The following is a 114040-nucleotide window of genomic DNA, read 5'->3' as shown; positions in this document are numbered from 1 at the left end:
AGTTGCGCGGTCAATTCAGCAATCGCCTGCTTCTGCCCCTTGGCCTGGTAGTAGGCCCAACGGTTGGCGGCCTCGGTTTTGTGGATGGCGGCTTCGTTCTTGGCGAGCAGCGCGGCGTTTTGCGTGGCGCCACCCTGGTAACCGAAGATGGCCCCAGCCGTCAACAGAATGGCTGTCATGACGGCGATACGGCCGGCAAAGCTATCGGCGTGGCCGCTTTCTGCAGCGTGTTCAAGCACGTGGTCGTGCGCCCCGTGCACGTGGAATCCTTCAGACATGTTGTTCCCCGTTTGATCTTGTGGTCCTGCGCCTGAGTTCCCGCTCGGCGCGGGGCTCACAATGCATGGACTTGCCGGGAAACGCAACGCCCTGGCACGCAGCCAGTTCGCCCGGTCCGAATTGCCTAGGCGACAAAGAGACCGCCGTGCAAATTCACTGCCTCGGCTTTAACCCCTCACTCACGCAACCGTATAATCGCGCGGCGATGCGAACGGGGGCCGGTGTTCAATCGGCAGTCGCATTGTTAATAAAACAAAACAATACGCGCGAACCAGCCAATGGATACCCAAAATAAGCCATCAATCTCACCCGAAGAGGGGCGTTCTCCCACCATCGTCCGCGTGGCCGATGCCACGATCCGCGATGCCAATACGTTGCTGCACGCCAGCGGCGGGCTTCAATTCGGCAAGGGCATGATCGCGACGATCCTGGCGCTGGTGCTGGGTTTCCTGAGCCTGATGGGCGTGCTGGCGTTTCATTTTCCGCAGTACCTGACCACACCGGAATTGCGCCACGCTTATTCGGTGGATGTGCTGCGGCAAATCCTGTTTGTCTCGCTGTTGATTTCGGGCGGGTTATCGCTGGCCAATATCGTGCTGGATAACCGCCGACGCCTGAATGGCCTGGCGTTTTTGTTTGTGGTGGTGGCCGTGGCCTTGGGCGGCTCGCGCGTGCCGGTGGGCGACTTTCCGGATCACACGCCGTATATCGGCATGGATTGGTTCATTCTCGATCTGCTCGGCTCCACGGCGATCTTCGTGCTGCTGGAGAAGCTGTTCCCGCTCTACAAGAAGCAGCCCGTGTTCCGCGCCGAATGGCAGACCGACATGGTGCACTTTGCGGTGAACCACTTCATCGTCGGGCTGGTGCTGCTGGTGGTGAACTTCCTCATCCACCGCGTGTTCGGGTGGATGGTGCATGCGGATTTCCAACAGATGGTGGCGCACATCTGGTTCATCCCGCAGTTGCTGCTGTGCATGCTGGTGGCCGACCTGATGGAGTACGTCACGCACCGCGCGTATCACGAGGTGCCGTTCCTGTGGCGCTTCCATGCCGTGCACCACAGCGTGAAGACGATGGACTGGCTGGCGGGTTCGCGCCAGCACATTCTTGAACTGATCGTCACACGCGTGGCAGTGCTCGGGCCGCTGTTCGTGCTGGGCTTCGACAAGGCCGTGGTGGATATCTACATCATCATCGTGGGCTTCCAGGCGGTGTTCAATCACGCCAACGTGCACCTGCCGTGGGGGCCGTTGAAGTACATCTTCGTGACGCCGGATTTCCACCACTGGCACCATTCGTCGGAAGACGAGGCCATCGACAAGAACTACGCCGCGCACTTTGCCTTCATCGATTACCTGTTCGGTACGGCGGTGAAATCGAAGAAGGCCTTCCCGGAAAAGTACGGCGTGGTGGGTGACTACATGCCCGACGGCTTCGTCAACCAGCAGCGCTTTCCGTTCCGCCGTCAGCAGAGCTGAGTCGGGGATTCATCGCCATGCCCATCACGCCCGCTGCACAGCGCCTCATCAGCCGCCTCGGTCTCGAACCGCACCCGGAAGGCGGCTTCTATCGCGAAACCTATCGCAGTGAGGAGCGCGTCCAGCGAGGCGTCCCGCCCGTCGAACGTGCGGCTGCCACCGCCATCTACTACTTGTTGGCCGATGATGCATATTCCGCCTGGCATCGGATCCAGTCGGATGAGGTGTGGCACTTCCATGCAGGTGACTCACTCAATGTGCATGTGTTGGAAGACAACGGTACGGTGCGCACGCATCGCCTGGGCCATGCGGCCGAGGATGAGGTGGCGGTGTACCAGGCGGTGGTGCCGGCTGGCCGTTGGTTTGCGGCCGAGCGCGTGGCCGGTGCGCATGATTACGCGCTGGTCGGCTGCACGGTTGCGCCGGGGTTCGAGTTCAGTGAATTCGAGCTGGCGGAAGGTCAGGCACTGTTGGCGAGCTATGCGGCACATGATGGTTTGATCCAGCGGCTGTTGCCCAGACCGGTGCGCTAATCAGCACCAGACCACGCTCTCGTAGCCGACGGTGCGGCGATATACGTTCATGCCCCGCCACGTGCTGTACTCCATGTACGCGCATGTCAGAACGACGATCCAGTTGGCTGCGTTGGTGGACATATCCCCTCCCATTCTTGCCTGCCCCGATAGCTGTGTTATCGGCACGTTTTCAGTCTATGAGAGGGGGTCGCCAAACCATTGCGTGAGCAATGACGCTTCTTGGCGCTTATTCCCAGCCCTGACTTCTGGGTGGGCACAACGCGCCGCTTGCATGCCGTAACCACCGCAACTCGCGCGCGCCGGAATGAACGGCGAATCACACCCCGGCGCGCGACGCGTCAACGGATCCACCCATCAGAACGAGTGATGCACGCCCGTGCTCACTACAAGCTGACTGCGGTTGGCGGATACGCCCACGCCGTTGATGGCTGCGGATGGCGCATCGCCTGAGGCGCGCTGATACGTTCCCTGCACATACACCTGCGTGCGTTTGGAGAACGCATATACGTTGCCGATGCTGAACTGGTTCCAGTGCGCGCTTTCGTACTTGCTGAAGGTGTAGCCGACGTTGAGCGTGTTGGCCGCGCTGTAGTGCCATGCAGTGCCCAGATCGACGTTCTGCGCACACGCATCGGCACCGCCCAGGGTGATGCGCGTTTGCGTATAGACCGCGTTGATCTGCACCGGCAAGCCGGTGAACTGATACAGCGCGCCTGCCCCGAACGATTTGACCGAATCCATCGACCGCATGCCGGGCACCAGCGTCGTGCCCAGCGTATTGGTGATGCCCAATCGGCCGGCAATGTCGAGCGGCCGATCATTCGATGCGGTGTACGCCGCAGCCGCACGGAAACCGCCGTTGGTGTAATACGCGCCCAAGCTATAGCTGCGGCTCTTGGACGGCGAGCCCGACACCTCGCCAAAGCCATACATACCGCCCAGTTGCAGCCCACCGAAGACGGGCGAGACGTAGCGCACGGCGTTGTCGATCTGGAACTGGTTGGCTAGGTTGTCGAAGTTGCCCGGGTGGAACAGGTAGAAGTTGGTGAGCTGGAAGCCGTTACTCAGCCGGCCGAGGTAGTCGAACATGAAGTCCGCCTGGTGGCCGAGCTGCAGGTTGCCAAGGTTCTCGTTGGACAAGCCAACCCACGCTGTGCGGTTGAACAGCTTGCCCGGCACGATGCTGGCACCGGTGTCGCCAAAGAAGCCCGATTCCAGTTGAAAGATGGCCTGCGTGCCCTGCCCCAGGTTTTCCGAGCCACGCAAACCGAAGCGGTCCGGCTGCATGGTGCCGGGGTCCATGCGCACGGCCGAACCGCTGGTCGCGCCGTTCTTGATGTTGTTGATGTAGGCCACCCCCTGGTCGATGCTGCCGTACAGCGTCACGCTGCTTTGCGCAGCGGCCGTGCCAGCCAAGCCCATCGCCGCCATGGCGAGCAGTGTCTTCCTCATGTCATTCCTCCGGTGGCTGGGGTTTGTTTAAGCCCCTGCCGGTTGTTATCGCCGCCCTTTGGGGGCGGACTCTTGGTTATGCGTTTCGTATGCGAAACGTTGTTTGATAAAAGAACCACAGACAAAAAAGAACGCGCGGCTGGTCAGGCACGCGCGTTCAGGCTTAAAGATCAATGACCAGGCGCTTACCCTTGCAGCCCGATACGCAGACCATCATGGTCTGGTTGGATGCGCGCTCGCTCTTGGAGAGCACGCTGTCCCGGTGCTCGGGCTCGCCCTCTAGCACGCGCGTTTCGCACGATCCGCACACGCCTTCCTTGCAGCTGTGCTCGACCTCCACGCCCACTTCCAGCAGCGCGTCGAGCAACGATTTGCCGGCCGGCACGCACAACTCCGAACCCGTGCGCGCGAGCTTGACCGTGTATTCGCCCGCTTGCACCGAGGCGACGTTGGTGTCCGCCGCAAAGCGTTCGATATGGACATTGGTGTAGCCGTGCGCTTCGCATGCGGCCTCGAAGGCGCGCAACATCGGGCCCGGGCCGCAGCAGTAGAAATGCGTGTCTGCGGGGTGGCCAGCCAGCAAGGCCCTCAGATCGGGAGGGCCACCGGCTTCGGCATCGAAATGGAAGCGCACGGCATCGCCATGCGCGGCCAGTTCATCGGCAAAGGCCGCTTCCTCGCGCGAGCGCGCGCAGTACAGCATCGAGAACGGCTTGCCCCGTTCCGCCAGCCGCCGCGCCATGCAGACGATTGGCGTGACGCCGATACCGCCAGCGACGAGCACCGTGCGCGGGGCTTCCTCATCCAGCGCAAAGTGATTGCGCGGGCCACCAATCTTGAGCGTCGAACCCACGCGCAGTTGCTCGTGCACATAGCGTGAGCCGCCGCGGCTGTTGCGATCGAGCAGCACGCCAACCACGTAACGGTCGCGCACTTCCGGCGCACCGCACAGCGAGTAGCTGCGTGTCAGCCCATTACCCAGATGCAGCTCGATGTGCGCACCGGGCGTGTATTCGGGCAGCGTGTTGCCGGCCACATCGCGCAGTTCCACGCTGACGATGCCCTGGGCTTCGTAGCGCATGGCCTGCACGCGCAGGTTGAGGGGAGGATTGGTACTCATGACACGTCTCTCTGCAGTGTTTCAGCGCTTCTCGGTCAGGAACTTGCCTTCCGGGCCACCAACGTTCTTCTGGCGGCGCGTGTTGCCGTCGATACCGCCATCGATGGCCCACTCGGCAAATACCGTAGGACCTGGCTCGAAATCGCGCGGCTGCCATTCGCCGTTGAGTTGGTCTTCATCGGCGTAGTACTCGATGAGGCCGCCGGCGGGGTTCTTGAAGTACCAGAAGTACGCCGAAGAAATGGGGTGGCGGCCTGGGCCCAATTGCGTGTCCCAGCCGCAGCGCGACACATGCATGCCGCCGCCAAACACTTCGTGGATATCGCGTACGGTGAACGCGACATGGTTCAGCCCGCTCTTGGCCTGCGGCGTTTGCAGCAGGAACAGGTCGTGATGGCCACCTTCCGGTTCACAGCGCAGGAATGCGCCGCGGCCCGGATAGTGGTCGGACGGCACGAAGCCCAGCTTGTCGATATAGAAGCGCTCGGTCGCCACCACGTCCTTGACGAAGAACACCACGTGCCCGACTTCGATGGGCGTGGCGCGTTCGTAGATGGGGCTGGGCTGGTTCAAGCGCGGCTTGTCGGTCCAGGTGTTCATGGCCGCGCATTGCACGTCGATGTCGCGCTTGGTGGTCAGCTGCACGCGCACGGCCAGGCCGTTCGGGTCGATGCAGCCGACGCGGCCATCGGCGTGGATGTAGCCGGGTTGATCGGCCAGCTTGTCAGCCAGGCGGTCGAGCACGGCTTGCGAGTCCGCACCCCAGATCACCTCGCGCAGCGTGGGGCCGGCTTCCATGGCCGGCGGCAGCGTGGCGTCATCGGTGCGTTTGACGCGGACGCGGCAACCGTTGAGCGTTTCGAACAGCAGGCCGCCTTCGTCTTCCAATTGCAGCGCGAGGCCCCAATCCAGAAAGAACTGTTTGCATGCCGCCAGGTCATCGGCACCGTAGACGATCTCGTCGATGCCCCGAATGGTGTTCATCTTCCTCTCCTGCTTTGCGCCGCTCGGCCTGGCTGACCAGCGGTCGCGTTGATTCGTTGATGCGCGAACGGCGCATTACTTGTGTACGACGGGGTGAGCACCATGGGGCAGGCTTTGCGCTGCCGGCGCGCCGTTGCGCAACAGGACCAGCCCGCACAACAGCACCACGACCTGCGTGCCGACCAGGCTGCCAAAACCGGCCGCCAGCCCACCACCTGTGCCCATCGCGATCACGACGCCCATCACGGCGGGCATGAACCCCGCCACCAGCGCGCCCACGCCATTGGTCACGCCAAAGGCACACGCCACATGCTCCGGCGCGGCGTGGTATTGCACCGTGCTGGGAATCGCTGGGCTCTGCAGACCCCAGCACAAGCTGGCGGCGGTCAGCCAGTACGCGGCGGCATAACGATCGGTGCTATTGATGGCCAGCAACACCGCCACGGCCACGCCAATGCTGCCCAACACAAAGATCAACGGGATACGGCGGCGCGGCAGAATGTCCAGCAGCAACCCGCCTAGGAACACACCTGCCACGGCTGCGTACTGCGGCATCGACGCCATCCAGCCCATCTCCCGCAGAGAGAAGCCACGCGCCTCTTTCAGGTAGGTCGGCAGCCAGTTACTGCTGCCCCACAAATAGGACAGAAAAGCCGCAGTCAACACCGTCATGGTCAGGATGTGGCGCGTATGGAAAGCGCCGCGGAACATCCCACCCACGGTGCTCAGCGCCGCCGGCAGCGAGTCCGGCTTGGGAATCGCCGCATAGCGTGCCGGCATGCGCACAAACGCCAGCACCAGCGGGATGCCCAGCAGCAGGTTGAGCAGGCCCAGCAGGTGGAAGGACGCTTCCCAGTCGACCGTGGCAATGGCATACCCGACCAGCGGATAGCCCACCGCCAGGCCAACGCCCGTGCCCATGTTGAAGATGGCGTTGGGCTTGCCGCTTTCCCGGCTGTCGAAGTGCGCCTTGATGTATGAGGCACCGAGCGAGAACAACGGCCCCTCGGCAAAGCCCAGGATGAAGCGCGACAGCAGCAACTCGCCGTAGCTGTGGAACCAAGGCGAAGCCATGGTGATCACGCCCCACAGCGTAAGCCCGTAGATGAGGCTACGGCGCACGCCAAAGAGCGCGGCACAGAACGGCGTAAACACAATCGCCGACAAGCCGTAGCCAGCCATGAAGGCCGTCGCCAGCAAGCCCTGGCTACTGCGGTCATTTGCCGCCAAGCCTACGTGCTGCAGAAAATCGTGCTGCGTGATCAGTACGGCGATGTTGATACGGTTGACGTACGAAATGGCAACCACCAAAAACAGCGTGATCACGCCCAGCCAGCGTTGCGCTTTTGTATGCATGTTGTCTCCTCCACTCTGCTCTATCGCGTCAGTTCGCCCAGGCCAGCGGTTGTTCGTTCAGGCCCCAGTAGAGGCTCTTCTGTTCCATGTATTGCAGGATGCCGAGGCGGCCCTTCTCGCGGCCCAGGCCGCTGTCGCGCCAGCCGCCAAACGGCGTCGAGATCGAGAACTGCTTGTACGTGTTGATCCACACGTTGCCGGCCTGCACGGCGCGGCCAACGCGCCAGGCGCGCTTGTAATCGCGCGTCCAGATCCCAGCGGCCAAGGCGTAGACGCTGTCGTTGGCTTGCTCGATCAGTTCGTCTTCATCATCGAACGGCATGGCGACGAGCACCGGGCCGAAGATCTCTTCCTGGCAAATGCGCGCGCTGTTGTTCAGGCCTTCAATGATGGTGGGCGTGTAGAAGTAGCCCGACTCGCAGCCAGCGATGTGAGGGCGCAAACCGCCCGTGCGCAGGTGGCCGCCGTCTTCCACACCCATGGCCACATAGCACTCGATGGACTCGCGGTGGCGATCGGTAATCAGCGGGCCCATCTGCGTGGCCTCGTCGGCTGGGTTGCCAACGCGCAGGCGTGCGGCACCGGCAGCCAGGCGCTCCATAAACGGTTCATAGAGCGAGCGCGCCACAAACAGGCGCGCCCCCGCGATGCACGACTCGCCCGACGAGCTAAAGATGCCGTACAGCACGCCATTCACTGCGTGGTCGAGATCGGCATCGTCAAACACCATGGTGGGCGACTTGCCGCCCAGCTCCAGCGACACCGGCATCATCTTGTCGGCTGCGATGTGGGCGATATGTTTGCCAGTGGTTGTGCCACCCGTGAACGACACGCGGCGCACCAGCGGGTGCTTCGTAATCGCATCGCCAATGATCGAGCCCTTGCCCGGCAACACGCTGATCAGGCCCTTGGGCACGCCCGCCTCTTCGCAGATGGCGGCCAGCTCCAGCGCCATCAGCGGCGTCACCTCGGCGGGTTTGACGACGACGGCGTTGCCGGCCGCCAGCGCGGGCGCCATCTTCTGCGCTTCACTGGCGATGGGTGAATTCCACGGCGTGATGGCCACCACCACGCCCATCGGCTCGTATACGCTCATCGTCAAGCAGTCGCCACGCTGCGGGGTGAGCGATTCTTCCAACGTCTCGCACGCGGCGCCGAAGAACTGGAACGTAGCGGCGGCACTCGCCACCAGGGCGCGCGTTTCGTTGATGGGCTTGCCGTTATCCAGGCGCTGCCGTTGGGCCAGGGCCTCGCTGCGCGAGCGGATCAACTCCGCCACGCGGTACAGCACCGCAGCGCGCTCGTGCGGCTTGCGTTGGGCCCAGCCGCTGGAGAGAAAGGCGCGGTAAGCACCGGCCACGGCCTCTTCCACATCGGCCACACTGGCGGCATTGAGTTCGGCCACGACTTCGCCGGTGGCGGGGTAGCGCGTGGCATAGCGCTCGCCGGTGCCTAGCCGCCATTCGCCGGCAATGCAGATCGGCAGCAAGGACGTTGCGGTTGCGTTCATGGTGGGATGCGTCATGGCGCGGGGATCTCGCTTAAATCGAAACGGCGTGCGCGCGGTTGCCCAGCGCACGCACCACGCTGAACACCGTCAGCGCAGAAGTCTTGGGATTGGCCGCCAGGGGCTTGCCGCGCATCGTCAGCTCGAAGCCGCCGAACGCGCCGCGCGCTTCCACGTGGTGGACGTTCTCGTCGACCGTCGGGTCGGCCAGCAGCTTCACCTGCGTCTGCTCCAGCCCCAGCCCTGCCAGCGACAGCGTGGCAGCCACATTGGCGTTCTTGGGGAAGAGATGTGCGGCTTCGCGGGCGTTGCCTTCAAAGATCACGGTCGGCTCGCGCAGCGCGTCGAGGTCGAATTGCTGATCGGCCGGGGTGTCTTTCCAGGCGCGCGGCGGTTTGCGGCCGGTGTAGACCACGGCATCCAGCCCACCGACGCGCGCGGCAGCCAGTGCGTCAATGGCACCGATGGCGCCCGACAGCAATTGCACCTGCGCATGGCCGCGCCGCGCGGCCGCCTCCAGCCGTTCGGCCAGGCCAGGCTCCGACAACGCGCCCACCGACACCACCAGGCAATCAATGCCCTGCTCCAATGCGGGCACCACGTGCTCTGCCAGCGCGGCATGACCGGCGCACTCCACGAGCAGATCCGGCCGCGCATCAGCAGACAGATGTGTCGCTACACGCGTATTTGGAGCGAGCGGTGCGATGGCTTCGCGCGCCTTGTCCATGGCTTGCTCGGGCACGATCACCGTGTCAAAGCAGACGTCGGGATCGCTCTTGAGCAGCTCCAGCACGCCCTGCCCGATCGCGCCACAACCGACCATCGATACATGCAGCATGTCCGGCTCCTGGGTTCGATGCGATTGCGCGCTCACGCCGCCACCGTGGCGGTTTCGGTCTGGCTTGCCGGGGCCTGCTGATTGACCGGGGGGCCCGCAAAGATGGTCTTGAAGCTGCCGATGGAAAGCATGTCGATCTCCAGCAGGAACGGGCCCTCGCCGGAGGTCGCTTCGTTCAGCGCCTGACCAATGTCGACCAGATTCGACGCACGGCGGTGGCGCAGTTGCAGCGACTGCGAGAGCGCCGCGTAATCCGGCGTATGCAGGTCGACGTAATGGCGGCGGCCGCCGTATTGCGCGTCCTGGATGTTCTTGATCACGCCGTAGCCCTTGTCGTTCATCAGCACGATGACGAGGTCGGCGCGCTCCTGCACCGCAGTGGCCAGCTCGCCCAGGTTCAGGATGAAACCGCCGTCGCCGGCCAGGCAGAAGGTTTTCTTGCCGGATGCGGTGGCAGCCGAACCGATGGCTGCACCAATGCCCATCGCCAGGCCTTGGCCGATACCGCCGCCCAATGCGTGCACGCCAGCACGCGAATCAAAGATGCGCAGTTGGCGATTGCCCCAGGTGCTGTTCGACACCGTGACGTCGCGCACCCAGTTGAACTTGCGACCGACGGCTGCTTGCAGCGATTCCACCAGCGCCGCGTAGGGCCCAAGACCGTCCACCAGACCGCCGACGGCCTTGTCATGCGCCGCACGCAAGTCGCCCGCAAATGCCGCGTCGATCTGCAGTTTCTTTTCCAGACGATCGGCCAAGCCATCCAGCGCGAGGGCCGAATCGCCACAGACGAAATAGTCGCTGGCGTAGCAGCGGCCTTCCGCAGACGCATCCGCATCGATGCGGTACAGCGGGCGTGGCAGCTTCAGTTCGTACTTAAGCGTTTCGTTGCCGCGCAGGCGGGAGCCAACGACCAGCATCGCATCGCACGTCTGATAGAACGCCTCCACCGGCTTGTGCAGGTTGAACGCGCCCAGCGAGCGCGGGTCGTCTTCCGGCACGATGCCGCGGCCCTGCGTGCTGGTGACCACGCCAAAACCCAGGTCCATCAGGCGCTTGACCTGCTTGGCGGCATGACGGGCACCACCGCCCAGCCACAGCATCGGACGGCGCGCGCGCGACAGGCGTTCGGCCAGCTCATCCAGCGCGTGTGCCGAGGGCACATGCTGCGGCACCTGCAGCGGGCGCAGATCATCCGGCATCGGGATCAGCGCGGCCTGAATGTCGATCGGAATCTCCACGCTCACCGGGCCGGTGGGGGCGGTCAGCGCGGTCTGCACGGCCAGCTTCATCGTGCTGATGGCGGTGTCGGCGCTGCGCACGCGGAAGGCGGCCTTGGAGACGGCCTTGAGCATGGTGAGTTGGTCCGGCGCTTCGTGGATGTAGGCCAGGCTCTGGTCGAGATATGGCGTTTCGATCTGCCCGGTGATGTGCAACAACGGCGTGCCGGCGGTGAGCGCTTCAACCATCGCGCCCGCAGCATTGCCCGCAGCCGTGCCCGTGCTGGTGAAGCAGACACCCAAGCTGCCAGTGGTACGGGCGTAGGCATCTGCCATGTTCGTGCCGCCCGCTTCGCCGCGCGCCATGATGAAGCGGATCTTGTCGCGCTCGCCCATCGCATCGAGGATGGGCATGTTGTGGATCGAAATCACACCAAAAGCGGCCTTGACCTCGCAGGCCTCCAGGAAGGCCGCAATCGCGTGGCCTACCGTGACCAGTTGTGGTGCCTGTTGTTGTCGTTTAAGCATGACGGGAGTGTCCTCCGGAGATATCGATATGGCTGCCCGTGGTGTACGAAGACAACGGCGAGGCAAGGAACAGAATGGCGCGGGCCGCCTCTTCGGGCAGGCCCAGGCGGCCGAGGGGAATATGCTTTTGCGTGGCCAGGCGGCGCGTCCACGCGGCCCAGTCGAGATGGCGGTCTTCTTCGGGGCGCGCTTCGAAGCGGCGGCGCCATTGGCCGGACTCCACCAGTCCGATCAGGATGCCGTTCACACGGACACCCTTCGGCGCAAACTCGGTCGCCATCGACCGCACGAGGTTCAGCACACCGGCACGCGCCGCCGAGGTGGCCACCATGTGCGGCTCGGGCTGCTGCGCCAGCAGCGAGTTCACGCAGACGATGGCGCCGTGCGCCGAACGCTCCAGTTGCGGCAAGAACGCCCGCGTCGGGTGGATGACGGAGAAGAACTTCAGATGCAGTTCTTCCGTCCACGCAGCATCTTCAGTGTTGGCAAAGGTCGAAACGCGGCCCTGGCCGGCGTTGTTCACCAGCATGTCGACGGGGCCGAGCGCTTGCTCCACCGCAGCGGCAAATGCGTGCATCTGCGCGGCATCGAGCACGTCGCACGTGGCTGCGAACAGCTTGGCGTCGGGGAATCGGCTGCGCAGTCCTTGTTCTGCAGCCGCCAAACGCTCAGCATTGCGGCCGCACAGCGCCACGGCTGCACCCGCGTCCAGCAGCAATTCAACGGTGGCCAGGCCGATGCCGGAGGAGCCCCCCGTCACCACGGCCACCTTGCCGGTCAGGTCAATCATCGGCATGACTATTCCCGGAACAGGTTGACGACCTTGCCGGCAGCCGGGCGATAGTCGAGCAGGTAAGACAGTTCGCCAGCGGCAGCGCACACCTTTTCGATCATCGGGTCCAACTGCGCAGGGTCGATGCGCGGGGATGGGATCGTCGTACCAAGCGCGGCCACCACCTTGCCGGCGCGGTCGAGCACCGGTGCGGCGATGGTGGAGATGTTGGCCTCGAAGAAGCCCTCTTCCAGCACGTAGCCATGCTCACGGTCACGCTGCACCATCTCGAACAGGTCTTCCACCGTGCGCGGCGTGTTGTTTGAAAACACCTCCAACTGCGGCTCGGGATAGAGCTGGCGCAACTCGGCCAGCGACAGGTCCGCCAGCAGCACGCGACCCAGCACCGTGGCATGTGCGGGCAGACGCGTGCCGACATTCACCGAGCTCGTGAACGGCGTGGGCGCCACGGACTTCGCCACATAGACGATCGACCGGCCATCGCGCACCACAAGGTTGCACGGGTAATGGATGTCATCGCGCAGGCGATCGAGCAGCGGGCGGCCCAGCTCGGTCAGCTCCAGCGAGGCGAGGTATTCAAAGCCCAGGCGCAGCACCGCCATGCCGAGGCGGAAGTCGCGGCCGCCGTCCACGCGCTCGACAAAGCCCATCACTTCAAGCGTGGTCAGCAAGCGGAACACCGTCGAGCGCGGCACTTTCAGCCGGCGGGCCAGTTCCGGCGCGGAGAGCACGCGATCTTTGTGGCTGAACTCGCACAGCAGGCGCAGGCCGCGTTCGAGCCCGGGCACGATGTATTTTTCCTGCACGTCTTCTGGGATGAGGTCGTTGCTCATACAGGTTGGCCTTTAGGTGTCTGGGCGCTTAAGCGTTTTGGAATTGAGAGAGCGCGGCGTGTTCGATCCAGCCTGCAACCGCGTCAGGTGCATCGATATAAGAGGCGTGCCCGGCAGATGGCACAAGTGCAAACGGCAAACCAAACGCGTCAGCCAGTGCCCGGCAGCCTTGTGGCGGCGTGATGCCATCCACATCCCCGCAGGCGATTTGCGCGGGTGTCGACGCGGGGCGCTTGTGCAGATAGGCGCCGATGTCGTCGCCGCTGAGCATCGCCACCGCCTGGCGATAGCCGCCATCGTTCAGCCGTGCCATGTTCCAGCGCACCCATGCACATTCTTCGCTGGTGGCATCGGGGCGCAGCAGGTGCGCGTGGCGTGATTCGGCCATCCCCTCGATACCCAGCTGGTCAAGCGTGGCCAGGCGCTGCGCTCGCACACTGCGGGACTTGGCTTCCTGCCCCCGCTGGCCGTAACCCTGTGCCGGGTTCAACAGCAACAGGTGCCTCAGCTGCATCGCCAGCGGTACTTCGGCCACATAGGCGGATGCCATCAATGCGCCGAGGGAATGTCCGACAAGCACGTCCGGCTTGACGTGGAGCGCAGCGAGCCATGCGCGCAGCCGCGCTGCATAGTCCGCCGCGCGCGGTTCGTGCCGCTCCAGGGGCGTGGAGTTGCCATAGCCCGGCGCATCCCACGCAAGCACACGCGTGCTTTGCGAAAGCAACTGCGCGCAAGGCAGCCATGACGCCGCGCTGGAGCTGATGCCGTGCAACAGCACCACCACCGGGCCGCGAGCGCCCCATTGCCGATACCCGACGCGATCGCCGCGCTCGCTGATCACAGCAGTGCGCTCGGCAAACTCAGCGCCCAGCAACGCCAGCGCATCGGCAACGCGAAATGGATGAGAAGACATGACAACCTGCGCGCTCATGGCATCAACGCTTGATCTTGGCGAGCGGATGCTCGGGCGGATACGTCGGCGTGATCGGCTTCTTGGCACCGAGCATCACGCACATCAGCGCGTCTTCGTCGCCAATGTTGATTTCTTCGCGGTACACACCGGGCGGCACCGAGACGAGGTCGCGGTCGGTCAGGATGGTCTCAAAGCGTTCGCCGTCCTTTTCCAACACCAGCTTGAGCTTGCCGCGGATGACGAAGAACACTTCTTCCACATCGGTGTGGAGGTGCGACGGGCCTTCGTGACCCGCCGGAATCACCATGGTCGAAAAGGTGAAGTGCTCCGACGGCACCGTGTTGGTGTCAGCCGCCACGCCCGTGCCGCCCGTGCCCAGGTAGCGCATTTGTGCGCGGCGGTATTTCGGGTCGTAGTCGGCCTGGAACTTGAGGGCGTCCCAGTCGTAACGGCGGGTGGCGAAGCGCGCCACGCGGCTGTTCATCCAGTCTTCAAACGACGCGCCTTCTGGGCAGTCCCAGCTGCGTTGCACTTGCTGTTGTTCGGAGAGATCGCTCATCGAAGTCCTCTTCTGAATGATGTGTGATTGCAGGATGGGGGCGTTACTGCATGACAAAACCGCCGTTGACGGCCAGCGTCTGGCCCGTCACGAATCGGGAAAGATCGGACAACGCGAACAGCACGGCGCCGCAGACGTCATCGGGCAGTTGGTCGCGCGAGATGGCGCGCTGGTCTCGATACAGCGCATGCCGATGCGCCGGCACGTATTCGGTGGCTTCCACCAGCGTCAGACCCGGCGCGATGGCGTTGACGGTGATGCCATCCGCACCGCATTCCCGCGCCAGCGACTTGGTCATACCGATGACGGCGCTCTTGCTGGCCACATACGCCAGCAGATTCGGCGCGCCCCACAGCGGCGTGTCCGACGACAGGTTGACGATGGCGCCACGGCCCGATGCCTTGAGCGCCGGCAGGCAGGCCGTCGTCATCAGCCAAGTGCCACGTACGTTGACGTTCATCACGCGGTCCCAGGTGTCGATGTCGATGGACGAGGCATCACGCCCGCCCGAGTTGGTGATCGCCGCGTTGTTGACGAGGCCGTCGAGCCCGCCCAGTGCCTGCGCAGCCGCAGCAGCGCAGGCCTGGATAGAAGCCGGGTCACCTAGATCCAGCGTGAAACCATGGGCCTGGAAGCCAGCTGCACGCAGCGCTGCAGCTTCTTCCTGTACACGCTCGCCCAGGATGTCGGCCAGGGCAACCGCACCACCGGCTTCGGCGATGGACTTGGCGAACGCCAGCCCCAGCCCGCGTGCGGCGCCCGTCACCAGCACCTTGCGGCCAGCCAGCAGCCCAGCGGCTTGGTTGCGCTCAGGCATGTTGGGCTTCCGTGGGAACGGGCTTCAGCATGGCGACCGGTGCATCCGCCAGCTCGGCGGCAGCGCGGCGCGCAAGAATGCGGCGGATGCGCGTGATGCCGATGTCGTGCTGATACAGCGTCTCGTGGTCGCGCGCCTCGGGCGCCAGCGATTCGAGCACCACGCGGTCTTGCTCCAGCACGTCCCAATGCAGGCCTTCCAGGCGGTTGCGATACAGGAAGCGCCACACGTCGCGCTCCCATCCCTGCACGTGGCGCGTGCGCCAGAAGTAGACGATGCAATGTTCTTCATCGACCGGCGTGGTGATGCCGATGATCGTGAACGGGCCACCGGGGCCCACCTTCGGCTGATACGGAATCGACAGGCGCAGCCACATCGTGCCGGTCTCGCCAAACTCGGTCCAATCGAAGTTCACGCCGCGCTGGCCGGTCTTCTGGAACATGATGCCGTGCTCGGTTTCAAGCACTTCCATCACGGCCTTCTTCTCGCCGCTGGCCATCGAGTGCGACACGGCATGCAGGTACGCGCCATGCATCGGGTCCATGACGTTGTCGATGGCATAGCGGTAGTTGACGTTCCAGTGGGCGAAGCAGAGGAAATGGCTGTGTTCGTCGCTGGTCAGTTCTTCCGGCAGACGCAGCGTGCCGACGGCGTCGTCGTATTCAGACGGGGCCTTGTCGCCAAACCACAGGAAGATCGCGCCAGCGCGTTCCTGCACCGGATAGCTGCGCACGCAGGTCTTGCCCTCCATTGGGCAGCTGTCGACGGCCGGCACGCTGGTGACGGTGCCTGCGCCATTCACCTCAACACCGTGGTACCAGCAGGCCACCTTGTCGCCCAGGTTCCAGCCCATCGACAGGCGCGCGCCGCGGTGCGGGCAGCGGTCTTCCAGCGCATGCACCTGGCCTTCGGTGTCGCGCCACAGCACGATGTTCTGGCTCAGGCGCGTGATGCCGACCGGGGCGTTCTTCACGTTCCACGATGCGGCCACCGGGTACCAGTAGTTGCGCAGACCGGTGTTGATGCGCGCTTCCTTCTGCGCTTCCTTGTTACCTTCCATTGCTTGCCTCGCTTGATGGGGTTGCGCCGACCGCCTCTGCGGGCGATGCGGCATCGAAATCGTGTGGGGGTCAGGCGCCCAGGCGGCGCATCTCGGCCAGGAAGGCCTCTTCCGTCCAGACGTCGCCGCCAGCGGGGTTGCGCGGGCCGCGTTCGTTCAGCACGGCGACGATGTCGGCGGGCGTCTTGGCGCCACCGAGAAACGCGGCTTCAAGCGAATCGCCCAGTTGGTTCTCATACGGGGTCGGCTCCGCTGCGCGCGTCTGCCACACCAGATTGGCGACCTGGCCCGGGCGCTCAACACGGCCCTTGCCAGCAACGTTGTTCGGAGAAATCGGCTCCCACGGAGCGAGGTCGGGGTTGTATTGCAGCTGCATCTCTGTCAACTCCATCACGTTTCAGTTGTTTTACCTATGAAACGTCTGTTAATATCTGGAACACAGGTGCAACTATAGACCGCGTCCTCGAAATCGAAGATGCGGGATTACCCTATGGTTTTGTGAAAAACGGTGCGCCTGAAACCGCTCGATCCGGCGGATGGCGCGCCCGGCGCGGGTCTTGGCGCTGTACCTATTTCAACCGCGCGAGCAAACGCCGCCCGGCATCCACAACGGAGCGCTCGCCGGTCATCTGAAAGCGAACGATCATCCCCTCCACGCAGAGCAGCGCTTCCTCGGCAATCGCCTTCGGGCGCGCGTAGCCGAGGCGCTTCGCCAGGTCAGCCAGATAGACGCCCAGGTCTGCCTTGTGTGCCACGGCTTTTTCCATCAACTGCGCATCACCGGTTTCAGTGCCGGACTCGGCCACCAGGTTGATGAAGGCACAGCCGCGGTAGGTCTCGGTGGCAAACCATGCCGCCAGCACGTCGGCCAACACATCCAGATTCGCGCGCTTGGCGGTGCGGGCTTCGGCCTCTTCCCGGAACCACGCCATCCAAGTTTCATGCCGGGCGTCCAGAAAGGCCGCGATCAAGTCGGTCTTCGACGGGAAATGCCGGTACAGCGACATCTTTGCCACCCCCGACTCGGCGATGATCCGGTCGATGCCCGTGGCCCGAAAGCCCTCCTGCAAGAATAGGCGTTCGGCCGTTTCCATGATTCGTTCGCGGGCGGAGAGGGTGTCGGCTGCTGCCTTGGCCATGTCGATGTGCCTTGTGCTTGCGTGGGATTAGCGCAGTATGGTCTTGACAGACAGACCTGTCTACTCAATGATGTAGACAGACCTGTCTCATGCAAATCTCGGGATCGACTTCTGTGCCAAGCCTTGCACCCGCCGCCTCCAACGATTGCCGCCCCGCCGTACTGGTGCGTACACGGCCCGCGCTTTCGCCGCTGCCGCTGTGGCGCCTGAGGCTGGCTACCGCGTATATCGAAGCCAATCTGGGGCAGACGGTGCGATTGGAAGATGTGGCGCGCGCCGCCGGTCTCACGCGGATGCACTTTGCGGCGCAGTTCCGTGCGGCCACCGGCGTGCGCCCGCACGACTACCTGCTACACCGCCGCGTCGAGCGGGCCAAGACGTTGTTGATGCATGCGGAGGCCCTTCTGGCGGACGTCGCGCTGGAGGTCGGATTTCAGAATCAGGCGCACTTCTCGACCGTGTTCAAGCGGCTGGCCGGCGCCAGCCCGTCAAGCTGGCGGCGCCGCGCGCTCGATGCGCTGTATGGCTGACACCACTTAGCGCCGCTAACAAAACTGTCCTGGCTAGGCGTGCCGACGCAGACAGTACAAGTAGTACGGCAAGGAGGCGCAACGACGCCAGGGCGGTTTTGTTAGCGGCTCTTAGACAACGCCCGGCGCATGACCGGGCCTTGCTGCATCACAAGCCGAGGTCCGACAGGCCCGGGTGATCATCCGGACGACGGCCCAGCGGCCAGAAGAACTTGCGCTCATGCGCCTGGATTGGCGCGTCGTTGATGCAGGCATAACGGCGCTGCATCACACCGTTCGCATCGAACTCCCAGTTCTCGTTGCCGTACGAGCGATACCAGTTGCCGGAATCGTCGTGCCACTCGTAGGCAAAGCGCACGCCGATGCGATTGCCGCCAAAGGCCCACAACTCTTTGATCAGGCGATAGTCGAGTTCCTTCTGCCACTTGCGCGTGAGAAACCCGACGATCTGCTCGCGGCCGGTCACAAACTCAGCACGGTTGCGCCATTGGCTGTCAGGTGTGTAGGCCAGCGCAACTTTCTCGGGGTTGCGGCTGTTCCAGCCGTCTTCAGCCAAACGGACTTTCTCGATAGCGGATTCCAGCGTGAACGGCGGGACGGGGGGACGTGTCGACTGGGCTTCGTTGGCAGACATGGGGGGCTCCTGTGGGCTCGGTTGGCCGCCCGCATAACGGCAAGGCGGCATGCATTCAGTCTGCCGCCCTGCCCCACATCGCGATATCGAGATCGCACGGCGCTTTGCCGAAGCGCACGATCGACTGCAACGGTTTAGAGCCGCTAACAAAACTGTCCTGGCTAGGCGTGCCGACGCAGACAGTACAAGTCGTACGGCAAGGAGGCGCAACGACGCCAGGGCGGTTTTGTTAGCGGCTCTTAGAACAACTTGCGGTAGACCACGAAGCCCGACTTGTCCGCCACCGCGTCGTACAAGCGCATGGCCGTCGTGTTGGTTTCGTGCGTCTGCCAGTAAACGCGTGGCAAGCCGTCGGCCTGCGCGCGACGATAGACCGCCTCGATCAATGCGCGCCCCACCCCCTGCCCGCGCGCGGACTGCACGGTGAACAGGTCTTGCAGATAGCAACTCATGCCGATCTGCGTGGTGCTGCGGTGGTAGAGAAAATGCACGATGCCGAGCAGCTCACCCTCCCGCTCGGCCACGAGCGCGTAGACGGGCTCGGCCTCGTCAAAGAAGCGCTGCCACGTCGTCTGCGTGACGATCTCGGGCAAGGCGGTTTCGCCCGCGCGGCCGTAGAAAGCGTTGTAGCCGTCCCAGAGCGGTTTCCAGGCGGCGAAGTCGTCTTGGCGAATGGGACGGATGAGCAGCTCGGCAGGCATGGACATGGCGGTGGCGTTGTGTTGCGTTGCGTTGGAGAAACGCCATTTTGCCAGTGGGCCGGTCGGCTATTTGCAACGCCGTTGCGTGCGGGTAAGTCCTGATCGGCCGCGAAAGTTTGACGAAAGCCGGGAGGCCATACAGTGCACTCACTGCTTGGCGAATGATCTCCGTGCAAGCCAAGGCGGAGTCGGTCGGGTGTCAGGTAGACGCGCTGGATGGTCAGGCGCGGCAAGGCTGGGCCAGGGGCGTGATTGGGGAATCCGCGCCACCGGCGCAATCGAAGATTGCCGTGTCTGCACCGCCCTGCGCGATAGGGTTGGCGACGTTGCGAAATGGGACGTCCGTACGCCGCCGGCTTTGCGTCACACCGATTTTGATCGGTCTTTCCTGCTGTCAACCTTCCGGCCCGCTGCCCTCCTGGCGGGCCTTTTCTTTGGGTGTTGGCGCATCAGGGCGTCACCAGGCGCTGCGTCAGGCGTTGCACAGCGGGCGCCGCGATCAGCACGATGGTGAATGCAGCCGGCCACGCCATCACAAAGGCGTGCGCCCAGCGAGCCACAAAACCCGCGCTCAAGCCAGCGCTGATCCAGCCAATCCAGCCCGTCATCAACAGCGACATCAGGCCGGACATCAACCACGCGAACGTGACACGAAGGCGTGTAGGTGTCGAAACGAGAGTGGACATGGTGGTTCTCCTGCAACGTCATCGAATGTGATGAACGGTATGCTAGACAACCGCGTTTCAAGAAACTATAGACGTTTATTGAAACTTAAATTCCGAAAATGGAATCATGCTCGACGTACTCGACGATCTGGCCCTCTTCGTTTCCATTGTGGACCGCGGCAGCCTGCAAGCTGCTGCCCGCCATGCCAACCTGCCGCCGGCCACGCTCACGCGGCGCCTGCAAAAGCTGGAGGCCACGCTCGGCTGCCAGCTTCTGCTACGTAGCGCGCGCAGCCTGAAGCCCACGCCCGAAGGCCAGCAGTACTACGAGCAATGCCGGCCGCTGCTGATCGCGCTTGCGCAAACCACCGCCACGCTCGATGACGACATCAACCAGGTCAAAGGCACCCTGCGCGTACTGGCACCACTCAACCTGTCGCGCGGTCTGTTTGCGCCCGCCTATGCAAGCTTCATGGCGACGTGGCCCGAGATTCGCCTGGAGCTGCTGCTCGGCAATCGGAATGAAGACGTGTGGCGGCACGGCGCCGATCTCGCCATCCGCGTCGGGCAGCAGGACGACCCCAAGCTGCGGCAGCGCCGGCTGGGTGTGATCGAGATGGTGTTGGTGGCAGCGCCGGCCTACTTGGCCGAGCATGGCGCGCCTGCGCATCCAAGTGAACTGCAGGCGCATCGGCTGCTGGTGTCGTCGCCGCTTTCCACGTGGCGCTTCGCCTCGCCCGATGGCGCAGAAACCATCGAGTTGCAACCGCAGGGCCGGTGCGATTTAAACGATATCGAGTTGGCGGTGACCCTGGCTGAAGCAGGACTCGGATTGCTGTATTGCCCGCACACGCTCTGCCATGAAGCACTGCAGGCCGGCCGGCTGGTGCGCCTGTTGCCTGCGTGGCGCATGCCGCAGCGCCCAATCTATGCGGTCTGGCCGCAGCAGCAGTTGCCGCGCAAGGTGCGCACGCTGCTTGAACATCTCGCGGCCTTCGCGGCAGCCACACCGCTGCTGCAGGGCGAGCTTGATCAGCCCGCCTGAGGCTCACATCTGGAACGCCGACACGGCCTTGCGCTTGCGGCGCCCGATCACGATGTGCACCCACAGCGCAATGCAGACGACAACGCCCGCCACCCAGTGCAGGATCTCCGCCCCCTGGCGCGGCAGTTCGCCGTTGACGTAGTACAGCGCATAGCCCGTCACGACCAGTACAGCCGTCAGCGAGCCAAACACGGCACCCGCCGCGCGGTTACGCCGACGCACCCAGGCGTTGCGAATATGCGGGCCCCACAGCATGCCCAGCAGATACAACCCTGCCATGGCCGCCGCGCCGTGCAGCTTCATGCTCCACGCCAGCGCGAGCATGCCCCCCTCGCTGCCGTCATCCAGAAAATGGAGCGCCAGCCAGACCAGCCCCGTCAGCAGCAGCACTGCGAATACGCCATACACCGCCCAGCGCCGGCGGCCGCTCAGGCGGAAGGCACTTTCACGCAGATGATGAGAAAAACGGGGGGTAGCAGACATGACGGGCGGGCAACCGGTTAACCCGGGGAGTATACGACCACCGCCGCGCCGTATTCCGCCAGCAGCGGATGCGCGGCATCGCCCGTGGCGAGCACGACCTTCGTCAACGCGTCGGCCAGCATGCAGGCAGGCGCCCGCACCGTCGCCCCCGCGAGCGCGGGTAGAAGCCTGCGCCCGGCGTCGTGGATGCGCGATGCGCTTTCGGCCCGTGCACCCAGCCCCCCTGCTGTTGAGCTGGCAAGCGCCGTGTTGTCGAGCGATACCGATGCCGCCACTCGCGCTGCATTGCGCGGATCGCGCACCTGCACCGTCATCGGTCGCACGCCGTAGTGGCGCACATCCCCGCCCGCATTCACAACAGCGCGTTCGATGGCCAATGTGCGCAGCACCTCAATTGCACAGTCCACGGCATGGCCTTTGGCGATGCCACCGAGGTCCATCGATGCGTCAGTCTGCTTGATGACGACATCGCCATCGAAGGCAACGGGAAAGCGCGTGTCCACTGGCGCGTCAACACGGCAATCGAATGCGCGCGCTGACGCCTCATACAACGCCGCCGCCAGATGCAGCACCGCCAGTGTCCGGGGATCGACATGCAGCCGCGCACCGAGCGCTGCGCGGCTGATCGCCTGCAATTCGCTGTCGTGCGCATGAAAGCTCAGCAACGCATGCACAGCGGCAATCTCGCCGAAGGCTGCCGCCACGGCGGCATCCGCATCGGGCCCTTCAGCCTGGATATCGACAAGCGTGCCGAGCAGCGGACGCGCGCGCCGGCAAACCACCGCGTCCACCACGTGCCTCAGCGCTTGACCAGCGCAAGTTGCGCCATCACCGCAATGCGCCGAATGCCGTCGGTCAGGTGCGTGCATGACAGCGTTGCGCCGCTGATGTTGTTGATGTCGTCGCCGACGCGTAACGCCGACTTGGCCGACTTGCCGAGGAACTGCGCGCGCCACGGTTTGTTGCGGACCTCGTAGCCGTGGCTCTCGCGGTAGGTGAGGACCTCGACGCCGCTGATCTCGCCCGCGGCATTCAAACCCACGGCGTAGTTGATCAACTCGAACTTGCCGATGACGGCATCGGTCACGAAGTAGCCGAGTGTCTTGTCACCTTGCTTGGCCTGCCACGCGCGCCAGGCACCCGGCTTGGCCGGGCCACCAGCGCGGTCGGCCAGTTGCTTGAGCTGATCAGCCGACAACGTGAGCAATACCGGCTCGAAGCTGGTGGCATCGGGAAACATCGCCTTCTGGGCCTCGGCCGCGGTCATATAGTCTGCGGCAAAGGCCTGGGTGATGACGACACCCGGTGCGCCCACGGCGGCGGCACACACGAGAACGATGGGCACTGGCTGGTAACGCATGGCTTGCGCCTCCTTCGATTCTTTGGATTGCGGTGGCTTAGAACGAGACGCCCAGGCCCAGGTCGACGCGCGAGAAATCGCGGTTCTGCTTGAAGCGCTGGTAGTCGATCTTGAAGACCACGTTCGGGTTCAGGTAGAAGTTCGCGCCGATGGTGTACACGGTGTCGGACAACGACGGCCAACCGGCAGGGAAGGTGAAGCCCGGCGCCAGACCTGCGTACTTTTCACCCATGTTGTAGCGCTCGTAGCGAACGAACGGTGCAAAACGATAGTCGCCCTTCTGCCACACGTTGTACGCCGCCTGCATGAACCAGCCGTAGAACGCCGAGGGCATCGGATTGGCCGCACCCGGGTTGGCCTGATTGACGGCCTCGGTGTTGCTGAGCGTACCGCGTGCGTACAGCGCCGACAGATCCCACTTGCCCGGCGTCCAGCGCGCGTGCGCCTCATACAGCGTGGCACGCTGTTCCGGCAGCGGCGCGTCGGTGCTCGAACGGCTGCTCTTGCCCGTAAAGACGGAGCCGCCCAGCGTCACACCCGGGATGCCCGAGTAGTTGAGCGCCACGTACTGCGAGAGGTTCTTCGCATTCGCCAGTCCCAGCTCCTGGTGCGTCTGCTGTAGCGGGCCCGCGCCGTTGTTCTGCATCTCCAGCGCGGAGCTGAACAGCGGGTTTTCCGGGTTGAAATTCCACTTGGTCAGGTTCAGGCCAGTGGTCAGGCCCACGTTCCAGTTCAGGCCGAAATCGGTATCGCCATACAACGAGAGACCGCCCTCGCGCCACGTGCTCGGAATGATCAGCGTCTCGACAAAATTGCGATGCACGCCGTAGTAGTTGGTCGGCTCGTGGTTGCGGTTGATGAAGCCCGTCGGGATCAGGAACAGGCCTGCGTTCAGGCCAACCTTGTCGGTCAGCTTGTGGTCGATGTAGAACTGTTCGACTTCGAACTCACCCGAGTCGGACGACGAGGCGATGGCATGTTCGACTTCGAACTCCGAGTTGAAGCGCGTCTTGTCGTTGAACTTGTAGCCAATGCCGAATACCGCGCGCGCAAGGTCCATCTTGGTGTCTTCGGAGCGGCGCGTCGGACGGCTGTAGTTGACCTCGCCGTAGCCCCACAGCGTGAGGTTGTCGAGCGGCGACGGCCGGGTCGAAGCGAGCTGTGCCGTCTGCACGGTCTGCTGCACATCCTGCAGGGCGGCGGTCTGCTGCGCCTGGGCTGTGGCCTGCGTCTGCTGCTGCGTGGCCAGCGTCGCGTTCTGCGCCTTCACTTCCTTCAGCTCGGCCTTGAGCGCTTCGATCTGCGCGGCCATGGCATCGAGTTTCTGTTCGAGTTGCGCGGTGGTGGCGGCATTGGCTGCGCCGGCCCCCGTCAGCGCAATGGCGGCGGCTACCGACAAGGCGGTTCGTTTCATGCTGTGACGCTCCCTGGTCTTTGAATTTTGAGTTGGTTTATTTGCTCGCGACCGTTTGGACGGTCTTGCCCGGCGTGGCTCCGCCAGCAAAAACAGCTTGGATCCGAGCGGCACCCACGCTGGCTGCGGTGGACCCGCATTGCGCCGGCACGCGATAGGCCGACGGATTGGCCGGATCAAACCCATCGGTGAGCGTGCACAGGAAGTGCACGACGTCGCTCATCTCCTGGTTCGTCATCGACGGCGCTTTGGCCGGGTTGTATGGCACTTCCGCCACGTTCACGTTGCCATCGAATGCGACCGGCAGATCGTTGTACGGCACGTCGGGTGTCCCGTCGGCCTTCACGTACCAGCGACCCGGATCGGTATCGCGTGTGACGTACCACGCCACCACTTGGTCCAGTGTCTGGAACACGCCGTTGTGGAAGTACGGGCCGGTCAGCGCGATGTTGCGCAGCGTCGGCACTTTGAACTGGCCGCACGTCGAGCCACCCACGCGGAAGTCGGCCCGCAGCGGGCCGCACAGGCCCATGTCGTAGTAGCTGTAGTTGGGATCGCCCAGCGCCAGGCCGTTCTTCGGCACATAGGGCAGCGTGGTGCCCTCCTGATTCGCGGCCATGCTCCAATTGCGCGGGATGCCGACGTTGTCGTACGTGAAGTCGGTAAACAGCGCCGGCGTGCTGCCCTTGCCTGTCGAGATATGGCAAGCGTTGCAGTTGCTCTTGGTCGGGTTATTGAACAGCAGCAGGCCGCGTGTCTCGGCATCCGTCAACGTTGTCTTGCCGGCGAGGTAGGCGTCGAATTTGCTGTCGAAGGTGTGGAAGCTCGGATCTTCGCTCTGGAATGCTGCCAGCGCGCGGCCGATACTCTGCATCGCGGTCGCGCTGTTCTGGATGCCGGCCGGGGTGAACACGGCCTTGAACTGATCCAGGTACGGGCGGGTCAGCAGCGTCTTGAATACATCGTCGGCCGAGCCGTTGGCCATCTCGAACGCGTTGGTGAACGGCTGCTGCGCCTGATCTGCCAACGATGCCGAACGGCCATCGCGGAAGAAACCACCGGAAGCCTTGCCGGTACTGTCAATCTTGAAGTTCGGCGTGAACGAAGCGTAATTCAGCGACGGTGCGTTGCGCAGGCCGGGCAAATCAGAATTCGGCCCCCCGATCGACACAGCCAGGTTGTTCGGATCGGTAAACCCGCGTGCCGGGTCATGGCACGACGCGCAAGACTGCTTGCCCGAGGCCGAGAGCGCCTGATCGAAAAAGATCTGCTTGCCCACCTGCGCCATGGGCGAAAGCGTGTCGGCCGGTGCTGAAGCCGTCGACGACGTGCCGTTGCCGCCATCCCCGCCGCCGCACGCCGCTACCAGCGCGGCTGAAACCACAAGCCACACCACTCGCATCGACGCACGCGCGCCGTCTCCTCTCTGCTGTTTTTCTTGCATTTCCCTGATGCCGACGGCTCTGCGGCCATCTCGGTCGGCTCAAATAATGGTAATAGGAACAATTCGCGTTCGCATTCTATGGACGTTTCTCCCGGAAAGCACGAAATTTGTTACGGCGCGCACGTACAACGTTAGGAACGTTGCGCATTGTCAAACTGCGGAAGAGGCGCCTACCATGCCATCGATCGATGTCACTCTTGATCGACATGGAGCGCCCCGATGTCCATACCTGCTGCCTGCACGCGCCCGAACAACGGCGTTCCATCCGCCGTCCGGCAGTCGTCCCATGTCGTGCGCTCAGGTGACGTCCGCCTACATGCCCGCCTGAGCCTGCCCACTGATCCTTCTGCGCGACAGCGCCCCGCCATCGTCCTGGTGCACGGCTATCCAGACGACAGCTCCGTCTGGCAGGGTGTCTGCAGCGCGCTCGCACAAGAGCGCCGCGTTCTGATCTTTGACGTGCGCGGCGCCGGTCTGTCAGATGCTCCGGCGGACACGACCGGCTACGGCATCCCTCAGTTCGCAGACGACTTGGCCGCCGTGGCGGACGCGTTGCTGCCCGGCGAGCGCTTCCACCTGGTCGGGCACGACTGGGGCTCCATCCACAGTTGGGAATCAGTCACCACCGACCGACTGCGCGGGCGCATCGCGTCCTACACGTCGATCTCCGGGCCCTGTCTCGACCACGTCGGCCACTGGGTGCGCGCCCGGTTGGACGCCGGCACATGGGCCGCCAAGCGCGCGGTATGGAAGCAGCGCCTGCAATCCTGGTACATCGGTTATTTCCACTTGCCACTGGTGGCGGAGTGGTCTTGGCGGCTAGGGATGGTGCGCGCGTGGCCATGGTGGCTGCGCAAAACGGAAGGCTTACAGGGTGCGGCGCAACGGCCATCGCTCCTGCGCGATGCCTGCAACGGCCTGCAGATGTATCGCGCCAATTTTCGCGAGCGGCTGGCTCGGCCCCAAACGCGTGCACCCCATGCGCCGGTGCAGCTGATCGTGCCGACGCGCGACCGCTATGTGAGCCCCGCCGTCACCCGTGCGCTCGAGGCGTGGGTTTCGCACTATTGGCGCCATGAAGTCGACGCGGGCCATTGGTTGCCGCTGCATCGCCCCGAGTGGGTGGCCGATTGCATCCGCCGCTTTGCCGACTACATAGAGTCGGGCCACGAACCCGCTGCGCTGCAACAAGCACGCGTGTCCGGCACATTGCCGCATTAGAAGATCGCATCCAACGCAAACGTTGACGTCCATTGCATCTGGCTGCAATCATCGTCCGCCAACCAACTGACGGCACGCCACGACCTGGCGACCGGACAGTTCGAGCCGCCAGCGTCGCGCGAACCACGACGCCCGGTCATCGACACAAAAGACAGGGACAGGACAATGAAAAGCAAGGTCGTGGTGTACGGACCACTGTATGGAAAGTGGTACGCGATTCTCGTCAACGATGGCGTGGCCGCCGAGTCGAATCAATTCGAGTCATACGAGGCCACCATCGATTTCGCCGCCCGCCGGTACCCGGAGCTCGAACAGGAGCGGCAACCTTACGCACGCGGGCGTGAAGACGACGACAACACAGGCTACTCAGAGGAAGCCGCCCAGGTCTGAGCGGCTTTAGGAGGCGTTAGGGGTGCGGCACCGCGCAGAAGCGCCCGGCGATCCACTCGAACACGCTGCCCTCACGAAGCGAGCGGCTTTGCGCGTCGTCACCATAGCGAATCTGGTAAAGCGGTTTGCCGCTGGCGTTGCGCGCGCGATAGAGCGTCTGTGCGATCACGGTGTAGGTGCGCTGCGCGCAGTCCAGCACCACTTGCTTGACCGACGAACGGATCGGCTCGCCGTCTGCCGTTTTGATCGTGAAGTCGGGCAGCACGTTGCGCAGCAGCTGGAACTGCACGGTGTGCTGGCTGCTGGAGCCGGTATCCGCTGGGGCGTGGAGTGATTGCTTGTCGACGTAGGACACCACCCCGGTGGCACCCACAAAGCGGCGCCAGCGGCTATCGCTTGCAGGCTGTTCAGGCGCAGCGGTTGCCGCCGGCACGGCGGTCGGCGGCGTTGAAGTTTGCGCAAACACGGGCTCAGATGCCCACAGCGTAAGGGCCAACGTGGTTGCCGCAATGGCGCCTTGCCGGCGCCAGCCTCCTGCTTTCATGGTTCTCGCCTGGCTGCAAAAAACTGAGCGGGCGATTTTACCGTGCTGGCGTAGCCGCTTTCGTCACATCTGATCGGCTGGCTCGGCCACATCCACACCGGCAAAGCGCAGATACAGCGCGCGCAGTGCCTGCGTGAGCGGACCCGGCTGGCCATTGCCGATCTGCACGCCGTCAATGGACGCCACCGGCATCACGAACGTCGACGCGCTCGTGTAGAAGGCCTCGGCAGCCTGCTGAGCTTCCTGCACGGTGAAGGTGCGCTCTTCCAGCATCAGGCCGTGTTCGCGTGCCAGCGCCAGGATCGACACACGCGTGATGCCCGGCAGCACGGCGTTGGACAGCGGCCGCGTAATCAGGCGCTTGTCTGCGGTGATGATGAACGCGGTGGACGACGCGCCTTCGGTCACGTGGTCGCCGTCGGTCATCCAGGCTTCGTGGGCACCAGCGCGGGCGGCGATCTGCTTGGCCATCACCTGCGGCAACAGGCCGACGCTCTTGATGTCGCAGCGCTTCCAGCGCAGATCGGGCACCGTCACGACGGTGGCGCCTTTTTTCGCCAGCGGGCTATCGACAATGGTCTTGACCTGCGTAAACGCCACGGCTGTGGGCGTGATGTCTGCGGGAATGCCAAAGTCGCGCTCGGCCACGCCACGCGTGACTTGCATGTAGACGACGCCCTCTTCCAGCCCGTTGCGCGCCACCAACTCTTCGCACACGCGGGTCCATTCGGCCTCCGTGTACGGGTTGTCGATGCCGATTTCAGACAGCGAGCGCGTCAGGCGTGCGAGGTGCGCGTCGTTGTCGACGAGTTTGCCGCGCGCCACGGCGGTCACTTCGTAGATGCCATCGGCAAAGGTAAAGCCACGGTCCATGATGGAAACGGTGGCCTCAGCGGCCGGCACGTATTGGCCGTTCAGGAAGACGATTCGGGACATGCTTGGAAGAAGAAATGGAGCAGCGGGACGACCCCGCAACGCACCCGACAGGATACGTGGGCCGCGCTACAAATGCCGGCGCGTGCCCAAGTTATGCGCAAACGGCATGAGGGCGGACGGGTGTCCGGTAAACTCGGCCGTTTTCCGCTCCGCCTGAACCCATGTCCGAGCTCACCATTCGCCCGATCGTCGCGCACGACTTGCCCGGCATCTTGGCTGTGCAGCAGGCTTGCTACGGCGACGGCTTCCTTGAGCCGGGCAACGCGTTGGCCAGCCGCTGGGCACGCAGCCCTGCCATGTGCCTGGTCGCGGTGGATGGGACGGAGATCGTCGGCTACCTGCTCTCGCATGCATGGCATGCATGGAGTCCACCCAAGTTGCACGCGCCGTTGCCGAAGGTGGATGCCGCGGATGTGCTCTGGTTCGTGCACGACATGGCCATCGCCCCCGCCGGCCGCGGCCGCCGCCTGGGCGAACGCCTCTACACAACGGCCCGAAACGCCGCACGGTCGTACGGCCTGCGCCAATCGCGCCTGGTCGCCGTACAGGGCGCCGACGCCTTCTGGCAACGACTCGGCTATCGCCCTGCCCCGTTCGACGCCGAATCGCTCGCCACGCTGCACAGCGTCTACGGTGACGACGCCCTGTTGATGGAGCGCACGCTCGCCTGACGCGGCTTCGTTACATCTGGTAACGCCCGTATATTTTTTGTAAGACCGCGAGCGTGCTACTCGACTACAGTGCAGCCCTGTCGAAGGAACTCATCATGCAAAAGCATTTGGCGCTGTGTGCGCTGGCCGCGCTTGCGGCATTGTCGTCCCAGGCTGCGCTGGCCAGGGTCAATGTGGACATCGGCATCGGCATTCCGGTCGCCCCGGTCTATGTCGAGCCTGCGCCGGTTTATGCACCGGCACCCGTCTATGCACCTCAGCCGGTGTATGCCCCCCAGCCTGTGTACGTCCAACCGCAGCCCGTGGTGGTCGCCCCCGGCTACTACGAGGACGACTGGCGCGCCCGCAAGTGGCAGGAAAAGCAATGGCGCGAGCAACGCAAGTGGGAACGCAAGCAATGGAAACATCATCATCGCGACGATGACGACGATTGATCGCTTACCCGGCGGTGCTCAAGCCGCCTTCTTTGCCAGCCCCAGATAGGTTTCGATGACCCGCGGGTTGACGGCCAGTTCATGCGCCGGGCCTTCGAGCGTCATGTCGCCCGTTTCCAGCACATAGCCGTAGTCGGCCACCTGCAGGGCGGCGCGCGCGTTTTGCTCGATCAGCAGGGTTGCCACGCCGGTTTTGCGCAGGTCGCTGATGATGTGGAAGATCTCTTTCACGATCAGCGGCGCGAGGCCCAGGCTCGGCTCATCCAGCATCAACAGCTGCGGCTTGGCCATCAACGCCCGGCCCACGGCCAGCATCTGGCGCTCACCGCCGGAGAGCGTGCCAGCTTCCTGCACGCGGCGCTCCTTGAGGCGCGGGAAGAGGTCGTAGACCACGTCCATCTGATCCAGATAATTGCGCTCGCCCGCACGCTTGCGGCGGTACGCGCCCAGCACCAGGTTGTCTTCCACGCTCATGGTGGCGAACAGCTCGCGCTTTTCCGGCACCAGACACATGCCGCGCGCCACGCGTTTTTCGACAGGCAGCCCAGTCAGGTTGTGACCGAGATACGAGACCACGCCATTCGCCGAGCCAGTCGTCGGCAGCGCGCCCATGATGGCGCCCAGCATGGTCGATTTGCCCGCGCCGTTCGGGCCGATGACCGTGACGATCTGCCCCGCTTCCACCTTCAGGTTGGCGCCATGCAGCGCTTCCACCTTGCCGTAGCGGACGTGCAGGTCTTTCACTTCGAGGATGACTGACATGCGCGTTCTCCTTATTCCACACCGCCCAGGTAGGCTTCGAGCACGGCGGGGTTCTGCTGCACCTCTTGTGGCAGCCCTTCGGCGATTTTCGTACCGAACTCCATCACGACCAATCGATCCGTCAGGTTCATGACGAAGTCCATGTCGTGCTCGACCAGCAGCACGCTCATGCCTTCGGCCTTCAGTTTGGTGAGCAGCGCGGCCAGGGCTTGCTTCTCTTTGTAGCGCAGACCGGCGGCGGGCTCATCGAGCAGCAACAACGCCGGGTCGCAGCACAGCGCGCGGGCGATCTCCAGAATCCGTTGCTGGCCGAGCGCTAGGCTGCCGGCTTCCTGATACATGCAATCGGCCAGGCCCACGCGCTCCAACTGGCGGCGCGCCTCGAACAGCAGCTTCTGCTCTTCGGCTTGGTTCATGCGGACCACGCTGGCGAGCACCCCGCCCTGTGCCGCGAAGTCGCCACGCAGGTGAGCGCCCAGCGCCACGTTCTCCAGCACGGTCATGCCCGACAGCAGTTGCACATGCTGGAACGTGCGGCCAATGCCACGTTTGACGATCTCGCGTGAAGGCTTGCCGCTGATGCGTTCGCCACGGTAATTCACCTCGCCACGCGTGACCGGCAGCACGCCGGTGACAAGGTTAAAGGTGGTCGACTTGCCCGCGCCGTTGGGGCCAATCAGGCCGATGATCTCGCCGGCCTTCACCTGGAAGCTGACGTCGTTCACCGCGACGAGGCCACCGAACTCCTTGCGGGCAGCGCGTACATCAAGAATCAGCTCGCCCGCCGCCGGCTTGTTGCGCTGCCTGAGTTGCGGCGCGTTCTCCGGTGCACGGGCCGTCGGCGCAGAAGGAAACAACTTACGAATGAACGGCCACACGCCATCGCGCGCGTACTGCAGCAACAGCACGAGCAGCACGCCAAACACGATGATCTCGAAGTTGCCGTTGGAGCCGAGCAGCTTCGGCAAGATGCTCTGCAGGCTGTCCTTCAGGATGGTGAGCAGCCCCGCGCCGAGCACCGCACCCCACACGTGGCCCACGCCTCCGACCACCGCCATGAATAGGTATTCAATGCCGTAGTTCAGCCCGAACGGCGTCGGATTCACCGCGCGCTGCAGGTGCGCATACAGAAAGCCCGAGATGCATGCCAGCACCGCCGCAAACACGAAGATCACCACCTTCATCCACGCGGTGTTCACGCCCATCGCCTCCGCCATGGTGCCGCCGCCCTTGAGCGCGCGGATGGCGCGGCCGGGGCGCGAGTTCAGCAAGTTCTGCACCGCCAGCACAGCCACCACCACCACGACCCAGATCAGGTAGAACATCTCGCGCCCGGTCTGCAGCGGCTTGCCGAGGAAATTCAACACCGGAATGCCGTTCAGCCCGTCGTACTTACCCAGGAACTCCAGGTTGCCAAACAGGAAGAACAGCGACAGGCCCCACGCAATCGTCGCCAGCGGCAGGTAATGGCCCGACATGCGCATCGTGATCAGGCCGATCACATACGCGCACGCCACCGTGATCACCAGCCCCGCCAGCAAGCCGATCCACGGTGATACGCCGTACCGCGTTGTCAGATACGCCGTGCTGTACGCACCCAGGCCAACGAACGCCGCCTGCCCGAACGACGTCAGCCCACCCACGCCGGTGAGCAGCACGAGGCCCAGCGCAACCAGGCTATACAGCCCGATGTAGTTCAGCAGCGTGATCCAGAATTCGGGCGTAGGCACGATGGGGATCAACGCAAGCACGATCACGAACAAGGCGGTCAGCACGCGGTTGCGCGAAAGCCAACTGCGTTGCGCGGTGCCCTCGGAAGATTTGGTGAGCGTGTTCATCGGCTTACTCCTCTTCCTCGACGTGCTTAGTGGTGAGCGACCGCCACAGCAGCACCGGGATGATCAGCGTGAACACGATCACCTCCTTGAACGCCGACGCCCAGAACGATGAATACGACTCCAGCAGCCCCACCAGCAGCGCGCCCAGGGCAGCCACCGGATAGCTCACCAGCCCGCCCACGATGGCGCCCACGAAGCCCTTCAGGCCGATCAGGAAGCCCGACTCGTAGTAGACCGTGGTGAGCGGTGCGATCAGGATGCCGCACAACGCGCCAAGCGCCGCCGCCAGCGTAAAGGCCAACCGCCCCGCCTGCGTGGTGCCGATGCCCACCAGCCTTGCACCGAGCCGGTTCACCGCCGTCGCCCGCAGCGCCTTGCCCGACACAGTGCGGCCAAAGTAGAAGTACAACCCCACAATCATCAGCACCGACACAGCCACCACCCACAGGCTCTGCCCCGACACCGAGAGCGCACCCAGATCAAAGCGCGCATCGGAAAAGGCATCCGTACGCGAGCCTTCCGCGCCGAACATGACGAGGCCGAGGCCCACCATCGCAAAGTGCACGCCCACCGAGACGATCAGCAGCACCAGCGTGCTCGCCTCAGCCAGCGGCTCGTAGGCCAGGCGATAGATCATCGGGCCCATGGGAATGACGATCAGCAGGGCCAGCGCCACCTGCGCCGCCATTGGCAGCGTCATCGGTGCCAGCATGCGGGACGCTGCGTACACGGCCATCGGAAAGACGAGGTACTTGCCTGCGTAGATGGCGCCGGTGCGCAGCGCGTACAGGCGCAACTCCGGCTGCAGCAGCGTGCGGCCCATCTCGACGAGGAAGGTCAGCACGCCGAGCACCACCAGCATGCTTGCCGACAGCGGCGCCTTATTGGCCTGGATGGCCGCCAGCGTGAGCGCGCCATACGCCACGAACTCGCCCTGCGGGATGAAGATCACGCGCGTAACGGAAAACACCAGCACGAGCGCCAGTGCCAGCAGCGCGTAGATCGCGCCCGATGTCACGCCGTCTTGCGCCAGGATGGCGGCAATCGACAAGTCCATGAAGTGCCTCGTTCCTTCTTTGAGTGCTCATTGCCGTGGTGGAATTCGCGTTGAAACGCGAGGGGGCGCCACGAGTTACGAGATGGTAAATTTTTTACGGCAGGGTGAAATTGGCGACAACCCTAAGAACGTGTTCACGATCCGTAGCGAGCGGCCCTCAGCGGGGTGAAGAGCAGCGCAGAAACCGGAATGTACTTAAGTACATGAGGATTTCGAGCAGCGCATGAGCCCCGATCAGGGTCGCGCAGCAGGATCGTGAGCACGTTCTAGCGGGCCGGCTTCGCACGTCGGTTTGCCTTGGGCGGTTCAGGGGCGGGCGCTTGCAGCATGGACGAAAGCTGCATCACGAACGTGCGCAGCGTCGTCTCCAGCTCGCCACCGCGTTCTGCATGAAATAGCGGATGCAGATTCAGCGCGATCAGCACGAGCGCCAGTTGCCCGCGCGCGCCAAACACCGGCAGCGACAGCGCGCTTACGCCGGGCAAGAGGCTGCCTGTCACCCACGATGCGCCTTCGGTGCGGATGTCTTCGCACAGGCGATAGTAATCAGTGAGCGACCTCGGCAGGCCGGGTAGATCGTCGCTGGCGCGCGCGTGCAATTCACGCTCCACCAATGGCAGGGTCTGCTCGATCGGCAGATAGGCGCCAAACAAGCGGCCGGTGGCCGAGTTGAGCATCGGCATGACATCGCCAATGCGCAGGTTCACGCCCGGGGCGCCACCTGCTTTTTCCCAATGCACGACGGTTGGGCCACGGTCGCTCCATACGGCAATGCCGATGGTGTGGCCGGTCTGGTCACGCAGGCCGGCCAGCAGGGGCCGTGTGCGGACGATCGCATCGGTACGATTCAGGCTCGCCAGGCCCAGGCGCAACGCAAACGGGCCAAGCTCGTACCGGCCCGTCAGCGGGTCTTGCGACACAGCCCCCACACGCTGCAGGCTCACCAGATAGCGGTGCGCCTTGGACGGATGCATCCCCGCCGCGCGCGCCAGGTCGCCCAGGGCCATGGCGCGCATGGCACGCGTCAAGGCCACCAGTAATTGCGAGCCGACTTCAATGGACTGGATGCCCGACCGGTCGCGGCCAGCGCGTCCGTCTTCCTGCATGTCTTCCCTGAGGCCATCGGATGGCAGGTCGTCTTCGGCTTCAATGATCTCCATGGTCCGGGATTCGGGCGTGTTGGCTGAGGCTAGGCCGGCAAAGTGCTGCGAGCGTAGCATGCTGTGCCGCTTCAGTGCCCGCACTTAATTTTTATGCATTGTATAAACGACACATCTAATCATAATCAACGTATACCCTAGGCGCAGAGGGAAATCGCGCGGTCTATGATTCGCGACGAGCTGCGTCGCCGAACACGGGCGTGTCTCCAACCACGCCGTCGGGCTGGATGACGCGGCACACAAATTCCTCAACCCGTAACCCACTACACCAGGAGTGACAGAATGGCCAAAGCCTTCGCCTCGCAAGCTGATCTCGAGGCCAAACAAGTCACCTTCACCCAGCTCTCCCCCAACGCTTACGCCTACACCGCCGAGGGCGACCCTAACTCGGGCGTCATCATCGGCGAAGACGCGGTGCTGATCGTCGACACCACCGCCACGCCGGCGATGGCGCAAGACCTGATCGCCCGCATCCGCGCCATCACCGACAAGCCGATCAAGCACGTCGTGCTGTCGCACTACCACGCGGTGCGCGTGTTGGGGGCCTCGGCGTACTTTGCCGAAGGCGCGCAGAACATCATCGCCAGCCGCGGCACGTACGAGATGATCGTCGAGCGCGGCGAGGCGGATATGAAGTCGGAAATCGAACGCTTTCCGCGCCTGTTCGCTGGCGTCGAAACGGTGCCCGGCCTGACGTGGCCGACGCTGGTGTTCGAACGCGAACTCACGCTGTTTCTCGGCAAGCTGGAAGTGAAGATCCTGCACCTCGGTCCGGGTCACACGAAGGGCGACACGGTGGTGTGGATTCCCTCGCAGAAGGTGCTGTTCTCGGGTGACTTGGTCGAGTACGACGCCGCCTGTTACTGCGGTGATGCGCAGCTCGAAGAATGGCCCGCCACGCTGGATGCGCTACGCGCACTCGGCGCCGACAAGCTCGTGCCTGGTCGCGGCCCGGCACTGCTCAATCCGGCCGAAGTCGACAAGGGTCTCGCCTACACGCGCGATTTCGTCTCGACGCTGCTCCAGCGCGGCAAGGAAGCGGTCGCGCAGAAGATGGACCTGAAGGCCGCCATGGCGCACACCCGTGCGGCAATGGACCCGAAGTTCGGCAATGTCTTCATCTACGAACACTGCCTGCCGTTTGACGTGACGCGCGCCTTTGATGAAGCCAGCGGCATCAAGCACCCGCGCATCTGGACAGCCGAGCGCGACAAGGAAATGTGGGCCGCCCTGCAAGGCTGAACATGAACCCCGACTTCCAGAACCGCGTCTTCGCGTACGCGCCGTGCGCTGAGCAACAGGCCGGCGCGCTGGCCGCACCGCGCCCCGTCGTCATCGTCGGCGCGGGGCCGGTGGGGTTGGCAACGGCCATCGATCTGGCGCAGCAAGGCGTGCCGGTTGTGATCGTGGATGACGACTGCACGCTGTCCAGCGGTTCGCGCGCGATCTGCTTTTCCAAGCGCTCGCTGGAGATTTTCGATCGCCTCGGTTGCGGCGATTGCATGGTCGACAAAGGCGTGAGCTGGAACGTCGGCAAGGTCTATCTGAAGAACGAACTGCTCTACAGCTTCGACCTCCTGCCCGAAACCGGACACCGCCGCCCGGCGTTCATCAACCTGCAGCAGTACTACGTGGAAGGGTTTCTCGTTGAACGTGCGCAGGCCCTGCCGAACATCGAGCTGCGCTGGAGGAACAAGGTGACGGGCCTCACGCAGGATGCGGACGGCGTCACGCTCACCATCGAAACGCCAGACGGCACCTACACGCTGCTCGCGCAGTACGTCGTTGCCGCCGATGGCTCGCGCAGCCCGGTGCGCCACATGATGGGCCTCGAAGCGCACGGCCAGACGTTCAAGGATCGCTTCCTGATCGCCGACGTGCGCATGGACGCGCCCTTCCCCAGCGAGCGATGGTTCTGGTTTGATCCGCCGTTCCACCCGAATCAATCGGTGCTGCTGCACCACCAGCCCGACAACGTCTGGCGCATCGACTTCCAGCTCGGCTGGGACGCCGACCCGGTTGCCGAAAAGCAGCCGGAGCGCGTCATCCCGCGTGTGCGCGCGCTGCTCGGCGAAGGTGTGGACTTCGAGCTGGAGTGGGTCAGCGTCTACACGTTCTCGTGCGAGCGCATGGACCGCTTCCGCCACGGCCGCGTGCTGTTCATCGGCGATGCTGCGCATCGCGTGTCGCCGTTCGGCGCACGCGGCGCCAACAGCGGTTTGCAAGATGCGGAGAACCTCGCGTGGAAACTGCGCATGGTGCTCAATGGCGACGCGCCCGACACGCTGCTCGACACCTACGCAAGCGAGCGCGAATTCGCCGCCGACGACAACATCCGCCACTCCACCCGCTCGACCGATTTCATCACGCCCAAGAGCACGGTCAGCCGGCTCTTCCGCGATGCCACACTGCGCCTGGCCAAGCACTACCCGTTTGCGCGCACGCTGGTCAACAGCGGGCGGCTATCGGTGCCGACCGTGCTGGAAGGCTCGTCTCTTTCGACCGCTGACGAGGAACCCTTCGCCTGCGCGCTTGTGCCGGGTGCCGTCGCCCTCGACGCACCGGTACGCACCGCCGCCGGTCGCGCCGACTGGCTGCTCAGCCATCTGTGCAGCGGCTTCACAGCACTGCGTTTCTGTCGTGCCGGAGAACACGTCGATGCGCTGCCGCTGCCGACGGTCGCCATCTTTCCGGCCGGTGGCCTGGGCGCAGTCTCAGCCAACGTGACGGCGCTTGAGGACATCGACGGACTCGTCGCGCAGCGCTATGACGCACGGCCCGGCACGACCTATCTGCTCCGACCGGACCAGCACATCTGCGCGCGCTGGCGTGCATTCGAGCCGGCCAAACTGGCTGGCGCCTTGCTTCGTGCCTGCGGGCAATCCACCGCTGCCACCCCATCACGCGCCGCTGCCACGGCCTGATTGCCATGCCGCTGAACACGCAACCCAACCTGCCGCGCCCGGATGATTTTTACGAAGCGCTGATCGACGCGCACCGCAATCTGAGCGACGAGCACAGCGCGATGCTCAACGCGCAACTCATCCTGCTGCTCGCCAACCATATCGGCGACATGGCAGTGCTGCGCGAGGCGCTGGCGGCTGCGCGATTGGCCTTGCCCGCAACCCCTGCGTGAGTGCACTCGCGTTTCCACAATCCAACACTCGCACTGCATCGCACTTGCGACTGCGCAAAGTGCAGTGCTAGTATCCGCCCCGCTTACCGATCAACCATTTTGCACAGGAGGAAAAACATCATGCGTCACCAAGCCTTCCCCTTTGCAGGCCCTTGCCTGGGTTGATCGAATCTCTCGCGCTGTAGTTCACAGCGTCTTCGCATTGCCCCGGCCATCGGCCTGCCACATCAGACACTTCTTCAGACCTGATATGGATAGTTCATGGGCAATTGCATCTTGCATTTGTTCGACGGCGTCACCCTGATCGCCTCGGACGACACCTGGATCGAAGGCAACGCGATCCAACAACTTCAAACCACCAAAGCACTCGACGGCATGCGCCATGTGGCTGGCATGCCGGATCTGCACCCTGGTCGCGGCTACCCCGTCGGCGCAGCGTTCTTCTCGGTTGGCCGCTTGTATCCAGCGCTGATTGGCAACGACATCGGCTGCGGCATGGCGCTGTGGGCCACCGATCTCGATGCCCACAAGGTCAGCTTCGACAAGCTGGAAAAGCGGCTCGGCAACATCGACCCGCCGCTCGATGAAAGCTGGCGCGAGCTTGCCGCATCGTTGGCACCGGCTGGCACTGGCTTCGATGCAGCGTTGGGCACCATTGGTGGCGGCAACCACTTTGCCGAGCTGCAGCGCATCGACGAAATCTATGACGCAGCCGGTCTGCCGTTGGACCCGCGCCAGCTTCTGCTGCTCGTGCACAGCGGCTCGCGTGGGCTCGGCCAGGCCATCCTGGCAGAGCAGGTGCGCGCGTATGGGCACGGCGGCCTCGCACAGGACGACGCTGCGTGCGCGGCCTACCTGGCTCGGCACGACACGGCGCTGCACTTCGCCAAGGCCAACCGCGAACTGATCGCACGGCGCATGCTGGATCGACTGCACGCGCAAGGCAAAGCGCTGCTCGAAGTGCACCACAACTTTGTCGCACCGGCCACGGTGTTTGGCGAGCGTGGCTGGCTGCACCGCAAGGGCGCGACGCCGTCGGATGCGGGCGTGGTGGTCATCCCCGGTTCGCGTGGGGATTACAGCTACCTCGTATCGCCGCGCCCGAGCGAGCACGGCTTGTTCTCGCTCGCCCACGGTGCGGGCCGCAAGTGGATGCGCAGCGAGTGCAAAGACCGCCTCGTCCGTCGCTTCACCGCGGCGCAACTCAACCGCACCAAGCTCGGCAGCCATGTCATCTGCGAGGACAAGCAGTTGATCTACGAAGAGGCCCCCGAGGCCTACAAGCCGATCGACAGTGTCATCGCGCCGCTGGTGGATGCCGGCCTGGTGAAGGTGCTCGCGCGCCTGCGCCCGGTGTTGACGTACAAGACGCGTGGGGAGTGCTGCTGATGGTGTTGCTGCAATTCTCTTCTGCGCAGGGGCCGGCCGAATGCGAGCTGGCGGTGGCGAAGGCGCTGGCGCGCCTGCAACGCGAATCGGCAGATGCGGGCGTCCAACTCGAACTGCTGGAACAGGAGGATGGCGAGCGCGCGGGTACGTTGCGCTCCGCCCTGATCAGCCTGGAAGGCGATGCTGAGGATGCTGTGGCGCGGGCATGGGAGGGCACGATCCAATGGACGTGCCCAAGCCCCTACCGACCCCGGCATGCACGCAAGAACTGGTTCTTCGGCGTGGCGCGCTGTGCGGCGCCATCAGAAACGCTACCGAGCGAGATTCGCTTTGAGACTACGCGCTCGTCCGGACCGGGCGGGCAGCATGTCAACAAGACGGAGTCGGCGGTAAGGGCCACACACATCGCCACGGGCATCAGCGTGAAGGTGCAGACCGAGCGCAGCCAACACGCCAACAAGCGGCTGGCCGTGCTGCTGCTTGCCCACAAGCTGGCAGACCACGACGCGGCGGCCAACGCGGCGCAGCGTGCGGAGCGGCGCGCGCTCCATCATCAGGTGGAGCGCGGCAACGCGCGCCGCGTGTTCAAGGGCGAGCGGTTTGAGCCATTTGGGTCAACAGCCGATGCCTAACGCCCAGCCTGCCGCGTTCCGGCAAGCTGGCCACGGCGATACTCGCCTTGCCGCTCCAGCATCCAACCGGGGTACTCGGCGGGGAGTTTGCTCAGTTCATTGAGCTGCGCCAACTCTTCCGCCGTCAACTCCACCTTGGTCGCGGCGATGTTGTCGTCGAGCTGTTCGACCTTCTTGGCACCGACGATCACGGTGGTCACGGCACGCTGGTGCAGCAGCCACGCCAGGGCGATCTGCGCGACCGACACCTTGCGCATTTCGGCCATCACGCGCATCGCATCGATACAGGTATAAGCGCGTGCCTGATCCACGGGCGGGAAGTCGAACTTGTTGCGGCGGCTGTCGTGCTCACCGTGCTGTTCGCGCGTGTACTTGCCGCTGAGCAAGCCGCCGGCCAGCGGGCTCCACACCATCAGGCCGAGGCCTTCGCTCTTGAGCATCGGCACCAGCTCGCGCTCCAGGTCACGGCCGGCGATGGTGTAGTAGGCCTGCAGGCTTTCAAAGCGCGCACAACCGAGGCGCTCCGCAATCCCCAAGGCCTTGACGATCTGCCACGCAGCCCAGTTCGATACGCCGACGTAGCGCACATGCCCGTGCTGCACGAGCGTGTCGAGCGCGCGCACGGTTTCTTCAATGGGCGTCGCCGGGTCGAAGCCGTGGATCTGGTAGAGATCGATGTGATCGAGTTGCAGGCGCTTCAGGCTGGCCTTGATGCCGTCCATGATGTGGAAGCGCGTGGCGCCGCGTGCGTTGACGCTTTCGCCCGTCTGGCCGAACACCTTGGTGGCGACGACCACGCTGTCGCGCGACACCTTCAGGTTCTTTAGCGCTTGGCCCGTCATTTGTTCGGCGACACCGTTGGCGTACACATCGGCCGTATCGATGAAATTGATGCCGGCATCGAGCGCGCGCCCCACCAGACGCTCTGCGTCGGCCTGCTGCAAGTCACCGATGTTCTGCCAAATGCCATCAGCGCCGCCAAAGGTCATGGTGCCCAGGCACAGCTCCGAGACGAACAGGCCGGTCCGGCCCAATGGGTTGTAACGCATGTGATCGACTCCAAGACGATGGGAATGGAATGCTGAGCGCACAGGCTCAGATGCGGAAGGCAACGCAGAGGATAAGACGGACCGGCCGATCGTGCAGGCGGGTCATTCGGTCGGGTGATACCCCAGCCGGGACGAGATCGCCGCGCCGGCCTGCTGCAACAACGCGACGTAGTGCGCCTTGGTATCGGCGCCACAGCGCATGGTCGGGAACGAGATCGACAGCCCCGCGATCACGCGGCCGAACCGGTCGAACACGGGCACGGCAATGCACAGCAGCCCGTCTTCCTGCTCTTCGTTGTCTTCGCCAAAACCTTGCTGGCGCACGCGCGGCAGAATGCTCAGCACAGCCTCGGCCGAGCCGAGCGTCTTCTGCGTGGACTTCTTGAACTCCACCTTCGACAGCACATCGCGTGCCTCTTCCAGCGGCATGTACGCCAGCAGCACCTTGCCGATGGCGGTGCTGTACAGCGGGTTGCGCCGGCCGATGCGCGACTGCATGCGCAAGCCGTAATCCGCGTCGATCTTGTGGATATAGATGATGGCGTCTTCGTCAAAGGCGCCCAGGTGCACGGCCTCACGCGTGAGTTGGCCGATACGGCGCATCTCGGTGTCGGCCTCGCGGACGAGGTCGACGTTTTCCAGGGCCTTGGCGCCAAGCTCGAACAGGCGAATGGTCAGGCGATAGCGGTCGGTGTCACCTTCCTGCGCTACGTAGCCGAGGCTCTTGAGCGTCTGCAGGAAGCGGTGCACGGTGGTCTTCGACATGCCCAGCCGCTGCGACAGTTCGCTCGGGCCGACCGCCCCCAGCTCGCCCATCGCACCGAGGATGGTGAACACCTTGTCGACCGCCGAAACCGATTCGGCTTTGTCCGCTCCGCTTTCCACAGCTTCATTGGTGGACGTGTCTTCCGGCTTGCGTGCCCGGCGCGTGGCTTTCATCTCTCGTGGTTCCGTGGAATCGAAATCGGGAGAGAGCATAACCGGTCTCATACCGTTATCCGCCGCACTAGCGCGCCAGCCAGCCGCCATCAACGGCGAGCGTATGGCCATGCACATAGTCCGACGCAGCCGAAGCGAGGAAGACCACCGCACCGGCAAGGTCGTCCGGCACACCCCAGCGCCCGGCCGGAATACGCGCGAGGATCTCTTCGCTGCGCAGCGGGTCTTCGCGCAGTTGCGCGGTGTTGTCGGTTTCCATATAGCCCGGTGCGATGGCGTTGACGTTGATGCCGCGCCCCGCCCATTCGTTGGCGAGCAATCTTGTCAGCCCCAGCACACCGCTCTTGGACGCCGTGTACGACGGCACGCGAATGCCGCCCTGGAATGACAGCATCGACGCCACGTTGATGATCTTGCCGCCGCGCTCCTGCTTCACAAGCTCGCGCGCCACGGCCTGCGAGAGAAAGAACACGCCTTTGAGGTTGACGTCGATCACGTCATCCCAATCGGCCTCGGAAAACGCCAGCGCATCGCACCGGCGGATGATGCCCGCGTTGTTGACGAGGATGTCGACGCGGCCAAAGGTATCCATCGCGGCTTCGACAATGCGGTCGATGGGTTCGAGCGAGGACAGATCCGCGCGCACATCGACGAACCGGCGGCCAGTGGCCTCCACGCGCAATGCGGTCTCGGCCGGGTCGGAACGGTTGGCGCCGACGATGTCGCAACCGGCGGCTGCCAGCGCCGTCGCCATGCCCGCCCCCAGCCCCGTGTTGCTGCCGGTGACGATGGCCACCTTGCCGGTCAGGTCGAACAGGCTCGCGCTCTGAAGATAGGGGTTCTCGAGCCGCATGGTGTCAGCGCAGGTCGGCAATGGCGATGTGATCCATGTCGTGGAACACCTGGTTCTCGCCGACCATGCCCCAAATGAAGGTGTACGCCTGCGTGCCCACGCCGGAGTGAATCGACCAGCTTGGCGAGATCACGGCCTGCTCGTTGTGAACGAGGATATGGCGCGTCTCCTGCGGCTCGCCAAGCATGTGGAACACGGCCGCGTTGTCCGACAGGTTGAAATAGAAATACACCTCCATGCGGCGCTCGTGCGTGTGGCACGGCATGGTGTTCCACAGGCTGCCGGGCTCAAGCTTGGTCATGCCCATCGAGAGCTGGCAGGTGGGCAGCACGTCCGGCACGATGAACTTATAGATCGTGCGCCGGTTGCTGGTGGCCGGATCGCCCAGGGTTTCAGGCGATGCCTGCGCCAGCGTGGTCGTGCGCGTCGGCGCGCAGTTGATGTAGAACTTGGCGGGCCGGGCCGCATCGTCGCTGCCGAAGACGACGTTCTGACCGCCCTGGCCGATGTAGATGGCCTCTTCATTGCAGACGGCGTGGCGCGTGCCGTCCACTTCCACCCAGCCCGGGCCGCCGATGTTGATGGCGCCCAGCTCGCGGCGCTCCAGCAGATGGCTCACACCCATCGATTTGGCGAGCGACGCAGGCACCTCCACCGGCCGCGTTGCCGGCCACGCACCGCCCACGATGATCCGGTCGATGTGGCTGTACGTGAGCTGGAGCGCATCGCGCGCGAACACATGCTCCACCAGAAACTGGCGGCGCAACCCTGCCGTGTCGAGCGTCTTTGCGTGTTCGCTGTGGATACCCTGTCGTACTTCCATCGGTACTTCCATGCTGTTTCTCCGTGGAGGATGCACCGACACCTACCGCGCAGCCGGCTGTTCTGGGTTGGATTGAAGCACAAAAGTCATAAATACGGAACGCCGATCCATATTTGTGATTTAGCGCGCGGCCCGAATGAATGGAGAAAGACTGAGTGTAATTTTGGCAGTCGGGTAAACGATCACCCGATGAAACCAAAAACATGGAACATCGTTCCACATCATCCACTATAGTCACCCCACGATGCTGGACCCAACCAACCGAGCCCAGAGAGGCGCATGGAGGAGACGTGAAGATCAAGAAGGCGATTGACCGCATTCCGGGCGGGCTGATGCTCGTGCCGCTGCTGCTGGGCGCTTGCGTGCACACGCTTGCACCCGACGCAGGCAAGTATTTCGGCTCGTTCACCAATGGCCTGATCACCGGCACGGTGCCCATCCTGGCGGTGTGGTTCTTCTGCATGGGCGCGACCATCGACCTGCATGCCACCGGCGTGGTGCTGCGCAAGTCGGGCACGCTGCTCATCACCAAGATTGCGGTGGCATGGCTGGCAACGCTGGTAGCCGCACAGTTCATTCCGGATGAGGGCATCAAGACGGGCATCCTTGCCGGCCTCTCGGTGCTGGCAATCACCACGTCGATGGACATGACCAACGGCGGACTCTACGCCGCCGTCATGCAGCAGTACGGCACCAAGGAAGAAGCCGGCGCGTTCGTGTTGATGTCGATCGAATCGGGGCCGCTCGTCAGCATGCTCATCCTGGGTGCGACGGGCATTGCGGTGTTCGAGCCGCGCCTGTTCCTGGGCGCAGTACTGCCCTTCCTGATCGGTTTTACGCTGGGCAATCTCGATAGCGAACTGCGCGAGCTGTTCGGCCGCTGCGTGCATCCACTCATTCCGTTCTTCGGTTTTGCGCTGGGCAACGGCATTGATCTGCACGTGATTGCCAAGAGCGGGCTCCCCGGCCTGCTGCTGGGCCTGACGGTGATCGTCATCACGGGTGTGCCGCTGATCCTTGCCGACAAGTTCGTCGCCGGGGGCAACGGCGCGGCAGGGTTGGCGGCATCGTCCACAGCGGGGGCGGCGGTCGCCAACCCGGCGATCATCGGCGAGATGATTCCCAAGTTCAAACCTCTGGTGCCGGCCGCAACCGCACTGGTCGCAACGGCCTGTTTGGTGACGGCGATTCTCGTGCCGATCCTGACCGCGATGTGGGTGCGACGCTTGGGCCGTGCGGCGCCATTGCCTGAGCCGGAAGCCGCAGGCCTCCCACCGCACGCCGCACACCGCGAAGCCCATTTCTAAACACGCCCGCGATGCCCCCTACACAAAACCAGAGAGGAGACACCCCATGCTGTTGCACACGTTCGTCCGCCGCGCTGCGGGTGTTGTGATGACCGCCGTACTGGCTGCCGGCAGCGCCCTCGTCCATGCCACCACCGATGCCGACACGGTTGCGCAAGCCGTCGAGCGCATGCGCGTCGCCATGGTCGCCAGCGATGGCGCGACGCTCGCCAAGCTGATCGAGAGCGATCTCACCTACGGCCATTCGTCGGGCAAGCTGGAAGACCACGCGGCCTTTCTCAAAACGCTGGACGGCACGAATTCGTTCAAGTCGATTGCGCTGAGCAACCAGACCGTCAAGGTGGACGGTGACAACGCCTGGGTGCGCCACGTGTTCGACGCGGTCAACAACCTGCCCGATGGCAAGACCAGTACAGCGCATATCGGCGTGCTGCAGGTGTGGAAGAAGCATCCGGACGGCTGGCGCCTGTTCGCGCGTCAGGCCTATCTACTGCCTAAGGAATGACGGCCAAATCGACGGCAAGCGATTGGCTTGGTACTTTGATGCTTTCCCACCCGACTTGAACCCTTCATGAAACTGCTGCGCTTCGGCCCTCAGGGCCAAGAGAAACCGGGACTGCTCGATGTGACCGGCACGATTCGCGATCTGTCAGCCATCGTCGACGACATTGCAGGCAACGTGTTGTCGGACGCATCGCTTGCCAGGCTGCGCGAGCTTGATCCGTCCAAACTGCCGGCGGTGACCGGCCAACCACGCATCGGCCCGTGCGTCGGGCGTGTCGGCAAGTTCGTCTGCATCGGCCTGAACTATGCCGATCACGCGGCGGAATCCGGCCTGCCCGTGCCGACCGAACCCGTTGTCTTCAATAAGTGGACCAGCGCCATCTGCGGCCCGAACGACAACGTCGAAATCCCGCGCGGCTCCGTCAAGACCGATTGGGAGGTCGAGCTGGGCGTGGTGATAGGCAAGGCGGCCAAGTACATCGACGAGGCCGACGCGTTGGATTACGTAGCGGGCTACTGCGTCATCAACGACGTCTCCGAACGCGAATGGCAGATCGAGCGTGGCGGCCAGTGGGACAAGGGCAAGGGTTTCGACACGTTCGGCCCGCTGGGCCCGTGGCTCGTCACGCGGGACGAAGTGCCCGACCCGCAAGCGCTCGACCTGTGGCTGGAGGTGGACGGCCACCGTTACCAGAACGGCAACACGCGCACGATGGTGTTTGGCGTGGCGCAGCTGGTGGCGTATCTGAGCCGCTGCATGAGCCTGCAGCCAGGCGATGTCATCTCGACGGGTACGCCGCCGGGCGTGGGCCTGGGGATCAAGCCGAACCCGGTTTACCTCAAGCCGGGGCAGACCATGCGACTGAGCATCGCCGGCCTGGGCGAGCAGTTGCAGCGCACCGTCTCGGCGAACTGACGCTCAACGCTCGATCTCGGCAAACCGCTGCGCGACCACGTTGCGCAGCCACTGGTTGCCGGCGTCCTGGTGGAAGCGCCGGTGCCAGAACACATTGGTCTGCAGCGCCGGCAGCTTGAGCGGCGGCGCCACGAACTCCAGCCCGAACGGCGGCGCCGCGCGCTCGGCTAGCTTGCGCGGCACCGTCACCACCAAGTCCGTCGTGCTGACGATGTACGGCACCGCCACAAAGTGCGGTACCGAGAAGCGCGCCGATTGCGTAATCCCCGCCTTGTCGAGCAGTGGCCCGATGGCGTTGTACGGGCTGGCCGAACTCGCCACCACCAGGTGCGACGCGGCGCGAAAACGCTCCAGCGTCAACTCGCCCTCCGATAGCGCATGGCCGCGGCGGAACATCGTCACGTAGTCCTGCTGGAACAGGCGGCGCTGAAAGACGCTCTCGCCAGACAGATCATCGAATGCGCCGATGGCCAGGTCGATGGCGCCCGCCTCCATCTCGGCCTTCATGTCGAACCCGCCGGCGCGCAAGGTGTCGATGCGCACACCGGGCGCCTGCTCGGCACACAGTTGCGCCAGCACCGGCATGAAATACACCTCGCCGACGTCGCTCATGGCGATGGTGAAGGTGCGCGTGGAACTGGCTGCCTCAAAGTGCGTCCGCTGGCCGAAGGCGCGTTGCAGCGTATCAAGCGCCATGGCCACCGGCTCGGCCAGTTGCTCGGCAAGTGCAGTCGGCATCATGCCGCGCGGGGTGCGCACGAAGAGTTCGTCGTCAAAGGTCTGGCGCAGGCGGGACAGGGCATTGCTCACCGCCGGCTGCGACAGCCCCAGCCGTTCGGCCACGACGGAAATGCGCTTCTCGCGCAAGATTTCCTGAAACAGCACCAGCAGGTTCAGGTCGACATCCCGCAGGTTGAGCATGGCATGGCCTCAACATTCATAATATCAATAGCATCCATTCTCGCATTGATATTCCAAATTTTCAGCCAATCCGGACAATACGGCGTACCCAAACCAGAACGACAGAGCGGCCCCCAGATGCCGCCGACCGGAGACCACCATGCGCCCTGCCCCCGCTGTGCCGTCCGCTTCCATTGACCTCGCCCGCCTGACCGACCAGGGCAAGGTTGGCGGCTTCCAGATGTTGCTGCTCGCCATCTGCGGCCTGTGCCTGATCATCGACGGCTTCGACGTGCAGGCCATGGGCTACGTGGCGCCGGCCATCATCAAGGATTGGGGTATCACCAAGGCGAGCCTCGGGCCGGTGTTCGGCGCTGGTCTATTCGGCATGCTGGTCGGCTCGCTCGTGTTTGGCGTGCTGGGTGATCGCTTCGGGCGGCGGCCGGTGCTGATTGTTGCCACGTTCTTCTTTGCGGCTTGCATGCTGGCCACCACGCAGGTGCACACCGTACAGGCGCTGCTGGTGCTGCGCTTCATCACCGGCCTGGGGCTGGGCTGCATCATGCCCAACGCGATGGCGCTGGCCGGCGAATTCAGCCCGGCGCGCTCGCGCGTGACCTGGATGATGCTGGTGTCGTGCGGCTTTACCGTGGGCGCGGCGCTGGGCGGATTCGTGAGCGCGGCGTTGCTGTCGCGCTTTGGCTGGCAGTCGGTGTTTCTGGTGGGCGGTCTGGTGCCGCTCGTCATTGGCGTGATGATGGTGCTGTGGTTGCCGGAATCCCTGCAATACCTTGTTCTGAAGGGCGATCCGCAAACGCGCCATCAACGCTTGGCACGTTGGCTGGGCAAGCTCGCACCGCAACTGCAGGTGGATGCGCAGACCCAGTTCGTGGTGCCCGAGACCCCCGCACGTGGCATGCCGGTCTCCGCCCTGTTCACCGAAGGTCGCGCCAAGGTCACGCTGGTGCTGTGGGTCATCAACTTCATGAACCTGATCGACCTGTATTTCCTGTCGAACTGGCTGCCGACGCTCATTCGTGATGCGGGCTACCCGACGGATACCGCCGTGCTGGTGGCCACCGCGCTGCAAGTAGGCGGCGTGATCGGCACGCTCACGCTGGGCCGCTTGATTGATCGCCTGGGCTTTGTGCGCGTGCTGGCCGTGTGCTTCCTGATTGCCTGCGCCACCGTCGCGCTGATCGGCCATGTGGCGGCAGCGCTGCCGATGCTGGTGGCGGTGGTGTTCGTGGCGGGCTTCTGCATCGTCGGCGGACAACCAGCCGTGAATGCGCTGGCCGCCACGTATTACCCAACCACGTTGCGTGCGACTGGCATCGGCTGGAGCCTCGGCGTGGGCCGCATCGGCTCCGTGCTCGGCCCCGTGGTCGGCGGGCAGCTGATCGCCATGCAGTGGACGGGCCAGGCGCTGTTCCAGGCAGCGGCGGTGCCGGCGCTGGTGTCGTTCGGCATGGTGCTGGCGTTGACGCTGGCCGCCAGTGGCGCGGACGCCGCACGCTTTGGCGCACGCAAGCCGGCCTGATCGCGCTGCAACGACTACGCTTTCCCTGAAGACGCTCCTGACTTTTTCTCCAAGGACTTCACCATGAACATGCTCGCCCCGACGGCCAAGAACGCATTCACCCCCGCGTCGCTGGACCGCCCCGCTTACCAGAGCGGCTTCGGCAACGAGTTCGCCACCGAAGCCCTGCCCGGCGCGCTGCCGCACGGCCAGAACTCGCCGCAGAAGGCGCCGTATGGGCTGTATGCCGAGCAGATTTCCGGCACGGCCTTCACCGCGCCGCGTGCGCACAACCGCCGCTCGTGGCTGTACCGCATTCGCCCAGGCGCCGTGCATCTGCCGTTCGAAGCCATTGCGCAAGCGCGCTTCCACAGCAACTTCAACGAAGTACCGCCCTCGCCCAACCAGTTGCGCTGGGACCCGCTGCCCGCCCCGGCTGCCGGTACGGACTTCATCGATGGCATCGTCACCTTTGCCGGCAACGGCGGGCCGGACGCGCAAACCGGTTGTGGCGTCCACCTGTACGCTGCCAACGCGGACATGACCGACCGCTTCTTCTACAACGCGGATGGCGAACTGCTGATCGTGCCGCAGCAAGGCCGCCTGCGCCTGCTGACGGAGATGGGCGTGGTGGATGTGGAGCCGCTGGAGATCGTCGTGATCCCGCGCGGCGTACGCTTCCGTGTCGAGCTGCCGGACGGCGAGGCGCGCGGCTACATCTGCGAGAACTTTGGCGCGCTCTTCCGCCTGCCCGACCTGGGCGTGATCGGCTCCAACGGCCTGGCCAACCCGCGCGACTTTCTCACGCCGCACGCCTGGTACGAAGACCGCGAAGGTGATTTCGAACTCGTCACCAAATTTCAAGGCAACCTGTGGACCGCCAAGATCAGCCACTCGCCGCTGGACGTGGTGGCCTGGCACGGCAACTTTGCGCCGTACAAATACGACCTGCGCCTGTTCAACACCATCGGCTCAATCAGCTACGACCACCCGGACCCGTCGATCTTCCTGGTGCTGCAGAGCCCCTCCGACACGCCGGGCGTGGACACCATCGACTTCGTGATCTTCCCGCCGCGCTGGCTAGCGGCCGAAAACACGTTCCGCCCGCCCTGGTTCCACCGCAACGTCGCCAGCGAGTTCATGGGCCTTATTCAGGGCGTGTACGACGCCAAAGCCGAAGGCTTCGTGCCGGGCGGCGCCAGCCTGCACAACTGCATGAGCGGCCACGGCCCGGATGCTGACACGTTCGAGAAAGCCAGCAACGGCGATACGACAAAGCCGCACAAGGTGGACGCAACGATGGCCTTCATGTTCGAAACGCCGGCGGTCATCCGCCCGACCCGCTTCGCAGCCGAATCCGCACAACTGCAAGCGAAGTATTTCGAATGCTGGCAGGGCCTGAAGAAGCATTTCGATCCGAACAACCCCTAAAACCATTCGCCTTAGCGCCAAGGCAAGCACCCAGAAGGTGTGGCCGTACCCTGCCCTAGATGGCGCCTTGAATTTCTGTTGCCGAGAGGAAAAAGGAAGGGAAACTGTCTGAGCGAAGCGAGTTTTTCCCTTCCCCTCTCTGCGACATAAATTCAAGGGGAAGTCGCCATCTCGGGCGCGCCTTTCTTTGCTTACTTTCTTTGGCAAGACAAAGAAAGTGAGTCGGCCCCGGCAGGGGACGAAACAGTGGACGCACCGACAGCGTCAACACACAACCGACAACAAACAAACCACCGCCCCATCATGACCAAACGCCAACTCAGCTGGCTGGAATCCGCCAACACCCCCGACACCCACTTCCCCCTGGAAAACCTGCCCTTCGGCATCTTCTCCACCAAGGAGAACCCCTCCCCGCGCGCCGGCGTGGCCCTAGGTGACCAGGTGATCGACCTAGGCGCGCTGGACGACGCCGGCCTGCTGCCAGCCTCCACGCGCGGCGTGTTCCGCACCGGCAAGCTCAACACCTTCATCGCCCTCGGCAAGCCCGTGTGGCACGAAACCCGCAAGAAGCTGCAAGCACTCTTCAGCGTGGCCGACACGCACGTGCGCGACAACGCCACGCTGCACGCCCGCGCCCTCGTGTCGCAATCCCACGCCGTGATGCACCTGCCGATCGACATTCCCGGCTACACCGATTTCTATTCCTCCAAGGAACACGCCACCAACGTCGGCCGCATGTTCCGCGACCCAGAAAACGCGCTGCTGCCCAACTGGCTGGAAATCCCCATCGGCTACAACGGCCGCGCCAGTTCGGTGGTGGTGAGCGGCACCCCGCTGCACCGCCCGATGGGCCAGATCAAGCTGCCAGATCAACCGCGCCCGATCTTCAGCGCCTGCCGCAAGCTGGATTACGAACTGGAAATGGCCTTCGTGGTCGGCAAGCCGAGCGCGCTAGGCGAGCCGGTGTCCGTCGATGCCGCACCGGACCACATGTTCGGCGTCGTGCTCCTCAACGATTGGAGCGCGCGCGACATCCAGCAATGGGAATACGTACCGCTGGGCCCGTTCAACTCGAAGGGGTTCGGCACGTCGATCTCGCCGTGGATCGTGACGATGGAAGCGCTGGAGCCGTTCCGCGTGGCCAACCCGTCGCAATCGCCCGAGCCGCTCGAGTATCTGCGTCAGAGCCATCCCAACGCCTACGACATCGCCCTCGAAACTGCCCTGCGCCCACATGGTGGCCAGCGCACCACCATCGCCCGCACGAACTTCCGTGCGATGTACTGGACGATGGCGCAGCAGTTGGCGCATCACACCGTGTCCGGCTGCAACGTGCGCGTGGGCGATCTGATGGGCTCCGGCACCATCAGCGGCACCACGCCTGATTCGTACGGCAGCCTGCTGGAGCTGACCGTCAACGGCAAGCAGCCGCTTGACCTTGAGGATGGGACACCCCAGGGCACCAAGCGCACGTTCCTGGAAGACGGCGACGAAGTCATCATGACTGGCTGGTGCCAGGGCGATGGTTATCGCGTCGGCTTTGGTGAAGTGCGCGGCGAAGTGCTGCCGGCACGCAGCGTGAAGTAAGGCCCTAAAGCCCGATTGAAGGTCCGCCGACCCGGCTCCTGCACTTCATCGCGGGAGCCGCTTTAATGCCCTTTGAGTGCGTAAAGGCATCGCACGGATTGGGCGGCTTTTTTTAACAGCCGTAAATTATGATCAATCGTTAATATAACGAACAACGCATTGGCTCGCCTAATTCCCCTTGGTCATGCATAATCCCGGCCCTTAAACGCTGAACGGGCCTCGCCGTTAAGCGCATCACTGACCTTGCAGGCGTGTCACTTCTCGTCGTTCGATGCATACCTCCGACTACATTATCAATCTGACGCTTAGCGCCATCATGATCGTGGGTGCCTACCAGTTCTACTTCTGGTGCCAGCGCAACCCAATGCGTCCGACCCGCACGTTCCATTCCCCGCTTGATGAAGCGATTCCGTATTGGCCGTTCTGGGCCTGGATCTACAGCTTCCTGTATTACCCCGCCATTCTGTATCTGAACCTGCTGGCACCCAGCCCGGCAGCGTTCACACGCATGGCCATCAGCTTTATCCTCCTGCTGTTCATGCAGATGGTGTTCTTTGTGATCTTTCCGGTTGAAACACCGGATCACTGGCGTGAATTGAACCAAGGTAAAGGATTGAGCGAGCGCTTCCTGCAATTCGTCCGCCGGTTCGACGCCGCATCGAACTGCTTCCCGAGCATGCATACCTCGGTTGCCATGCTCACGGCGCTGTTTGCGCTGCCGACGGTTGGCCCGATTGCGTTTGCGTTTCCGCTGCTGATCGGTTTGAGCTGCCTGTTCACCAAGCAACACTATCTGCTGGATTTGCCCAGCGGTGCCGCGCTCGGCTGGCTCGCCTACCAATTCCACGGTTTGCTGTGATCGACTGATCCCAACGCAGCCTGCTCCGCCGATTGTGCAATGCGTGCGGATGTCAGGCTGCCGCCGCTGCCCTTCCCTCGCGCTTCAGCTCTCTTCCTTCGCCGCAAGTGCGGCCAGCATGGCGTCACCCACCACATGTTCGCCGGCGGCTTTGAGCGCTTCCCCCGCGCCGCGAATATCGCGCGCTTCCTTGTTCTGGCTCAGCTTGAGCTTGCCTTCCAGGCGCGTGATTTCGATCTCGATGCCGACAATCATCTTGAGCAGCGAATCGGTGTAATCCGCCGGTGCGTCCGACATCTTCCACGGTACCGGCTGTGCAGCCTCATGCGTGCGCGTAAGGCGTGCGACCACACCGCGCACAAAGCGCTCGTCATCACGGATGGTGATGCGGCCGTGCGCGTGCGCCACGCGGTAGTTCCACGTTGGCACCTGCTTGTGCGCTTCGTGCTTGCTGGGATACCACGTGGGCGAGATATACGCGTCGCCCGCACGGAAGATGACCAGTACCTCATCGCCGTTGGCCACGTCTTGCCACACTGGGTTGGCGCGCGCCACGTGGGCGTGCAACACACCGAGCTTGCCCTCTTCTGGCAGCAGCAGAAACGGGATGTGGTTCGCATCAAGCCCGTTCTTACCATGCGTGACCAGCGAGCCGAACGGGTTCTGCGCGATCAGCGTGTGGAGGACTTCGGTGCGCGATTCATCGAAGTGGGCGGGAACGTACATGGCAACTCCGGCAACAAGCGTGCAAATCGACCAGGAAAGCGCCTATTCTGAACCGTAACGTGGCTCCAAAACAGAGCCAGATCGGGGCAGATGATTGGAGCCAGCTCAGTCACGCAGCAGGTTCTTGGCGATGATGAGCTGCTGGATCTGCGTGGTGCCCTCGTAGAGGCGCAGCAGACGCACATCGCGGTAAAAGCGCTCCACCTTGTACTCGGCAATGTAGCCCGCGCCGCCGTGGATCTGCACCGCACGGTCCGCCACGCGACCGACCATCTCCGTGCAGAACATCTTCGTGCACGAGGCCAGCATGCTGACTTCATGGTCCTGCTTGCCAACGGGCTTCGCGTCATAGCGGCGGGCGCAGTCGCGCACCATCGATATGCCGGCGTACAGCTCGGCCTGGCTGTCGGCCAGCATGGCCTGGATCAACTGGAAATCGGCAATGGGCTGGCCGAACTGCTTGCGCTCCTTGGCATAGGCCACCGCATCGGTAATGAGCCGGTGTGCCATCCCGCACGCCAACGCGGAGATATGCAGGCGCCCACGATCCAGCACCTTCATCGCCGTCTTGAAGCCCTGCCCGGCCACGCCGCCGATGATGTTGGCAGCGGGCACCCGCACGTTCTCGAGCACGACGTCGCACGTCTTGGTGCCGCGCTGGCCCATCTTCTTGTCCGGCTTGCCGAGGGTGATGCCTGGCGTGTCGGCCGGCACGATAAAGGCGGAGATACCACCGGCGCCCTCGCCACCCGTGCGCGCCATCAGCGTAAAGGCCCCGGCGCGCGGTGCATTGGTGATGAAGCGCTTGGTGCCGTTGATGACGTAGTGGTCGCCATCCAGCGTGGCGCGCGTCTGCAGCGATGCCGCATCCGAACCCGCACCTGGCTCCGTCAACGCAAACGAGATGATCAGATCACCGCTGGCGATGCGCGGCAGGTAGTCCGCCTTTTGCGCATCCGTACCATCCATCAGGATGCCCTGCGAACCAATGCCGACGTTGGTGCCAAACACCGAGCGAAACGCAAACGCCGTATGGCCCAGGTCGTACACCACCTCGCACTCCTGCGCCATCGACAGGCCAATGCCGCCGTGCTCCTCGGGAATCGACAGCCCGAACAGGCCCATCTCCTTCATGTCGGCCACGATGTCGGCGGGTACGTCGTCCTCGTCTTCGAGGATGTTTTCCGCCGGCACCAGCCGTTCCGCAATGAAGCGCTGCACCGCTTGCTGCAGCAGGCCGAAGGATTCGTCGTCGAGTGCCATGTCGCTGGTTCCTGTGGGATGTTCCCGTGGATGGTACCGGGTTGCCACGTTTTGACAATCCTGCACTATATCAACAGAATGTCGAATCTCTTTCACCAATTGCACCATCGATATGGACCTCAACGCGCTCAAGCTGTTCGTGGAAATCGTCGATGCGGGCAACCTATCGGCGGCGGCGCGCAAACTGCAGACTACGCGCTCCAACGTCAGCCACCGGCTCAAGGCGTTCGAGCGCGCGCTGGGCGTGCAGCTGCTGCGCCGGACCACACGCCGAGTGGAGCCTACGGAGGTCGGCGCCGGCATCTATGAACACGGGCGCAGCATCCTGCGCGAGATGGCGGCGGCGGACGCGCTGGTGTCGTCGCTCGGCAAATCGCTGCAAGGGAGCGTGCGCTTGTCCGTGCCAACCGGGCTTGGGCATCTGTTGGTGTCGCCGCTGCTGGTGGCATTCAAGCGCGCGTATCCGGACATCCGGCTCGACGTGCGGTTCGACAACCGCGTGTCCGACCTGATTGGCGAAGATGTGGACGTTGCGCTGCGCATCGTGTCGAACCCGCCGGAGTCGCTCGTCGCCACGCTGCTGGATGAAGTGGATTGGGTGCTGTGCGCCGCGCCCGACTACCTCGCTGCGCACGGCGTACCGAAAACGCTCGATGCGCTGACCGAACACACCATCGTCAGCGCACCGGCAGTGGGGCAGCCATTGCGACTGTCGGCGCAACTGGGGGATGAGCGCACCACCGTCACGCTCGACCCGGGTGTTTCGTCCGACAACTACTTGTTCTTGCAAGCGGCGGTCCGCGCGGGTAATGGGCTCGGCATCCTGCCCTACTACGCTGCTGCCGATGACTTGCGCGAGGGGCATGTCAAACGCGTGTTGCCGGGGTATCGGTTCAGCGTGTTCGGCAGCCGGCTCTACATGCTGGCCATGCCGAGCCGGTATCGCACGCTGGCGACGCGGCATTTGCTGGATTTTTTGAAAGAGGGGCTGCAGGGGAAGTTGCCGCGCTTACCCCAGAAAGAACCGGCCTGACTAGGCCTCCAACGGCATCAATCCCGGCAACTGCGCAAAACAAATCGCCTTGGCTGTCTCAATAAAGTCCTGCGCGAACGGCGCCTGCGCGTAGTCGCGCGTCATGGCGGCGTAGAGGTCGCTCCACAGGCCCTCCTTGCCGACGCGCTTGGCGACCACGTACTCGTAGTCGACGTAGTTTTTGATGCCCCAGCTCGGCAGCGCGGCCAGCCCGCGGCGGCTGGCAACAAGCTGCAGCACCGCAATCGTCAACTCTGCCGTGCGGCGATTGAACGTGATGCCAGAGGGCGCCAGCACCTGCCGAATCAAATCGATACGCTCTTCGGGCACCGGGTAGGTGATGAGCGTTTGGTCGGCAAAGTCCTTCGCTTCCAGCCACTTCTTGTTGCGCAGCGGATGGTCCACCGGCAGCACAGCCTGGATTTCGAAGCGGAACAGCGGCGCGAACACCACGCCGCGGCGCATCTTGGCGTCTGAGCCGATGATCACGTCGGCGCGGCCGTCCTTGAGCAATGCGAGCGGATCGGTGTGGAAGCCGGAGACGAGGTCCATCTCGACCTCAGGCCAGCGTTGGCGGAAGGCGTCCATCACCGGCATCAGCCAGTCGAAGCAGGTATGGCATTCCAACGCGATGCGCAGCGTGCCGGCCGCACGGCCTTTGATGCGCTCCAAGTCACGCTCGGCAGTCTGAATATCGGCGACGACTTTCTGCGCCAGCTCGAGCAGCCGCTCGCCGGCTTCGGTCAACTCCACCGTCTGGCCCTTGCGGCGCACGACGGCCAGCCCGTAGTGCGATTCCAGCGCGCGCAGCTGGTGAGACAGCGCCGATTGCGTCAGATGCAGCCGCTCAGCCGCCCGTGACACCGAGCCGCCATCGGCCAAGGCGATCAAGGTCCGCAGATGTCGAATTTCCAGCATGGCGAGGCGATTTCCGAAATATGAATTTCATTCAACGTTATCGAAAATAATATCATTGGATTCATGATCGATCGTCGCCCATCATCGCAGGACTCCAAAACACATCCGCTCTCCTGCGACTCCTATGACGACCATCCACACCCTCGGCTACCCACGCATCGGCGCGCAACGCGAGCTCAAGTTCGCTCTCGAATCGTTCTGGAAAAGCGCTTCCACTGAAGACGACCTGCGCGCCACCGGCCGTGCATTGCGCGAGCGCCACTGGGCGGCCCAGCGTGATGCCGGCCTCGACTACGTGACCGTGGGCGACTTTGCCTGGTACGACCAGGTACTGCAGACGGCGGCCCTGCTGGGTGCCATTCCCACCCGCTACGGCTTCGATGTGGCGCGGCTGACGCTGGCTCAGTCGTTCGTGCTCGCGCGCGGCAATGCCGACCACGCAGCCATGGAAATGACCAAGTGGTTCGACACCAACTACCACTATCTCGTGCCGGAACTCACGCCGGATCTTCGCTTCGGCCCCGGCACCGAATGGCTGTTCGACGAGGTACGTGAAGCCCAGGCGCTCGGCCACCGCGTGAAGGTGGCGCTGGTCGGGCCGATTACCTTCCTGCATCTGGCCAAGGCACGCGGCGGGCTAGCCGACAAGCTGGCGCTACTGCCGCAACTGCTGCAGGCCTACACGGGCGTGTTGCAGCGCCTGGCTGCGTTGAACGTGGAGTGGGTGCAGATCGACGAGCCCGCTCTCGTGCTCGACCTGCCGAAGGCGTGGGTTGAAGCATTCGGCCCGGCCTATCAAACGCTGGCCGCGGCCAACGGCCCGAAGCTGCTGCTGGCCACGTACTTTGAAGCTGCTTCGCATCATGCTGCGCTAATCAAGTCGCTGCCCGTGGCGGGCGTGCATCTGGATCTCGTGCGTGCGCCGGAACAGCTTACTGCTTTCGCGCCGTGGCCCGCCGACAAGGTGCTGTCGGTTGGCGTCGTTGATGGCCGCAATATCTGGCGCGCGGATCTCGCTCGCGTGCTGGAACGCGTGGCGCCGCTGGCCAAGGAACTCGGCGACCGCCTCTGGATTGCGCCGAGCTGCTCGCTCTTGCACGTGCCGGTCGACCTGTCCGCTGAAACCAAGCTCGACGACGAACTCAAGGGCTGGCTGGCCTTTGCACGTCAGAAGCTGGATGAACTGGCCGTGCTCAAGCGCGCATTGGTCGAGGGGCCCGCAGCCGTGCAGAAGGCGCTGGACGACAACCGCGCCGCCATTGCATCACGCACCGAATCGCGCCGCGTGCACAACGCAGGCGTCAAAAAGCGCGTGGCCGCCATCCGCGCGGAAGATGCTGAGCGCGCAGCCGAGTATCCGGTTCGCGCTCAAGCCCAACAGGCTCGCCTGAACCTGCCGCTGCTGCCGACCACCACCATCGGCTCGTTCCCGCAGACGGCGGAAATCCGCCAAGCGCGCGCCCAACACAAGCGCGGCGAGCTGCCCGCATTGGACTACCTGCAACGCATGCGCACGGAGATTGCCGACGTCGTGCGCCGCCAGGAAGCCCTGGGCCTCGACATGCTCGTGCACGGCGAAGCCGAGCGCAACGACATGGTCGAATACTTTGGCGAACTGCTGTGGGGCTATGCCTTCACGGCCAACGGCTGGGTGCAGAGCTACGGCTCGCGCTGCGTGAAACCGCCCGTGATCTACGGTGATGTGTATCGCCCCGAGGCCATGACGGTCGAGTGGTCCAAATACGCGCAAAGCCTGACGACCAAGCCGATGAAGGGCATGCTCACCGGCCCCGTGACGATGCTGCAGTGGTCGTTCGTGCGCGATGACCAGCCGCGCGAGCAGACCGCTCTGCAGATTGCGTTGGCCCTGCGCGACGAGGTGTGCGACCTGGAAGCGGCCGGCATTGCCGCCATCCAGATCGACGAACCGGCTTTCCGCGAAGGCCTGCCGCTGCGAGCCGCCGACGTGCCGGGCTACCTGGAATGGGCCGCGCGCGCATTCCGCGTGTCGGCCTCGGGCGTGCGCAACGACACGCAGATCCACACCCACATGTGCTATTCGGAGTTCAACGACATCCTGCCGGCCATCGCGTCGATGGATGCAGACGTGATCACCATCGAGACATCGCGCTCGAACATGGAGCTGCTGGACGCGTTTGGCGAGTTTGCCTACCCGAACGAGATTGGCCCGGGCGTGTACGACATCCACTCGCCGCGCGTACCGCGTGTGGAAGAAATGGAAGCGTTGCTCGACAAGGCTGCACAGGTGGTTCCGGTGCAACGCCTGTGGGTGAACCCGGATTGCGGCCTGAAGACACGCGGCTGGCCGGAGGTGGAAGCGGCATTGCAAGGCATGGTGGAAGCGACCCGCCGGTTGCGGGCCAAGCATGCCAGCGCGCAGCACGCGGGCAGCCACGCAGCGCTGGTTGAAGACGTGCCAGCCTGAGCGCGGGGCCACTCGGCATGCAAACGAGTGGCCCAGGACTAGCGTTCTGCCGCAACAACCGTGACGATCGCCCTCTGTTTGGAAAAGGATCGACTGGCTAGGCTGACGACAGTCAGGCCTTTGTCTGGCACCTTTTCCGAACGGAGCTCACATGCTAGCCAATGAACCCGCAATCGAAGACCACGCAAGCACCATCTGGGATTGGGTCAACAACGGTTGCCCCGGCGCGGTTACCCTCCTGCAGCGCCCCAGCTCAGAGAAGTACCGGAATACCTTCGTGCTGATCTGGACCGACCTCAACCTGGCAGGTGGCATCCAGCAGATCAGCCTGGATGTTCACTATGAAGGCGAGAAACTGGAAGCTGGAAAGCCTCTGAAAGCACTCGGAAGCCTGTGGGTAAAGGGAATGGACGGTGCCCTGAAACCCGAGCAGCAGGCATCATCGACGCAAAAGCAAAAGCTGCTCGCCCACATTGGCGACACCTCACCGGACCCGAAGAAGTACCCAAGGTACGGTCGTTATTGAGCCTCGCCAATCGTGTGGCCGGTGATCCTGTCAAGAAGTGGTGGACCCACCTTCTCCGTGGCGCCCGGCCCCGGCCACAAAGCGCGCGGCACCCGCCACGCCCTCGGCAAACACCATCGGCGTGCCACGCGCGCCCTCCTGGCGCAACGCGTCGGCCAGCGATAGAGTCCACTGCGCGTAGGCCGACGCGCGGTCCGCCAGCATGCACTGCTGAGGAAACGCGGCAATCTCGCGCGACAGTTGTTGTGCAATGGATAGCGATTCACCTGGCTCGACCACGCGGCTGGCGAGCCCCATGGCGAGTGCCTCTTCGGCGTGCACTGCGCGGCCGGTCAGGATCATGTCCAGCGCCCGCCCCATGCCAACGATGCGCGGCAGACGCACCGTGCCACCATCGATGAGCGGCACACCCCAGCGGCGGCAAAACACGCCGAACACCGCGTCGCGCTCCATCACGCGCAGGTCTGCCAGCAACGCCAGCTCCAACCCGCCCGCCACGGCATAGCCGCTCACCGCAGCGATGAGCGGCTTAGATAACGCCATGCGAGAAGGCCCCATCGGCCCAGGCGCCCCGCCATCGGGGTCGAGGCGGTTACGCCGCGCCGGATCACCCACAGCCGTCAGGTCAGCCCCTGCGCAGAAATGTCCGCCGACACCGCCGAGCACCGCCACGCGCAGCGCCTCATCGGCCTCGAAGCATTCGAACGCGGCAAGCAGGTCAGCGGCAGTCGGTCCATCCACCGCGTTGCGGCATTCGGGCCGGTTGAGCAGGATCGTGCAAACTGGGCCATCGGTCTGGAACAACACGGCATCGGGCATGGGCGGTCTCCTGTTCTGGGTCGATCTGGCCGATCGCCCGATGCTACATCTGCTGCGAGGAGCGCTCCTGTGCAGGTTCAGGCTCGCGCTCGTTACGCTCGTGGTGGCGCGCACCCCGCAACTTCCGCAGCGTCCACTCCTTCACGTCGTCCACCTTCTCGAACACCACTGGCACCACCAGCAGGCTCAGCAGCGTGGATGTCAGCAGACCGCCGATCACTGCGACGGCCATGGGCGCGCGGAACCCCGCGTCGCCTTCCAAGCCGAGCGCCATCGGCACCATACCGGCCGTCATCGCCACCGTGGTCATGACGATCGGGCGCGCACGCTTGTGGCATGCGTCGATGATGGCTTCCGTACGCGACATTCCCAGATCACGCCGCGCGACGATGGCGTATTCCACCAGCAGGATCGAGTTCTTCGTCACGATGCCCATCAGCATCAGCAGGCCGATCAGCGCGGGCAGCGATAGGCTGAAGCCGAACAGCGCCAGCAACCCGAACGCGCCCCCCACCGACAACGGCAGCGCTGCCAGAATCGTCACCGGTTGCGTGAAGTCATGGAACAGCAGCACCAGCACGGCATACACGCACAGCACGCCGGCAAACATGGCGAGCAGGAATCCGCCGAACAATTCCTGCATGCCCTCTACATCGCCCGCGGCAATGCGGCGCACGCCCGGCGGCAGGTTCTTGATGGACGGCAACGCCTCCACGGCCTGGTTGGTGTCGCCCAGCGCGCGGCCTTCAAGCCCCACGCTGATGGTGACATTGCGGCTGCGGTCGTAGCGGTCGATCTGCGCGGGGCCGCTGGCGATGGAGATATCGGCGATGTTCTCCAACGGCACGGCGCCGTTGCGACCCAGCACACGGAGTTGCCGGATGGTATCGATCTGGTGACGCGCCTTCGGGTCGAGCTCAACGCGGATGTAGACCTGGCGCTCGGGCAGATTCAGCTTGGGGAGGTTGACGTCGTAGTCACCGGCCGTGGCCACGCGCACGGCTTGGCCAATGGCTGCGGCCGTGACGCCCTGCTGCGCCGCGCGCGCAAAGTCCGGGCGGATGACGATTTCCGGCCGCAGCAGACTCGCAGATGACGTAATCGCCCCTAGCCCCGGCACGGTGCGCAAGTCGCGCATCACATCACGGGAAACCTGCTGCAGCGTGGCAGGATCGTCGCCCGCCAGTACCACCTGCAATTGCTCGCCCGAGCCCACCGCGCCAAAGGAAATCCGTACGCCCGGCACGCCCTCCAGCATCTCGCGCAACTGGCGCTGCACCTCTTGCTGTTTAAGGTGCCGATCATGCCGGTCCGTCAGCGAGATGGTGAGCGTGCCGGTGCGCACCTCGCCGCCGCTGGAACCCGGCACGCCGGCCATCACGCCAGAGCCGATGGCGGTATACACGCGCCGCACTTCCTTGTGCTGCATCACGATCTTGCGTACGCGCTCGGTGTTCTCCCGCGTCTGGGCGATGGTGCTTCCGGGGGCGCTCTCCACCGTCATCTGCAACTGCGCCCAATCTTCCGGCGGCAGGAAGGTCGCGGGAATCAGCCCGATGATCGCCACCGACACCACGAAGAACGCGGCCGCCATGCCGCCCGTCTTCCACGGATGCACCAGGCACCAGCGCGCGGCTTGCAGATAGCGCGTCATGATCCAGCCGTCGCGGTTGGTCTCGGCCTGGGGCTTGAGCATGTACGCGGCCATCATGGGCGTCAGCAACCGCGCCACCAGCAGGGAAGCCAGCACCGCCAGCGAGGCCGTCCACCCGAACTGCTTGAAGAACTTGCCCGAAATGCCGCCCATGAACGCCGTGGGCAAGAACACCGCCACCAGCGTGAGCGAGGTGGCGACCACCGCGAGGCCGATTTCCTGCGCTGCCTCCATCGCGGCTTCCAGCGGCTTCTTGCCGTCGCGCAGGTGGCGCACGATGTTCTCCACTTCCACGATGGCATCGTCGACGAGAATCCCCACCACCAGCGTCAGCGCCAGCAGCGTGATGCCGTTGAGCGTAAAGCCGAGCATGTCCATCGCCGCGAAAGTCGGGATGATCGACAGCGGCAGCGCCACAGCGGACACAAACGTCGCACGCCAATCGCGCAGGAACAACCAGACCACCAGCACCGCCAGGATCGCCCCCTCATACAGTGCATCCATCGACGCCTTGTACGAATCCTCCACGGGCTTGACCATGTTGTAGACCTCGGTCACGTGCACGTTGGGACGTTCGGCCTGCAGCTTGGCAATCGCCGCGCGCACACCTTTCGCGACCGAGATTTCACTGGCACCGCGCGAGCGAAACACCTGGAAGCTCACCACCGGTTTGCCGTCGAGCAAAGCCATCTGGCGCGGCTCGGCAGCCGTGTCGCGCACGTCAGCCACGTCCGACAGGCGAATGCGGCGCCCATCCGACAGTGGGATGTCCATCTGCGCCAACTCGCGTGCGCTCTTCACAGTGCCGAGCGTGCGCACCGCCTGCTCCTGACCGCCGATGTTGCCGCGACCGCCCGGCGCCTCCTGCTGCATGCCGCGCACCTGCGCGCTGATGTCGGCGGCCGTCACGTTCAAGGCCTGCAGGCGCACGGGATCGAGCTGCACACGCACCTCGCGGTCCACCCCGCCCTGGCGCGTCACCTTGGCCACACCGTGTACCGACAACAGCCGCTTGTTGACCGTGTTGTCGACGAACCAGGACAGGTCCTCCGGGTCCATGTCGGACGCATCCACCGCGTAGGTCAGCACCGGCAAGCCGGCAAAGGTCACGCGAGAAATCACCGGCTCCTGCACGTCCGAGGGCAATTGCGCGCGAATGCGACTGACCGCATCACGCACGTCGTTCACCGCTTCCTGCACATCCTTTTCCAGCTCGAACTCGACCATGGTCGTCGAGCTGCCATCGTTGATGGTGGAGGTGATGTGCTTGATCGCGCCGATGCTCGCAATGCTGTCTTCGATCTTGCGCGTGACCTCCGTCTCCATCTGCGTGGGCGTGGCGCCCGGCAGGCTGGCCGTCACGGACACGGCGGGGAAGTCGATGTCCGGAAAATTCTGGATCGACAGCATCTTGAACGACACCAGCCCCGCCACCGTGATCAGGATGAACAGCAGGATCGACGGAATCGGCTTGCGGATCGCCCAGGCGGAAAAGTTCATCGCTTGGCTCCCGTGGCTGCGGGTGCGGAGGCAGCGGGCGTTGAAGCCGCTGCCCCGGGCGCCACCACGCGCACGAGGTCACCATCGCTCAGGAAGGCGGCGCCCACGGCGACCACCGCATCATTCTGGCCGATGCCGTGCACGATCTCGACCAGCCCGCCCTGGCGGCGGCCCAGCGCCACCTTGGTCTGCCGCACTCGCCCTTGCGGGGTCACCACCATGACGTAGTCATAACCGTCACGCGAGAACACGGCCGTCTCGGGCAAAGTCGTGGCCGGTGCTTCGCCCAGCAGCACATCGCCCGAGAGGTACATGCCGGCCTTCACGCCCGACGTGGCGGCCTCGGGCGGCAGATCGACATAAACCAGGCCATTGCGCGTGTTGGCGTCGACCGTGGGGGCGACCTGGCGCACGCGGCCGTTCACAATGCCGCCGTCCATGCGGCGCAAGTGCACGGTCTGGCCAGGTTGCACGCGCGGCAATACGTCGCCGTGCATTTCCGCACGCCACTCCAGCCGGTTCTTGCGGATCAGCTTGAACAACTCCGTGCCGGATGACACCACCGCACCCACGGTGGCCGTGCGCGCGCTGATCACGCCATCATCCGGCGCCACTACACGCGTGTAGCGCAAGCGCAGCTGCTGGCTATCAAATTGCGCACGGGCAGCGGCCAGCTTGGCGGCGGCCGTCTTGGCTTGCGTGTCGTATTGCACGAGATCCTGCTGGCTGATGGCACCGCTCTTGTCCAGTTCGTGCGCGCGGCGCGCTTCGCCGGCAGCCTGCGCGGCGGACGCTTCGGCCTCGGCCAATGTGGCGCGTTGTGCAGCCACGTCGGCACGCACGGTTTCATCCGACATGCGTGCGAGCAATTGCCCTTGCTTGACCACATCGCCCACGTTGACGAGCACCTCGGCCAGCTTCAGTCCGTTCACCTCCGCGCCAATGCTGGCCTCCTGCCATGGCTGCACCGCGCCGCTGGCCGTGGCAACGCGCGGCCACACCTGCTGCCCCATCTGCGTCAGGCTGACGGCAAGCGCCGGCTTGGCCGCCGGCTGGTCCTTGCTCTTGCCCTCGGACGCGGCCTTGCCGCACGCCGCAAGGGTGCCGGTCAGCATCACGGCAAATACGGCCCGTGCTGCGGCCTTCCAAACACGTTGTCCTGTCATGAAGCGTTTCCGATGTGCGCGGGGCGCTGTGCGGCCGGCGCGGGAACCTGAGAAGAGTCTTGTTGGGGTTGAGCGGAAGTATCCGCCGCGGCATCGTCGCGCCAACCGCCGCCTGCCGCTTTGTACAGCGCCACCCAGGCCTGTGCGCGCTCAAGCCGAACGGCTGCCAACGATTGCGACGCCTGCAACGCCGTGCGCCGCACGTCTTCAAGCTGCAGCAGGCTGCCGGCGCCGAGGCGGTAACGCGCACTGGCGGCATCGAGCACCTTGGCATATTGCGCATCTGCCGTAGAAGCGGCGTCGACACGGCGGTCAGCGGCATCCAGACGCACCAGCGCGTCTTCCACTTCTTGCACGGCCTGCCGCACCTTTGTGCGATAGCCGGCGAGCGCCTGGTCGTAGCGTGCGCGTGCCGTTTCTACACGGGCTGCACCCGCCCCGCCATCAAAGATCGGCAACGACACGGCGGGCCCGAACGACCACGACTTGCTCGTCAACGATTGCCCGCCCAGCCGATAGGAATTGATGCCGATGGACCCGGCCAGCGTCAGCGACGGCAAGCGGCTCGCCAGCGCCACGCCAATGTCCGCACTCGCGCCGGCCACTACGCGCTCCGCAGAGGCCACATCCGGCCGCTGCGACAGCACTTGCGCCGGCACATCCGGCACACCCGCATCCGGCGGCGCAGGAATCTGCGCGTTGGCCTTGGCGAGCAAACCGTTCAATGTGTCGTGGTTCAGCCCCGTGAGCGTAACCAGCCTGTCGATGCCCTGTGCGCATTGCGCGCGCTGGCCCTCGAGCACATTCGCCGCATCGGCCACGGTGGCCTGGGCTTGGGCGTAATCAGCGGGAGCGATGAAGCCCGCGCGGAACTTGCGCTCGGTCAGTTGCAGCGTCTCTTGCCGGGAGGCGAGCGTCGTTGCGTCGATGTTGACCAGCGCTTCACATTGCCGCTGCTGCAGGTAGGTATTGGCGACCTCCGCAGCAAGGGAGACGCGGGCGTCATGCCAATCGGCCTCGCTGGCCGTCAGACGGGCGTCGGCGCCCTCCAGGTTGCGGCGCTTGCCGCCAAATAGATCGATCTCCCACGAGGCATCGGCCTGCGCGGCCAGCGTGGTGATGGTGCCCAACCCCAGCGTGGGGTTGATCGCTCCTGCACCCAGCCCGCCAGCGCCTGCACCAAGCTGGCTGCCACCAAACCCGCCTTGCCGCGTAGCCGATCCACTGCCCTTCAACTGCGGAAACAGCCCCGACTGACTGCTCGAAACCGTGGCACGTGCCTCGCGCACGCGGCCCACCGCCTGCGCGATGGTCGGGCTGGTGGCATCGGCTTGCTCCACCAATTGGGTGAGCACCGGGTCGTGAAACTGCTCCCACCAGCGCGCCAGCGCCATGCGGCTGCCATGGTGCGGCAGCGTGGCATGCCAACCCGCAGGGGCTTCGGTGCCGCTCAGTTGCGGCGCCTTGTAATCGGGCCCGACCGCGCAGCCGGCCAGCAGCATCGCCAGCAGTGACGCAGCAAGCGGCAACATAGATCGCGCAAGACCGCCGGGCAGTCGGCCGCCGGCGTGTTGACCAGTCTTCATATGAGGTGTCCATTGGGAACGCAGCCGGAATTATGCCCAGTCAAGCGTCCGCAAGACACCCGCTCTGCCGTGATGCTCAGCTAACCTTCACGTTCGGCAAAGATCGAGCCCTTCTGCGTCAGATATAGCCGAGCAGCACAAGAATGACGACGATCACCACAATCAGCCCGAGCCCACCCGTCGGCCCGTAACCCCAACTGCGGCTGTACGGCCACGACGGCAACGCGCCAATCAGGAGCAGAATCAGAACGATGATGAGAATGGTGCTTAGCATGGGGCCTCCTGGCGTTCATATCGGTATGCCGCCGCCCGCTACGGCGACGGTCTTGTTCGTCACCTAGCACGCCCTGTTCCCATGCGAGCTTCGTTCTATGGTCGTGGAAAAATCCTGGCGGTTAATTGCGCATATTCAGTATCACTCGGCTTATGATCCGGCCGGTTCTGACCAGGGAGTTGTAGGCATGCCTTCCATTGCGATCGAATCTCCGGCCTCGCTCGGCTGGATCGGTGCGGGGCGCTTGGCGCGGGCGCTGGCCGTGCGCGCGCATGGTGCTGGCGTACGCACCGTGGGCGTGGCCAGTCGCACACCGGCAACCGCCGCCTGGTTGGCGGAAGCGACGAGCGCCGAAGTACTGGATGCACAAGGCGTAGCGGACAAGGCGGATTGGGTGTTCATCACGGTGCCCGACGACGCCATCGCCGAAGTCGTTGCCGGTGTGCGTTGGCGGCCCGGCCAGCTCGTCATCCATTGCAGCGGCGCAGGCGAGCGCGACCTACTGGCCCCCGCCGAACAAGCCGGTGCGCAGACCGCCTGCTTTCACCCCCTCTTTCTCTTTGCTGGATTGCCGGACGATGCTGAGCGGCTGCGCGGTGCATCCATCACTATCGATGCCGACCCACTCTACGATGCCGTGCTCGCCAATTTCGCCATCTGGCTGGGCTGTACGCCGCTGCTGATGCAAGCCGGACAACGCGCGCTGTATCACGCCGGTGCCAACTACGCTGCGAGCTTTCTGCTGTGCGCCCTGCACGAAGCGGCCACCTTGTGGGCCGCAGCCGGTATCGACCGCGAAGCGGCCGTCGCCGCCATGTGGCCGCTGGTGGACGGCACACTGGCTGCCGCCCGTGCGCGCGGTCTGCCGGGCGCATTGGCGGGCCCCGTTTCGCGCGGAGATGGCAGCGTCATCGATAAGCACCTCCAGGCCCTCGATGCGCTCGGCGGCGACCACGCAGCGCTGTACACGGCACTCACCCGACGCGCCCTGGCATTGGCCGCAGAACGTGGAGCGCCACCGGCCGACGTGCTGGCCGATTTAGCGAATCGGCTCGACGCCCCGCAATAACTGCGTCGGCATCAATGGGATTGGGCTCGTGTGCACCCGTCCGGTGCACGCCCTACAATCGGCACCCTCTCCGCAAACCCGTCCCACCATGCCTGCCACGCCGCCGTCCTCTGCCGTATCCCACCCTCAGCATCGCTCGACAGGGGCGCTCGCGCTGTTGGTGATCGGCTTGGTGCTGGTAGGCGTCAACCTGCGGCCGGCGCTGTCGAGTCTGTCGCCGGTGCTCAAGCAAGTGGCGGCAGGCACGGGGTTATCGGGAGCCACGGCGGGCCTGCTGACGACCTTGCCCGTGCTGTGCCTGGGCGTGTTTGCGCCAGCGGCTGCCGTGCTGGCCCGGCGCTTTGGCGCGGAACGTGCCGTAGGCGGTTTGCTGATCGCGCTGGCGGCGGGCATCGCACTGCGCAGCGCGGGCGGCGTGGCGCCGCTCTTCATCGGCACGGTGGCGGCGGGCGCGTGCATTGGTGTCACGGGCATCCTGCTGCCGAGCATTCTCAAGCGAGACTTCGGGCGGCAGGCGGATCTGATGACCGGCGTCTACACCATGGCGCTGTGCTTTGGGGCCGCCGTTGCAGCTGGCGCCAGTGCTCCGCTGTCGGCATGGCTGGGCGGATGGCAGCCTGCGCTGGCGTTCTGGGCGCTACCTGCGCTGCTGGCTTTCATCGGCTGGTGGCCGCACATGCGACACGCGCACGGCAAGCATGCAGCGGCGCGCGTCGAACGGGTATCGCTATGGCGCCGGCCGATCGCCTGGCAGGTGACGCTGTATATGGGGCTGCAATCGTCGCTGGCGTATTGCGTGTTCGGCTGGCTGCCGGTCATTCTGCAAGACCGGGGGCTGTCGGCGCTGCAATCGGGGATGGTGGTGGCGGTGTCGATTCTCGTGCAGCTCATCACCGCGCTGGGCGGGCCGTTCATTGCGCGGCTCGGTCGGGATCAGCGCCCCGCCGTGCTGCTGATGATGCTGATGTGCTGGGCCGGGCTGTTGGGCTGCCTGTATGCTCCGCTCTCCACGCTATGGTGGTGGGCCGTGCTGCTGGGACTGGGCCAGGGCGGCAACTTTAGTGTGGCGCTGTCGCTGATCGTGCTGCGCTCGGCCGATGCACGCGTGGCGGTCAGCCTTTCCGCCATGACGCAGGGCATCGGCTATACCCTCGCCGCGGCCGGCCCGTACCTCATGGGGGTACTGCATGACCTGACCGGCAACTGGGCCGTCATGGGCTGGCTATTCAGCGCGATTGCGCTGGCCGCCGTCGTTGCGGGTGCCCTGGCGGGCCGCAATCGCACGCTGCACGCAGGCGGGTGAGCCGCGCCTACTTGGCCTTCGACTTGCCGGCGCGGAAGCACCCGGCCTCGTGGTCATCCACCATGCCCGTCGCCTGCATGAAGGCATAGCAGATGGTGGGGCCGACAAACTTGAAGCCGCGCTTCACCAGCGCCTTGCTCATCGCCTTGGACGCGTCGGTGGCAGCGGGCGCATCGCGGTAACTGTCCCAGCGGTTGGCGATGGTCTTGCCATCGACGAACGCCCACAGGAACGCATCGAGCGAACCCACGTCTTCCTGCAGTTCGAGCACCTTGCGTGCGTTGATGACAGCGCCCTCCACCTTGGCGCGGTTACGCACGATGCCCGGGTCGGCGAGCAGCTTTTCGATGCGTGCGGGCGTAAAGCGCGCCACGCGTGCCGGATCAAACCCCTCGAACACTTCCTGGTAGCGCACCCGCTTGCGCAGGATGGTCTGCCACGACAGCCCGGCCTGCGCGCCTTCCAGAATCAGCATTTCGTAGAGGTGACGATCATCGTGCGAGGGCACACCCCATTCGGTGTCGTGATAATCGATCATCAATGGGTCGTCATTGACCCAGCAGCAGCGAGACATCTCAACGTCTCCTAATTGGCTAAATCCAACCGGACTTGCGCAGCTTGCGATACAGCACCACGCAGGCCAGCGCCGTACACGTCAGCACGATGGGGTAGCCGGCCGGATGCTCCAGCTCCGGCATGCCTTTGAAGTTCATACCGTAGTTGCTGAACACCACCGTTGGGATGGCGAGAATTGCGCCCCACCCCGCCAGCCGCTTCACGATGTCGTTCTGCGTGACGGACACCAGCGCCACATTCACGGAGATGGCCGTGGTCAGCATTTCACGAATCACGTCGAGCGCGCCCACCACGCGGTGCGCGTGGTCTGCAATGTCGCGGAAGTACGCGCGCAGCTCCTTGGGCACCACGTCTTCGTGCAGGCGCACGAGCTGGCCGGCGATGTCTTCCACGGGTAGCGCTGCATTGCGCAGGCGCAAGAGCTGACGCTTGAGCGTGTACAGCCGCTCGATGGAGGCGCGATCGAACGAGTCGCCAAAGATACGACTCTCAATGGCCTCGAACTCTTCCTGCAGGCTCTCGAGCACGGGCTGGTAGTTGTCGACCACAAAGTCCATGACCGCATATAGCGCAAACGGCGCGCCCTTCGCCAGCGGTTGCGGCGTGCGTTCGCAGCGCTCGCGCACCGGCGAATACGACGCCGACGGCCCATGCCGCACCGAGACAAGAAAATCCTTGCCGACAAACAGATGCGTCTCGCCAAAGACGACGTTGCCCTGCTCCAGCTGTGCCGTGTTCAACACGATGAACAGCGTCTCGCCATAGACCTCCAGCTTGGGGCGCTGGTGGGCGTTGCGCGCATCTTCAATGGCGAGATCGTGCAGGCCGAACTCTTCCTGCACGCGGTCGAGCATCGCGTTGTCCGGCTCATGCAAACCCAGCCAGACAAATGAGCCGGGTGTGTGCAGCACGTCGCTGATGGCCTCGACGGAGAGGTCGCGTTCGCGCTTGCCGTTGCGGTACAGCGCGCTGTTGATCACCATGGGCATGGCGTGTCTCCGGATGCGTCAGCGGTCTTCGCGCTGATCGGCGCTTTTTGCATCAGGTGTGCCGGCAAGTACAGGCACTGCGGCAATGCGGGTTTCGATCTGTGCGAGCGCTTCGGACAGTGCGTGCACGAGATCGTCCGGCAGCCCATCGAGCGTGGCATTGAGGAAGGCGACGCGGCGCGGCATGCACTCGAGCACCACGGCCGAGCCGGCGTCTGACAGCGTGACGTTGGTCAGGCGGTTGTCGCGCGCGTCAGTGGTCCGTTCGATCCAGCCGAGCTGATCGAGTACCTTGAGTTGGCGGGTCAGCGCGCCGGGGTCCATCTGCAGGCGCTCGGCCAGCTGCTTCTGCGCCATGCCGCCGCCGGTGTTGTCATGCAGCGCGAGCAGAATGCGCCAGCGCGGGATCGGCTGGCCGACATGCGCCTCGAAGGCGGCCATGAACGCACGGTACGTGCGTCCAAACTGGTGCATGACGGCGAAGCGTTCGCGTTCAGTGGTCATCGATCAGGGCTGAGATTGCTGGAGAACCGCGCATCCTAACCGCTCCGGAGCCTTCCCGCCTACTCAGGCTGTTGCACCGGCTCGACATGATGCAACGCCACCGGCGGCACCCGGCGCACGCGCCACAGGCCCACGAGGGCCACCACGGTGGCCACAATCAGGCCGATCTGGATGGCGCCCACCAACACGTGCCGGGCCGCCTCCAGCAGCGCAGCGCCGTCATGGCCTGCCGCATGCATCTGCGCAAGCAACGCGGTTTGCGCGTCATGATCGATGAGAATTTCAGGATCAGCAAGCTGGTGCAGCCATTGCGCGGCATCGTCCGCACGCAATGCGTCGCCCACGCCCGAGGCATAGCGTTCGCTGACCAGCGTGCCGACCAGCGCGGTGCCGACCATCCCGCCCACCATGCGCAGCGATTGCAGCAGCGCGGTGGCGATCCCCAGATGCGCGCGCCCTGCGGTCTGCTGCGCGAACACCGTCAGGTTGGGCAGCACAAAACCGAGCCCCAAGCCAGCCACCAGCATTAAGCCCGTCAACACCACATGCGGCATCGACCTTGACGACACCGACATGCCCGCCAGCGCCAGCGTCAGCAACGCAAACCCCGCATACAGCATGCTGTTCGGCTTCGGAATGCGCGTGACGATCCGCCCGTTGATGATGCTGCCCAACGTAATGCACACCACCAGCGGCGTGATGATCAGCCCCGCCTCTTGCGGCGACATGCCGAACCCGCCCTGGAACAGCAAGGGCGCATAAAACAGCACCGCAAACATCGCAAAACCGGACAGCAGCGCCAGCATGAACAGCGCCGCCAGCGACGGATTGCGCAGCATGTCGAACGGCAGCAGCGGCTGTTCAGCACGCTTCTCCCACCACCAGAGCGCCACAAACGCCGCGGCCGACAGCGCCAGCCAACCCAACATCGGCAGCGACAGGCCATGACGCGGCAGCCACTCCACAAACAGCTGCAGCGCGCCCAGCGCCACCGTAATCAGCAGCGCACCCTGCCAGTCCAGCCGCATCTTTCCACCATGACCGCTCTGTACGTTCTGACGCAGATGCGGCAGAAAGCGCCACGCGAACCACAGCCCCAGCACGCCAAACGGAATGTTCACGTAGAACACCGAACGCCAGCCATACGCCTGCGTCATCCACCCACCCAGCGTCGGGCCGATGGCATTGGCGATGCCAAATGACGCACTCAGCAGCACCTGCCAGCGCAAGCGCACGCGCGCGTCCGGAAAGAGATCGGGGATACAGGCGTAAGCCGTGCCAACCAGCATGCCGCCACCGACACCCTGCAGGGCCCGCGACCACACCAGAAACGTCATGCTGCCAGCCATGCCGCACATCACAGAGGCCAGCGTGAACACGACGATGGACGCGATCACAAATGGCTTGCGCCCGTAAAAATCGCCCAAGCGGCCGAAGATCGGCACCGTCACCACCGACGTCAGCAGATACGACGTCGCCACCCACGCGTACAGCTCAAAGCCTTTGAGCTCCGCCACCACCGTGGGCAACGCCGTGCCGACCACCGTCTGGTCAAACGCAACGAGCACGACGACAAAGCAAATGCCGATCATCGCCAGCAGCGATTCCTTGAACGGCAGGACCTGAGTATGGGAATGCGGGAGCGCAGTGTGGACGGCCATGGCGGAATGACGACACAAATGACACATCAATGATTGATGAATCAATTAAATTGTAGCGAAATTCAGCTGGCTTTGCTTGGAGGGTCCACCCACCTGCACGTAAGTCGTCAAGCATGCCGCAGGGCATCCTCAAGCAGCGCCTGGGCCGATTCCCAAGCGTGATTTGCCACCTCAGGATCCCCATACGCACGCGCAGCGGCAATCGCCCCATCCAGGAACAACGCGTAGGTTTCGGCCAGTTGTTCTGCCCGCCGATGCGGAAGTAGTGTGCGCAAAATATCGGCCATGCGGCCTTGCAATGTCCGCTTGTAGCCAATCGCCACGTCCGAAATCCCGGCGGCATCTGTACCGAATTCCGAAAGCGCCCGCTCGAATAGGCACCCGGCAAATTCGGGCGTACGAAACCATGCGCCATACCAGTCGAAGATGCCTTTGATCTTCCCCACTGGATCGGGAATCGGTTTTAACGTTTGCTCGATGCTGACAAGGATGTCGGTGTACCGCTTCTTGAGGACGGCACGCACGAGGTCGTCCTTGTTTGGGAAGTGGCCATATAACGCCGGCAGCGAAACACCAGACGCATCAATCACCTGGTCGACGCTGACAACGTGAAAACCTCGCTTCGAAAAGAGCTCGGTCGCCTTGGTCAAAATCTGGTTGCGCGTTTCCTGGTCCATGCCTGTTTCCCTAACCTTGCTGTATCCGAATTGCCCTGCGACGCGCCTAGCGACGGAAGGCAACGGCACGGCCAATCAGTATCACGAAAACAATCTGGTAAAGCTCAAGAATGCTGATGTGGTGGGGCAACCATGTCGCCGTAAGCACGGCCGACAAAGACCAGGCGCAGAGCACTCAACCCTGGCGGCTACGCACGCTGCGAGCGCTGTCTGCTGCGGCTTTCGCCTGATCCAGCAGCACCTTGGCTGCCTGCCACGCCTGAGCGGCCGCGCGTGGATCGCCAATGGCGCGCGCATCTGCCGTTGCGCCACTCAGCAACATCACATACACGCCGGCGAGTTGGCGGGCTCGGCTAGGCGGAATGATCTCGGACAGCAGTTGCTCCATGATGGCCAACAGGTCATCGCGGTAGCGCACCGCCACGTCGGTCGCCTTGGGACAGGTCGCACCGAACTCAGCCAGCGCGCGTTCGAATAGGCAGCCCGCAAACTCGGGGGTACGAAACCAGGCTCCATACCAGTCGAAAATCCCCTTCAAGCGCGCTTCGGCATCTGGCATGGGTTCGAGCTTGGCAGCCAGGCTCTCCATGATGAAGGTGTAGCGCTGTTCCAGCACTTCCTTGATCAGATCTTCCTTGCCCGCGAAGTGGTGATAGAGCGTCATGCGGGCAACGTCCGCCTCGGCGATGATCCAATCGATGCCGACCGGATGAAAGCCGTGGCGGGAGAACAGCTCACTGGCCTTGTCCACCACTTGCTGGCGTTTGCTCGCGCGCATGCATCCGTCTCCTGACTATGGGGCGGCATCTTAGCACCGCGCCCGCCGACGCAATCCGCCGCCAAGCTGGGTTGAGCCGCTTCAGTACGTCTTGCTCCAGACCAGAATGGTGTTGCTCCTGAGCGGGCGTCCCTGCGCGGTTGAACGGCGGTAGAAGACCCGCCGGAAGGCATGAAGGCTTATGGGCAGATCGAGAGCGACTGCGCCGCGCGTTTGGCAAGCTGGGATAGGGGTTTCATGATCTCCCAATGCCTGGGGCGTTTCAGCAAGGCACCCGGCCACCGCCCATCATGCACCAACGCTGCGTCTCTTGTGGTGGTGGCGCATACGGCAATCCAGTCCTCGGATTAATCCCGTCGTATTGATGCGTGGGGTGCCTAGCCCTCCAATCCGCCATCTCCGCATACTGCTGCTCAACCGCGGCATGCTGTTGAGCAAGATCCGCCTTTTGGGCGTCATCCAGTTTCTTTGTCATGGTGACCAGCCGCGCAAACTTTGGATCGCGCACATCCTGCAAGGGAGGCAGGGGTGCGGCTGGCGGCATGATAAGAAATGGACCGTTGTACTTCGGTATCGGCAACTTCGAAGGCCGCCCCCAGCTTGCTGCCAGATTGATCTCCCACATGGCAGCGTTCATGCCAAGCACAGATTCGTAGTCTCGATTCACGACTGCCAGCGTGGCAGGCCCCGACAGTGGAGGCAACGGCCGCAGAGCAGGCGGCAGCGCCTGCCGAGCCTCGGGATAGACGACGCGACCCCAACTCCCCGCAGCGGCTGAGTACTGCTGAAGAACGGCTTCATACGCTTCCAGTATTTGCGTACGGCTGTAGTTGCCTGGATTCTCGAACATCGGCTTATAGGCCAACACGCTTTGGGCATACCGCGCATTCGCATTCCGCTGCTCCACGACCAACTGCAGTTGCGGATCGACCGGCGCGGGTGTCGATATGGCAGCGCCTCCGGAAAGCACACTGACGATGAACACAAGGCCTGCGGTTGCCCGGGCGGCCCGCCCCATATGACGCGAGATGACAGCCACCGCCCCATGCTTTCGTATCTGTGTGGCACAGCGTGTAGAAGGCTTAACCATCTTGAATAGAGTCCCGATCACAACTGTGGCGCATGTCATAGGCGGGTAGCCAGTGTGGGTTCAGCCCGTCAAGAAACCGGGCGATTTCGCTGATGCTGGCTGCCAGAGTCATGTGAAATGTCAGTCTAAACGGCGCTCAACGGCCTCGCCCACCAGCCGTCACGCGCTAATTTGGGTGAGGCGACGCAGGGTGAAATCAATTTATACCAGTCTGTCTACTTTGACTAGAATCCTGAGCGTACGCTCGGAACAGCCTGCACAGAAACAACGGCTGATTTGTTTCTGGTTCCTCACCTGGGCAAAACAACCAGCTCGACAAGTCGTCTCGTCTACAACGGTCCGGGGTACGACGTACCCACCGGGGGGAGTAAAACAGCTCGTTCAGCAGCACCGGCGGAATGAGCCCGGCCACCATGAGCAAATTTGTAGGCATGGCCGCGCAATACTGCGGGCGCCCCACTCGCTGGGCGCCCGCTCTCAGGCATGTCCACCCGAACAACTTTTATTACCAAACGATCATCATTTGAAACTAGATAGATCGGTATAGTTTCATTTCATGGAGCCTCTGCCGCGCAGCATCGGCACATGTCAGTCGCCTGCCGGAAAAAGCGGTCCCATGATTCATTGAAGGCAGTTCGCATGGCTTGATTGCCATCTGCCCGCGCACGGCAGCGTCGTCCACGCCGGTTCCGTTTGCATTTTTCCCAAGGTGAATTCATGAAAACCGCTGCGCTGATCGCAATGACTTGTGTTGCACTCACTGCCTGCGGCGGCGGTGACGACGCCTCTACGACTGCGACCGGCTCGAACCCGGGAACGGGCACGGGAAGCGGAACGGGCTCCAACGGCGGCAGCACGCTCACGCTGCGCTATGAAGCCCTGTCGCCCGCAGCAGATGCAGCCAGCTTCCTGGCGCTGCTCAACAGCGAAGGCGCAAAAGGCTTTCGCTACTTGAGCGATCGGTTCAACGCGTCGGGCAGTACGACGACTTCGGTCTTCGTCAACGACGGCACCGCGCAGACGTACACATACGAACTGGTTAGCGCACAGAGCAGCCAGTCGGCCTTTCTCACGCAGGCCAACGCAGAGGGCGCACGCGGTTATCGCTTTGAAGGTCCGCTGACGTATGGAAACCTGTATCGCAGGGACGGGGGGGCATCTGCAACCTATACCTACGCGGCCGTGGCGTGGCCGACCAGCCAGGCAGCGTTCCTTACGCAGGCCAACGGGCAAGGACAGTCAGGCTACTGGCTGGTCGGCCCGATCATGCTCAACTCGACGAGCACAAGCCTGTACATGAAGAACAATGCCTCGAACGCGACCTACTCGTACCAAGCGCTAACGCTGCCGACAACGTCGAGCGATTTCATTGCGCAGGCGAACAGCGAAGGTGCAAATGGCTATCGCGCGAAGGGAGCGTTGGCGTTCGGCACCGACTCCGCGTGGGTCTACGTCAAGGATCAGACTCAATCGCCCTCCTTCACGTACCAGGCGGCGACCATGCAAACGGCAAGCGCAGCGTACATCCAGCAACTGAACGACCTTGGCGCGCAAAGCAACGCATACCTTGGGGACCTCATGCTCGGCACGTCGGCGTCCTACTACTTCAAGGCTAGCAACTGCAGCGGATTCCTCTGCACGACGCTGAATCCGCTGACGCAGAACTAAAGGCCATCCCGTTTCACATCGGATACCCGACGGCAGCCTGCGACTGCGTTGGCAGGATAAATGCCCGCTGTGGGTCCACTAAGAGTCTCGGGACCCTGTCCGGGCAGGCGCCCCTTCCTCTTTTCAAGGAGAAACCATGAAGAAAACCCTGCATTGCACCGCACGAACCGCGCTGGGAATCGCCGTTGCAAGCTTCGTGTTGTCCGCTTGTGGCACGACGCAGATGAACATGGTCGACGTCCAGACCTCGACTGCAAAGACGCTCGGTCTCGCGTCGTCGGACGAGATCACGATCGCGAACGTGCAGTATGGGAAGAAGGACGGGCTGGGCGGTCAGAAAGTGAGTTACGACGCGACGACAGGCAAAGGGCGCCGTTTCAGCTGTACGGTGTTCATGATTCCAGGGCTCACGCCGATCGATCAGCCGACATACAACAACTGGGAATGCCATCCTCGACGCTGATGGCCGCGAGATCGCCGGCGCCCATTGCTGGGCGCCGGTCGGCCGCTTGGATGGACGAGCAGCGCCCGACGTCTGGACATGATCGAACTGCTCGATTTCGTGCGGGTATTGGAAACTAACCCGCTTGCCTTCATCGACATCCCACTAGATGCACAGATGACGGCGTTGCCACGCTGCCTGCTCCATCGCGAAGAGCGCCCACCCCGTATTAGCGAGGTCTCGTTGACCTCACGCCCCAGCGATCAGCTGACGAAAATGTCGCTGATGTGTCTGCCACATATCGAAGACACACAGCGCATAGCCAATGTATACCAGTCCGTCTACTTTGACTAGAATTCCGCAGAATCAGGACATACGTGCAAAGAGATGGCAGCCGATTTGTTTCCGTTTCTTAATGTCTCTGAAGTGAACCCGAGCCTCACGCGCATGGCTCGGGCGTCTATGACTGGCTGAAACAGTTCGTGCTCTCGCAACCCTTGCTATGCCGCTTCGCTCTTCCCTATTCGCCTTCGCAACCACTACCGCATCGAACGCCCTCCACGGTGCGGCGCTAGGGCTCAGCCTTGCACTCACAATACCGGCCGTTGCGCAAACGAATGCGCCTGCGCCACGCGTGGTGTCCGAGTTGAAGGACATCCGCATGAAGGCGCTCACCAACCTGCCCAGGGCAAGCGGCAGTGCAAGCGACCGCGATAGCTGTCCGCAGCTGGTCATCCAGCCGAAGTCGCCGGCCGCGAAACAGATCGCCGCGCAAGGCTGGGCTGTCATGTCGGATGTGCCACTGGGCTCCTACCGCGCTGTCAGCTTTGCAGGCCAGATGGAGGCCGCGACCAGCGGCGCTTGCAACGTCACGCAAGGCAACTTGGCCGTGTTTGACAACAACAGGCTCGTCGCACTGGCCTACGGCAAATCGGCAGAGGCCACCGCGATTGGCAGATTGGAGCCGCTCGAAGGTGGCGCCGTACGCGTATGGGACGGTGATATCTCCCCATTGCCTGCGGGTGACCTGCATGTCGACGACGACGGCACCCTGCGCCTGTCCAAGGTGGCCGACGAAGACAGCGTCTGCCAGGGCCGCGCCAAGGTGCCGAACGTCTACAACATGCCGATCGACAAGGCTCGCAAGGCACTGGCCGCCAAGGGTTGGACGCCCGTGCGGGGCGGCGCCAGCCCTGAGCCGCGTCAGGCTGCACTGGTCAAACGAGGCATCGTCGAGGCCGAGTCCTGCGCAGGCACGGGGTTCGCCTATTGCGATTTCAGTTACGTTGGCGCCGCTGGCAAGCTGGCCCTGACCACCGTCGGTGAAGACCCGCTGCCACGTGTCGCGGAGTACAGCGTCAAGTGCCGCTGATGGCTCCATCGGTTGCGCCCCACACTCCAAGCCCTAAGCGTGCTTCATGCAACGTCTACCCATGCGAACCCTGCCCCATGTTCCGTGCGTGCTGTCTGCCTGCGCCCTACTGGTCTGCCTGAGTGCGTGCGAGCGTAGCGCGCCACCCGCTAGCCCAAGCGCTGCACCTGCCTCCGCTGCGTCCGCCTCTGTAGCAGCAACGCCGGCGAAAACTGCGGCATCCCCCCTGCAAGCGCTGCTGGGTGCGTTCGGAGGCCAGACCGCCGCCGGTTGGCCCGCGTTTGACAACATAGCCGGCGTGCACTGGGATGACGCGAAGCCGCTCAACAACCCAGACGCCAACTCCCCCGACACCACGCACTACCGCGGCGGCAGCATGCTGCTCACGGGCTTTGGCGAGGTGGACGTGCCTGACGGCAAGGCTGGCGCAGAAGCCGGCATCAAGAAGGACAACGAAGGCCATGTCGGCGTCGTGCTCAACGGCGACGCCACCACCGTCGTATCGATCGAGCTGCAGAAGTTCTATCCGCGTGATGACACGCAAAGCATCCTGCAGCGGCAGTTCGGCGGCGATGCCACGGTCAAGCCGATCGCCGGCACCTGCATGCTCGACTACGGCACGACTGCCCCGAACACGCAAAGGAACGCGTTCTATCAAATCAGCATTGGCAACGCTGCCGTGCCGGTATTTGCGGAAACGTATGTCGATGAGGACGGCGGCAACCAGGGGCCAGGCATGACGAACTTTGTGTTCTACCGCGCCAAGCCGGACCAGCGGATCACGAGCATGCAGTGCAAGAGCGCGAACGCCTGAGCAGAAGAACGCGTGCGGCCCGCTGGCTTGCGACTGCCCACTGGAACTGCCGATCGAATAGATGGACAACAACATGAAGCAAGCACCAAATGGGAGAAGCCGCATCATGATTTCCGCACGCCTGCGCCTGGCCTTCATTGGGCTGATGCTGAGTCTCGGCTGGCACCACGCCGCGGCTGCGGCCGGCTGCGAGGCCAATTTCAAGAGTGAACCCGACACCGGCTCCGGCCCACGCTTCTCAACCTTCTCTGCGGTGCCGGGCCTGGACGCACGCAACGCCATCGCCCAACTCAAGCAAATTGCCGCGGGTGACGGCTTCCTGATCGGCGACGAAAGCTACACCGGCTCAACCGGCGAGCTGACAATCCAGCAAAAGCAGAGTGACCGCGCCCGTGGCTTCGCCATTACGCTGACGGCGAATCAAAGCACGAAGACCATTTCCGTGGTGACAACGTTGCCCCCGGGGATGAACGCGGCACCGGAGGCCATCCGGGGCGGTATGTGCGGCATGCTCAGCCGCGTCGACATGAGCCGCAACGCAACAAGCACGAGCGTGGCAGCTACGGCGCCAGCCCCATCGAACGATGCCTTTCTGACGGCACCCACTTTTGCCACCTGCACCTATAACTTCCGGCCCGCGCTGGACGGCGTCACAGGTCGCCACTACACCACCTGGGTACCCATCAAGGCGGTGAAACCGGCTGACGCAGCCTCCCGGCTGACGCAAGCAGCCACAGCGGCCAAGTTGAGCGTGCAGTCGAACGAACAACACGGCACGCTGACCAGCGTCACGATTGTCCAGCCGCTCCCAGAGCAAGGGGAAAAGCGCTCCTTCCCGATACGCTTCATGCTGGAGGAAGCGCTGGGTGTCGTCTCCGTTGTCGCGCGGCTGAACCCGAAGCAGGAGATGGACGATCAAACGCTGCGCAAGGAAATCTGTTCGCTCGTCGTGGCCATGGTGGCGGCACCACTGAGCGAATCGAAAGAGCCGCCCGCACTCTCAAACCAGCGCAAGCAGGAAAGCTGGCACACCGGCATCGACTGGCTGATCAACCGCGCCATCGTTGCCGGCAAGGCGCTCGTCGTGGTGCCCGCCATCAACCTCGATAAGAAGTACACCGTCGAAGAAGGCGTCACCCAGAAAAAATGGGCGTTCCGTACCGATGTCACGGCGACCACCATCTGGCAAAACAAGAACAACGCCGTTGACGTGATACGCGTGGGGCCAAATGAACCCTTTAACGAAGTGGGCCTGCACGGCTATGTGTCGACCTTTGTGGCAGGCAATGCCCAGTACTTTGTCTACATCGTCAATCCGGGCACGTACACCGTAGCCGGCAACACCTACGAGACAACGTCCGAGGCGATGTCGCAGCTTGGCACCAGTCAGAAGCCAGGCAGTTCCCCGCTGGGGCAGATCGCCTTGCTGCCTAAGAAGAACTCGGACTTCATTCAGTCGCAAGAATGGTTCAACGCCCAGTACCGGGACCGCCAGGTCGAGAACACATACTGCTCATCGATCTATGTCTACGGTGGCGGCTGCGCGTTCTGGGCAACGGAGAAGCGCACGGTCTCGGAAATGACCGAGCCCGCCGGATGGAAGACCGTCACCCGGGAAAAGTCCGTTGATGGGCTGGCGGTCTCGACCAAGCTCAAGCGCGAATTTGCTTCGTTCAGCGTCGCGCCGGGCGAAGCCATCGTGATCGACGGCCTGTACCCGACTCCGCCCAACGCCGACTACAACAAGCAGGCCTGCGAAATTGTCGGCGGCCAGATCCAGTGCGACCTGACACGCTACACGCTCACGCGTATCCCGGCCGATATGGCGCACATACAGGGGCTGGCGTCCGACCCAGGTTTCTACCCACGCGCCACACGCATTCTGTCCAACGCCAAGTACCGCCCGCTCAAGCTGCAGGCCAAGGCGGGTGAACTGCGCTCGGTGTACGGGCAGGACTATTCGATCAGCGTGCGCTAAACGCACATTCAGCGCACATCAAGCGCATGCGCCTGCCAACACCCGACTCGGAGTCGCCATGACCGCCAAACTGCCCGTTGCGCACAGCTTGTTCCTGCTGGCTACCTTGTTGTTGGGCGCACAGGCCGCGCATGCCAACAGCGACACGTGCGGCAAACGCGCCGCCGCTATCGTGCGCAAGGTCTACCCCAACGCGAAGTCCAGTGGCGACAACTTCGTCATTGATGACTTGAATATCGTGACGCCTGAAAGCGACATGAATGGCGAAGTCGCCCACGTGGTCTGCCGCACCTGGCCCGGCCGGCCCGACACCATGCTGGCGGCAATCCCGTTCACGAAGGACTGGGAAAGCAAGGAACGCGGGGGCCGGCTTGATCTGCTTGTACTCGACAAGCGCACCCTCAACGTGCAGCAACGGTGGCGACTGAACACCAACACGACCAACAGCGGGCTGTCCATCAACGCGATCCGCTTTGACAACACGCGCTATACGCTTGCGCCCGGGCAACCCGCCGTGGGCCTGCTGATGATGCGAGGACGTCAGGTGGACCCCAAATCCTTCTCCGAAGACGTCCTGTGGCTTTATGCCCTCGACGGCGATCAAGTCAAGCCAGTCGTAGACGGCCTGGTCGTGCAGGCCAACACCACCGTGATGGCTGAGCAGTGCTCCACCACATCGGTAGGCGGCCGGCGCACGCTGTCGATGGAACCGGCTTCGCACAACGGCTATGCCGACATCGTGGTGACGGAAAAACGGCTCTCCCAGCAGGAGGCAAAGGGCAAGAACGGCATGTGTGAGTTACGGCCGACCAAGTCGGAGACGACAACACATCGGCTGGTCTATGGCGGCACGCAGTACGAGCTGCCCAAGGCGCTCCTCAAGCCGCTGGAATAACCCCGCGCGGCACAACGACCATGAAAAGCCTCGCCCTGCTCGCTCGCGGCAAGCACGAAGCTTCGTCCAACGCCATGGTCATCGCACGAACAAGTGCCATCATCGCCCGGCTCAAATGGGCGTGGGTAGCATGGGGTGTGGTCACTGCGGGGCTCGCCATGTATTGCACGATCGCCTCGGTTGCATCCACGGGCGTGCGGGCCGAGGTTGTACTGGCACCCGGACGCACGGCCCGTTTGCCGGTGACGAGCCTATACGGCCATGCCCTGTCCTTTGAGTTGGACTTCGCGCGATACACAGGGGGCACACGCGATACTGACCTCGGCAGCTGGACCCGAACGGAAGACGGACCGGGCACGTTGCGCTTCAGCACTCCAGGCGCGCGCGTGGCCGGCACCGTATCGGTCAACAGCGGCACGCCAATTCCGCTGGAAACCATGCCGGCCAATGGATACGGTGCCAACGTCATCTTCCGGGACTTCTCCGAGAGCCTGCCAGTGGCGCCAGGGGAATGGCGCTGGCCGCCGAATTCTGCGAAGGCCCATGCAACGCCTGGCCACAACGACGTGGTCGTCACCATTACCGATGTCGCGCCTGCACTGACCGGCGAGACGGTGGAACTTTGGGCACGCCCGCCGTTGTCGTTCAACGCCACCGCGCCACACTACGGCTGGCTATGGCCGGCTTACCTGTTAAGACCACTCGGCGTGCCACTGGTCGCCGGCACAGGGTTGTTCCTGCTCTATCTCACGTGGCGCGCGCGCCGTACAGCGCATCGCCACTTGCAGGGATGACACGCCCAACTTTTTTGCGTCCCACACCCTGACCACATGACCGCCCTCCTCAGATACGCCACCTGCATCGCCCTGCTCGCCAGCACCGCCGCTGCGCATGCAATCGACTGCAGAAAGGCCAGCAACCCTGTCGAACGTACGATCTGCGCCGATGAGAAGCTCAAGGCCGCCGACGCTGAGATGGGTAAGGCCTACGCAGCTGTCATGCAGCAGGCCGGCAATGACGCCGATGTGCGCGCGATGCTCGTCCGCGGCCAGAAGCGCTGGATCGAAGCGCGGGATGAGAGGTTCGCAGATCCGCAGGATTTCGCCGGCGCGCCAAACGGCAAGGCCCTACGCGCGAGCCTGTTCAAAGCGATCCGTCAGCGCACCGAGACCCTGAGCGAACCCGGCAAGGCCAACCGTGCCACGCCGCGCTTGCTGGAAACAGCGCTGCAGCAGCGGAAGTTCCTGGCGCAATTCACGGGTGGGGCATTCGCAGGTTTCGAGACAGGATGCGATTTCCTGCCGGGCGGTCAGGAACTCAACTACGGCTGCTTCAGCGAACGCCGCTATCAGAACCGGGACCGGGTCTGCACCCTGCAAGATGATTGGGCGAGTGGCGGCTACTACCAGACACGCCTGGTTGGCAACGTCGTTCAGGGCCGGTTGGAAACCGTGGCGGCATGCGGCGACGGTTCAGAAGGCGGCAGTCCGTGCCCGGACACTGTGAACGAGGCGCGCAAAGCGAGCGCAGGCTGGAATCTGCACCCAGGCCGCCCCGCCCTGGCACCCAAGGCACTGCCCAAGCTGGATGCCGAAGTCGAGCTTGGCACCGAAGACACCGCCTGGCTGCACGCCTGCCTGACGGACAGCCGCTACCCGCAGAGCGCCGGTGCTGCGCGTTGAAAGGCTGATTGCTGACCCGACTCGATCCAGATCCCGCTAGCAGCGGATGCAAAAACAAGGGGGGTTCCGTGTGTATTTCGTCCTTCTGGCTTCGAACATCGCTGGCACTTGGCTTGACGTTGGCTCTTGCGCCCGGATGTGGTGCTGCCACACCGCTCGATAACCAGCAGAACATCGAGCCACCGGTATTGACTCGACAAGTCCCCCTGCACTTCAAGCGCCACAACTTCGAAGCGCACTGCTACGACACCATCGGTTGTACCGTCGTATACAACGGCCGCTACCAAGTGCGGGATGCCGACGACGCAATCGCCCGCCCGAAGCCCCCCGATGGCGACAAGACCTGGCGCTCGACGGAACTTGCTATCCGCAACTTTCCGGGTCCAGCCAAAGTTCGCTGGAAATCCAAGGACGGCGTGGCGCATGAGGCAAGCATCGACATCGGCCGGATCTTCAAAGACGAACTGATCTGGCACAACGTGCCCAAGGCACAGATGGCTGACTTCTACAGCGGTCCCGTCGCCGGATCACCCGACATCTATCTCGAAGTCAACGGCCGCACCATCAACGTCTACACGGCGATGTTCATTCCCACGCGCGATGAACAGACTGTCGGCAACAAGGACAGCGATTTCAGGAAGGACATCTTCCTCGTCTGGAGCAGGACGTACTGAAAGCGGATCGGCCTATGCGCAGTGCATGTTTTCGGCATAGGCCCGACTCACAATCGACCGCCACGAGGATTCAGCATGATGCAGACACAGAACAAAAATCGCGTGGTTTCAACCGCCCGCACCCGACGCCGATTCTTCACGCCCACGATGGTCATGGCCGCATTGACCCTATGCCCGCCAGTTGGCAGCGTGCATGCCCAGCCCCCTGCTGAAGCCACGCCGGACCGCGCAAGCCGATCGCGCATCGAATCTCAAGCCCCAACGGACCTCAGCACCACGCAGGCGCTACAGGCCATGCTGGAGCTGATCCGGACCAGCCATCGCGTGACCGACATCACGCAAGACACGGTGGACCGCATCTTTGGCGTCCAGACCAAAGTGACGGCTCAAGACGAGTTCGGCTATGGCCAACGATTGCCAGGCAACTGGGCATTCAGCATCCAAAGGCTGGTGATTCCGGGTATCGGCACACGCGTGGATCTGGGTTTTGATCCGATTCCCGGAACACAGGCTGAACCGCTGACGAGGTGCGAGCCCAATTTCGCTCAATTCACCGGGGCACTGGAATCCATGGGGTTCAGCCGCCGTAGCCTATATCGCGAGCACGGCAGCTGGATTGGCGACAGCTTCGAGCGTCCCGGCATGGTCGTGCAGGTCTATACCCGCAGAGCATTTACCGATACCGGTGAGCCACGTGGCCCCGTATGCGTAAGGATGGTGCTGGTGCAATAGGCCGGCCCAACTGCTTCTCCTCAGCGATACAGCTACCCATCAAGCGCCAACGGATGATCCCGATCCGACAGGTGACGTTTCTGTCGCATCGACGGCCGCGATCTGTTCGTGCCCCGCGTTGGAGACATCCATGAAGCCTCAAAACAAGGGCTCCGGAAGACTCTTGAAATTTCCGCACGCCTCCCTATTTTAGGTTTCGTCAATGCAGTCGCGATTCACGCGCTGCGTGTTTCGATTTGTTTGTCAGTGGCTCGCCACGGACGGATGAACTGGAGCGCGTAGTTCGGTTCAGCCTCCGTGCGGGCCCTTTTAGGAGCCAGCCATGAGCGATCTGTTTTTTGGCACCGATCTGCTGGGCGAATTCGACCGCCTGCACCGGCAGATGGCCAGTCTCTTTGCGGGTACACCCGCAAGCCTGCGCGCCACGCGCATCGGCACCTTTCCCCCGGTCAACATCGGCAGCACCGATGATTCCGTCGAGATCGTCGCATTCGCCCCGGGGCTCGACCCCGCGCAGATCGATGTCTCGATCGACAAGGGGCTGCTGACCATCAGCGGCGAGCGCAAGCGCCCCGATTTCGAGCTGACCGACGACACGCGCGTGTACGCCGACGAGCGGTTTGTCGGTGCGTTCCGCCGCGTGATTGAACTGCCACAGGACGTCAACCCCGAGAAAGTCGCTGCGCGGTACACCAACGGCTGCCTGACCATCAGCGTGGGCAAGTCGGAGGCGTCAAAGCCACGTCAAATCACGGTGCAAGGGTGAGCCTCGCCTTACCCATGAACGATGGAGGACATCATGAACGAGACCACCCAACTCGCCACATCCGCCCCCGTTGGTCATGCTGCTGTTGCAAAGCAGCAGGTGGAGCAAGGTGCTGCACGCCAGACCCATCTGGCGCCCCCGGTCGACATCTTCGAGAACCGCCAGGGCATCACACTCTATGCCGACCTGCCGGGCGTACCGCGTGAGAAGCTCGATGTTCGGGTGCAGGACGGCACCCTCACTGTAGATGCGGAACTGATGGTGCCCACACCGGCCGGCCTGCGTCTGCAGCATGGCGAGGTTCGGCACCCGCATTTCTCGCGCACGTTTGTGCTGAGCCCCGACTTTGACGCCTCACGCATCGACGCCCAGCTGCGCGACGGTGTGCTCAAGCTGACGATTCCGCGTCGAGACGAAGCCAAGCCCCGCCGTATTGAAGTCCAGGCGGGCTGAGCCCCTCACACGCCATCGTTTTGCTTCGGAAGCGGGCGCGCTGGCGCCCGCATTTGGCACCGGGCCCCCTGGTTGTGGTTGTTTGTTGCTGGGAGACAAAGATGCTGAGTGCACACGAATTCGCCACGCTGATGCTGGTCAGTCAGTCACCAGAGCAGGTGGACATGAACCGCGCTGAATTGGAAACGCTGCTGGAGCGGCAGTTGGTCATGCTCGAGCGCTCCGCCGAAGGCCATCGGCGACGCGCGCAGTTGACTGACACGGGGCGCTTGCTGCTGCAAGCGCTGAATCCCGAGGATCGCCATGACCGGCCCGCGACCGAATCGGTATACCGTGAGGATGGAGCGTTCGGGTAACGCTCGATTGCCTTGTGTGGGGCCGCTGCCGCCAAGTCACCACCTCGGCGGCAGCGACCCCATGTATTGATGACTCAGAACGGCGCTGCAAACGTCAGCCGCACGCCCTGCTGCAAGCCCCCCATCCCCACCATCACGCTGTAGTCCAAACCAAACGTGAGCGGCCCGGTACGGAACTTGGTGCCCAGCCCTACCTGCATGCGGTCGCGGCCATACGGGCTGCCGCTCACGGTATAGGCGGGGCCGAACGAGGCCATGTCCGCATAGGCCAGGCCGGCGTTGCTCTGCCCATTGAAATCGTGCTGATACTCCACGCGCGCATACGGCAGGAAGGTGCCCCAGCGGGTCTTCTGCGTGTATTCGGTGCGCAGGCCAAGCGTGCCGGACAGGGTCGTCACAGTCTGCTGGAAGTACGTCAGCGCGTTGGTGCCTGCACCGGTTTCCGAGAACTGATCCAGCGTCGATTCCGATACCGACAGGCGCCCGTATGGCGAGATCAACCAGACCTTGTCGCGGTGTTCGTACCCGGCGGAGACCGACGCGAACACCTGCTTGCCGTTGCGCTTGCCCGTGGCGAAATCGCTGGCGTCGGTCACCCAGCGGCGCGAGTCAAAGCTCAGCGTGCCGAAGCCCGCCACACCGTCGATGAACAGCGTGGGTTGCGGGCGGAAGCTGCCGTACAACGCCACGCTGTACGCATCGCCAGTGCTCTTGGTGCCGGCGCTGCCGATGTCGGTTGAGTCGCGCCCATAGCCGAAGCCCGCGCCAACAGAGAGCTTGTCCGATACGCGGTAGTCCGCCCCCGCGGTGATGCCGCCCGTAGTGAAGCGGAAGCCGGAGCGCTGCGTGCCGGCGTTGGCAAAGCCGAAGTCGAGCGTGCCCGCGCTCCAGAACGCCAGGTTGGGCGCATCCGCGTTACCTGGGCCGGCGTCGGCGCCGGGCAGGTCCGGGCCAGCGTCGGCGGCGGCTCCGCCGTCCTTGGTGCCCTTGGCGTCGGTGATGCGCTTGCCGCGTGCCAACGGTCTGCCGACGGTGCTGTCGCCGCGCAGGCAGGCTTCGTGCGCGGCAATGCCGAACACGTCCTGGCAGCGGGCTTGCGCGTCGCCGCGCGGGGCCGGCAGCGCTACCGTGAGGCCATTGCCCGACGGCGCATGGCCCGTACCGTGCAGCGCTTCGAGGCGCTGGTGGTAGTTGCTGATCTGCGTGGTCGCAAAGCGCTGCGCGGCCTGGATCTGCGCGTTGATCAGGCCGCTGACGTCCGGGTCGGTGGACGGGTCCTTGCGCGGCGACACAGCAACCTGGATCGTGGCCGGCGTCGACGTAGCAACGGCGTTGCTGAGCGTGTACGTGATCGTGGCCGTGCCGCTGAAGGCGCCCGTGGGCGTGAAGCTCAGCAGGTAGATCGGCGCCACCGCCGCGATCGACTTGACTCCTGCCGTGGTCTGCGAGTTCTGCTGCACGACTGTCGCCGTGCCGGCATTGGACGGGACGACCGAGACGATGGCCGCGCCTGTGAACGGTCCGCCAGTCGCACCATCGGTCAGGTCTACGCTGACGAGCTTGCCCGCCGTCGTGCTGGCAGTCTTCTGCGTCACGGCAATCGGCACGGCGTTGACGGTCACCGTCGCCTGGATTGGCGCGGAGGTACCCGCCGTGTTGACCAGCGCAAAGGTGAAGGTGACGCTGCCCGACGTGGTGGGCGTGGGGGTATAGACGATGTCTAGGCCGTTGACCACAGCAGTGCCGCTGGCCGGCGGGCTGACGATCACCACCGATGAGAACGGCCCACCCGTCGCATTGGCGGTGGGATGCAGCGTGACAGGCGTGGTGGACGTGGTCGTTGCGCTGATGGCCGACGCGGTGCCAATCGTCTGCCCAACGGTCAGCGTGTAGCTGCGCGTGCCACTGTAGGGCGCGCCGGTGCCGGTGCTGCTGTCGGTGGCCCGCACGGTGAAGGTACTGCTGCCCAGGGCGGTAGGCGTGCCGCTCAGCACACCGGTGGTGGCGTTGAGGCTCAGCCCCGTTGGCAGCGTGCCGGAGGCGACGGCGTACGTGTACGGCGCGATGCCGCCGGTGGCCGCCAGCGTCTGGCTATAGGCCGTGGCCAACGTGGCGCCCGGCACGGTGGCCGGGTTGAGTGCGATGGTTGCCGCGCCAATGGTGACGGTGTACGCACGGCTGGCGGTAAAGCTGTTGGCATCCGTGGCCGTGACGGTAAAGCTGAAACTGCCGCCTGCCGTGGGGGTGCCGGACAGCAGGCCCGCGCTGGATAGCGCCAGGCCGGCCGGCAGTGCGCCGCTGCTGATCGCGAAGGTGTACGGCGCCGTGCCATTGCTGGCCGTCAGCGTCTGGCTGTAGGCCGTGCCGATGGCCGGGTTGGGCAACGTTGACGGGCTCACCGTCAACGTGGGCGCGCTGATGGTCAGCGTGTAGGTGCCCGACACCGCATAGGGGCCGGAACCCGAACTGCTGTCCGTGGCCGTGACGGTAAAGCTGACGGTGCCGGCCGTGGTGGGCGTGCCGGAGAGCGTGTGGGTGGCCGTGTTGAACGAGAGGCCGGTGGGCATCGTGCCCGACGTGATCGTCAGCGCGTAGGTGTACGGGCTGCTGCCGCCGCTGGCGGTGAAGCTCTGGCTGTAGCTGGTGCCGGCCACGCCGGTCAGGCCGCCCGTGGATGACAGCGTGATCGTCAGCGTGGGGGTGCCCACGCTCAGCGTGTAGGCCCGGCTGCCGGTAAAGGGGCCGGTGCCGGTGCTGCTGTCGGTGGCCGTCACCGTGAAGTTGAAGCTGCCGCCAGCGGTCGGCGTGCCGGACAGCGTGCCCGAGCTGCTAAGCGACAGGCCCGCGGGCAGTGCACCGCTGGTCACCGCATATGTGTACGGCGCGGTGCCGCCGCTGGCAGTCACGCTTTGGCTGGTGGCCGTGCCGACGGTGGCGCTGGTGAGCGTGGCGGGGCTGAGCGTGATGGTGGGTGCGGCAACGGTAAGGCTGTAGCTACGTGTGCCGCTGTAGGCGTTGGCATCGGTGCCGCGCACGGTAAAGCTGAATGTGCCGGCCGCCGTGGGGGTACCGGACAGCGTACCGGCGCTGGAGAGCGTCAGCCCCGCCGGCAACGCACCGCTGGTGATGGCGTAGGTATAGGGCGCAGTACCGCCGCTGGCAGTCACGCTCTGGCTGGTGGCCACGCCCACCGTGGCGCCAGACAGCGTGCTGGGCGACACCGTGATCGTGGGCGCCGTAGCGGTCAGCGTATAGGTGCCCGAGGCCGTATAGGGGCCCGCGCCGGTGCTGCTGTCTGTGCCCGTGATGGTGAAGTTGACCGTGCCGGCCGTGGTAGGCGTACCGGACAGCACCCCGGTGGCCGTGTTGAACGAGAGACCCGTGGGTATCGTGCCGGAATTGACCGACAACGCATACGTGTACGGCGATGTGCCATTCGAGGCCACGAACGTCTGGCTGTAAGCAACGCTGGTGGTGGCATTGAAGCTACCGGAAGCGGGCGTAAGCGACAGTGTCGGCGCGTTGACGGTGAACGTGTAGGCACGGCTGCCGGTGAACGGGCCCGTACCGGTGCTGCTGTCCGTCGCGGTGACGGTGAAGTTGAACGTGCCCCCAGCGGTAGGGGTGCCCGACAGCACGCCGCTCGACGACAGGCTCATGCCTGCAGGCAGCGCCCCCGCCGTGATCGCATAGGTGTAGGTTGCGGTGCCCCCACTGGCGCTCACCGACTGCGACGAGGATGTGCCGACCGTTGCGCTCGTCAGCGTGCCGGGCGACACGGTGATGGTAGGCGCGCCGACGGTGAGGCTGAGCGTGCCGCTGGTCGCCGAGAACGGGCCGGTGCCGGTACTGCTGTCCGTGGCCGTGATCGTGAAGTTGAAGCTGCCGCCGGCCGTGGGCGTGCCGCTGAGCGTGCCGCTGCTGCTCAGACTCAGCCCTGCCGGCAGCGATCCGGAGGCCAACGCATACGTATAAGGCGACGTGCCGCCGCTGGCAGAGGCCACCGACTGGCTATACGCAACGCCCACCGTGCCCGCTGTCGGCGACGACGGCGTATAGCTGACCGTGGCGCTGGAAACCGTCACCGTCACCGTGGCGGGTGCCGACGTACCGCCGGCATTGGTTGCCGTGTACGCAAACGTGTCGGTGCCTGAATACGCCGCATTGGGCGTGTAGGTAATCGACGTGCCAGTGGCAGTGGCCGTGCCGTGGCTGGCCGCTGTCGACACCGCCACGCTGGTCGGTGCACCCCCGGTTATGTTCAGGGTGATGGGGTTGCTGCTGCTGCCGTGCGCCACGGTGGCGCTGCTCGCATTCGCCACGGGTGCGGCAATGTAGGTGAACTGGTTGGCGGCGCTGGTTGCACTGGTGCCGCCGGTTGTTGTGACCGTGACATTCACCGTACCGGCTGCCCCGGCCGGCGACGTTGCCGTGATGGACGTTGCACTGTTGACCGTAAACGCCGTGGCGTTGGTGCCGCCAAACTTCACCGCCGTTGCGCCCGCGAAGTTTGTGCCCGTGACGCTGACGGTGGTGCCGCCGCTGGTGCCACCCGAGGCGGGCGAAAGACTCGTGACTGTCGGCGTGGAGCTGATGACCGTGATGGACACCGTACCGTTGGGCTGCCAGGTGACCCCATCGTTGCTGGTGTAGAACGTGGCGGTGTCGGTGCCGGAAAAGTTGTTGGGCGGGCTGTAGACGAAACCGTTGGTATTCGGATCCCCCGATGGCGGCACCGAGCCGTTGTAGATGGCGATAATGCCGCCCTGCGAGGTGGCCGTGTTGGACACCGGGCCAGACGAGCTATTGGCGTCGCCCGCGGAGTCGTAGGCAATGCCGATCAGGAAGGGATCGCAATTGCTGGTGTCGGTGCCGGTGAAAACGTAGGACTTCTGCGTATTGGCGTTGGTCGAAAACGAGACCGTACAAGGCGACGCCGATGCGGTGGACGGCAGCAACATCTGGCAGGCCGCAAGCACCAGCATCGCCAGCGTCCCCTGTCGCGCCCATGGGGCCCAGGCCCGCGCCCGCGTCCTGCTGCGGCCGAACAGGTGGACGAATGTCAGCCACCCGGCAAACCAACGCCAGCCGGGCAGGATTGTTTTTGTCAGCGTGCGCATGCCTTCCCTCGTTCCCACGTCTGTTTTAACGGACGTTTCTTATCGATATCGCAGGCGTATTAACCCGGACAACGCCTGATTCTCTTTGCCAAGCGAGGGAGGTTTTGTGCTGAGAGTTTCACTCGCAGCTTTGGGCTCAGTAAAAACCCTGTACGGTTTACCCGCACCAACTTGTATGAATACTCCCCCGCAATACGAAATGACTAGTTACTTTGGTTATAGGCATCATTTCGATTCGATTGGATGCTAGAAGGGATTCCGCCCTCCCGCAAGCCGGCCAATTCCAACAACATAGCCGACAAGCCCTTCTTATTTCATTCGATTGCCTGGACATCTGATTTATCGCAAGGCCGAGTTAAAAATCGCACAGATGGCCGAGCCATTCACGTCACCATGCCCGCGATCGCATCGAATTGGCGGATGGAAATAGTCGGTGCTAAAAATCCACGTAGCCATTGCAAGAATCCAATAACGTGGCACTGCCACATCGCGAGGAGGGGCTGTGGATCAATACCTTGGCGAGATTCGCTTATGTGCGTTCTCATTTCCGCCCAAAGGATGGGCCTTCTGTAACGGCGCCCTGCTGGCGATTAACCAGAACACGCCACTGTTTTCGTTATTGGGCACGCAGTATGGCGGCGACGGCGTCCGCACCTTTGCGTTGCCGGACCTGCGCGGCCGCACGCCGCTGCATCGGGACACCACCAGCACCATCGTCGGCAGCGTCGGCGGCGTAGAAACCGTCACGCTCAACGCCACGCAGATGCCGACGCACACCCACCTCTTTAACGCGTCGACCAACGCCGGCACCCAGGTGAACGTGGGTGCCACGCAAAACCACGTGCTGGCCACCAGCACCATCACGACGCCAAGCGGGCCAGGCACCGCGCTCTATGCCGCGCCCGGCACGTTGACCACACTGTCCGCCGAGACCTGCACCGATACGGGCGGCACGCAGCCGCACGAAAACATGCAGCCATCCCTGGTGTTGAACTACATCATCGCGCTGACCGGCATTTTCCCGTCGCGCAATTGAGGAGCGGACCATGGAACCCTTCATCGGCGAGATCCGCCTGTTTGCCGGCACCTATGCTCCGCAGGGATGGCTGTTGTGCCAGGGACAGGTGATCAGCATTTCCGACAATGAGACGCTCTTCACATTGCTGGGCACGACCTACGGCGGCGATGGCCAGTCCACCTTCGGGCTGCCGAACCTGCAAGGCACACTGCCCATCGGCCAGGGACAGGGGGTGGGGCTGACCAACCGCATCATCGGTCAGCAACTGGGTAGCGAAGACGTGACGCTCACCCAGGCCCAGATTCCGGCACACAGCCACACCGTGTTCGCGACCAGCGAGACCGCCACCACCGTCACACCCGGCCCCGGCGTGATGCTGGCCACCGTGCCGAACGCGCAAGGCTTTTACGATGCCGGCACGGCGAACCCGCCCACCAAGGCGGCTTTTTCCAGCAAGGCTATCGCTGTTGCGGGCAGCAGCCAGCCGCACTCCAACCATATGCCCACCGCCTCCATCAACTACATCATCGCCACGGCGGGAATCTTCCCGACGCAGAGCTGAAAAAGGGGAGACACATGTCAGATCAATTCATTGGTGAGGTCAGGCTCTTCGGCTTCAACTTCGCGCCCGTGGATTGGGCAGCTTGCGATGGTGCACTGATGCCAATTCGGCAAAACACCACGCTGTTTGCCATCATCGGCAACACGTATGGCGGCGACGGCACCAACACGTTCGCACTGCCTGACTTGCGCGGCCGCGCCGTGATGGGGCCAGTGGGCGGCATCCTGGACGATCCGCAGGGCGAAGCAGCCGTTACGCTGCTGCAGAGCGAAATGCCCACGCACACCCACACCGCTTATGGTGACAACGCCCGAGCGGCGTCTCCCGAAGCGGCCGGCCGATTGCCGGCGCGCTTCATGGTGGCGCACAACGACGCCTTCGTTGCCATGGATGCCACGCCAACACCAACCCTGACCACGCTGGCACCGCAGACGATGGGCACAGCCGGCGGCAGCACCGCACACGAAAACCAGCAGCCCTTTCTGGCCGTGAACTACTGCATCGCGCTGCAGGGTGCGTGGCCTACGCGGCCTTGATGCCGGACGCTTCACGCGCAGACGGTGCCACGCCGTCTGCGCCCGACTGCCGCTCGTACTCCATTGCGCCCATGACTGTTTCCGCAGAGCTATTCCTCCCGCATGTCGGCACCGCGTTTTTCGTGCACAACGCAGAGGGTGATGCGTCCGATCCACCGTTCACGCTGAGCCTTGATGAGGTGGCAAGCGCCACAACTGCGTCTGCCGGCGGACAAGCGTTCTCGTTGTTCTTCCAGGGCCGTGGCGTCCTGCTGCTGCAAGGCACCTATTTCCTGCGCCACGCGGTGTTGCCCGAGCAGCTGATGTTCCTAGTGCCGATTGCCGGTTCGCGTGATGGCTACCGCTATCAAGCCTGTTTCAACCTCGCCTGAGTCGCCACCGACAAGCATGTCCAATTTCGCCATCGATCGACCGGGCACGGCCCTGCGTCCTGTCACGTCGCGCGACCAGCCATTCCTGCTGAGCCTTTATGCCTCCACGCGGGAAGCAGAGTTACGCCTGACCGACTGGACTGATGCGCAAAAGCAGCAGTTCGTACGCATGCAGTTTGACGCGCAGCAACGCGCCTATTTCGGCTATGCAGACGCGGAGTTCTTCCTGATTCTGCAGGACGGCACGCCGGCGGGGCGAATCTATCTGCAGCACCGGCACGATGCGATTCTTGTGATCGATGTGTCCCTGTTGCCGGCCTATTGCGGCCAGGGGATCGGCAGCGCTGTGCTATCGGCGGTGTTCGGGCAAGCCGTGGCGGCTGGCAAGCGGGTGCAGATTCATGTCGAGCGTTTCAACCCCGCTCAGCGGCTGTACCAGCGATTGGGTTTTCGGCTGGTGGAAGACAAGGGGGTCTACCTGTTCCTTGAGTGGAGCGGCGCAGCGGCCGAGGCCGCTTCCGTCCCAAGCATCGCCTGACCAAGAAACGCACTGCATCCGGGCGTGACCCCGGATGCAGACATTGCGCTCCGATTCTGGCTGATTCCAGTTAAGGCAGCGGCGTCAGCGTTCGGTAGATGTGGCTGACGGCCACCTTGTTCGTCGTGTGACACGAGAAGCAATTCGCACTCGGATCCGACGGGGTCTTGCCCTGCACGAACGTTTCCAGCGTGGCGTTGGCGAGGTGATTGGTGCCCACCTCGTTGCCTCCGTTCGGTGCCGCGCCGCCAACGGTCCACGTCGTACCGAGCTGGAAGTAGTTGCGCCGGATGTCTGCCGCATTCAGCTGAGAAATCACGCTGGCGTTGGCGGAAATCACCTGAGTGTTCAAGGCCGCGGCATTGGCCGGATTTCCGCCATCATTGGAGCCCCAGGGCTTCGCACGCAGCACCATGGCCGGGGCAACCGGGGTGCCGGTGATCTCACTGCCCGTCCAACTGTTGCTGGTGGTGTTGAATGGCCCGGTCGCGCCGCTGGGTGTGAAGAGCCAGCTTCCCGAGGTGTTCTGCGCCACGGTCTTCAAGCCGCTGGTTGAGTTGTAGGCATACGTTGCGTTAGGTGCATTGCCGACGTGCTCAAACGTCCCCCAGACCATCTCACCATGCCCGTTCGTGGAGCCCACCACGTGCAGGCCGAGCATGACGAGCTTCATTGTCGTCTGCCCATTGGGGACCCACTTGTCAGGGTTGCTCTTGTCGAAGGTCGGCACCACCGCGCTGACCTGGATGTAATCGTTCGGGTTCGGCACCTTGCTGGCATCGATCCAGCTCGACTTGGTTTCGATCGCCAACGCCTTCGGGTCCTTGATCGTGTGGCCCTTGCTGGCCGCAAAGCTCACCACCGCCGCCACATCCGCCGCCGTCATCGGAAACGTCAATGTCGTGTTGAACGGAATGACGGCCGCTCCCTGCATCGTGCGATGGAAGGCAAACACATCGTTCACCGCGCTGATGTAGTAGATGAGCGAGCCGTTCTCCGAAATCAGCACGCCGCTATCCGCCTGGCCAGGCTCAACGTCAATCACATTGCCTGCCGGATCGATGAAGATGGGGATGTGGTTGACCACGATCTTGCGCGCCTGCAGCGCCGCCAGCATCGCCTTCGCCGGCACGATCGGCGTGGGGCGCTCCGCAGACAGCATCGCCTGCTGGCGGATGATCGGCTGCAACTTCAGAAGCTTTGGCACCAGCGGCTTACCGCGAGCATCGAGGAGCTCCAGCGTGCCCTGCTCCGTCTTGCGCGCGTTCGCAATCTGCGAGCCCAGGATCGACTTGCCAGTCGCCAGACGGACGAGGGGCGGCCGCTGCCGTGGCAGCTCGCGCTGCACTTCCACCACCTGTCCGGTACGCGCCATCACGATCGGCAAACCATGGGGGCCCAGCTCGGTCGCGCGCAGGAACATGCGGATGGGCAGCCCCGGCGAGTTGGGGATGAAGGTGCGCCGGTCGCTGCTGTCCGGCGGGCTGACGGTGTAGAACTGCGGCGAGAACATGACATGGCTGCCGCCGCCATAAGTGGCCGGCGCCGGTGATGTCAACCACAAGAACATCTGCTCGGTCCACTGGAAGAAGCCGCAGTTCGGCGCCAGCGGCAAGGTGCTGTCAGCGGGCTTGACGACGCCGTTGAGCGTCACGGCGCCGCTCTCAAAAAAGCTGGCGACGGTTGCGGGTGGAATCGGGCACCCGCCCGCCGCGTCGGTCGGCACGGCCTGGGCAGCAGCCGTCTGCGCGTATCCCAGTGCGGCTGCCAGCATGGCGCCACACAAACGATGTTGGACTCTCGGACTCAGTGGCATCGCACTCTCCCTGTTTGGACGCATGGTTGCGTTCCTGTTATCTCCTCGCGCTCAGAAGTGCACCCGTTGCAGCTCGCCGTGCGCGATCGGCGAGCGTCGAAGAGGCGCCCGTGAAAGGGCCATCCCCTTTTCCGCAATCCATTCACCCGCTTCTGAAAGTCGACGCAGGCAGCCCGAGCAACTGCTCCAGGTTGTTGATCACCGCATGCCGATGGGCTGCGGCTTCACGATGCGCCTGTGCTGCCGCTTCAACATCCGCGCCGCAATGCGGGCACGTCACCTCATGCGGGTAGATATAGCCATTGCAACTGCGGCATAGGCTCAGTTGCGGCGGCACGCGTCCGCGATCCGGCGCGCGCTTGCCTTTGTTCTTCCACGTCAGTTCGACCACCTGGCCCGATCGCACAATGCTCGACACGGGTGTGCCGTCTGCAATGCGCTCCGTCACCAAGTCGAAACGGCCAACGGCGAAAGAGGTGTCGCTGGCCTCATGGACCTTGACGATCCGCTCGCGCAGCCCCTGCTTCTGCAGCTCGAGCACGCGGTAATGGCAATACGGGTTGTTGCCCGGCTTGCCGAGCAGCGAATGGGATGTCCAGGTGCATCCGCCACGGCATACGTCTGCGTAGTAACAACTGCGGCAGAACCCCCACAGATCGTCCACCGAGCGCAGGCGCCCAAAGTGGATCGCTTCACTGGTGCGCCAGATGTCTTCCAGCGACAAATCGCGGACATTGCCGCCGGCAAAGCCGACTGTCGCCAGCGATGGGCACCCCTTGACGGTGCCATCGGCCTCCAGTGCGATCACGGTCTGCCCAGCGGCGCAGCCGTTCCAGTGCACACGCTCATCGCCAAAGCCGCGCCACAGGTGCTCATACGGGCCGTAATAGCCAATGTTGTTGCCGACGTTCATCAGCAGCCCACGGCGCTCGCCTTCCTGATACAGCCGCGCGAGCAGCGGCATCAATTCCTGCAGTTGATACGGCTGCAGCAGCAACGCATCGTTGTCGACCGCATTGCCCATCGCGACCGTCAACTGGATCTGCCAGTGCGTCGCGCCAAGTTCGATGATGGTGTCCATCAGCGCCGGCAGGTCGGGCATGGTCTGCGCGCCGATCTGCGTGTTGACGCTGATGGCAAGCCCCGCCGCGCGGGCACGCCGGAGCGTATCAACGGCCCTGTCGAACGAGCCTGGGACGTTGCGCACCTTGTCGTGCAGCGGTGCGAGCCCATCGAGCGACACCCCCAGCCCGTTGAGGCCAGCCGCCACCGCTTGCTCCAGCCGCGCCGGCGTCAGGTTGCGCCCACCGGTCTGGATGGCGCAGTACATGTCGTGCGAGCGGATCGCCCGGATCAACTGCGTCCAGTCCTTGCGCAGATACGCTTCGCCGCCAATCAGCGAGACCTCCCGCGTACCCAGCCTTGCAAGCGACTCGATCACCTCCAGGCATTCCTCGGTATTCAGTTCGTTCGGTCGGCGGCGTCCGGCGCGGGAGCCGCAATGCAGGCATTTGAGATCGCACGCCAGGGTGATTTCCCAGACCACGTGCACGGGGACGTACCGATGGAAGTCGTCCGCACTCAGGTAGCGGGCCGGCTGCGGGTTCTGCGTCATGTCGCTTCCCTGTCTTGTGGGGTTCGCCGCATGTCCGGCCTGTAGGCGCGGACATGCGGCTGCAGGCCGCGGCCTGCGCGTGGCTCAACCGAGAAGCTCAGGCACGGCCCTCCAGCCGGGCGATCTCCACATGCAGCTTGTCGAGCTCTGCCTTGAGGAGCGGCGCGTCGGCGAGTTGCTTCTCCGCCTGGCTGGCCAGCGCCTTCATCTGCCCAAGATCACCGGAGGCCTGGGCCTGTTGCATACCGACGCCGTACAGGGGAATGACGTGGTGCGGCGGCTGAGGTGCCACCGCTTGCTCGACGGTCATGACGGCGTACTCGACCTCGTGCCAGCGGCCGCCCTCAAAGTAGCGATAGCTCGCGTTGCCGGATTGCCAGTTCCCAGCCAGGATGCCGTGGAAATAGAAGGTGTCCGCCAGCGTACTGGTCGGCCCGCTGGGGTTGCCCTGCAGGGCCAGGATGATGGAGGGCTGCGCGCCGTCTTCCAGCTGAACGTAGCTGAAGTGCCCCCAGACGTCCGCATGAAAATCCAGCGGCGGATTGGTCGTCTGGGTAATCCGGGCGACGCCGGACACCTTCTTGGCGGGCGTATTGACCAGCAACGACAGGGTCAGCCGCGGGGCACCGATGGCGGGCGTTGCAACAACATAGGTCACGGGAAACAAGCCGGTTTTGCTCATGGAATCACTCCAGAAAGACAGGTTTGGATGGGACATGCACGGCGGACGAGGTCACTGACGGCTCTCGAGCTTCTTGATCTCAGCGCGCAGCGCCGCGTGCGCGTTCGAGATTTCCTGATGGCTGTCCAGTTGCTGCTGCACGAACGCGGCGAGCGCTTTCATGTGCGCGAGATCGCCAGACGATGCGGCGCGCTGGATGGCCGGGCCGTACAAGGTGCGGCCGATGGTGAGTGATTCCAGCGCGTCGGGCGAGTTGGGCGAGTTGGAAATAACAGGCCCCGGCTCCAGCGGCACGAATTCGTGATCAACACGGGCCGGCACGCTCTCCACTTCGTGCCACCGGCCATCGCTCCAATAGCTGTAACTGGCAACGCCCGTCTGCCAATCGCTGTTCAGCACAAGATGTAGCCGGAAGGTCGGCATGGCATTGGAGGTCGGCCCGCCGCTATTGCCCTGTAGCGTGACCAGAATGCGCGTGTTGGTGGGCGGCATCAGCGCCATGTAGGTGAACGTGCCCCACACATCCACGTGCAGATCGAGCGGCGGCGATATGGGCTGCGTGATCGAAGCATTGCCGACCACGTTGCGCCTGGGCGTGTTGACCAGCAGGTTGAGGGCGAGCGTGGGCGCGCCGGGCAGCCCCGTGCCAATCACATAGCGAACCGGGAACAGCCCCACTGCGTTGTCTCCTGACATGCGTCCTCCTTGGGTAGACGATCGATCGAACTGGCGTGCCGGCGTGGCAGCCTCGGGTCAAGCTCGCTCCGCCTTGGCGATTTCGCGCTTGAGCAGTTCAAGTGCGGTATGCAGATCGCCTTGCTCGCGCACCACGGCCTCGGCCTGCGACAGCAGTGCCCTCATCCTCTTGAGATCACCATCGGCAATGGCTTCATGAATGGCGACCCCATACGGGGGAACAACGGCTTGCCTGGATTCCTGGCTCATTTTCAGACCTCATGCATTACGTGTTGAATAAGAGAATTAAAATAAACTGCGATCTACCTTGCTCGATAATGCAAAACGAATTGCACGCCTCAATTGCGCCCGTCACAGTGGTAAATCCAATACCCGAAACACGAGAATCGCAAACCGGAATCAAATCTACGGACGTAACGCGACGCCGGCAAAGACTGCCGTCCAACCGGGTCGATCAAGAGAAATAGGCCCCCACCCCGCGCCAGGCCGGCGCCAGGAGATACGAAGGCTCAGCAACTGCGTGAGCCTTCATCCATCGCTTAGTTCACAGGCCCCGATGCGATGCTTCGAGGTCGTCTCCGAACGTTTCGTATTTTTTAAGCCCCCGCTTCACAGATCGATATACAGCCAAGAGAGCGATCATTTTTTTCTGTTCCGTTTTTATAGTTTTTATCGAAACAGGTGTCAAACCAAAGACCCGCCTAAAACCGGAAAATCGCCAATTCCTCCGAACAATAAATGACTGATAACCAAAAGAATGAATGCACCGAGGTTCATCCAAAGAAAACCCGATGCCCCCTTAGGCCGAATGATGACGACTGCGCCAAAACGGTAGGTTTGCCCAACGCTGCTCCATTCGGTAGTAGTGCCCAAGCCGTTGCCGATAGGTCTGGCGCACCTGCGCAAGCTGCTCGCCATATCGGTGCAAGGGTGAGCCGTCTCCCGTCAATGCCTGGGACACTGCCTGCGCGCCTCGCAGCCCGGTGTACAGCGCGTTGAACATGCCCTGCGAGGAGAGCGGATCAAACGACAGCGCAGCGTCACCAATCGCAATCCATCGGTCGCCATACCACTGCGTCAGCGTTGCACCGCATGCATCGGTGCCGCGAGGCTGCGTCCACGCGCCATTGGGCGGGCACACGCGTCGCACTTGGTTCGTCGCCGCCAACTGCTCGTGCCAGCCCTGCGGATTGCGCAGTACGCGGGCGCCTTCCGCCGCTTCGACATGCAACACTGCCACGCGCCGCGCACCCGGCAATGGCGCGCTATACCACCAGCCATGAGGAACCGCCTCGATCAGGGTGCGCTCGTCTGCGGATATGTCGTCACACCAGGCATACAGCGCGACCAGCGACTCATCGCACCGGCGCTCCACCCCCAAACGCTGCGCGAGAACGGCGCGGCGGCCACTGGCATCGATCAGCCATCGCGCGAACACGTCACCGTCGTCGAGGCGGACGCGCCAGCCGCCTTGGCAGGACTCCACCGTCTGCAGGCGCGCCTCGCGCAAGCCGGCGCCTGCGTCGATGGCCGCGTCACGCAGACACTGATCGAATCGCCGGCGATCAAGATGCCAGCCGGCCCCATTCGGGTCGACGATGAAATCGGTGGCGATCAGCGCATCCGCATTCCACGCCGACGCGTTGCCGACGTGGGCGCGCGGCATGCTGCGCTCCACCCATGGCAAGAGCCCCATGTCACGCAGCAGCGGCCGCGCCGCACCGGGCAAGCTCTCACCCACCCGGTCGACTGGCTTCGCGGCGTCGGCGAGCATCACGCTGTGGCCAGCCAACGCCAGCATGCGTGCCGCTGCGGCACCGGCCGGTCCGCCACCGGCCACCAAGACATCAACGTCGCTCACGGCCGCACGATGCGCAGGAACTCCTCTCGCTGTTCGGCGCTGGCCCAGCCGGCACGGCTCAAGGTGTCCTCCGCGGGTTCGTCGTGCGCAGCAGCGGCAGCGAATACGGCTTGCAGCAGCGGCGGCACCTTGTCGCCCGCCAGCGATTCGACAAAGATCACCGGCGGGAAGTCCGGATCGTTCTCCACACCGGGGCGCGCTTCCACGATGCCGAGCTGCGCGAAATGCTGGACCATCAGCATCATCACCTGCGGCGCCGGCGTCGGATTGGCCGGCGTGCCCAGCAACGCGCGCAGCCAGTTCGCCCGTCGATTGAACGCGGCCACACGCTGTTCACGCGGCAGCGCTTCGTTGATCACGACGCGATAGTCGGCATCACTCAGCACCTGATTCGGCACCCGCGCCGGCCAGAACGACGGCAGGTAGGGGTCGTATTCGTGGTCGTACCCCGAGCGGCAGAAGGCGGTGTCGCCCTGCCACGGCAGCGCCATCCATCGGCTCAGGTCGCCCGGCCCTTGCGCGTAGAGGGGCCCTCCCGGGCTCAGCGCAATGGGTTGGGTCAGCGTGGTGCCGTAGTCGGGCTCGGCCACACCTTCCGGCCGCTCGCGAATGCGAAACGGCGCGCGATACAGCGACGCGTGGCGCATCGGCCAAGTCAGCTCGCAGCCCGGGTGGAACGCATCGGCCAGACAGAAATGCAGTGCCGCCTGATCGAGCATGGCAGGCTGCTCTGCCAGCGGCACTTCGGCCAGCGTCTGCGGCGGGGTGTATTCCGGGCTCCAGTCGTTGACAAAATCGCCGCGCACCCAGCGCTGCAGCAGCGCCTCACGCACCTTCGACAACGCCAGGTTGTTGCGCGGCGTAGGCACCGAAGACGACCCTTCCGCATCGCCATACAACCATGGCCACAGACGCACGTCGTCGACGGTGTTGCTGGCCGGCCGGAAGCAGTTGAAGATCACCTGCCGCAACTCCGCATAGGGGTCGCCCTGGCCTTGTGCTGGTGTGTAGGCCAGCTTGGCGATCAGCGTCGGATCATTGAAATCGAACTGCCCGCCGCGGCCGAACAGCGCGGCAAACCCTTTGTTGACCCATTGCAGGTTGGTCAGGCGTGCCAGCGCCGGCAGCACATCCTGCGTGAACGACACCGTTTCAGGAAACGGCAGCCAGCCGCATTCGACGTAGGTATCGACCAGCAAGTCATACAGCGTGCGCCAGCCGATCACATCGGGCGCATAGTTGGGCGGCGCCACAACGGCCCACGCCGAATCCACTGGAATGGCCTGGCCGTTGATGTTGACGGCCGCCCGGACCGGGCCATCCGAAATGTCGTCGTACCAGCCGTTGGCATTGTTGAAGCTGCTTGGATTGGCCGGGTCGTAGATCGGCATGCCCTCTGGCGAGGCCGATGTGCCCAGGCCACCCAGCACCAGCAGATGACCATGCTCGTCGGTGCGCAACTCACCCAATGGCACCGGCACCCCTTGGAACGTGCCGGTATCAAACTGGTACGCCGCGCCGCTGGTGTTCTTGCCCTGGATGTGTCGCACGCCCGGGTCAATGGCCAGGGCATCGCGCGCCGCTCCACTGACATGCGGATTGCGCAGCGGCACAGCCACTGTGGCGGCCTCCGGAATATCCATCGCCACCTGAAACTGGAACCATTGCGACTTGCGGTTGACGAGGTGCGCCTGCCAGACGATCTCTGCGTTGTCTGGCGTCAACTCGCCGACCACCTCACCAGCGGCGTTGTAGCCGTAGAGACGAAACCGCGCGGCCTGGCGCTTGATCGCGCCGGCGGCATCGCGCGTCTCGCCAGCGAGCGTCAGCGGCGGATGCGTGACCTCCGGCCCGATATAGAAGCCGTCCGGCGCCTTGCTGTTGCCGATGCGCGCAATGCCGATGCCGGGGTAGATCGCGGCGCGGACCACGCGCGTGTCTTTGGCTGCGGGCCAGACCGTATCCGGGCGCGGCACGATGGGTTCGCCCAGGGGCTCGCCGTTGACGTCACGGCGCAGCTCGGCCGAAGCGCGGTAGACCACCTTGCGCGCCTCGGCAATGCTGCCAACAGGCTCATGCACGGCCAGCGTGCGCCACGGGTTGAAAGCGAGCGTCTCACCATAGTTGGACTGGCCACGCGCCGTGATGTCCTGGCGCGGCAGGACGAGCGTGGCGACATGAATCGGCGGCGATGCTTCTTCGCTCCACGGCACCATCGCCTTGTCCAGCGGCATGGTGGCAGGGTCGGTCTGCAACTGCACCATGAAGCGAAAGCGGGCCTCGCCGTTGCTCAGCCGCTGTTCAAGATCGATGCGCAGATAGTCGGGATCGTCGTAGTCCGGCACAGGCCCCGGCGGCACCAGCTCCGGCTCAAGCTTGTACTTGCAATAACGCTGCTCCCCAAAGCGGAACGGGATCACGCTCCACAAATCGGTTTCGAGCACGCTCGGCACCACCTTCTGCATGGCATCGAGAATGCGCTGCGTTTCCGGGTGAGCCTTCAGCCATGCATCGGCAGCAGCGGCCCCGGTGAGCGATGCGCGCGTGAAGGCGCACATGTCGTGGGCGTCGTTCACGAAGAAGACGTCCATGTTCTGCAGCAGGATATCCAGCGTAGGCGCCTGCACCTGCGGCGGCAGCATCTTCTCGCCTGCCACGTCGAACAGCTTGATACCGATGCCGACCGTACTTTTCAGGTCTGGCACGCCATCCGGAATATCACTGGAATAGCGCACCCACGCGGGATACGCCATGCGCTGCCCGAACAGCCCGACGCGCAGGTCCTCCGGCAAGTCCGGCACGACTTCAAAACGCCCATGCGCAACGCCATGCAGACGCAGGAACACCGGCCGCTTGGCGGGACACTGCCCGGCCTTGATGCGGCCAAGCTGCACCATGTCGACAAACATCTGCTTGAGGCAGCCAATCGGATCCACATCGCACTGGCATGGCACCGGCTGGCTCTTTGCGTCGGGATGGTCTGTCGTGGGCTTGTTCATGCGTCTCCTCCGGATTGGAATGTGGGAGGGCGACTCACATGCATGAGGCAGCCTGTCGCGTCGACATTGATTGGATTGGTTCCACCGGCCCGCCCGCAGGCAGGCTCACGGCCCGTTTATGTGCGACACGGCTGCTTGCGACAGAAATGGATCTGTCTCCCCCGCCCGTGCACTGATTCTAGAAAGCGCCCGGACGAACCGCCGCCCGGCCATCGCTGAAATTTATTTACGTCAGAGCGACGCAAATCTAACTTCTGGAGGCAGAAGGCAGGCTCACAGCAATGCCTGCGTGCATCGCCCTAAAAGCGCGCATCCGTGCGTTGGATGCGCGCCTTCAGGTTTGCTCTTGATGGACCAACGTGGCACTCGGGAAAGGCGCCACCATCACGCCCTCCCCGTCGCCAGCGTGTTACTTCAATCGCGACTTCAGCTCTTCGCTGGCCTGGTGCAAAGCGGCACGCGTGGCCGGCAGCCCAGCCAGCGCGTTCAGCAACCCGAAGTCGTGAATCATGCCGTTGTATCGCGTGGCCACCACGCTCACGCCCGCTGCGTCGAGCTTGCGCGCATAGGCTTCGCCTTCATCGCGCAGCACGTCTTTCTCGGCGGTTTGCAGGAGTGCCGGCGGCAGGCCCTTCAACTGCTCGGGCGTGGCCTGCAGCGGCGAGGCAAAGATCTCCTGCCGTTGCACCGGGCTGGTCGTGTAGGCATTCCAGAACCACTTCATCATCGGCTTGGTCAGGAAGTGCCCTTCGGCAAATTCGTCGTACGACGCATCTTCGAAATTGGCATTCGTGACCGGCCAGAACAGCACCTGCGAGCGCAACGCGGGCGTGCCCTTCTCTTTGGCCATCAACGCCACCACCGCTGCCATGTTGCCGCCCACGCTGTTACCGACCACAGCCAGGCGCTTGCCGTCCACGTGGATCTGCGCGCCGTTCTCGGCCACCCATTTCGTTGCGGCATAGGCCTGGTTGATGGCAACCGGGTAACGCGCTTCCGGCGACGGCGTGTAGTTGACGAACACAGCGACGGCACCCGAATCGGCCACCAGATCACGCACAAAGCGCTCGTGTGTCGGGTAATCGCCGAGGATCCATCCGCCGCCGTGGAAGAACATGAATGCGGGCAACTCGCCCTTGGCGCCAGCCGGCCGCACGATGGTGAGCTTCAGCGGCTTGCCGTCCACGATGATGGTCTTTTCGCTCACGTCAGCAGGCACGAGTGGTGCCTTGGCCGAGGCTTGCGCGCCGACCAGCACGGCGCGTGCATCAGCAGGTGACAGCGTTTCGAGCGGCTTGCCGCCACCGGAGGCGAGCGCTTCCAGGAAGGCCTGGGTGTTGTGTTCCACACCGGGGCTGCCAGCAGCAAGCGCGGCGCCCGTGGCAATGGACAACAGCGTGCCGGCGGCAAACTTGGCAATGCGGTTCATGACAGAGACTCCAGAAGTCGATGAGGGCGTTGTGGTGTCAGATCAGGCTCAGGCGCACGTCGATGTTGCCGCGCGTGGCGTGGGAGTACGGGCACACGATGTGCGCGCGGTCGATGAGCGTCTGTGCTTCGGCGCGGTCCATGCCGGGCAGGCTGATGGCCAGATCGACCTCGATGCCAAAGCCGGTGGGGGATGGTGCCGATCCCCACTGTGCCCTGCACGCTTGCATCCGCCGGGATGCGCAGCTTGTCGCGCGCGGCAACGAACTTCATCGAGCCAAAGAAGCAGGCGCTGTAGCCAGCCGCGAAGAGCTGCTCGGGGTTGGTGCCTTCGCCGCCGGGGCCACCGAGTTCACGCGGGTTGGACAGGCGCACGTCCAGGCGGCCATCGCTAGCGATGGCGCGGCCATCGCGGCCGCCGGTGACATTGGCTTGGGCACGGTAGAGGATGTTTTCGATCGACATGCAGTTCTCCTTGAGAGCGGGTGTTGCGCAGCGGCATTCGTGCGTTTGCGCGGGTTGAAGTTGCTTACTATTAAATAGCACGCTACTTATTTGATTCAAAAAAACGGGCGCGTTACGGCACCCGCTGGGTCTCGGTTTGCTTCAGGCAGCGTTCTTAAAGAGCCGACCTCGCAACTCGTTCAACTGCGTACGCAAGACTTCCAATTCGCCCGGAGCGCATTCCATGGCAGCCGCCACGCAGCCCGGTACCTCCCTGGCAGGCACTTCCAGCGCCTTGCCCTGCGCAGAGAGCGAAATGATCACCTGCCGCTCATCCACCTCGGAGCGCTGGCGGTCGATCAGGCCGGCGGCCTCCAAACGCTTGAGCATGGGCGTGAGCGTGGCCGAATCCAGGAACAGCCGTTCGCCGATCTCCGACACCGTCTGCGCATCACGTTCCCACAGCACCAGCATGACGAGGTATTGCGAATACGTCAGACCCAACGGCTTGAGCAGTGCCCGATACACCTTGTTCACGCCGATCATGGTCGAGTACAGGGCGAAGCAAAGGTGCTGGTCCAAAGCCAGGCCGGGCGATGCAGAGAGGGGCTTGTTTGCGTCCATGGGGAGCAATATACATAGCGCGCTACTTAATAGCAAGCAATTTCAAACCGTCCCATCCCTGCTGTACCCACACGCCCCGCCTGGCGTGAAACCCACCAGGCGGGAATGCACCCCGTGCCGACTAGCTAGCCCGCGCCGTCAGCCACTGGCTCGGGAGCAGCGGCGCACCGACGATGCGCATTTCGCCCAGGCTGCCGAAGAACCCGTTGCCCATGCTGCCGCCATACTGCGAGGCGCCGATGGCCATCTGCTGCGTGCTCGCCACGTAGCGGATACCGTCCATGCCGCTGTTGTTGCGCAGAATGGGGGCGCCCTCTACATACATCGTTGTGCTGCCCTTGCCGTCATTCACGATGGCAACGTGCAGCCACTGCCCCGCTGATACACCGCCCGACCAGCACGCAAGGTTCTGAGTGTTGTCGGTCGGCACGACCTCCCATTGGAATTCCATCAGGTTCGAAAACGCGAACATCGCCATGGTGTCGCCGGTGTCAACATCGCCGGGCCACGAGATGCCCGAGGCCGCGCTGCGTGCACCGAGGCGATACAGAATCCCCATCCACGCGTTGTTCTGCGCCGTCCAGGCAGCATCGATCTTGACGAACGCCTCGATGGTGTAGCCGTTGGCAAACGTTTGACTGTTCAGCGGCGAAGTGGCGTCGGTCGTGAAATACGAGCCCCTCGTCTGGTTGGCGTTCTTGAACTGCAGGCTGCCCGGCGCGGAAGACAGCGGGTGATGATCCTTGGACCACACCAGATCGCCCGCCTGCCCGCCCATCCATGTGTTCAGCGAGATGGGGTTCGCACCGCCCGACGTATCGCCCGGCACGGAGACGTCTTTGATCTGAAAGCCGGGCTGGTACGGAGACAGTGCCTCACCTTCAGCCGCCGCGCTGTTATAGAAGCGCCAATGCGCCAGCGTGTTTGCCACCACGGGGTAGTCGTTCGGGCCGGTGGCCGGCTTGCCGGGTTCCTGCGGCGGGTTGTGATAGTTCGCGAGGATCAGGCCCTTGGCCACGTCGGTCAGGCTGCCCGATACCGAACCGGCGGCGGGCTTGAATGCCGGGTTGAAGCCGGCAAAGCGCTTCGCGAAATTGATGTCGACCGAGAAGTTCTGGTTGTCCGCCGTGAGCCAAGCGGAATCAAACTGCGTGAGGCTCGCTTCTGGTTTGACAGGCACCCAGGGCGAGAACGAGCTGGCGATGATCTTGTTGTTCGTCAGGTCGAATTCGTACAGCCGCATCAGGCCGTTGCCGCCCATGTACGCCATCTGGTAATCGACGACCATGAACAGCACGTCGTTGCCGGCGGCGTTCTTCTTCGTCATCTTGCAGGCGCCGTGATAGTGCCCAGAGACAGCCATGAAGATCTGGTCGTTGTTCTTGATCAGCTTGTCCCAGAGGTAATTGGAATACGCCGTATCCACCGCCGTCACGGCATCGGGGCCAATGCCGGCAAGCTGATGACAGATCAGGATGACCGGAACACTCGGATTCTTCGCGATGACGGCATTGGCCCACGCAATTGCATCGTCCGACGCGCGCCACGACATCGACAGCACCAGGAACGCGTTCCCCTCGGCGTTGAAGACGTGGTACTCGTGGAAGCCCGAGCCATGGCGGCCACCGAAGGTCAACTGCTGCTGCGCCCGTGCGGTCGGAAACACCTTCAGATACGGCTCCAGCAAGCCTTGCCGGTGGCTGCCGCCGTCTTGGTAACCGTCGGTGTTATCAAACCCCGAGACGCCGACACCCCAGTCCGGCCCCCACTGCATGGACGACCCGATGGCGCCAACGTCGTGGTTGCCTGCGCAAATCGAGTAGTTGCAGCCGGCCTTCTCCAACACCTGCATCGCCTGGCTGGCAAGTTCCCATTCCTTCGTGACGGTACCGTTGCTCAGCTGGCCATTGCTCACCAAATCGGTACTGGCGCTCCACGGTGCGGAACCCTCCGAGCTGTAGTACCAGGACTGGTCGACGATATCGCCAAGGTGCGTCGTGAATGCAAGCTTCAGCGCCTTCGCGTTTTGCGCGATCCATTGCGTTTGCGCCTTGAACGGATTGTCGTATTGGCCGTTGATGGTGGGATAGTTCTTCTGATACAGCGCCCCCATCTTTCCAGACGCATAGCGCGGATAAAACTGCGTATCCGGCAACGCCGCCAGCGTGAACGACGACACCTGCTTTGGTGCGGCACCGGTGCCCGGTGTGTCCGTGCCTGGCGACGTGCCTGTGCCGGCGGAACCGGACCCCGTCGACGCGTCTTGCGTGGCCCCATCGCCGCAGCCGGCAAGCAAACCCGAAACGCCGACTGCAGTGGAAGCGAGCATCATGCGCAGCAATTGCCGGCGTTTCAGCTCAGGAACCGACGCTAGCGTATCCAGCGTAGCCTGCCGCTGGTCAGCCACATGCTTGGTTGACATCTTTCTCTCCGTAACGTTGTTAGCAACCCCAGAAAATGCCGTCCATCGTCTGGGTCAGCCAACGCCGAAAGAGAAATGAAGACGCCGTGGAACCTCGCCTCTCACCCGGAACAGGCCAACCGCTCCGAGTGCAAATGATCCGCAACCGCTTGATAGAGTCTCGGCGACGAATACTTTGATTCTTGCTTTTTATCTTTTAATGATTCGCATTGAACGGCGTTCGCATACTAGAGATCGCTTATGACAGAGACATGTCTTTAATGCACGCCTCGCCGATAAAACGCTAGTTCGTCAACGACGATTTAAGAAAAAGGATTTGAGGATATTTGAAGTTTCAGCCAAATAAACCGAGGCCAGCACGCCACACCGGGTCGCGCCTGCGACCGCTACTTTGGCATTCCGCCGGCTTTGAGCGCGGCAAGTCCGATCGCAGAGCGTGAGTCCACGCCAAGCTTCCGCATGATGTGCCCCACATGGGTGCGCACCGTCCAGTAACTGATGTTCAGAGCCAGTGCGATCTGCTTGTCAGACATACCCTTGAGCAGCAGATGGCAGACCTCCCCCTCGCGCAGCGTCACGCCAAACTGCTGCTGGAACCATGCAGATGAGCCGACGACCCGTGCGATGAGATGAACCTTGCACACCAGCCCGTGGTTGCCGTCCACCGGCCCGCGTTCCACGCAGAACCCAAACCCTTTCCATTGCCCGTGGGGCGATCCGTAGGTCGCCTCCAACACGTGTTGATAGAGTGCGTCGCGCTCGTCGACACTGAGTCCGGCTAAGAGGGCCCGCGCCTTGTCGTTCGGCCGTGGCGGAGACGTGCCTGCGAGCAGAAACGCCGGCACCTGCGTGTCGGCATCGGCCCCGCGCTGCTCGGTTTGTTGGATTGCGCGAAGATGTTGCGCGTTCAGCAGATGCGGCTTCAACAGCCTCAGCAACAACGTCTCACGATCGCCAAAACGCTTCTTGGGGTCGCTGGTGCTGAATCGATAGTCCAGCAGCATCCCGCGCGCATCCGGTAGGCGCAGGCTGATGCCCGGATACGCCTGATGCGGGCAGAGATAATCGGTGAAGTACTCCGACCGCCCCCACTCCGAGCGGCTGATCCTGCTCTCGATCACGATCGGTTCAAAGCTGTTTTGCAACAGCGGGGCGATCACGTTGACCGCGTGAAAGTGGTAGCGATACTCGATGCGCATACGCTGGTCTCGCCCCCACAATGCGCATGCCTGCGGCTGATAGTTGCCATCGCGATCCCACAGGAGGTGCGCCATGAGATCGACGTGCAGCAGCCTCCCCACCTTCTTGGCCAGTTCGGGGCGTTCAAGAGGGTTGTCGCTTGAGGGCTCATGAAGCTGCCCCGTGATGTCGAGCAACGCTCGTAAATCCGCTGTGGAGAGGTCCATCGATCGCTTCGTCGGCTTATCGCCGGTGTTGAGTCTGAGAGTCCATCTCTGTTATCCAGGCACGCGTATCAAGACAACAGGTATATCGGCGCAAACGGTACGGGCCTATAGCCAGTGTCTGTCGAAAGCCTGGGGGGCACCTAACGCACTGCCATCACGCTGACCATAGCTATCCATAGCGATGGTTGCTGGCGCCACCCTTTTGCGATAGTGCGCCTGCGGAGGGCTGCTTACCAGTTGCGAGCCGTCACTCCACCGCCTTGATTCACGTCGCACATTGCTTTTCGAAGGGGAACCCGCATGCAAGCGCGCACACGATCGTGTACCTGTCCGCCCGCCCCATGCGCCGCCGCCCTCCCATCCACCGCCATGGTGGCGCGCTGGGACGTGGTTCCCACATCGCTGGCCGTCATCTTTCTGGACGCATCGCTCCTCAACGACACGACGTGGATGCCTTCGCAGCCCACGTTGCAGGCGATGGCGCTGGAAGACATACAGCAAATGCTCAGCGGCGCATTGAAAGCACTCGCGCCTGCCACCGACGCGGAAGCTGCATTCACCGCATCGCCCACCATGCTGGAGCCCAAGCGCCTCACCCGCCGGCAATGCGACATCCTTCAGGAAGTGGCCAGCGGCCGCTCAAATTCCGAGATCGCGGAACGGCTGCATATCAGCGTCGAGACGGTCAAATCGCACATGCGCCAGCTGCTGATGCGGCTGGGCGCACGCAACCGCACGGAGCTGGCCACCATCTACCAACGCACCCGCAAGGATGAGCCGGGCGAAGCATCGTTTGGCGTAGTGCTCACCTCTGAAACGTTTTCGGCCTAAGCATAGATAACGTAAGACCGGCGTCGGAACCCCGCGCCTTCTCATGCGCGCAATATCCGCTCGCGCTGCCGCTCAGTACGGCTCGATGGCGCTCGTCACCACTTGGCCGATCGCCGCCCGTGATTCGATCCCGAGCTTGTCGAGCACCCGCCCCACGTGAACGCGCACAGTCCAGTAACTGATGTTCAGCGCCACGGCAATCTGCTTGTCAGACTGGCCACAGAACATCAGATGGCACACCTCGCTTTCACGCGTGGTCATCTGGAACCGTTGCTTGAACCAAGCCGCAGACCCCGCAGTATGCGCAAACAGATGCACGACTTTGGCGGGGCCACCGCTGGCCAGATCGACACGACGCTCCACGCACAGGTTGAAGCCGTTCCACCGAGCCTCGGCAGGCAACCCAGCCGCCACCCTCGACAGAATCATCAGCAGCGCTGTCTTCTGATACGGCTCCAGCACCGACAGCAATACCGACGCCTGGCGATTGGGCCGCGGCGGCTTGCCGGCGCGCAGCGTAAAGCTGGGGCTGACCCCGTCGTCACGGCCCACGCTGCGTAGTTCGTTGGCGATCCGATGCAGCCGGTGCGCGTTGATCAAATGCGGCTTGAGCAGATCCAGCAGGCGGACCTCCCGCTCGCCAAATTGCTTGCGCGGGTCGCTGGCACCAAACCGGTAATCGAGCAATACGCCGCCGGCATCTTCCAGATACATGCTGATGCCGGGATACGCCTCGTATTTGCAGAGGAAATCGCTGTAGTACTCCGATCGGCACAGCTCGCTTCGATCGACCAGATTGGCAACGATAAGTGGATCGGTCCGGCTGCGCAGCATGGGGGCGAATGGGTCGAGCGCATGGTAGTGCTCGCCGTACTCGGCATTCATGCGCGTATCGCGGCCCCACGTACCGCGCTGCTCCAGTTGCTGGCCGTGATCGCTCCATGCCAGGTGCACCATCACGTCAACGTTCAGCAGCGAGGCAAGCCCTCGCGTCAGGTCTGCGCGCTGCGTAAAACCTTCGTGCGATGACTCATGGAGGGACCCCGTCACCTCCAGCAGCATGCGTAGATCGTTCGTACTGAAACTCACCACTCCCACCCGCCAGCGGCTGCGCTCACGCAGAGCCGCTGCAACTTGCCTCGCCTGCCAACCCAACGTCGCCACCCACCTGCGCGTTGACGGCGCCATCCAGCAGGCGCCGCCGACAACACATAGGGTTTATTGCAGCGTGGCGCCGCCTCCACCCAGGTACTGACCCAGCAGGCGCGCGAACTGCCCACCGTCCGTGTTGATCGTGGTCTGGTACGAGCCACCCGAGCCAAAGACGATGGCGAACGTGTGACCGCTGCCGTACTCCTGCGTGTTGCGCAGCATGTAGTCGACACGGTTGTCGCGGTAGTGCTGGTTGGTACCGCCCGGCGTGCTGGACGGCACACCCAGCGGCGTCTGCCACCACAGAATGGGCAACCCGTTGCCCAACGCAGTCCGGTAATCCAGGTAGCTGTTTTGGGACTGATGGAAGTTGGGCGTGTTGACGTTGTTCTCGTCCCAATAGAACGTGCCGCCACGGCCCGTGCACTCCGCCACCGCAGCGAGCTCCAGGCAGCCGGCATCGCGGTCGCTGGTCTGCGCGACAATGAAATCGGCCAAGTGCGCGCCAGCCGCGCGCATTTCGCCACCCACCGCCGTCGGTGAGGCTGACCAGAACGCCGGTGGGAATCCAATCAGCGCCTTGGGCGCAATCTGACGCGCCATCTGCACCAGACACTGGCCGATACCGGCGGCGGTGTTGGGCAGGCTGCTGCATTCAGGCTGGCTGTTCACCACCGCAGGCATCTGCGTTGGATCATGGTTGGGAGCCTGCGCCGACACGTAGCCCCAGAAGTCGGGCTCCAGGTTGATCAGCACCGGCGCATTCAATGCAGCAATGCGTTGATACATCAATCGCGCCTGGCTCCAGTACGTGTTCATGAACGTCGCATCGGTGATGCCGCTCAGGTTGCCGTCACCGTTCTGGGCCATCTGGTAGAACGTGTACATCGGCGTTGCGCCATAGGCCTGCGCCGCCTGCGCGGTGTACGTGATGTACGCGCCATCGGGGCTGTTCCAGTAAGGCCAGGAGCCCGGCCCCGC

Annotated in this window: 110 protein-coding genes and 1 pseudogene (2 of these 111 cut by a window edge); 45 read left to right on the top strand and 66 right to left on the bottom strand. The window is 63.7% G+C overall.

Annotation, left to right across the window (positions count from 1 at the left end):
* A protein-coding gene (locus ACS7SF_RS27010) for a DUF4337 domain-containing protein (protein WP_439893528.1) crosses the window boundary here: on the bottom strand, positions 1-278 show its 5' portion. Its footprint begins 295 nt before the window's first position; only the first 278 of its 573 coding nucleotides appear in the window; the start codon lies at positions 276-278; its stop codon lies off the left edge, out of view.
* A 279-nt stretch (positions 279-557) separates the two neighbouring features.
* Between ACS7SF_RS27010 and ACS7SF_RS27005 the strand changes: the two genes are divergently transcribed.
* Both ACS7SF_RS27005 and ACS7SF_RS27000 read left to right on the top strand, forming a co-directional pair.
* Positions 558-1760 carry a sterol desaturase family protein gene (locus ACS7SF_RS27005; RefSeq protein ID WP_439893527.1) on the top strand — a complete coding sequence of 401 codons (1203 nt, stop codon included), beginning with the start codon at positions 558-560 and terminating at the stop codon, positions 1758-1760.
* Between the two features lie 17 nt (positions 1761-1777).
* Positions 1778-2293 (top strand): cupin domain-containing protein, encoded by a 516-nt coding sequence (locus tag ACS7SF_RS27000; RefSeq protein ID WP_439893526.1) that lies wholly within the window; start codon positions 1778-1780, stop codon positions 2291-2293.
* Here the strand turns inward: ACS7SF_RS27000 and ACS7SF_RS26995 are convergent, their stop codons facing one another.
* From ACS7SF_RS26995 to ACS7SF_RS26920, 16 genes are all read right to left on the bottom strand, one after another.
* Complete coding sequence (locus ACS7SF_RS26995; protein WP_439893525.1) at positions 2294-2416, bottom strand: hypothetical protein; 123 nt, start codon at positions 2414-2416, stop codon at positions 2294-2296.
* 234 nt (positions 2417-2650) lie between these two features.
* Entirely contained in the window at positions 2651-3748 is a 1098-nt protein-coding gene (locus tag ACS7SF_RS26990; RefSeq protein WP_439893524.1) for a porin, read from the bottom strand.
* A gap of 163 nt (positions 3749-3911) precedes the next feature.
* A complete protein-coding gene (locus tag ACS7SF_RS26985; protein WP_439893523.1) occupies positions 3912-4868 on the bottom strand; it encodes a PDR/VanB family oxidoreductase in 957 nt (318 codons plus the stop codon).
* A 21-nt stretch (positions 4869-4889) separates the two neighbouring features.
* The gene (locus ACS7SF_RS26980; protein WP_439893522.1) at positions 4890-5852 is read right to left on the bottom strand and encodes a VOC family protein; all 963 of its coding nucleotides are present in this window, start codon (positions 5850-5852) and stop codon (positions 4890-4892) included.
* Between the two features lie 75 nt (positions 5853-5927).
* On the bottom strand, positions 5928-7208 hold the full coding sequence (locus ACS7SF_RS26975; RefSeq protein ID WP_439893521.1) for an MFS transporter: 1281 nt from the start codon (positions 7206-7208) through the stop codon (positions 5928-5930).
* Between the two features lie 28 nt (positions 7209-7236).
* Positions 7237-8733: an aldehyde dehydrogenase gene (locus tag ACS7SF_RS26970; RefSeq protein WP_439893520.1), complete on the bottom strand. Its 1497-nt coding sequence runs from the start codon at positions 8731-8733 to the stop codon at positions 7237-7239.
* Positions 8734-8749: 16 nt separating this feature from the next.
* The gene (locus ACS7SF_RS26965) at positions 8750-9553 is read right to left on the bottom strand and encodes an aspartate dehydrogenase (protein ID WP_439893519.1); all 804 of its coding nucleotides are present in this window, start codon (positions 9551-9553) and stop codon (positions 8750-8752) included.
* A gap of 32 nt (positions 9554-9585) precedes the next feature.
* Positions 9586-11301, bottom strand: a complete 1716-nt coding sequence (locus ACS7SF_RS26960; protein ID WP_439893518.1) for a thiamine pyrophosphate-binding protein — start codon at positions 11299-11301, stop codon at positions 9586-9588.
* Positions 11294-12097 (bottom strand): SDR family oxidoreductase, encoded by an 804-nt coding sequence (locus ACS7SF_RS26955; RefSeq protein ID WP_439893517.1) that lies wholly within the window; start codon positions 12095-12097, stop codon positions 11294-11296. Before ACS7SF_RS26955 ends, ACS7SF_RS26960 begins: the two co-directional genes overlap by 8 nt.
* A 2-nt stretch (positions 12098-12099) precedes the next feature.
* Positions 12100-12927, bottom strand: a complete 828-nt coding sequence (locus ACS7SF_RS26950) for an IclR family transcriptional regulator (protein ID WP_439893516.1) — start codon at positions 12925-12927, stop codon at positions 12100-12102.
* A 28-nt stretch (positions 12928-12955) separates the two neighbouring features.
* Positions 12956-13858 carry an alpha/beta fold hydrolase gene (locus ACS7SF_RS26945; RefSeq protein ID WP_439893515.1) on the bottom strand — a complete coding sequence of 301 codons (903 nt, stop codon included), beginning with the start codon at positions 13856-13858 and terminating at the stop codon, positions 12956-12958.
* Between the two features lie 4 nt (positions 13859-13862).
* The gene (locus ACS7SF_RS26940) at positions 13863-14399 is read right to left on the bottom strand and encodes a cupin domain-containing protein (RefSeq protein WP_439893514.1); all 537 of its coding nucleotides are present in this window, start codon (positions 14397-14399) and stop codon (positions 13863-13865) included.
* 43 nt (positions 14400-14442) lie between these two features.
* A complete protein-coding gene (locus tag ACS7SF_RS26935) occupies positions 14443-15216 on the bottom strand; it encodes an SDR family oxidoreductase (RefSeq protein WP_439893513.1) in 774 nt (257 codons plus the stop codon).
* Entirely contained in the window at positions 15209-16276 is a 1068-nt protein-coding gene (locus ACS7SF_RS26930) for a Rieske 2Fe-2S domain-containing protein (protein WP_439893512.1), read from the bottom strand. Before ACS7SF_RS26930 ends, ACS7SF_RS26935 begins: the two co-directional genes overlap by 8 nt.
* 70 nt (positions 16277-16346) lie before the next feature.
* Positions 16347-16652, bottom strand: a complete 306-nt coding sequence (locus ACS7SF_RS26925; RefSeq protein ID WP_439893511.1) for a recombinase-like helix-turn-helix domain-containing protein — start codon at positions 16650-16652, stop codon at positions 16347-16349.
* A 193-nt stretch (positions 16653-16845) separates the two neighbouring features.
* Positions 16846-17415, bottom strand: coding sequence for a TetR/AcrR family transcriptional regulator (locus ACS7SF_RS26920; protein ID WP_439893510.1), 570 nt, complete (start codon positions 17413-17415; stop codon positions 16846-16848).
* 113 nt (positions 17416-17528) lie between these two features.
* On the opposite strand from ACS7SF_RS26920, the gene ACS7SF_RS26915 reads away from it, so the two are divergent.
* Positions 17529-17945 carry a helix-turn-helix transcriptional regulator gene (locus ACS7SF_RS26915; RefSeq protein ID WP_439893509.1) on the top strand — a complete coding sequence of 139 codons (417 nt, stop codon included), beginning with the start codon at positions 17529-17531 and terminating at the stop codon, positions 17943-17945.
* Positions 17946-18093: 148 nt separating this feature from the next.
* On the opposite strand, the gene ACS7SF_RS26910 is transcribed toward ACS7SF_RS26915, so the two are convergent.
* The 3 genes from ACS7SF_RS26910 to ACS7SF_RS26900 form a co-directional block, all read right to left on the bottom strand.
* Positions 18094-18579, bottom strand: coding sequence for a DUF1348 family protein (locus ACS7SF_RS26910; RefSeq protein ID WP_439893508.1), 486 nt, complete (start codon positions 18577-18579; stop codon positions 18094-18096).
* 239 nt (positions 18580-18818) lie between these two features.
* Positions 18819-19280 carry a GNAT family N-acetyltransferase gene (locus tag ACS7SF_RS26905; RefSeq protein ID WP_439894491.1) on the bottom strand — a complete coding sequence of 154 codons (462 nt, stop codon included), beginning with the start codon at positions 19278-19280 and terminating at the stop codon, positions 18819-18821.
* A 449-nt stretch (positions 19281-19729) separates the two neighbouring features.
* Positions 19730-19966 carry a DUF2798 domain-containing protein gene (locus ACS7SF_RS26900; protein WP_439893507.1) on the bottom strand — a complete coding sequence of 79 codons (237 nt, stop codon included), beginning with the start codon at positions 19964-19966 and terminating at the stop codon, positions 19730-19732.
* 106 nt (positions 19967-20072) lie between these two features.
* On the opposite strand from ACS7SF_RS26900, the gene ACS7SF_RS26895 reads away from it, so the two are divergent.
* A complete protein-coding gene (locus ACS7SF_RS26895) occupies positions 20073-20990 on the top strand; it encodes a LysR family transcriptional regulator (protein WP_439893506.1) in 918 nt (305 codons plus the stop codon).
* Between the two features lie 3 nt (positions 20991-20993).
* On the opposite strand, the gene ACS7SF_RS26890 is transcribed toward ACS7SF_RS26895, so the two are convergent.
* From ACS7SF_RS26890 to ACS7SF_RS26870, 5 genes are read right to left on the bottom strand one after another with little or no spacing between them, the layout of a single operon-like run.
* A complete protein-coding gene (locus tag ACS7SF_RS26890; RefSeq protein WP_439893505.1) occupies positions 20994-21473 on the bottom strand; it encodes a hypothetical protein in 480 nt (159 codons plus the stop codon).
* A 17-nt stretch (positions 21474-21490) separates the two neighbouring features.
* Entirely contained in the window at positions 21491-22264 is a 774-nt protein-coding gene (locus tag ACS7SF_RS26885; RefSeq protein WP_439893504.1) for an FAD:protein FMN transferase, read from the bottom strand.
* 8 nt (positions 22265-22272) lie between these two features.
* The gene (locus tag ACS7SF_RS26880; protein WP_439893503.1) at positions 22273-22833 is read right to left on the bottom strand and encodes an FMN-binding protein; all 561 of its coding nucleotides are present in this window, start codon (positions 22831-22833) and stop codon (positions 22273-22275) included.
* A gap of 37 nt (positions 22834-22870) precedes the next feature.
* Entirely contained in the window at positions 22871-24247 is a 1377-nt protein-coding gene (locus ACS7SF_RS26875) for a porin (RefSeq protein WP_439893502.1), read from the bottom strand.
* 37 nt (positions 24248-24284) lie between these two features.
* The gene (locus ACS7SF_RS26870; RefSeq protein WP_439894490.1) at positions 24285-25535 is read right to left on the bottom strand and encodes a cytochrome-c peroxidase; all 1251 of its coding nucleotides are present in this window, start codon (positions 25533-25535) and stop codon (positions 24285-24287) included.
* Between the two features lie 375 nt (positions 25536-25910).
* On the opposite strand from ACS7SF_RS26870, the gene ACS7SF_RS26865 reads away from it, so the two are divergent.
* Together ACS7SF_RS26865 and ACS7SF_RS26860 are read left to right on the top strand one after the other, a co-directional pair.
* Positions 25911-26912: an alpha/beta fold hydrolase gene (locus ACS7SF_RS26865; RefSeq protein WP_439893501.1), complete on the top strand. Its 1002-nt coding sequence runs from the start codon at positions 25911-25913 to the stop codon at positions 26910-26912.
* A 165-nt stretch (positions 26913-27077) separates the two neighbouring features.
* The gene (locus tag ACS7SF_RS26860; protein WP_439893500.1) at positions 27078-27302 is read left to right on the top strand and encodes a hypothetical protein; all 225 of its coding nucleotides are present in this window, start codon (positions 27078-27080) and stop codon (positions 27300-27302) included.
* Positions 27303-27318: 16 nt separating this feature from the next.
* On the opposite strand, the gene ACS7SF_RS26855 is transcribed toward ACS7SF_RS26860, so the two are convergent.
* Both ACS7SF_RS26855 and ACS7SF_RS26850 read right to left on the bottom strand, forming a co-directional pair.
* On the bottom strand, positions 27319-27846 hold the full coding sequence (locus ACS7SF_RS26855; protein ID WP_439893499.1) for a surface-adhesin E family protein: 528 nt from the start codon (positions 27844-27846) through the stop codon (positions 27319-27321).
* Positions 27847-27909: 63 nt separating this feature from the next.
* Entirely contained in the window at positions 27910-28782 is an 873-nt protein-coding gene (locus tag ACS7SF_RS26850) for a D-amino-acid transaminase (protein WP_439893498.1), read from the bottom strand.
* A gap of 161 nt (positions 28783-28943) precedes the next feature.
* On the opposite strand from ACS7SF_RS26850, the gene ACS7SF_RS26845 reads away from it, so the two are divergent.
* Together ACS7SF_RS26845 and ACS7SF_RS26840 are read left to right on the top strand one after the other, a co-directional pair.
* Positions 28944-29453, top strand: a complete 510-nt coding sequence (locus ACS7SF_RS26845; protein ID WP_439893497.1) for a GNAT family N-acetyltransferase — start codon at positions 28944-28946, stop codon at positions 29451-29453.
* Between the two features lie 95 nt (positions 29454-29548).
* Positions 29549-29887: a hypothetical protein gene (locus tag ACS7SF_RS26840; RefSeq protein WP_439893496.1), complete on the top strand. Its 339-nt coding sequence runs from the start codon at positions 29549-29551 to the stop codon at positions 29885-29887.
* Positions 29888-29905: 18 nt separating this feature from the next.
* On the opposite strand, the gene ACS7SF_RS26835 is transcribed toward ACS7SF_RS26840, so the two are convergent.
* From ACS7SF_RS26835 to ACS7SF_RS26820, 4 genes are all read right to left on the bottom strand, one after another.
* Positions 29906-30649 carry an ABC transporter ATP-binding protein gene (locus ACS7SF_RS26835; protein WP_439893495.1) on the bottom strand — a complete coding sequence of 248 codons (744 nt, stop codon included), beginning with the start codon at positions 30647-30649 and terminating at the stop codon, positions 29906-29908.
* Between the two features lie 11 nt (positions 30650-30660).
* Positions 30661-32487 carry a branched-chain amino acid ABC transporter ATP-binding protein/permease gene (locus ACS7SF_RS26830; RefSeq protein WP_439893494.1) on the bottom strand — a complete coding sequence of 609 codons (1827 nt, stop codon included), beginning with the start codon at positions 32485-32487 and terminating at the stop codon, positions 30661-30663.
* A 4-nt stretch (positions 32488-32491) separates the two neighbouring features.
* A complete protein-coding gene (locus ACS7SF_RS26825; protein WP_439893493.1) occupies positions 32492-33544 on the bottom strand; it encodes a branched-chain amino acid ABC transporter permease in 1053 nt (350 codons plus the stop codon).
* A 266-nt stretch (positions 33545-33810) separates the two neighbouring features.
* On the bottom strand, positions 33811-34704 hold the full coding sequence (locus tag ACS7SF_RS26820) for an IclR family transcriptional regulator (protein WP_439894489.1): 894 nt from the start codon (positions 34702-34704) through the stop codon (positions 33811-33813).
* Positions 34705-34986: 282 nt separating this feature from the next.
* Between ACS7SF_RS26820 and ACS7SF_RS26815 the strand changes: the two genes are divergently transcribed.
* From ACS7SF_RS26815 to prfH, 5 genes are all read left to right on the top strand, one after another.
* On the top strand, positions 34987-35946 hold the full coding sequence (locus tag ACS7SF_RS26815; protein WP_439893492.1) for an MBL fold metallo-hydrolase: 960 nt from the start codon (positions 34987-34989) through the stop codon (positions 35944-35946).
* 2 nt (positions 35947-35948) lie between these two features.
* Positions 35949-37628 carry an FAD-dependent oxidoreductase gene (locus ACS7SF_RS26810; protein WP_439893491.1) on the top strand — a complete coding sequence of 560 codons (1680 nt, stop codon included), beginning with the start codon at positions 35949-35951 and terminating at the stop codon, positions 37626-37628.
* Positions 37629-37633: 5 nt separating this feature from the next.
* Positions 37634-37840: a DUF2783 domain-containing protein gene (locus ACS7SF_RS26805; RefSeq protein WP_426400358.1), complete on the top strand. Its 207-nt coding sequence runs from the start codon at positions 37634-37636 to the stop codon at positions 37838-37840.
* A 261-nt stretch (positions 37841-38101) separates the two neighbouring features.
* Positions 38102-39229, top strand: a complete 1128-nt coding sequence (locus ACS7SF_RS26800; RefSeq protein WP_439893490.1) for an RNA ligase RtcB family protein — start codon at positions 38102-38104, stop codon at positions 39227-39229.
* Complete coding sequence (gene prfH, locus ACS7SF_RS26795) at positions 39229-39861, top strand: peptide chain release factor H (RefSeq protein WP_439893489.1); 633 nt, start codon at positions 39229-39231, stop codon at positions 39859-39861. The genes ACS7SF_RS26800 and prfH overlap by 1 nt, the downstream gene beginning before the upstream one ends.
* Here prfH and ACS7SF_RS26790 read toward each other — a convergent pair.
* The 4 genes from ACS7SF_RS26790 to kduI form a co-directional block, all read right to left on the bottom strand.
* Positions 39858-40910, bottom strand: a complete 1053-nt coding sequence (locus ACS7SF_RS26790) for an aldo/keto reductase (protein ID WP_439893488.1) — start codon at positions 40908-40910, stop codon at positions 39858-39860. The genes prfH and ACS7SF_RS26790 overlap by 4 nt on opposite strands.
* Before the next feature lie 102 nt (positions 40911-41012).
* On the bottom strand, positions 41013-41849 hold the full coding sequence (gene kdgR / locus ACS7SF_RS26785; protein WP_439893487.1) for a DNA-binding transcriptional regulator KdgR: 837 nt from the start codon (positions 41847-41849) through the stop codon (positions 41013-41015).
* 67 nt (positions 41850-41916) lie between these two features.
* A complete protein-coding gene (gene kduD, locus ACS7SF_RS26780) occupies positions 41917-42702 on the bottom strand; it encodes a 2-dehydro-3-deoxy-D-gluconate 5-dehydrogenase KduD (RefSeq protein WP_439893486.1) in 786 nt (261 codons plus the stop codon).
* A 4-nt stretch (positions 42703-42706) separates the two neighbouring features.
* Entirely contained in the window at positions 42707-43525 is an 819-nt protein-coding gene (gene kduI, locus ACS7SF_RS26775; RefSeq protein ID WP_439894488.1) for a 5-dehydro-4-deoxy-D-glucuronate isomerase, read from the bottom strand.
* Positions 43526-43815: 290 nt separating this feature from the next.
* On the opposite strand from kduI, the gene kdgT reads away from it, so the two are divergent.
* From kdgT to ACS7SF_RS26760, 3 genes are all read left to right on the top strand, one after another.
* Complete coding sequence (gene kdgT, locus ACS7SF_RS26770) at positions 43816-44832, top strand: 2-keto-3-deoxygluconate transporter (RefSeq protein ID WP_439893485.1); 1017 nt, start codon at positions 43816-43818, stop codon at positions 44830-44832.
* Between the two features lie 46 nt (positions 44833-44878).
* A complete protein-coding gene (locus ACS7SF_RS26765) occupies positions 44879-45337 on the top strand; it encodes a nuclear transport factor 2 family protein (protein ID WP_439893484.1) in 459 nt (152 codons plus the stop codon).
* 66 nt (positions 45338-45403) lie between these two features.
* A complete protein-coding gene (locus ACS7SF_RS26760) occupies positions 45404-46252 on the top strand; it encodes an ureidoglycolate lyase (RefSeq protein ID WP_439893483.1) in 849 nt (282 codons plus the stop codon).
* Between the two features lie 3 nt (positions 46253-46255).
* On the opposite strand, the gene ACS7SF_RS26755 is transcribed toward ACS7SF_RS26760, so the two are convergent.
* The gene (locus tag ACS7SF_RS26755; protein WP_439893482.1) at positions 46256-47173 is read right to left on the bottom strand and encodes a LysR family transcriptional regulator; all 918 of its coding nucleotides are present in this window, start codon (positions 47171-47173) and stop codon (positions 46256-46258) included.
* A 139-nt stretch (positions 47174-47312) separates the two neighbouring features.
* On the opposite strand from ACS7SF_RS26755, the gene ACS7SF_RS26750 reads away from it, so the two are divergent.
* The 4 genes from ACS7SF_RS26750 to ACS7SF_RS26735 all read left to right on the top strand — a co-directional run bounded on the left by ACS7SF_RS26750 (position 47313) and on the right by ACS7SF_RS26735 (position 52548).
* Entirely contained in the window at positions 47313-48692 is a 1380-nt protein-coding gene (locus tag ACS7SF_RS26750) for an MFS transporter (RefSeq protein WP_439893481.1), read from the top strand.
* Positions 48693-48755: 63 nt separating this feature from the next.
* Complete coding sequence (gene hmgA / locus ACS7SF_RS26745) at positions 48756-50102, top strand: homogentisate 1,2-dioxygenase (RefSeq protein ID WP_439893480.1); 1347 nt, start codon at positions 48756-48758, stop codon at positions 50100-50102.
* 303 nt (positions 50103-50405) lie between these two features.
* Positions 50406-51689 carry a fumarylacetoacetase gene (fahA, locus tag ACS7SF_RS26740; protein ID WP_439893479.1) on the top strand — a complete coding sequence of 428 codons (1284 nt, stop codon included), beginning with the start codon at positions 50406-50408 and terminating at the stop codon, positions 51687-51689.
* A 271-nt stretch (positions 51690-51960) separates the two neighbouring features.
* Complete coding sequence (locus ACS7SF_RS26735; protein ID WP_439893478.1) at positions 51961-52548, top strand: phosphatase PAP2 family protein; 588 nt, start codon at positions 51961-51963, stop codon at positions 52546-52548.
* Between the two features lie 84 nt (positions 52549-52632).
* On the opposite strand, the gene ACS7SF_RS26730 is transcribed toward ACS7SF_RS26735, so the two are convergent.
* Both ACS7SF_RS26730 and ACS7SF_RS26725 read right to left on the bottom strand, forming a co-directional pair.
* Positions 52633-53274: an FMN-binding negative transcriptional regulator gene (locus tag ACS7SF_RS26730; protein WP_439893477.1), complete on the bottom strand. Its 642-nt coding sequence runs from the start codon at positions 53272-53274 to the stop codon at positions 52633-52635.
* Positions 53275-53379: 105 nt separating this feature from the next.
* Positions 53380-54537 carry an acyl-CoA dehydrogenase family protein gene (locus tag ACS7SF_RS26725; protein ID WP_439893476.1) on the bottom strand — a complete coding sequence of 386 codons (1158 nt, stop codon included), beginning with the start codon at positions 54535-54537 and terminating at the stop codon, positions 53380-53382.
* 112 nt (positions 54538-54649) lie between these two features.
* On the opposite strand from ACS7SF_RS26725, the gene ACS7SF_RS26720 reads away from it, so the two are divergent.
* Positions 54650-55570: a LysR family transcriptional regulator gene (locus ACS7SF_RS26720; RefSeq protein WP_439893475.1), complete on the top strand. Its 921-nt coding sequence runs from the start codon at positions 54650-54652 to the stop codon at positions 55568-55570.
* On the opposite strand, the gene ACS7SF_RS26715 is transcribed toward ACS7SF_RS26720, so the two are convergent.
* Positions 55571-56488, bottom strand: a complete 918-nt coding sequence (locus tag ACS7SF_RS26715; RefSeq protein ID WP_439893474.1) for a LysR family transcriptional regulator — start codon at positions 56486-56488, stop codon at positions 55571-55573.
* Between the two features lie 124 nt (positions 56489-56612).
* Between ACS7SF_RS26715 and metE the strand changes: the two genes are divergently transcribed.
* Complete coding sequence (gene metE / locus ACS7SF_RS26710) at positions 56613-58934, top strand: 5-methyltetrahydropteroyltriglutamate--homocysteine S-methyltransferase (protein WP_439893473.1); 2322 nt, start codon at positions 56613-56615, stop codon at positions 58932-58934.
* 151 nt (positions 58935-59085) lie between these two features.
* Positions 59086-59460 (top strand): hypothetical protein, encoded by a 375-nt coding sequence (locus ACS7SF_RS26705; protein ID WP_439893472.1) that lies wholly within the window; start codon positions 59086-59088, stop codon positions 59458-59460.
* A 30-nt stretch (positions 59461-59490) separates the two neighbouring features.
* On the opposite strand, the gene ACS7SF_RS26700 is transcribed toward ACS7SF_RS26705, so the two are convergent.
* From ACS7SF_RS26700 to ACS7SF_RS26680, 5 genes are all read right to left on the bottom strand, one after another.
* Positions 59491-60279: a crotonase/enoyl-CoA hydratase family protein gene (locus ACS7SF_RS26700; RefSeq protein WP_439893471.1), complete on the bottom strand. Its 789-nt coding sequence runs from the start codon at positions 60277-60279 to the stop codon at positions 59491-59493.
* 43 nt (positions 60280-60322) lie between these two features.
* Positions 60323-63433: an efflux RND transporter permease subunit gene (locus ACS7SF_RS26695; protein WP_439893470.1), complete on the bottom strand. Its 3111-nt coding sequence runs from the start codon at positions 63431-63433 to the stop codon at positions 60323-60325.
* Positions 63430-64599 carry an efflux RND transporter periplasmic adaptor subunit gene (locus ACS7SF_RS26690; RefSeq protein WP_439893469.1) on the bottom strand — a complete coding sequence of 390 codons (1170 nt, stop codon included), beginning with the start codon at positions 64597-64599 and terminating at the stop codon, positions 63430-63432. The genes ACS7SF_RS26695 and ACS7SF_RS26690 overlap by 4 nt, the downstream gene beginning before the upstream one ends.
* The gene (locus ACS7SF_RS26685) at positions 64596-66185 is read right to left on the bottom strand and encodes an efflux transporter outer membrane subunit (RefSeq protein WP_439893468.1); all 1590 of its coding nucleotides are present in this window, start codon (positions 66183-66185) and stop codon (positions 64596-64598) included. The genes ACS7SF_RS26690 and ACS7SF_RS26685 overlap by 4 nt, the downstream gene beginning before the upstream one ends.
* Positions 66186-66303: 118 nt before the next feature.
* Positions 66304-66459 (bottom strand): DUF3309 family protein, encoded by a 156-nt coding sequence (locus ACS7SF_RS26680; RefSeq protein WP_012430511.1) that lies wholly within the window; start codon positions 66457-66459, stop codon positions 66304-66306.
* A gap of 187 nt (positions 66460-66646) precedes the next feature.
* On the opposite strand from ACS7SF_RS26680, the gene ACS7SF_RS26675 reads away from it, so the two are divergent.
* Together ACS7SF_RS26675 and ACS7SF_RS26670 are read left to right on the top strand one after the other, a co-directional pair.
* Positions 66647-67528: a Rossmann-like and DUF2520 domain-containing protein gene (locus ACS7SF_RS26675; RefSeq protein WP_439893467.1), complete on the top strand. Its 882-nt coding sequence runs from the start codon at positions 66647-66649 to the stop codon at positions 67526-67528.
* Positions 67529-67616: 88 nt separating this feature from the next.
* Complete coding sequence (locus ACS7SF_RS26670; protein ID WP_439893466.1) at positions 67617-68831, top strand: CynX/NimT family MFS transporter; 1215 nt, start codon at positions 67617-67619, stop codon at positions 68829-68831.
* Between the two features lie 7 nt (positions 68832-68838).
* On the opposite strand, the gene ACS7SF_RS26665 is transcribed toward ACS7SF_RS26670, so the two are convergent.
* From ACS7SF_RS26665 to ACS7SF_RS26635, 7 genes are all read right to left on the bottom strand, one after another.
* Positions 68839-69405, bottom strand: coding sequence for a DNA-3-methyladenine glycosylase I (locus ACS7SF_RS26665; RefSeq protein WP_439893465.1), 567 nt, complete (start codon positions 69403-69405; stop codon positions 68839-68841).
* A gap of 19 nt (positions 69406-69424) precedes the next feature.
* A complete protein-coding gene (locus ACS7SF_RS26660) occupies positions 69425-70396 on the bottom strand; it encodes a magnesium and cobalt transport protein CorA (protein ID WP_439893464.1) in 972 nt (323 codons plus the stop codon).
* Between the two features lie 18 nt (positions 70397-70414).
* Entirely contained in the window at positions 70415-70900 is a 486-nt protein-coding gene (locus tag ACS7SF_RS26655) for a MarR family winged helix-turn-helix transcriptional regulator (protein ID WP_439893463.1), read from the bottom strand.
* 59 nt (positions 70901-70959) lie between these two features.
* Positions 70960-72561 carry an MFS transporter gene (locus ACS7SF_RS26650; protein WP_439893462.1) on the bottom strand — a complete coding sequence of 534 codons (1602 nt, stop codon included), beginning with the start codon at positions 72559-72561 and terminating at the stop codon, positions 70960-70962.
* A gap of 107 nt (positions 72562-72668) precedes the next feature.
* Entirely contained in the window at positions 72669-73238 is a 570-nt protein-coding gene (locus ACS7SF_RS26645) for a TetR/AcrR family transcriptional regulator (RefSeq protein WP_439893461.1), read from the bottom strand.
* Between the two features lie 175 nt (positions 73239-73413).
* Positions 73414-74016: a TetR/AcrR family transcriptional regulator gene (locus tag ACS7SF_RS26640; protein ID WP_439893460.1), complete on the bottom strand. Its 603-nt coding sequence runs from the start codon at positions 74014-74016 to the stop codon at positions 73414-73416.
* 262 nt (positions 74017-74278) lie between these two features.
* Complete coding sequence (locus tag ACS7SF_RS26635; protein ID WP_439893459.1) at positions 74279-75001, bottom strand: hypothetical protein; 723 nt, start codon at positions 74999-75001, stop codon at positions 74279-74281.
* 822 nt (positions 75002-75823) lie between these two features.
* On the opposite strand from ACS7SF_RS26635, the gene ACS7SF_RS26630 reads away from it, so the two are divergent.
* From ACS7SF_RS26630 to ACS7SF_RS26565, 14 genes are all read left to right on the top strand, one after another.
* Positions 75824-76774 carry a hypothetical protein gene (locus tag ACS7SF_RS26630; RefSeq protein WP_439893458.1) on the top strand — a complete coding sequence of 317 codons (951 nt, stop codon included), beginning with the start codon at positions 75824-75826 and terminating at the stop codon, positions 76772-76774.
* Positions 76775-76910: 136 nt separating this feature from the next.
* Positions 76911-77237 carry a hypothetical protein gene (locus ACS7SF_RS26625; protein WP_439893457.1) on the top strand — a complete coding sequence of 109 codons (327 nt, stop codon included), beginning with the start codon at positions 76911-76913 and terminating at the stop codon, positions 77235-77237.
* Between the two features lie 78 nt (positions 77238-77315).
* On the top strand, positions 77316-77570 hold the full coding sequence (locus ACS7SF_RS26620) for a hypothetical protein (protein WP_439893456.1): 255 nt from the start codon (positions 77316-77318) through the stop codon (positions 77568-77570).
* 307 nt (positions 77571-77877) lie between these two features.
* Entirely contained in the window at positions 77878-78588 is a 711-nt protein-coding gene (locus tag ACS7SF_RS26615) for a PASTA domain-containing protein (protein WP_439893455.1), read from the top strand.
* A 61-nt stretch (positions 78589-78649) separates the two neighbouring features.
* On the top strand, positions 78650-79402 hold the full coding sequence (locus ACS7SF_RS26610) for a hypothetical protein (protein ID WP_439893454.1): 753 nt from the start codon (positions 78650-78652) through the stop codon (positions 79400-79402).
* Between the two features lie 106 nt (positions 79403-79508).
* Positions 79509-81380, top strand: a complete 1872-nt coding sequence (locus ACS7SF_RS26605) for a hypothetical protein (protein WP_439893453.1) — start codon at positions 79509-79511, stop codon at positions 81378-81380.
* A gap of 58 nt (positions 81381-81438) precedes the next feature.
* On the top strand, positions 81439-82275 hold the full coding sequence (locus ACS7SF_RS26600) for a hypothetical protein (RefSeq protein WP_439893452.1): 837 nt from the start codon (positions 81439-81441) through the stop codon (positions 82273-82275).
* 20 nt (positions 82276-82295) lie between these two features.
* On the top strand, positions 82296-83069 hold the full coding sequence (locus ACS7SF_RS26595; RefSeq protein WP_439893451.1) for a hypothetical protein: 774 nt from the start codon (positions 82296-82298) through the stop codon (positions 83067-83069).
* A 36-nt stretch (positions 83070-83105) separates the two neighbouring features.
* Positions 83106-83957: a lysozyme inhibitor LprI family protein gene (locus ACS7SF_RS26590; RefSeq protein ID WP_439893450.1), complete on the top strand. Its 852-nt coding sequence runs from the start codon at positions 83106-83108 to the stop codon at positions 83955-83957.
* 113 nt (positions 83958-84070) lie between these two features.
* Positions 84071-84631 carry a hypothetical protein gene (locus tag ACS7SF_RS26585; protein ID WP_439893449.1) on the top strand — a complete coding sequence of 187 codons (561 nt, stop codon included), beginning with the start codon at positions 84071-84073 and terminating at the stop codon, positions 84629-84631.
* A gap of 75 nt (positions 84632-84706) precedes the next feature.
* Positions 84707-85363 (top strand): hypothetical protein, encoded by a 657-nt coding sequence (locus ACS7SF_RS26580; protein ID WP_439893448.1) that lies wholly within the window; start codon positions 84707-84709, stop codon positions 85361-85363.
* Positions 85364-85685: 322 nt separating this feature from the next.
* On the top strand, positions 85686-86129 hold the full coding sequence (locus ACS7SF_RS26575) for an Hsp20/alpha crystallin family protein (protein WP_439893447.1): 444 nt from the start codon (positions 85686-85688) through the stop codon (positions 86127-86129).
* Positions 86130-86162: 33 nt separating this feature from the next.
* Positions 86163-86582 carry an Hsp20/alpha crystallin family protein gene (locus ACS7SF_RS26570; protein WP_439893446.1) on the top strand — a complete coding sequence of 140 codons (420 nt, stop codon included), beginning with the start codon at positions 86163-86165 and terminating at the stop codon, positions 86580-86582.
* A 101-nt stretch (positions 86583-86683) separates the two neighbouring features.
* Positions 86684-86938 carry a hypothetical protein gene (locus ACS7SF_RS26565; protein WP_439893445.1) on the top strand — a complete coding sequence of 85 codons (255 nt, stop codon included), beginning with the start codon at positions 86684-86686 and terminating at the stop codon, positions 86936-86938.
* A gap of 74 nt (positions 86939-87012) precedes the next feature.
* On the opposite strand, the gene ACS7SF_RS26560 is transcribed toward ACS7SF_RS26565, so the two are convergent.
* Positions 87013-92058: a putative Ig domain-containing protein gene (locus ACS7SF_RS26560; protein ID WP_439893444.1), complete on the bottom strand. Its 5046-nt coding sequence runs from the start codon at positions 92056-92058 to the stop codon at positions 87013-87015.
* A gap of 502 nt (positions 92059-92560) precedes the next feature.
* Here ACS7SF_RS26560 and ACS7SF_RS26555 point away from each other — a divergent pair.
* From ACS7SF_RS26555 to ACS7SF_RS26535, 5 genes are read left to right on the top strand one after another with little or no spacing between them, the layout of a single operon-like run.
* Positions 92561-93094 carry a phage tail protein gene (locus tag ACS7SF_RS26555; RefSeq protein WP_439893443.1) on the top strand — a complete coding sequence of 178 codons (534 nt, stop codon included), beginning with the start codon at positions 92561-92563 and terminating at the stop codon, positions 93092-93094.
* Positions 93095-93104: 10 nt separating this feature from the next.
* Positions 93105-93638, top strand: a complete 534-nt coding sequence (locus tag ACS7SF_RS26550) for a phage tail protein (RefSeq protein ID WP_439893442.1) — start codon at positions 93105-93107, stop codon at positions 93636-93638.
* Between the two features lie 14 nt (positions 93639-93652).
* On the top strand, positions 93653-94174 hold the full coding sequence (locus ACS7SF_RS26545) for a phage tail protein (protein ID WP_439893441.1): 522 nt from the start codon (positions 93653-93655) through the stop codon (positions 94172-94174).
* The gene (locus ACS7SF_RS26540) at positions 94174-94545 is read left to right on the top strand and encodes a DUF6916 family protein (RefSeq protein ID WP_439893440.1); all 372 of its coding nucleotides are present in this window, start codon (positions 94174-94176) and stop codon (positions 94543-94545) included. Before ACS7SF_RS26545 ends, ACS7SF_RS26540 begins: the two co-directional genes overlap by 1 nt.
* Positions 94546-94561: 16 nt before the next feature.
* Positions 94562-95083, top strand: a complete 522-nt coding sequence (locus ACS7SF_RS26535) for a GNAT family N-acetyltransferase (protein ID WP_439893439.1) — start codon at positions 94562-94564, stop codon at positions 95081-95083.
* Between the two features lie 70 nt (positions 95084-95153).
* Here the strand turns inward: ACS7SF_RS26535 and ACS7SF_RS26530 are convergent, their stop codons facing one another.
* The 12 genes and pseudogenes from ACS7SF_RS26530 to ACS7SF_RS26475 all read right to left on the bottom strand — a co-directional run bounded on the left by ACS7SF_RS26530 (position 95154) and on the right by ACS7SF_RS26475 (position 111076).
* Positions 95154-96857 carry a hypothetical protein gene (locus ACS7SF_RS26530; RefSeq protein ID WP_439893438.1) on the bottom strand — a complete coding sequence of 568 codons (1704 nt, stop codon included), beginning with the start codon at positions 96855-96857 and terminating at the stop codon, positions 95154-95156.
* Between the two features lie 184 nt (positions 96858-97041).
* Entirely contained in the window at positions 97042-98514 is a 1473-nt protein-coding gene (locus ACS7SF_RS26525) for a GDL motif peptide-associated radical SAM/SPASM maturase (protein WP_439893437.1), read from the bottom strand.
* A 97-nt stretch (positions 98515-98611) separates the two neighbouring features.
* Positions 98612-99196, bottom strand: coding sequence for a DUF1842 domain-containing protein (locus ACS7SF_RS26520; protein ID WP_439893436.1), 585 nt, complete (start codon positions 99194-99196; stop codon positions 98612-98614).
* A 51-nt stretch (positions 99197-99247) separates the two neighbouring features.
* Positions 99248-99892: a DUF1842 domain-containing protein gene (locus tag ACS7SF_RS26515; protein ID WP_439893435.1), complete on the bottom strand. Its 645-nt coding sequence runs from the start codon at positions 99890-99892 to the stop codon at positions 99248-99250.
* Positions 99893-99949: 57 nt separating this feature from the next.
* Entirely contained in the window at positions 99950-100141 is a 192-nt protein-coding gene (locus tag ACS7SF_RS26510) for a DUF1843 domain-containing protein (protein ID WP_439893434.1), read from the bottom strand.
* Between the two features lie 550 nt (positions 100142-100691).
* Positions 100692-101753 (bottom strand): tryptophan 7-halogenase, encoded by a 1062-nt coding sequence (locus tag ACS7SF_RS26505; RefSeq protein WP_439893433.1) that lies wholly within the window; start codon positions 101751-101753, stop codon positions 100692-100694.
* Positions 101750-104752 carry a LodA/GoxA family CTQ-dependent oxidase gene (locus ACS7SF_RS26500; RefSeq protein WP_439893432.1) on the bottom strand — a complete coding sequence of 1001 codons (3003 nt, stop codon included), beginning with the start codon at positions 104750-104752 and terminating at the stop codon, positions 101750-101752. The genes ACS7SF_RS26505 and ACS7SF_RS26500 overlap by 4 nt, the downstream gene beginning before the upstream one ends.
* Before the next feature lie 409 nt (positions 104753-105161).
* A complete protein-coding gene (locus tag ACS7SF_RS26495) occupies positions 105162-106181 on the bottom strand; it encodes an alpha/beta hydrolase (protein ID WP_439893431.1) in 1020 nt (339 codons plus the stop codon).
* A gap of 37 nt (positions 106182-106218) precedes the next feature.
* Positions 106219-106645, bottom strand: a pseudogene (locus ACS7SF_RS26490) (organic hydroperoxide resistance protein).
* A gap of 141 nt (positions 106646-106786) precedes the next feature.
* Entirely contained in the window at positions 106787-107248 is a 462-nt protein-coding gene (locus tag ACS7SF_RS26485; RefSeq protein WP_439893430.1) for a MarR family winged helix-turn-helix transcriptional regulator, read from the bottom strand.
* A 121-nt stretch (positions 107249-107369) separates the two neighbouring features.
* Positions 107370-109670: a LamG-like jellyroll fold domain-containing protein gene (locus ACS7SF_RS26480; protein WP_439893429.1), complete on the bottom strand. Its 2301-nt coding sequence runs from the start codon at positions 109668-109670 to the stop codon at positions 107370-107372.
* 386 nt (positions 109671-110056) lie between these two features.
* Entirely contained in the window at positions 110057-111076 is a 1020-nt protein-coding gene (locus ACS7SF_RS26475; protein WP_439893428.1) for a response regulator transcription factor, read from the bottom strand.
* Between the two features lie 300 nt (positions 111077-111376).
* Here ACS7SF_RS26475 and ACS7SF_RS26470 point away from each other — a divergent pair, with 300 nt between their 5' ends.
* Entirely contained in the window at positions 111377-111907 is a 531-nt protein-coding gene (locus tag ACS7SF_RS26470) for a response regulator transcription factor (RefSeq protein ID WP_439893427.1), read from the top strand.
* A 72-nt stretch (positions 111908-111979) separates the two neighbouring features.
* Here the strand turns inward: ACS7SF_RS26470 and ACS7SF_RS26465 are convergent, their stop codons facing one another.
* Positions 111980-112996, bottom strand: a complete 1017-nt coding sequence (locus tag ACS7SF_RS26465) for a helix-turn-helix transcriptional regulator (RefSeq protein WP_439893426.1) — start codon at positions 112994-112996, stop codon at positions 111980-111982.
* A gap of 129 nt (positions 112997-113125) precedes the next feature.
* Positions 113126-114040 carry the 3' portion of a hypothetical protein gene (locus ACS7SF_RS26460; protein WP_439893425.1) on the bottom strand. Its footprint extends 330 nt past the window's final position, so the window shows 915 of its 1245 coding nt (coding positions 331-1245); its start codon lies beyond the right edge, outside the window — the gene reads right to left on this strand; it ends in the stop codon at positions 113126-113128.

The organism is Ralstonia sp. 25C (genome assembly GCF_051904805.1).
GTDB lineage: Bacteria > Pseudomonadota > Gammaproteobacteria > Burkholderiales > Burkholderiaceae > Ralstonia.
This window is presented reverse-complemented; position numbering and strand designations above follow the sequence as displayed.

Bases quoted from the DNA above. Each gene is read 5' to 3' on its own strand.
- ACS7SF_RS26485 (WP_439893430.1), bottom strand. From the start codon at position 107,248: ATGGACGCAAACAAGCCCCTCTCTGCATCGCCCGGCCTGGCTTTGGAC.
- ACS7SF_RS26650 (WP_439893462.1), bottom strand. From the start codon at position 72,561: ATGGCCGTCCACACTGCGCTCCCGCATTCCCATACTCAGGTCCTGCCG.
- ACS7SF_RS26680 (WP_012430511.1), bottom strand. From the start codon at position 66,459: ATGCTAAGCACCATTCTCATCATCGTTCTGATTCTGCTCCTGATTGGC.
- ACS7SF_RS26565 (WP_439893445.1), top strand. From the start codon at position 86,684: ATGCTGAGTGCACACGAATTCGCCACGCTGATGCTGGTCAGTCAGTCA.
- ACS7SF_RS26495 (WP_439893431.1), bottom strand. From the start codon at position 106,181: ATGAACCGCATTGCCAAGTTTGCCGCCGGCACGCTGTTGTCCATTGCC.
- ACS7SF_RS26515 (WP_439893435.1), bottom strand. From the start codon at position 99,892: ATGTCAGGAGACAACGCAGTGGGGCTGTTCCCGGTTCGCTATGTGATT.
- ACS7SF_RS26525 (WP_439893437.1), bottom strand. From the start codon at position 98,514: ATGACGCAGAACCCGCAGCCGGCCCGCTACCTGAGTGCGGACGACTTC.
- kduI (WP_439894488.1), bottom strand. From the start codon at position 43,525: ATGGAAGTACGACAGGGTATCCACAGCGAACACGCAAAGACGCTCGAC.
- ACS7SF_RS26730 (WP_439893477.1), bottom strand. From the start codon at position 53,274: ATGTACGTTCCCGCCCACTTCGATGAATCGCGCACCGAAGTCCTCCAC.
- ACS7SF_RS26480 (WP_439893429.1), bottom strand. From the start codon at position 109,670: ATGTCAACCAAGCATGTGGCTGACCAGCGGCAGGCTACGCTGGATACG.
- ACS7SF_RS26520 (WP_439893436.1), bottom strand. From the start codon at position 99,196: ATGAGCAAAACCGGCTTGTTTCCCGTGACCTATGTTGTTGCAACGCCC.
- ACS7SF_RS26880 (WP_439893503.1), bottom strand. From the start codon at position 22,833: ATGCGTTACCAGCCAGTGCCCATCGTTCTCGTGTGTGCCGCCGCCGTG.
- ACS7SF_RS26665 (WP_439893465.1), bottom strand. From the start codon at position 69,405: ATGTCTCGCTGCTGCTGGGTCAATGACGACCCATTGATGATCGATTAT.
- ACS7SF_RS26735 (WP_439893478.1), top strand. From the start codon at position 51,961: ATGCATACCTCCGACTACATTATCAATCTGACGCTTAGCGCCATCATG.
- ACS7SF_RS26810 (WP_439893491.1), top strand. From the start codon at position 35,949: ATGAACCCCGACTTCCAGAACCGCGTCTTCGCGTACGCGCCGTGCGCT.
- ACS7SF_RS26830 (WP_439893494.1), bottom strand. From the start codon at position 32,487: ATGAACACGCTCACCAAATCTTCCGAGGGCACCGCGCAACGCAGTTGG.
- ACS7SF_RS26600 (WP_439893452.1), top strand. From the start codon at position 81,439: ATGACCGCCAAACTGCCCGTTGCGCACAGCTTGTTCCTGCTGGCTACC.
- ACS7SF_RS26725 (WP_439893476.1), bottom strand. From the start codon at position 54,537: ATGGCACTCGACGACGAATCCTTCGGCCTGCTGCAGCAAGCGGTGCAG.
- ACS7SF_RS26540 (WP_439893440.1), top strand. From the start codon at position 94,174: ATGCCGGACGCTTCACGCGCAGACGGTGCCACGCCGTCTGCGCCCGAC.
- ACS7SF_RS27000 (WP_439893526.1), top strand. From the start codon at position 1,778: ATGCCCATCACGCCCGCTGCACAGCGCCTCATCAGCCGCCTCGGTCTC.
- ACS7SF_RS26695 (WP_439893470.1), bottom strand. From the start codon at position 63,433: ATGAACTTTTCCGCCTGGGCGATCCGCAAGCCGATTCCGTCGATCCTG.
- ACS7SF_RS26875 (WP_439893502.1), bottom strand. From the start codon at position 24,247: ATGAAACGAACCGCCTTGTCGGTAGCCGCCGCCATTGCGCTGACGGGG.
- fahA (WP_439893479.1), top strand. From the start codon at position 50,406: ATGACCAAACGCCAACTCAGCTGGCTGGAATCCGCCAACACCCCCGAC.
- ACS7SF_RS26950 (WP_439893516.1), bottom strand. From the start codon at position 12,927: ATGAGCAACGACCTCATCCCAGAAGACGTGCAGGAAAAATACATCGTG.
- ACS7SF_RS26865 (WP_439893501.1), top strand. From the start codon at position 25,911: ATGTCCATACCTGCTGCCTGCACGCGCCCGAACAACGGCGTTCCATCC.
- ACS7SF_RS26550 (WP_439893442.1), top strand. From the start codon at position 93,105: ATGGAACCCTTCATCGGCGAGATCCGCCTGTTTGCCGGCACCTATGCT.
- ACS7SF_RS26595 (WP_439893451.1), top strand. From the start codon at position 82,296: ATGAAAAGCCTCGCCCTGCTCGCTCGCGGCAAGCACGAAGCTTCGTCC.
- ACS7SF_RS26900 (WP_439893507.1), bottom strand. From the start codon at position 19,966: ATGTCCACTCTCGTTTCGACACCTACACGCCTTCGTGTCACGTTCGCG.
- ACS7SF_RS26545 (WP_439893441.1), top strand. From the start codon at position 93,653: ATGTCAGATCAATTCATTGGTGAGGTCAGGCTCTTCGGCTTCAACTTC.
- ACS7SF_RS26855 (WP_439893499.1), bottom strand. From the start codon at position 27,846: ATGAAAGCAGGAGGCTGGCGCCGGCAAGGCGCCATTGCGGCAACCACG.
- ACS7SF_RS26960 (WP_439893518.1), bottom strand. From the start codon at position 11,301: ATGCTTAAACGACAACAACAGGCACCACAACTGGTCACGGTAGGCCAC.
- ACS7SF_RS26965 (WP_439893519.1), bottom strand. From the start codon at position 9,553: ATGCTGCATGTATCGATGGTCGGTTGTGGCGCGATCGGGCAGGGCGTG.
- ACS7SF_RS26700 (WP_439893471.1), bottom strand. From the start codon at position 60,279: ATGCCCGATGCCGTGTTGTTCCAGACCGATGGCCCAGTTTGCACGATC.
- ACS7SF_RS26820 (WP_439894489.1), bottom strand. From the start codon at position 34,704: ATGGAGATCATTGAAGCCGAAGACGACCTGCCATCCGATGGCCTCAGG.
- ACS7SF_RS26625 (WP_439893457.1), top strand. From the start codon at position 76,911: ATGAAGAAAACCCTGCATTGCACCGCACGAACCGCGCTGGGAATCGCC.
- ACS7SF_RS26645 (WP_439893461.1), bottom strand. From the start codon at position 73,238: ATGGACCAGGAAACGCGCAACCAGATTTTGACCAAGGCGACCGAGCTC.
- ACS7SF_RS26835 (WP_439893495.1), bottom strand. From the start codon at position 30,649: ATGTCAGTCATCCTCGAAGTGAAAGACCTGCACGTCCGCTACGGCAAG.
- ACS7SF_RS26890 (WP_439893505.1), bottom strand. From the start codon at position 21,473: ATGTCTGCTACCCCCCGTTTTTCTCATCATCTGCGTGAAAGTGCCTTC.
- ACS7SF_RS26500 (WP_439893432.1), bottom strand. From the start codon at position 104,752: ATGAACAAGCCCACGACAGACCATCCCGACGCAAAGAGCCAGCCGGTG.
- ACS7SF_RS26790 (WP_439893488.1), bottom strand. From the start codon at position 40,910: ATGCGTTACAACCCATTGGGCCGGACCGGCCTGTTCGTCTCGGAGCTG.
- ACS7SF_RS26930 (WP_439893512.1), bottom strand. From the start codon at position 16,276: ATGGAAGGTAACAAGGAAGCGCAGAAGGAAGCGCGCATCAACACCGGT.
- ACS7SF_RS26940 (WP_439893514.1), bottom strand. From the start codon at position 14,399: ATGAGCGATCTCTCCGAACAACAGCAAGTGCAACGCAGCTGGGACTGC.
- ACS7SF_RS26670 (WP_439893466.1), top strand. From the start codon at position 67,617: ATGCCTGCCACGCCGCCGTCCTCTGCCGTATCCCACCCTCAGCATCGC.
- ACS7SF_RS26750 (WP_439893481.1), top strand. From the start codon at position 47,313: ATGCGCCCTGCCCCCGCTGTGCCGTCCGCTTCCATTGACCTCGCCCGC.
- ACS7SF_RS26840 (WP_439893496.1), top strand. From the start codon at position 29,549: ATGCAAAAGCATTTGGCGCTGTGTGCGCTGGCCGCGCTTGCGGCATTG.
- ACS7SF_RS26990 (WP_439893524.1), bottom strand. From the start codon at position 3,748: ATGAGGAAGACACTGCTCGCCATGGCGGCGATGGGCTTGGCTGGCACG.
- ACS7SF_RS26615 (WP_439893455.1), top strand. From the start codon at position 77,878: ATGAAGGCGCTCACCAACCTGCCCAGGGCAAGCGGCAGTGCAAGCGAC.
- ACS7SF_RS26705 (WP_439893472.1), top strand. From the start codon at position 59,086: ATGCTAGCCAATGAACCCGCAATCGAAGACCACGCAAGCACCATCTGG.
- ACS7SF_RS26985 (WP_439893523.1), bottom strand. From the start codon at position 4,868: ATGAGTACCAATCCTCCCCTCAACCTGCGCGTGCAGGCCATGCGCTAC.
- ACS7SF_RS26805 (WP_426400358.1), top strand. From the start codon at position 37,634: ATGCCGCTGAACACGCAACCCAACCTGCCGCGCCCGGATGATTTTTAC.
- ACS7SF_RS26970 (WP_439893520.1), bottom strand. From the start codon at position 8,733: ATGACGCATCCCACCATGAACGCAACCGCAACGTCCTTGCTGCCGATC.
- ACS7SF_RS26765 (WP_439893484.1), top strand. From the start codon at position 44,879: ATGCTGTTGCACACGTTCGTCCGCCGCGCTGCGGGTGTTGTGATGACC.
- ACS7SF_RS26475 (WP_439893428.1), bottom strand. From the start codon at position 111,076: ATGGACCTCTCCACAGCGGATTTACGAGCGTTGCTCGACATCACGGGG.
- ACS7SF_RS26580 (WP_439893448.1), top strand. From the start codon at position 84,707: ATGATGCAGACACAGAACAAAAATCGCGTGGTTTCAACCGCCCGCACC.
- ACS7SF_RS26660 (WP_439893464.1), bottom strand. From the start codon at position 70,396: ATGCCCATGGTGATCAACAGCGCGCTGTACCGCAACGGCAAGCGCGAA.
- ACS7SF_RS26850 (WP_439893498.1), bottom strand. From the start codon at position 28,782: ATGTCCCGAATCGTCTTCCTGAACGGCCAATACGTGCCGGCCGCTGAG.
- ACS7SF_RS26610 (WP_439893454.1), top strand. From the start codon at position 78,650: ATGCGAACCCTGCCCCATGTTCCGTGCGTGCTGTCTGCCTGCGCCCTA.
- ACS7SF_RS26925 (WP_439893511.1), bottom strand. From the start codon at position 16,652: ATGCAGCTGCAATACAACCCCGACCTCGCTCCGTGGGAGCCGATTTCT.
- ACS7SF_RS26640 (WP_439893460.1), bottom strand. From the start codon at position 74,016: ATGCGCGCGAGCAAACGCCAGCAAGTGGTGGACAAGGCCAGTGAGCTG.
- ACS7SF_RS26935 (WP_439893513.1), bottom strand. From the start codon at position 15,216: ATGCCTGAGCGCAACCAAGCCGCTGGGCTGCTGGCTGGCCGCAAGGTG.
- ACS7SF_RS26570 (WP_439893446.1), top strand. From the start codon at position 86,163: ATGAACGAGACCACCCAACTCGCCACATCCGCCCCCGTTGGTCATGCT.
- ACS7SF_RS26860 (WP_439893500.1), top strand. From the start codon at position 27,078: ATGAAAAGCAAGGTCGTGGTGTACGGACCACTGTATGGAAAGTGGTAC.
- ACS7SF_RS26560 (WP_439893444.1), bottom strand. From the start codon at position 92,058: ATGCGCACGCTGACAAAAACAATCCTGCCCGGCTGGCGTTGGTTTGCC.
- hmgA (WP_439893480.1), top strand. From the start codon at position 48,756: ATGAACATGCTCGCCCCGACGGCCAAGAACGCATTCACCCCCGCGTCG.
- ACS7SF_RS26910 (WP_439893508.1), bottom strand. From the start codon at position 18,579: ATGTCTGCCAACGAAGCCCAGTCGACACGTCCCCCCGTCCCGCCGTTC.
- ACS7SF_RS26825 (WP_439893493.1), bottom strand. From the start codon at position 33,544: ATGGACTTGTCGATTGCCGCCATCCTGGCGCAAGACGGCGTGACATCG.
- ACS7SF_RS26575 (WP_439893447.1), top strand. From the start codon at position 85,686: ATGAGCGATCTGTTTTTTGGCACCGATCTGCTGGGCGAATTCGACCGC.
- ACS7SF_RS26605 (WP_439893453.1), top strand. From the start codon at position 79,509: ATGATTTCCGCACGCCTGCGCCTGGCCTTCATTGGGCTGATGCTGAGT.
- ACS7SF_RS26895 (WP_439893506.1), top strand. From the start codon at position 20,073: ATGCTCGACGTACTCGACGATCTGGCCCTCTTCGTTTCCATTGTGGAC.
- ACS7SF_RS26530 (WP_439893438.1), bottom strand. From the start codon at position 96,857: ATGCTGGCAGCCGCACTGGGATACGCGCAGACGGCTGCTGCCCAGGCC.
- ACS7SF_RS26590 (WP_439893450.1), top strand. From the start codon at position 83,106: ATGACCGCCCTCCTCAGATACGCCACCTGCATCGCCCTGCTCGCCAGC.
- ACS7SF_RS26620 (WP_439893456.1), top strand. From the start codon at position 77,316: ATGATCGAACTGCTCGATTTCGTGCGGGTATTGGAAACTAACCCGCTT.
- ACS7SF_RS26760 (WP_439893483.1), top strand. From the start codon at position 45,404: ATGAAACTGCTGCGCTTCGGCCCTCAGGGCCAAGAGAAACCGGGACTG.
- ACS7SF_RS27005 (WP_439893527.1), top strand. From the start codon at position 558: ATGGATACCCAAAATAAGCCATCAATCTCACCCGAAGAGGGGCGTTCT.
- ACS7SF_RS26470 (WP_439893427.1), top strand. From the start codon at position 111,377: ATGCAAGCGCGCACACGATCGTGTACCTGTCCGCCCGCCCCATGCGCC.
- ACS7SF_RS26955 (WP_439893517.1), bottom strand. From the start codon at position 12,097: ATGCCGATGATTGACCTGACCGGCAAGGTGGCCGTGGTGACGGGGGGC.
- ACS7SF_RS26995 (WP_439893525.1), bottom strand. From the start codon at position 2,416: ATGTCCACCAACGCAGCCAACTGGATCGTCGTTCTGACATGCGCGTAC.
- ACS7SF_RS26920 (WP_439893510.1), bottom strand. From the start codon at position 17,415: ATGGCCAAGGCAGCAGCCGACACCCTCTCCGCCCGCGAACGAATCATG.
- kduD (WP_439893486.1), bottom strand. From the start codon at position 42,702: ATGCGGCTCGAGAACCCCTATCTTCAGAGCGCGAGCCTGTTCGACCTG.
- ACS7SF_RS26755 (WP_439893482.1), bottom strand. From the start codon at position 47,173: ATGCTCAACCTGCGGGATGTCGACCTGAACCTGCTGGTGCTGTTTCAG.
- ACS7SF_RS26630 (WP_439893458.1), top strand. From the start codon at position 75,824: ATGAAAACCGCTGCGCTGATCGCAATGACTTGTGTTGCACTCACTGCC.
- metE (WP_439893473.1), top strand. From the start codon at position 56,613: ATGACGACCATCCACACCCTCGGCTACCCACGCATCGGCGCGCAACGC.
- ACS7SF_RS26905 (WP_439894491.1), bottom strand. From the start codon at position 19,280: ATGCCTGCCGAGCTGCTCATCCGTCCCATTCGCCAAGACGACTTCGCC.
- ACS7SF_RS26800 (WP_439893490.1), top strand. From the start codon at position 38,102: ATGGGCAATTGCATCTTGCATTTGTTCGACGGCGTCACCCTGATCGCC.
- ACS7SF_RS26815 (WP_439893492.1), top strand. From the start codon at position 34,987: ATGGCCAAAGCCTTCGCCTCGCAAGCTGATCTCGAGGCCAAACAAGTC.
- ACS7SF_RS26870 (WP_439894490.1), bottom strand. From the start codon at position 25,535: ATGGCGCAGGTGGGCAAGCAGATCTTTTTCGATCAGGCGCTCTCGGCC.
- kdgR (WP_439893487.1), bottom strand. From the start codon at position 41,849: ATGAAAGCCACGCGCCGGGCACGCAAGCCGGAAGACACGTCCACCAAT.
- prfH (WP_439893489.1), top strand. From the start codon at position 39,229: ATGGTGTTGCTGCAATTCTCTTCTGCGCAGGGGCCGGCCGAATGCGAG.
- ACS7SF_RS26685 (WP_439893468.1), bottom strand. From the start codon at position 66,185: ATGAAGACTGGTCAACACGCCGGCGGCCGACTGCCCGGCGGTCTTGCG.
- ACS7SF_RS26715 (WP_439893474.1), bottom strand. From the start codon at position 56,488: ATGCTGGAAATTCGACATCTGCGGACCTTGATCGCCTTGGCCGATGGC.
- ACS7SF_RS26980 (WP_439893522.1), bottom strand. From the start codon at position 5,852: ATGAACACCATTCGGGGCATCGACGAGATCGTCTACGGTGCCGATGAC.
- ACS7SF_RS26510 (WP_439893434.1), bottom strand. From the start codon at position 100,141: ATGAGCCAGGAATCCAGGCAAGCCGTTGTTCCCCCGTATGGGGTCGCC.
- ACS7SF_RS26845 (WP_439893497.1), top strand. From the start codon at position 28,944: ATGTCCGAGCTCACCATTCGCCCGATCGTCGCGCACGACTTGCCCGGC.
- ACS7SF_RS26675 (WP_439893467.1), top strand. From the start codon at position 66,647: ATGCCTTCCATTGCGATCGAATCTCCGGCCTCGCTCGGCTGGATCGGT.
- ACS7SF_RS26535 (WP_439893439.1), top strand. From the start codon at position 94,562: ATGTCCAATTTCGCCATCGATCGACCGGGCACGGCCCTGCGTCCTGTC.
- ACS7SF_RS26975 (WP_439893521.1), bottom strand. From the start codon at position 7,208: ATGCATACAAAAGCGCAACGCTGGCTGGGCGTGATCACGCTGTTTTTG.
- ACS7SF_RS26720 (WP_439893475.1), top strand. From the start codon at position 54,650: ATGGACCTCAACGCGCTCAAGCTGTTCGTGGAAATCGTCGATGCGGGC.
- ACS7SF_RS26690 (WP_439893469.1), bottom strand. From the start codon at position 64,599: ATGACAGGACAACGTGTTTGGAAGGCCGCAGCACGGGCCGTATTTGCC.
- ACS7SF_RS26945 (WP_439893515.1), bottom strand. From the start codon at position 13,858: ATGAGCGCGCAGGTTGTCATGTCTTCTCATCCATTTCGCGTTGCCGAT.
- ACS7SF_RS26655 (WP_439893463.1), bottom strand. From the start codon at position 70,900: ATGACCACTGAACGCGAACGCTTCGCCGTCATGCACCAGTTTGGACGC.